This is a genomic window from Amycolatopsis sp. NPDC049868, assembly GCF_044461365.1.
Lineage (GTDB): Bacteria > Actinomycetota > Actinomycetes > Mycobacteriales > Pseudonocardiaceae > Amycolatopsis.
This window is the reverse complement of sequence record NZ_JBITKV010000010.1, coordinates 56,211-168,014: the sequence shown is the minus strand read 5'-3', so window position 1 is coordinate 168,014 and position 111,804 is coordinate 56,211. Positions and strand designations below refer to the sequence as shown.

110 protein-coding genes and 1 tRNA gene (2 of these 111 running past the window's edge) are annotated in these 111,804 nt (G+C 69.5%); 38 read left to right on the top strand and 73 right to left on the bottom strand.

The genetic code is table 11. The features are described 5' to 3' along the window. From ACIBTM_RS33420 to ACIBTM_RS33345, 16 genes are all read right to left on the bottom strand, one after another. A protein-coding gene (locus ACIBTM_RS33420) for an FtsX-like permease family protein (RefSeq protein ID WP_395881133.1) crosses the window boundary here: on the bottom strand, positions 1-1,630 show its 5' portion. It extends 950 nt beyond the left edge of the window; 1,630 of the gene's 2,580 nt are visible here — the first part of the coding sequence; its start codon is at positions 1,628-1,630; its stop codon lies off the left edge, out of view. Beyond that, positions 1,627-2,322: an ABC transporter ATP-binding protein gene (locus ACIBTM_RS33415; RefSeq protein WP_395881132.1), complete on the bottom strand. Its 696-nt coding sequence runs from the start codon at positions 2,320-2,322 to the stop codon at positions 1,627-1,629. Before ACIBTM_RS33415 ends, ACIBTM_RS33420 begins: the two co-directional genes overlap by 4 nt. A gap of 81 nt (positions 2,323-2,403) precedes the next feature. Next, entirely contained in the window at positions 2,404-2,700 is a 297-nt protein-coding gene (locus ACIBTM_RS33410; protein ID WP_395881131.1) for a hypothetical protein, read from the bottom strand. Positions 2,701-3,178: 478 nt separating this feature from the next. Further along, on the bottom strand, positions 3,179-3,673 hold the full coding sequence (locus ACIBTM_RS33405; RefSeq protein WP_395881130.1) for a hypothetical protein: 495 nt from the start codon (positions 3,671-3,673) through the stop codon (positions 3,179-3,181). Next, positions 3,670-4,158 (bottom strand): hypothetical protein, encoded by a 489-nt coding sequence (locus ACIBTM_RS33400; protein WP_395881129.1) that lies wholly within the window; start codon positions 4,156-4,158, stop codon positions 3,670-3,672. Before ACIBTM_RS33400 ends, ACIBTM_RS33405 begins: the two co-directional genes overlap by 4 nt. Continuing rightward, the gene (locus tag ACIBTM_RS33395) at positions 4,158-5,393 is read right to left on the bottom strand and encodes an MCE family protein (RefSeq protein WP_395881128.1); all 1,236 of its coding nucleotides are present in this window, start codon (positions 5,391-5,393) and stop codon (positions 4,158-4,160) included. Before ACIBTM_RS33395 ends, ACIBTM_RS33400 begins: the two co-directional genes overlap by 1 nt. Next, entirely contained in the window at positions 5,390-6,583 is a 1,194-nt protein-coding gene (locus tag ACIBTM_RS33390) for an MCE family protein (protein ID WP_395881127.1), read from the bottom strand. The genes ACIBTM_RS33395 and ACIBTM_RS33390 overlap by 4 nt, the downstream gene beginning before the upstream one ends. After that, entirely contained in the window at positions 6,580-7,761 is a 1,182-nt protein-coding gene (locus ACIBTM_RS33385; protein ID WP_395881126.1) for an MCE family protein, read from the bottom strand. The genes ACIBTM_RS33390 and ACIBTM_RS33385 overlap by 4 nt, the downstream gene beginning before the upstream one ends. Next, a complete protein-coding gene (locus ACIBTM_RS33380) occupies positions 7,758-8,789 on the bottom strand; it encodes an MCE family protein (protein WP_037343494.1) in 1,032 nt (343 codons plus the stop codon). The genes ACIBTM_RS33385 and ACIBTM_RS33380 overlap by 4 nt, the downstream gene beginning before the upstream one ends. After that, positions 8,786-9,823: an MCE family protein gene (locus ACIBTM_RS33375; RefSeq protein WP_395881125.1), complete on the bottom strand. Its 1,038-nt coding sequence runs from the start codon at positions 9,821-9,823 to the stop codon at positions 8,786-8,788. The genes ACIBTM_RS33380 and ACIBTM_RS33375 overlap by 4 nt, the downstream gene beginning before the upstream one ends. Next, the gene (locus ACIBTM_RS33370) at positions 9,820-11,136 is read right to left on the bottom strand and encodes an MCE family protein (protein ID WP_395881124.1); all 1,317 of its coding nucleotides are present in this window, start codon (positions 11,134-11,136) and stop codon (positions 9,820-9,822) included. Before ACIBTM_RS33370 ends, ACIBTM_RS33375 begins: the two co-directional genes overlap by 4 nt. After that, positions 11,133-11,981, bottom strand: a complete 849-nt coding sequence (locus ACIBTM_RS33365; protein WP_016332769.1) for an ABC transporter permease — start codon at positions 11,979-11,981, stop codon at positions 11,133-11,135. Before ACIBTM_RS33365 ends, ACIBTM_RS33370 begins: the two co-directional genes overlap by 4 nt. Position 11,982: 1 nt before the next feature. Beyond that, positions 11,983-12,768 (bottom strand): ABC transporter permease, encoded by a 786-nt coding sequence (locus ACIBTM_RS33360; protein ID WP_125675589.1) that lies wholly within the window; start codon positions 12,766-12,768, stop codon positions 11,983-11,985. Between the two features lie 91 nt (positions 12,769-12,859). Beyond that, positions 12,860-13,621, bottom strand: a complete 762-nt coding sequence (locus ACIBTM_RS33355; RefSeq protein WP_395881123.1) for a glucose 1-dehydrogenase — start codon at positions 13,619-13,621, stop codon at positions 12,860-12,862. A gap of 16 nt (positions 13,622-13,637) precedes the next feature. Further along, positions 13,638-14,522 carry a 3-oxoacyl-ACP reductase gene (locus tag ACIBTM_RS33350; RefSeq protein WP_395881122.1) on the bottom strand — a complete coding sequence of 295 codons (885 nt, stop codon included), beginning with the start codon at positions 14,520-14,522 and terminating at the stop codon, positions 13,638-13,640. Between the two features lie 71 nt (positions 14,523-14,593). Continuing rightward, on the bottom strand, positions 14,594-14,785 hold the full coding sequence (locus ACIBTM_RS33345; RefSeq protein WP_395881121.1) for a ferredoxin: 192 nt from the start codon (positions 14,783-14,785) through the stop codon (positions 14,594-14,596). Between the two features lie 103 nt (positions 14,786-14,888). Between ACIBTM_RS33345 and ACIBTM_RS33340 the strand changes: the two genes are divergently transcribed. From ACIBTM_RS33340 to ACIBTM_RS33330, 3 genes are read left to right on the top strand one after another with little or no spacing between them, the layout of a single operon-like run. Then, positions 14,889-16,070, top strand: a complete 1,182-nt coding sequence (locus ACIBTM_RS33340; protein WP_395881120.1) for an acyl-CoA dehydrogenase family protein — start codon at positions 14,889-14,891, stop codon at positions 16,068-16,070. A gap of 8 nt (positions 16,071-16,078) precedes the next feature. After that, positions 16,079-17,152 carry an acyl-CoA dehydrogenase family protein gene (locus tag ACIBTM_RS33335; RefSeq protein WP_395881119.1) on the top strand — a complete coding sequence of 358 codons (1,074 nt, stop codon included), beginning with the start codon at positions 16,079-16,081 and terminating at the stop codon, positions 17,150-17,152. After that, the gene (locus ACIBTM_RS33330) at positions 17,149-18,678 is read left to right on the top strand and encodes a long-chain-fatty-acid--CoA ligase (RefSeq protein WP_395881118.1); all 1,530 of its coding nucleotides are present in this window, start codon (positions 17,149-17,151) and stop codon (positions 18,676-18,678) included. The genes ACIBTM_RS33335 and ACIBTM_RS33330 overlap by 4 nt, the downstream gene beginning before the upstream one ends. Before the next feature lie 299 nt (positions 18,679-18,977). On the opposite strand, the gene ACIBTM_RS33325 is transcribed toward ACIBTM_RS33330, so the two are convergent. The 6 genes from ACIBTM_RS33325 to ACIBTM_RS33300 all read right to left on the bottom strand — a co-directional run bounded on the left by ACIBTM_RS33325 (position 18,978) and on the right by ACIBTM_RS33300 (position 24,167). Further along, a complete protein-coding gene (locus tag ACIBTM_RS33325) occupies positions 18,978-19,601 on the bottom strand; it encodes a LuxR C-terminal-related transcriptional regulator (RefSeq protein WP_395881117.1) in 624 nt (207 codons plus the stop codon). Between the two features lie 159 nt (positions 19,602-19,760). Continuing rightward, complete coding sequence (locus ACIBTM_RS33320; protein ID WP_395881116.1) at positions 19,761-21,515, bottom strand: ABC transporter ATP-binding protein; 1,755 nt, start codon at positions 21,513-21,515, stop codon at positions 19,761-19,763. Beyond that, positions 21,512-21,943, bottom strand: coding sequence for a lasso peptide biosynthesis B2 protein (locus ACIBTM_RS33315; protein WP_395881115.1), 432 nt, complete (start codon positions 21,941-21,943; stop codon positions 21,512-21,514). Before ACIBTM_RS33315 ends, ACIBTM_RS33320 begins: the two co-directional genes overlap by 4 nt. Continuing rightward, positions 21,940-22,197, bottom strand: a complete 258-nt coding sequence (locus ACIBTM_RS33310) for a lasso peptide biosynthesis PqqD family chaperone (protein ID WP_395881114.1) — start codon at positions 22,195-22,197, stop codon at positions 21,940-21,942. Before ACIBTM_RS33310 ends, ACIBTM_RS33315 begins: the two co-directional genes overlap by 4 nt. Then, positions 22,194-24,038: a lasso peptide isopeptide bond-forming cyclase gene (locus tag ACIBTM_RS33305; RefSeq protein ID WP_395881113.1), complete on the bottom strand. Its 1,845-nt coding sequence runs from the start codon at positions 24,036-24,038 to the stop codon at positions 22,194-22,196. Before ACIBTM_RS33305 ends, ACIBTM_RS33310 begins: the two co-directional genes overlap by 4 nt. Before the next feature lie 21 nt (positions 24,039-24,059). Next, complete coding sequence (locus tag ACIBTM_RS33300) at positions 24,060-24,167, bottom strand: keywimysin-related RiPP (protein WP_395881112.1); 108 nt, start codon at positions 24,165-24,167, stop codon at positions 24,060-24,062. Positions 24,168-24,402: 235 nt separating this feature from the next. Here ACIBTM_RS33300 and ACIBTM_RS33295 point away from each other — a divergent pair, with 235 nt between their 5' ends. After that, positions 24,403-25,500: an alpha/beta hydrolase family protein gene (locus tag ACIBTM_RS33295; RefSeq protein ID WP_395881111.1), complete on the top strand. Its 1,098-nt coding sequence runs from the start codon at positions 24,403-24,405 to the stop codon at positions 25,498-25,500. Here ACIBTM_RS33295 and ACIBTM_RS33290 read toward each other — a convergent pair. Next, a complete protein-coding gene (locus ACIBTM_RS33290; protein WP_395881110.1) occupies positions 25,452-26,057 on the bottom strand; it encodes a TetR/AcrR family transcriptional regulator in 606 nt (201 codons plus the stop codon). The two genes, ACIBTM_RS33295 and ACIBTM_RS33290, sit on opposite strands and share 49 nt — an antisense overlap. A gap of 67 nt (positions 26,058-26,124) precedes the next feature. On the opposite strand from ACIBTM_RS33290, the gene ACIBTM_RS33285 reads away from it, so the two are divergent. Further along, positions 26,125-26,562: an SgcJ/EcaC family oxidoreductase gene (locus tag ACIBTM_RS33285; RefSeq protein WP_395881109.1), complete on the top strand. Its 438-nt coding sequence runs from the start codon at positions 26,125-26,127 to the stop codon at positions 26,560-26,562. On the opposite strand, the gene ACIBTM_RS33280 is transcribed toward ACIBTM_RS33285, so the two are convergent. The 3 genes from ACIBTM_RS33280 to ACIBTM_RS33270 form a co-directional block, all read right to left on the bottom strand. Continuing rightward, positions 26,555-29,248: a GNAT family N-acetyltransferase gene (locus ACIBTM_RS33280; protein ID WP_395881108.1), complete on the bottom strand. Its 2,694-nt coding sequence runs from the start codon at positions 29,246-29,248 to the stop codon at positions 26,555-26,557. The two genes, ACIBTM_RS33285 and ACIBTM_RS33280, sit on opposite strands and share 8 nt — an antisense overlap. Before the next feature lie 177 nt (positions 29,249-29,425). Beyond that, the gene (locus ACIBTM_RS33275) at positions 29,426-30,598 is read right to left on the bottom strand and encodes an acetoin utilization protein AcuC (RefSeq protein ID WP_395881107.1); all 1,173 of its coding nucleotides are present in this window, start codon (positions 30,596-30,598) and stop codon (positions 29,426-29,428) included. A gap of 56 nt (positions 30,599-30,654) precedes the next feature. Beyond that, positions 30,655-31,503 carry a sulfurtransferase gene (locus tag ACIBTM_RS33270; protein ID WP_395881106.1) on the bottom strand — a complete coding sequence of 283 codons (849 nt, stop codon included), beginning with the start codon at positions 31,501-31,503 and terminating at the stop codon, positions 30,655-30,657. A gap of 108 nt (positions 31,504-31,611) precedes the next feature. On the opposite strand from ACIBTM_RS33270, the gene ACIBTM_RS33265 reads away from it, so the two are divergent. The 3 genes from ACIBTM_RS33265 (at position 31,612) to galE (ending at position 34,580) form a co-directional block, all read left to right on the top strand. Then, positions 31,612-32,331, top strand: coding sequence for a metal-dependent transcriptional regulator (locus tag ACIBTM_RS33265; RefSeq protein WP_016332755.1), 720 nt, complete (start codon positions 31,612-31,614; stop codon positions 32,329-32,331). Next, positions 32,328-33,509: a galactokinase gene (galK, locus tag ACIBTM_RS33260; protein WP_395881105.1), complete on the top strand. Its 1,182-nt coding sequence runs from the start codon at positions 32,328-32,330 to the stop codon at positions 33,507-33,509. The genes ACIBTM_RS33265 and galK overlap by 4 nt, the downstream gene beginning before the upstream one ends. 117 nt (positions 33,510-33,626) lie before the next feature. After that, positions 33,627-34,580 carry a UDP-glucose 4-epimerase GalE gene (galE, locus tag ACIBTM_RS33255; RefSeq protein ID WP_395881301.1) on the top strand — a complete coding sequence of 318 codons (954 nt, stop codon included), beginning with the start codon at positions 33,627-33,629 and terminating at the stop codon, positions 34,578-34,580. On the opposite strand, the gene ACIBTM_RS33250 is transcribed toward galE, so the two are convergent. From ACIBTM_RS33250 to ACIBTM_RS33240, 3 genes are all read right to left on the bottom strand, one after another. Then, the gene (locus tag ACIBTM_RS33250; RefSeq protein ID WP_395881104.1) at positions 34,555-35,619 is read right to left on the bottom strand and encodes a DUF4192 domain-containing protein; all 1,065 of its coding nucleotides are present in this window, start codon (positions 35,617-35,619) and stop codon (positions 34,555-34,557) included. The two genes, galE and ACIBTM_RS33250, sit on opposite strands and share 26 nt — an antisense overlap. A 149-nt stretch (positions 35,620-35,768) precedes the next feature. After that, positions 35,769-36,623, bottom strand: a complete 855-nt coding sequence (locus tag ACIBTM_RS33245) for a M23 family metallopeptidase (protein ID WP_395881103.1) — start codon at positions 36,621-36,623, stop codon at positions 35,769-35,771. Positions 36,624-36,778: 155 nt separating this feature from the next. Further along, complete coding sequence (locus ACIBTM_RS33240; RefSeq protein WP_395881102.1) at positions 36,779-38,590, bottom strand: Xaa-Pro dipeptidyl-peptidase; 1,812 nt, start codon at positions 38,588-38,590, stop codon at positions 36,779-36,781. 83 nt (positions 38,591-38,673) lie between these two features. Here ACIBTM_RS33240 and ACIBTM_RS33235 point away from each other — a divergent pair, with 83 nt between their 5' ends. After that, entirely contained in the window at positions 38,674-40,239 is a 1,566-nt protein-coding gene (locus ACIBTM_RS33235; protein WP_395881101.1) for a DUF4139 domain-containing protein, read from the top strand. 83 nt (positions 40,240-40,322) lie between these two features. Here the strand turns inward: ACIBTM_RS33235 and ACIBTM_RS33230 are convergent, their stop codons facing one another. Genes ACIBTM_RS33230 through ACIBTM_RS33220 form a run of 3 tightly spaced genes read right to left on the bottom strand, consistent with a single transcriptional unit; the run spans position 40,323 to position 42,201 of the window. After that, positions 40,323-40,754, bottom strand: a complete 432-nt coding sequence (locus tag ACIBTM_RS33230; protein WP_016332748.1) for a CBS domain-containing protein — start codon at positions 40,752-40,754, stop codon at positions 40,323-40,325. Between the two features lie 47 nt (positions 40,755-40,801). Continuing rightward, positions 40,802-41,284: a hypothetical protein gene (locus ACIBTM_RS33225; protein WP_395881100.1), complete on the bottom strand. Its 483-nt coding sequence runs from the start codon at positions 41,282-41,284 to the stop codon at positions 40,802-40,804. Then, positions 41,281-42,201 carry a neutral zinc metallopeptidase gene (locus ACIBTM_RS33220; RefSeq protein WP_395881099.1) on the bottom strand — a complete coding sequence of 307 codons (921 nt, stop codon included), beginning with the start codon at positions 42,199-42,201 and terminating at the stop codon, positions 41,281-41,283. The genes ACIBTM_RS33225 and ACIBTM_RS33220 overlap by 4 nt, the downstream gene beginning before the upstream one ends. A gap of 85 nt (positions 42,202-42,286) precedes the next feature. Between ACIBTM_RS33220 and ACIBTM_RS33215 the strand changes: the two genes are divergently transcribed. Further along, positions 42,287-44,293: a prolyl oligopeptidase family protein gene (locus ACIBTM_RS33215; protein ID WP_395881098.1), complete on the top strand. Its 2,007-nt coding sequence runs from the start codon at positions 42,287-42,289 to the stop codon at positions 44,291-44,293. A 65-nt stretch (positions 44,294-44,358) separates the two neighbouring features. Here the strand turns inward: ACIBTM_RS33215 and ACIBTM_RS33210 are convergent, their stop codons facing one another. Then, on the bottom strand, positions 44,359-44,673 hold the full coding sequence (locus ACIBTM_RS33210; RefSeq protein ID WP_395881097.1) for a DMT family transporter: 315 nt from the start codon (positions 44,671-44,673) through the stop codon (positions 44,359-44,361). Then, on the bottom strand, positions 44,673-45,320 hold the full coding sequence (locus tag ACIBTM_RS33205) for an FMN-dependent NADH-azoreductase (protein ID WP_395881096.1): 648 nt from the start codon (positions 45,318-45,320) through the stop codon (positions 44,673-44,675). Before ACIBTM_RS33205 ends, ACIBTM_RS33210 begins: the two co-directional genes overlap by 1 nt. Positions 45,321-45,414: 94 nt before the next feature. On the opposite strand from ACIBTM_RS33205, the gene ACIBTM_RS33200 reads away from it, so the two are divergent. Next, entirely contained in the window at positions 45,415-45,999 is a 585-nt protein-coding gene (locus ACIBTM_RS33200) for a TetR/AcrR family transcriptional regulator (protein WP_395881095.1), read from the top strand. On the opposite strand, the gene ACIBTM_RS33195 is transcribed toward ACIBTM_RS33200, so the two are convergent. Further along, positions 46,000-46,398 (bottom strand): SRPBCC domain-containing protein, encoded by a 399-nt coding sequence (locus tag ACIBTM_RS33195; RefSeq protein WP_395881094.1) that lies wholly within the window; start codon positions 46,396-46,398, stop codon positions 46,000-46,002. A gap of 55 nt (positions 46,399-46,453) precedes the next feature. Here ACIBTM_RS33195 and ACIBTM_RS33190 point away from each other — a divergent pair, with 55 nt between their 5' ends. From ACIBTM_RS33190 to ACIBTM_RS33180, 3 genes are read left to right on the top strand one after another with little or no spacing between them, the layout of a single operon-like run. After that, complete coding sequence (locus ACIBTM_RS33190) at positions 46,454-47,053, top strand: CGNR zinc finger domain-containing protein (protein ID WP_395881093.1); 600 nt, start codon at positions 46,454-46,456, stop codon at positions 47,051-47,053. 18 nt (positions 47,054-47,071) lie between these two features. Further along, positions 47,072-48,121, top strand: coding sequence for a DUF2293 domain-containing protein (locus tag ACIBTM_RS33185; protein WP_395881092.1), 1,050 nt, complete (start codon positions 47,072-47,074; stop codon positions 48,119-48,121). 40 nt (positions 48,122-48,161) lie between these two features. Then, entirely contained in the window at positions 48,162-48,518 is a 357-nt protein-coding gene (locus tag ACIBTM_RS33180; protein ID WP_395881091.1) for a DoxX family protein, read from the top strand. Here the strand turns inward: ACIBTM_RS33180 and ACIBTM_RS33175 are convergent. From ACIBTM_RS33175 to ACIBTM_RS33155, 5 genes are all read right to left on the bottom strand, one after another. Further along, positions 48,506-49,168: a hypothetical protein gene (locus tag ACIBTM_RS33175; RefSeq protein ID WP_395881090.1), complete on the bottom strand. Its 663-nt coding sequence runs from the start codon at positions 49,166-49,168 to the stop codon at positions 48,506-48,508. The two genes, ACIBTM_RS33180 and ACIBTM_RS33175, sit on opposite strands and share 13 nt — an antisense overlap. Beyond that, complete coding sequence (locus ACIBTM_RS33170; RefSeq protein ID WP_395881089.1) at positions 49,165-50,157, bottom strand: PQQ-binding-like beta-propeller repeat protein; 993 nt, start codon at positions 50,155-50,157, stop codon at positions 49,165-49,167. The genes ACIBTM_RS33175 and ACIBTM_RS33170 overlap by 4 nt, the downstream gene beginning before the upstream one ends. 91 nt (positions 50,158-50,248) lie before the next feature. After that, complete coding sequence (locus ACIBTM_RS33165; RefSeq protein WP_395881088.1) at positions 50,249-53,065, bottom strand: vitamin B12-dependent ribonucleotide reductase; 2,817 nt, start codon at positions 53,063-53,065, stop codon at positions 50,249-50,251. Between the two features lie 34 nt (positions 53,066-53,099). Continuing rightward, entirely contained in the window at positions 53,100-53,588 is a 489-nt protein-coding gene (gene nrdR, locus ACIBTM_RS33160; RefSeq protein ID WP_240597980.1) for a transcriptional regulator NrdR, read from the bottom strand. 300 nt (positions 53,589-53,888) lie between these two features. Further along, positions 53,889-54,383, bottom strand: a complete 495-nt coding sequence (locus ACIBTM_RS33155; protein ID WP_395881087.1) for a LysM peptidoglycan-binding domain-containing protein — start codon at positions 54,381-54,383, stop codon at positions 53,889-53,891. A 318-nt stretch (positions 54,384-54,701) separates the two neighbouring features. On the opposite strand from ACIBTM_RS33155, the gene lexA reads away from it, so the two are divergent. Continuing rightward, positions 54,702-55,418 carry a transcriptional repressor LexA gene (lexA, locus tag ACIBTM_RS33150; protein ID WP_037343289.1) on the top strand — a complete coding sequence of 239 codons (717 nt, stop codon included), beginning with the start codon at positions 54,702-54,704 and terminating at the stop codon, positions 55,416-55,418. Between the two features lie 67 nt (positions 55,419-55,485). Here lexA and ACIBTM_RS33145 read toward each other — a convergent pair whose 3' ends face one another. The 3 genes from ACIBTM_RS33145 to ACIBTM_RS33135 all read right to left on the bottom strand — a co-directional run bounded on the left by ACIBTM_RS33145 (position 55,486) and on the right by ACIBTM_RS33135 (position 58,718). Next, positions 55,486-56,499 carry a hypothetical protein gene (locus tag ACIBTM_RS33145; protein WP_395881086.1) on the bottom strand — a complete coding sequence of 338 codons (1,014 nt, stop codon included), beginning with the start codon at positions 56,497-56,499 and terminating at the stop codon, positions 55,486-55,488. A gap of 244 nt (positions 56,500-56,743) precedes the next feature. Continuing rightward, positions 56,744-58,177 (bottom strand): GTPase HflX, encoded by a 1,434-nt coding sequence (hflX, locus tag ACIBTM_RS33140; RefSeq protein ID WP_395881085.1) that lies wholly within the window; start codon positions 58,175-58,177, stop codon positions 56,744-56,746. Between the two features lie 43 nt (positions 58,178-58,220). Next, positions 58,221-58,718 carry an ArsR/SmtB family transcription factor gene (locus tag ACIBTM_RS33135; RefSeq protein WP_395881084.1) on the bottom strand — a complete coding sequence of 166 codons (498 nt, stop codon included), beginning with the start codon at positions 58,716-58,718 and terminating at the stop codon, positions 58,221-58,223. Positions 58,719-58,779: 61 nt separating this feature from the next. On the opposite strand from ACIBTM_RS33135, the gene ACIBTM_RS33130 reads away from it, so the two are divergent. Beyond that, positions 58,780-60,024: an MFS transporter gene (locus tag ACIBTM_RS33130; protein WP_395881083.1), complete on the top strand. Its 1,245-nt coding sequence runs from the start codon at positions 58,780-58,782 to the stop codon at positions 60,022-60,024. On the opposite strand, the gene dapF is transcribed toward ACIBTM_RS33130, so the two are convergent. The 3 genes from dapF to ACIBTM_RS33115 are packed head-to-tail and all read right to left on the bottom strand — an operon-like array spanning position 60,021 to position 62,444. After that, positions 60,021-60,845, bottom strand: a complete 825-nt coding sequence (dapF, locus tag ACIBTM_RS33125; protein ID WP_395881082.1) for a diaminopimelate epimerase — start codon at positions 60,843-60,845, stop codon at positions 60,021-60,023. The genes ACIBTM_RS33130 and dapF overlap by 4 nt on opposite strands. Positions 60,846-60,855: 10 nt before the next feature. Next, positions 60,856-61,758 (bottom strand): tRNA (adenosine(37)-N6)-dimethylallyltransferase MiaA, encoded by a 903-nt coding sequence (gene miaA / locus ACIBTM_RS33120; RefSeq protein ID WP_395881081.1) that lies wholly within the window; start codon positions 61,756-61,758, stop codon positions 60,856-60,858. After that, the gene (locus ACIBTM_RS33115; RefSeq protein WP_395881080.1) at positions 61,755-62,444 is read right to left on the bottom strand and encodes a class III extradiol dioxygenase subunit B-like domain-containing protein; all 690 of its coding nucleotides are present in this window, start codon (positions 62,442-62,444) and stop codon (positions 61,755-61,757) included. The genes miaA and ACIBTM_RS33115 overlap by 4 nt, the downstream gene beginning before the upstream one ends. A 235-nt stretch (positions 62,445-62,679) precedes the next feature. On the opposite strand from ACIBTM_RS33115, the gene ACIBTM_RS33110 reads away from it, so the two are divergent. Together ACIBTM_RS33110 and ACIBTM_RS33105 are read left to right on the top strand one after the other, a co-directional pair. Next, positions 62,680-63,993 (top strand): DUF349 domain-containing protein, encoded by a 1,314-nt coding sequence (locus ACIBTM_RS33110; protein WP_395881079.1) that lies wholly within the window; start codon positions 62,680-62,682, stop codon positions 63,991-63,993. 180 nt (positions 63,994-64,173) lie between these two features. Further along, positions 64,174-64,632 (top strand): hypothetical protein, encoded by a 459-nt coding sequence (locus ACIBTM_RS33105; protein ID WP_395881078.1) that lies wholly within the window; start codon positions 64,174-64,176, stop codon positions 64,630-64,632. Here the strand turns inward: ACIBTM_RS33105 and ACIBTM_RS33100 are convergent. Together ACIBTM_RS33100 and miaB are read right to left on the bottom strand one after the other, a co-directional pair. Next, complete coding sequence (locus tag ACIBTM_RS33100; RefSeq protein WP_395881077.1) at positions 64,629-65,090, bottom strand: hypothetical protein; 462 nt, start codon at positions 65,088-65,090, stop codon at positions 64,629-64,631. The genes ACIBTM_RS33105 and ACIBTM_RS33100 overlap by 4 nt on opposite strands. Beyond that, a complete protein-coding gene (gene miaB / locus ACIBTM_RS33095; protein WP_016332724.1) occupies positions 65,087-66,601 on the bottom strand; it encodes a tRNA (N6-isopentenyl adenosine(37)-C2)-methylthiotransferase MiaB in 1,515 nt (504 codons plus the stop codon). Before miaB ends, ACIBTM_RS33100 begins: the two co-directional genes overlap by 4 nt. 16 nt (positions 66,602-66,617) lie before the next feature. On the opposite strand from miaB, the gene ACIBTM_RS33090 reads away from it, so the two are divergent. Then, complete coding sequence (locus ACIBTM_RS33090) at positions 66,618-67,529, top strand: TAXI family TRAP transporter solute-binding subunit (RefSeq protein ID WP_395881076.1); 912 nt, start codon at positions 66,618-66,620, stop codon at positions 67,527-67,529. Here ACIBTM_RS33090 and ACIBTM_RS33085 read toward each other — a convergent pair. Together ACIBTM_RS33085 and ACIBTM_RS33080 are read right to left on the bottom strand one after the other, a co-directional pair. Then, entirely contained in the window at positions 67,519-68,919 is a 1,401-nt protein-coding gene (locus tag ACIBTM_RS33085) for a sensor histidine kinase (protein ID WP_395881075.1), read from the bottom strand. The two genes, ACIBTM_RS33090 and ACIBTM_RS33085, sit on opposite strands and share 11 nt — an antisense overlap. 4 nt (positions 68,920-68,923) lie before the next feature. After that, positions 68,924-69,613 carry a response regulator transcription factor gene (locus ACIBTM_RS33080; RefSeq protein ID WP_395881074.1) on the bottom strand — a complete coding sequence of 230 codons (690 nt, stop codon included), beginning with the start codon at positions 69,611-69,613 and terminating at the stop codon, positions 68,924-68,926. A gap of 396 nt (positions 69,614-70,009) precedes the next feature. On the opposite strand from ACIBTM_RS33080, the gene ACIBTM_RS33075 reads away from it, so the two are divergent. The 5 genes from ACIBTM_RS33075 to ACIBTM_RS33055 all read left to right on the top strand — a co-directional run bounded on the left by ACIBTM_RS33075 (position 70,010) and on the right by ACIBTM_RS33055 (position 73,898). Continuing rightward, positions 70,010-70,738 (top strand): amino acid ABC transporter ATP-binding protein, encoded by a 729-nt coding sequence (locus ACIBTM_RS33075; RefSeq protein ID WP_007029281.1) that lies wholly within the window; start codon positions 70,010-70,012, stop codon positions 70,736-70,738. Between the two features lie 55 nt (positions 70,739-70,793). Further along, on the top strand, positions 70,794-71,648 hold the full coding sequence (locus ACIBTM_RS33070) for a glutamate ABC transporter substrate-binding protein (RefSeq protein WP_395881073.1): 855 nt from the start codon (positions 70,794-70,796) through the stop codon (positions 71,646-71,648). An 84-nt stretch (positions 71,649-71,732) separates the two neighbouring features. Next, complete coding sequence (locus tag ACIBTM_RS33065) at positions 71,733-72,428, top strand: amino acid ABC transporter permease (RefSeq protein WP_395881072.1); 696 nt, start codon at positions 71,733-71,735, stop codon at positions 72,426-72,428. Continuing rightward, positions 72,425-73,330, top strand: coding sequence for an amino acid ABC transporter permease (locus ACIBTM_RS33060; protein WP_395881071.1), 906 nt, complete (start codon positions 72,425-72,427; stop codon positions 73,328-73,330). The genes ACIBTM_RS33065 and ACIBTM_RS33060 overlap by 4 nt, the downstream gene beginning before the upstream one ends. Before the next feature lie 124 nt (positions 73,331-73,454). Next, on the top strand, positions 73,455-73,898 hold the full coding sequence (locus ACIBTM_RS33055) for a class I SAM-dependent methyltransferase (protein ID WP_395881070.1): 444 nt from the start codon (positions 73,455-73,457) through the stop codon (positions 73,896-73,898). Between the two features lie 147 nt (positions 73,899-74,045). On the opposite strand, the gene ACIBTM_RS33050 is transcribed toward ACIBTM_RS33055, so the two are convergent. From ACIBTM_RS33050 to ACIBTM_RS33030, 5 genes are all read right to left on the bottom strand, one after another. After that, a tRNA-Glu gene (locus ACIBTM_RS33050) sits at positions 74,046-74,117 on the bottom strand. A 313-nt stretch (positions 74,118-74,430) separates the two neighbouring features. Next, entirely contained in the window at positions 74,431-75,183 is a 753-nt protein-coding gene (locus ACIBTM_RS33045; RefSeq protein ID WP_005164720.1) for a succinate dehydrogenase/fumarate reductase iron-sulfur subunit, read from the bottom strand. Next, positions 75,180-77,096, bottom strand: a complete 1,917-nt coding sequence (locus ACIBTM_RS33040) for a fumarate reductase/succinate dehydrogenase flavoprotein subunit (RefSeq protein WP_395881069.1) — start codon at positions 77,094-77,096, stop codon at positions 75,180-75,182. The genes ACIBTM_RS33045 and ACIBTM_RS33040 overlap by 4 nt, the downstream gene beginning before the upstream one ends. 51 nt (positions 77,097-77,147) lie before the next feature. Then, a complete protein-coding gene (locus ACIBTM_RS33035) occupies positions 77,148-77,978 on the bottom strand; it encodes a hypothetical protein (RefSeq protein ID WP_395881068.1) in 831 nt (276 codons plus the stop codon). Beyond that, positions 77,975-78,262 carry a hypothetical protein gene (locus ACIBTM_RS33030; RefSeq protein WP_016332714.1) on the bottom strand — a complete coding sequence of 96 codons (288 nt, stop codon included), beginning with the start codon at positions 78,260-78,262 and terminating at the stop codon, positions 77,975-77,977. The genes ACIBTM_RS33035 and ACIBTM_RS33030 overlap by 4 nt, the downstream gene beginning before the upstream one ends. 265 nt (positions 78,263-78,527) lie before the next feature. Here ACIBTM_RS33030 and edd point away from each other — a divergent pair, with 265 nt between their 5' ends. Beyond that, positions 78,528-80,417, top strand: a complete 1,890-nt coding sequence (gene edd / locus ACIBTM_RS33025) for a phosphogluconate dehydratase (RefSeq protein ID WP_395881067.1) — start codon at positions 78,528-78,530, stop codon at positions 80,415-80,417. After that, positions 80,414-81,034, top strand: a complete 621-nt coding sequence (eda, locus tag ACIBTM_RS33020; RefSeq protein ID WP_016332712.1) for a bifunctional 4-hydroxy-2-oxoglutarate aldolase/2-dehydro-3-deoxy-phosphogluconate aldolase — start codon at positions 80,414-80,416, stop codon at positions 81,032-81,034. Before edd ends, eda begins: the two co-directional genes overlap by 4 nt. Positions 81,035-81,083: 49 nt before the next feature. On the opposite strand, the gene ACIBTM_RS33015 is transcribed toward eda, so the two are convergent. From ACIBTM_RS33015 to ACIBTM_RS32985, 7 genes are all read right to left on the bottom strand, one after another. After that, complete coding sequence (locus ACIBTM_RS33015) at positions 81,084-81,521, bottom strand: GNAT family N-acetyltransferase (RefSeq protein WP_395881066.1); 438 nt, start codon at positions 81,519-81,521, stop codon at positions 81,084-81,086. 89 nt (positions 81,522-81,610) lie between these two features. After that, the gene (locus tag ACIBTM_RS33010; protein WP_395881065.1) at positions 81,611-82,051 is read right to left on the bottom strand and encodes an iron chaperone; all 441 of its coding nucleotides are present in this window, start codon (positions 82,049-82,051) and stop codon (positions 81,611-81,613) included. Positions 82,052-82,101: 50 nt separating this feature from the next. After that, a complete protein-coding gene (locus ACIBTM_RS33005) occupies positions 82,102-82,725 on the bottom strand; it encodes a glyoxalase (RefSeq protein WP_395881064.1) in 624 nt (207 codons plus the stop codon). A 638-nt stretch (positions 82,726-83,363) separates the two neighbouring features. Next, complete coding sequence (locus tag ACIBTM_RS33000) at positions 83,364-83,891, bottom strand: regulatory protein RecX (protein ID WP_395881300.1); 528 nt, start codon at positions 83,889-83,891, stop codon at positions 83,364-83,366. 77 nt (positions 83,892-83,968) lie between these two features. Further along, positions 83,969-85,009, bottom strand: a complete 1,041-nt coding sequence (gene recA / locus ACIBTM_RS32995) for a recombinase RecA (RefSeq protein WP_005164741.1) — start codon at positions 85,007-85,009, stop codon at positions 83,969-83,971. A gap of 206 nt (positions 85,010-85,215) precedes the next feature. Further along, positions 85,216-85,410: a DUF3046 domain-containing protein gene (locus tag ACIBTM_RS32990; RefSeq protein WP_016332706.1), complete on the bottom strand. Its 195-nt coding sequence runs from the start codon at positions 85,408-85,410 to the stop codon at positions 85,216-85,218. Between the two features lie 97 nt (positions 85,411-85,507). After that, complete coding sequence (locus tag ACIBTM_RS32985) at positions 85,508-87,418, bottom strand: Hsp70 family protein (RefSeq protein WP_395881063.1); 1,911 nt, start codon at positions 87,416-87,418, stop codon at positions 85,508-85,510. A gap of 173 nt (positions 87,419-87,591) precedes the next feature. Here ACIBTM_RS32985 and ACIBTM_RS32980 point away from each other — a divergent pair, with 173 nt between their 5' ends. Together ACIBTM_RS32980 and def are read left to right on the top strand one after the other, a co-directional pair. Next, entirely contained in the window at positions 87,592-92,214 is a 4,623-nt protein-coding gene (locus ACIBTM_RS32980) for an ATP-dependent helicase (protein ID WP_395881299.1), read from the top strand. 37 nt (positions 92,215-92,251) lie between these two features. Further along, entirely contained in the window at positions 92,252-92,755 is a 504-nt protein-coding gene (gene def, locus ACIBTM_RS32975) for a peptide deformylase (RefSeq protein ID WP_016332703.1), read from the top strand. 46 nt (positions 92,756-92,801) lie between these two features. Here the strand turns inward: def and ACIBTM_RS32970 are convergent, their stop codons facing one another. From ACIBTM_RS32970 to ACIBTM_RS32955, 4 genes are all read right to left on the bottom strand, one after another. After that, entirely contained in the window at positions 92,802-93,887 is a 1,086-nt protein-coding gene (locus ACIBTM_RS32970) for a GNAT family N-acetyltransferase (RefSeq protein WP_395881062.1), read from the bottom strand. Positions 93,888-93,992: 105 nt separating this feature from the next. Further along, a complete protein-coding gene (locus tag ACIBTM_RS32965) occupies positions 93,993-94,676 on the bottom strand; it encodes a VOC family protein (RefSeq protein ID WP_395881298.1) in 684 nt (227 codons plus the stop codon). Between the two features lie 155 nt (positions 94,677-94,831). Further along, entirely contained in the window at positions 94,832-95,596 is a 765-nt protein-coding gene (locus ACIBTM_RS32960) for a maleylpyruvate isomerase family mycothiol-dependent enzyme (protein ID WP_395881061.1), read from the bottom strand. Positions 95,597-95,620: 24 nt separating this feature from the next. After that, positions 95,621-96,103: an SAV_6107 family HEPN domain-containing protein gene (locus ACIBTM_RS32955; RefSeq protein WP_395881060.1), complete on the bottom strand. Its 483-nt coding sequence runs from the start codon at positions 96,101-96,103 to the stop codon at positions 95,621-95,623. Positions 96,104-96,324: 221 nt separating this feature from the next. Between ACIBTM_RS32955 and ACIBTM_RS32950 the strand changes: the two genes are divergently transcribed. Together ACIBTM_RS32950 and ACIBTM_RS32945 are read left to right on the top strand one after the other, a co-directional pair. Then, complete coding sequence (locus tag ACIBTM_RS32950; protein WP_395881059.1) at positions 96,325-96,855, top strand: YbaK/EbsC family protein; 531 nt, start codon at positions 96,325-96,327, stop codon at positions 96,853-96,855. Continuing rightward, positions 96,852-97,415 carry an N-acetyltransferase gene (locus ACIBTM_RS32945; RefSeq protein WP_016332697.1) on the top strand — a complete coding sequence of 188 codons (564 nt, stop codon included), beginning with the start codon at positions 96,852-96,854 and terminating at the stop codon, positions 97,413-97,415. The genes ACIBTM_RS32950 and ACIBTM_RS32945 overlap by 4 nt, the downstream gene beginning before the upstream one ends. Here ACIBTM_RS32945 and ACIBTM_RS32940 read toward each other — a convergent pair. The 3 genes from ACIBTM_RS32940 to ACIBTM_RS32930 form a co-directional block, all read right to left on the bottom strand. Continuing rightward, positions 97,412-98,290, bottom strand: a complete 879-nt coding sequence (locus tag ACIBTM_RS32940) for a DMT family transporter (protein WP_395881058.1) — start codon at positions 98,288-98,290, stop codon at positions 97,412-97,414. The genes ACIBTM_RS32945 and ACIBTM_RS32940 overlap by 4 nt on opposite strands. Positions 98,291-98,593: 303 nt before the next feature. Beyond that, positions 98,594-100,279 (bottom strand): DUF885 domain-containing protein, encoded by a 1,686-nt coding sequence (locus ACIBTM_RS32935; protein ID WP_395881057.1) that lies wholly within the window; start codon positions 100,277-100,279, stop codon positions 98,594-98,596. A 42-nt stretch (positions 100,280-100,321) separates the two neighbouring features. Then, a complete protein-coding gene (locus tag ACIBTM_RS32930; protein ID WP_395881056.1) occupies positions 100,322-101,206 on the bottom strand; it encodes a methylenetetrahydrofolate reductase in 885 nt (294 codons plus the stop codon). Between the two features lie 136 nt (positions 101,207-101,342). Here ACIBTM_RS32930 and merB point away from each other — a divergent pair, with 136 nt between their 5' ends. Then, complete coding sequence (gene merB / locus ACIBTM_RS32925; protein ID WP_395881055.1) at positions 101,343-102,020, top strand: organomercurial lyase; 678 nt, start codon at positions 101,343-101,345, stop codon at positions 102,018-102,020. Here the strand turns inward: merB and ACIBTM_RS32920 are convergent. Both ACIBTM_RS32920 and ACIBTM_RS32915 read right to left on the bottom strand, forming a co-directional pair. Then, the gene (locus ACIBTM_RS32920) at positions 102,017-102,322 is read right to left on the bottom strand and encodes an AzlD domain-containing protein (protein WP_395881054.1); all 306 of its coding nucleotides are present in this window, start codon (positions 102,320-102,322) and stop codon (positions 102,017-102,019) included. The genes merB and ACIBTM_RS32920 overlap by 4 nt on opposite strands. Then, positions 102,319-102,981 (bottom strand): AzlC family ABC transporter permease, encoded by a 663-nt coding sequence (locus tag ACIBTM_RS32915; protein ID WP_395881053.1) that lies wholly within the window; start codon positions 102,979-102,981, stop codon positions 102,319-102,321. The genes ACIBTM_RS32920 and ACIBTM_RS32915 overlap by 4 nt, the downstream gene beginning before the upstream one ends. 47 nt (positions 102,982-103,028) lie before the next feature. Here ACIBTM_RS32915 and ACIBTM_RS32910 point away from each other — a divergent pair, with 47 nt between their 5' ends. The 5 genes from ACIBTM_RS32910 to ACIBTM_RS32890 all read left to right on the top strand — a co-directional run bounded on the left by ACIBTM_RS32910 (position 103,029) and on the right by ACIBTM_RS32890 (position 107,923). Next, entirely contained in the window at positions 103,029-103,577 is a 549-nt protein-coding gene (locus tag ACIBTM_RS32910) for a CGNR zinc finger domain-containing protein (protein ID WP_395881052.1), read from the top strand. Between the two features lie 68 nt (positions 103,578-103,645). Continuing rightward, positions 103,646-104,737, top strand: coding sequence for a polyprenyl synthetase family protein (locus tag ACIBTM_RS32905; RefSeq protein WP_395881050.1), 1,092 nt, complete (start codon positions 103,646-103,648; stop codon positions 104,735-104,737). After that, positions 104,737-106,212, top strand: a complete 1,476-nt coding sequence (crtI, locus tag ACIBTM_RS32900) for a phytoene desaturase family protein (RefSeq protein ID WP_395881049.1) — start codon at positions 104,737-104,739, stop codon at positions 106,210-106,212. Before ACIBTM_RS32905 ends, crtI begins: the two co-directional genes overlap by 1 nt. Further along, entirely contained in the window at positions 106,209-107,138 is a 930-nt protein-coding gene (locus tag ACIBTM_RS32895) for a phytoene/squalene synthase family protein (protein ID WP_395881048.1), read from the top strand. The genes crtI and ACIBTM_RS32895 overlap by 4 nt, the downstream gene beginning before the upstream one ends. Continuing rightward, on the top strand, positions 107,135-107,923 hold the full coding sequence (locus ACIBTM_RS32890; RefSeq protein WP_395881047.1) for an LLM class F420-dependent oxidoreductase: 789 nt from the start codon (positions 107,135-107,137) through the stop codon (positions 107,921-107,923). Before ACIBTM_RS32895 ends, ACIBTM_RS32890 begins: the two co-directional genes overlap by 4 nt. 61 nt (positions 107,924-107,984) lie before the next feature. On the opposite strand, the gene ACIBTM_RS32885 is transcribed toward ACIBTM_RS32890, so the two are convergent. Next, positions 107,985-108,545 (bottom strand): CGNR zinc finger domain-containing protein, encoded by a 561-nt coding sequence (locus tag ACIBTM_RS32885; protein ID WP_395881046.1) that lies wholly within the window; start codon positions 108,543-108,545, stop codon positions 107,985-107,987. A 22-nt stretch (positions 108,546-108,567) separates the two neighbouring features. Here ACIBTM_RS32885 and ACIBTM_RS32880 point away from each other — a divergent pair, with 22 nt between their 5' ends. Beyond that, the gene (locus tag ACIBTM_RS32880) at positions 108,568-109,746 is read left to right on the top strand and encodes an MFS transporter (RefSeq protein ID WP_395881045.1); all 1,179 of its coding nucleotides are present in this window, start codon (positions 108,568-108,570) and stop codon (positions 109,744-109,746) included. Here the strand turns inward: ACIBTM_RS32880 and ACIBTM_RS32875 are convergent. Continuing rightward, positions 109,715-110,083, bottom strand: a complete 369-nt coding sequence (locus ACIBTM_RS32875) for an Rv2175c family DNA-binding protein (RefSeq protein WP_037343213.1) — start codon at positions 110,081-110,083, stop codon at positions 109,715-109,717. The genes ACIBTM_RS32880 and ACIBTM_RS32875 overlap by 32 nt on opposite strands. Positions 110,084-110,268: 185 nt before the next feature. Here ACIBTM_RS32875 and ACIBTM_RS32870 point away from each other — a divergent pair, with 185 nt between their 5' ends. Continuing rightward, positions 110,269-111,804, top strand: partial view of a PASTA domain-containing protein gene (locus ACIBTM_RS32870; RefSeq protein WP_395881044.1) — the 5' portion only. It continues 522 nt past the right edge of the window; only the first 1,536 of its 2,058 coding nucleotides appear in the window; the start codon lies at positions 110,269-110,271; its stop codon lies beyond the right edge, outside the window.

Below are 111,804 nucleotides of genomic sequence, written 5' to 3'. Positions count from 1 at the left end.
GGAGCCCGCCTCGCTCCGCCGGATAGATCACTTCGCGGAACACCCCGGTACCGGGCATCCCGAGCTTCGCGGCCGCGACCGCCGCCGTCTCGCGATCGAGTGGCTGGTCGGCGGAGAACACGGCCGTGCCCTCCACTGTGGACGGCACGTAACCGGTCGACTGCCTGGCCAGCCCGGTCAGCAGGAACGCCGCGGTCGTGGTGAACATGACGATCCCCGCGATCGCGGTGGCCAGCGCGGACGGCCGGGCGGTCGCCATCGAGGCGTCGCGCAGGACGAGACGAAACCACAGCGGACCTCGGTGCCCCCGCACCAGCGCGGCCAAGACGACCGTCAGGCCGAATCCGCAGCCGAGCACGATCAGGGCACCGCCCAGCACTGCCGGGCCGGGCCCCGCGGTGAAGCCGAGACCGAGCAGCGCCACGCCCGCGACGACGAGGCCGAGCGCGGTGAACCGCCGCGCCGTTCCGGCTCGTGCGGCGACCACGTCCCTGCCGTGCAACGCGTCGAGCGGTCTGGCGACCGCGGCCGGCCTGCCGACGAGCACCGAGCTGATCGTGGTGGCGAGCACCGCGAACAGGGCGATGATCAGGAGGAGGCCGTAGGGAATCGTCAGTGCGCCCCAATCCTGATCGGCGCGGTCCTCGAAGACGGGCAGCAGTGCCCACGCGGCCAGAACCCCCGCGGGCACTCCGACGGCGACAGCCAGACATCCGCACAGCACTCCCGTGGCGTAGGCGATCGACACACGCTGCCGCGGCTCGGCGCCGACCACGGCGAGCAGGCCGTGTGTCCGGCGTTGCCGCCGGGCGACGACCGCGAACGCGGCGCAGGTGACAACCGCGATCTCGGCCAGCACGGCAAGGAAGACACCCAGTACCTCCAGCACCGGAGTCTCCTCGATCCGGCTGAGCACGCCCGCCCGGTCGAGAACGGTCTCACCGGCGGCCGCCAGCGCGCCTGGCTCGCCACGCACCAGCCAGACCAGGGAAACGTCCCCGCCGGCGCTCACCACGGGATCCACCGCGGCCAGCACGGAGGGGGTGAGCGGGACGATCACGAAGGCCGAGGCGGTGTCGATACGGTCCGCGTAGAGACCGGACACGACGGCGTCACGGCCGCCCGCGGACAATCGGACGGTTTCGCCTGGCGCCACCCCGAGCCGCCCGGCGACCGCGACGGAAAGACCGATTTCCCGCTCTGGCTCCGGAGCACGTCCCTCCACCAGCCCGAACAAGGGCGAGGTCGTCGCGGTCTCGGCGAAGGCATGCAACGCCACGGAAACGTCCCGGTTCCCGGCGCCGACGACGGCCCTCGTTTCGAGGAGCGGCTCAGGATCGCTCCCGGGCCCCAGCGCCGTGGTCAGCCTGGCCTCGCCTGCGCTCACCTGTTCCGTCAACGGGACGTCGGGCACGGGGACCGACGTGATCCGCCCGTCCGCCCCGCCGAGCGCCCGGGCGATCCTTTCCTCCGGGGAGAACTCCGAAGTCGCCGTCACCGTGAAATACGCGCACACGCCGATCAAAGGCAGCGCGACGAGCGCGACGACCAGGATGGTGACACCCCGGCTTCGCCGCAGCTCCCGTCCCGCGATGCGCAGCGCGAGTCTCCAACGCCGCAAAACGTTCATCGGGCGGCACCCGGTTTCTCGACGAGTGCACCGTCGAGCAGGTCGATGCGGCGGTCCGCCCACTGCGCCACCGCCGCGTCGTGTGTCACCACCATGCCCGCCGCTCCGTCGTCCACCTGCTTGCGCAGGAACTGCAGGACTTCGGCAGCGGTCGCCGAATCCAAAGCCCCGGTGGGTTCGTCGGCGAGCAGCACCTTGCGCCCGCCCGAGAGCGCGCGGGAGATGGCCACCCGCTGTTGCTGTCCGCCGGAAAGCTGATCGGGGAAACGATCTTCGAGACCGCTCAGGTCCACCGCGACCAGCGCGGCGCGGGCCTGCGCGGCGGCCTCCCGGCGGTTCACCCCGTCGAGTTCCGCGGGGAGCATCACGTTTTCCAATACGGTCAGCGTCTTCACCAGATTGTAGTTCTGGAAGACGAAGCCGATATTGCGGCGCCGATGACGGAAGAGTTTCTTGGCGCTCAGTTTCCCGAGTTCGACCCCGGCGACCGTCACCGTTCCGGAGTCGGGCCGCTCGAGCCCTCCGGCCACCAGCAGCAGAGTGGACTTTCCCGAGCCGCTGGGACCGAGCACCGCGACCAGCTCGCCCGGTTTCACGGCCACATCGACGTCGCGTAACGCGTGCACGGTGGTTTCACCGGCGACATAACGGCGATGAATACCGGAAAGCCGAATGAGCGCTTCTTCCACCATCGAGTCACCCCTCATTTTCGGCAAGGCTACCGCGAGCGGGCAGTCCGGACAACGGCCCGGCAGCCCGCTCGCGGCATTCGCTCAGTTCCGGGTTTCCACGATCACACCACGGATACTGAACAGACAGCTTCCCGTTCTCAACGCCCAGGTGCCTCTGCCGACCCACGGGCTGTAGGTGTCGGGAGCGAAGGCGCAATCCGCACGGAGCCGGACCTCGCCGCTACGGACGACACAGGTGCCGATCCCCTGGTCTCCCGAAGTACTGGTCACACAACTGACGTCCGCCGCCGAAGCGGGGGAGACCGCGACAAGCGACCCGGCCGCCACCGCCGCCGCCACTCCCACACCGGACACCACACGTTTCACCACGGAATTCATCAAGCTCACCCTTCGACTTGAGTTGACTTGCAAGGCAACAACTCCGGAATCCGCCATTATTCAGGAATGGATAATGGTTCAGATCGTTCAGCACGATTTCCCCAAGCCGGACACATCCGAAGCACGAAAAACACCAGAACGGCGAAGATCACCGCCACCACACTTCGGCAATCAGAGCTCATCCGACCGAAAAGTACGGATTCCGCAAACAGTTCCCCATCCCCAGAGATCGACATTTTCGACCTCACGGCGAAGATTACTCTCACGACTCCCGCGGACAAAAAGACCCATTCGAGTGAACCGGGGCCGGACCCTCCACAAAGGAGATTTCACGGCGCCTGCCTCGGCAAACACGAGATCGACCCCACCGTTCCGGGATCCGCGCCACTGCGGGTGCCACAATTAAAAATTCAGCTTTCACGCAGATCATCCGAACGTTTTCAGGATCCCCGGGCGGCTCGGCGATCACTCGCGACGCTCAGAGCGGGGTGAGCTGGGAGATCTTCCACCGGCCGTCGATCCGCACCGCCGCGACCGAAAGCTGGGACACCGTCGACTGCGGCGCCCCGCCACCGGCGGTCATCGTCTGCTGGTCGAGGAACAACAGCACCTCGGCCTGATCGCCGCGCAGGGACCGGACGCCCAGTGACCGCACCGTCGTCGTGCGCACCAGCTTCTCTTCCTCGGCCCGCTTCCGCGCCGACGCGAACTGGTCCCGGTACTGGCCGGTCGCCTCGCCGGTCAGCACGTCGGCCGCGGCCCGCTCGGTGCGCGCGAGGTTGCTGTAGTCGTAGGAGAACACCGCCTTCACCCCGGCGCCGACCTGGTCCGCGACCTCGGCCGTGGCGGCCTGGTCGACCAGTGCCGCGTTGCCGTCCGACCCCAGCGAGGACGCCTGGAAGCCGAACCACACCGCGCAACCGGTGGCCACCACGATGATCGCGATCAGGAGCCGCGGGACGCGCCCGGTCATGCGCCGGCCGCCTGGACCGCGCTGACCTTCCAGCCGTCCTGGACACGCTGGTAGTCCACGGTCAGCCTGCTCACCTTCGGCGCGGCCGATCCGCCGCCGGTGCTGACCCGCACGTCCAGCACGGCCATCAGGCGCGCCGTCCCGGCAGCGGCGTCGAGCTCGGTGACCGCGGCCTGCTTGAGCTTCGCGGTGGCGACGGTCTTGCTCGCGTTCGCCCGGTCGATCTGGATCTGCCGGTCGCCGGTGAGGTCCTTGCCCAGCCGTCCGGTGGTGACGCCGAGCCAGCGGTCGACGTCCTTCGCCCCGCTGCGGTAGTCGATCGTGTTGAGCACCTCCAGCTGGCCGGCCGCGGCGGCGAGGACAGCCTCACGCTCACGGCCCCTGGCCAGGCCGTCGTCGCCCGCGGCGCGCCACCACGACCAGCCGGACCAGGCGGCCGCGAGGACCGCCAGCGCGGCCACGACGGTGAGGGCGCGGGTGAGCATCACTTCCCGCCCAGCAACGCGCCGAGCCCGCCGGGCGCGGATCCGGTGAGCAGGCTCAGCACACCCGGCAACTGGGCGGATTCCGCCGCCTGCGGGGTCTGCTTCGGCCGCTCCGGGACCGCGGGCGGCTTCCCGGCGTACGGGGCGTTCTGCGAGCCTCGCACGCCCGTGGGGCTTCCTGGCGGCTCGGCGCAGTACGCCTGGGTGTTCACCGGCGCTTCGGTGGTGTCGTTGGCGGGACGCTGCTTCGTGCCCTCGTAGCCCTTCGTGCACGAGATCGGGTCGAAGAAGTTGAACACGACGCCGAGGTGACCGGTGCCGTCCGGCGACGTCGAGCGCGAGAACGCCGAGATGATCGGGTACGCGACCAGGAGTTCTTCGATGGCGTCGGTGCGGGCGGAGGTGATCTGGGCGGTCGTGAGCGTGTTCGCGAACAGCACCCCGAGGTCGGTCCCGGAGACCGCGAGCACGTCGCTGATCTGGCGGCTCAGCTTCGGTGCCTCGTCGATCACGCGCCGTAGGTCCGGGTCGGACGTCTTCAGCTGCGCGGCGATCGTCTTGAGCCCGCTGGAGAACTGGGTGATGTTGTCCGCCTGCCGCCGCTGCGTGTCCAGCACCGTCCGCGAGTTGGCGAGCAGGCCCTGGGTGTCGGGCAGGTACTGCGTCGCCGTGGCGGTGAGCGAACCCGTGCTGTTCAGCAGCTGCCGCAGATCCGGGCCGGCGTTCGCGAACGCCTCGTAGGTCTCGTCGACGACGGTCCGCAGCGATTCCGGCTTCACACTCGACACCAGCTTGTCCAAATTGGACAGCACGGTGTCCGGGGCGAGCGGGATCGAGGTCTTGTCGCGTTCGATGACCGACCCCTCGGCCAGATACGGCCCGTTTTCGTGCATGGGCAGCAGATCGACGTACTGCTCCCCCACCGCCGACCGGTTCGCGACCGCGGCCTTGGTGTCCGCGGGGATCTTCGGCGCGCCCGAATCGATGTCGAGGCCGAGGTCGATGCCGTGTTCGGTGAGCGTCATCGACGCGACCTTGCCGACCGCGACGCCGCGATAGGAGACCTCCGCGTTGACGAAGATCCCGCCGGAATCCACCAGCTGCGCGGTGACGAGGTAGCCGCGGGTGCCGAAGAGCCGGTCCAGCCCGGCGTAGTTGCCGCCCGCGTAGACGACCGAAACCACCGCGATGACCACGAACATCGCCAGCTGGATCCTGATCTTGCGCGTGATCACCGGCCACCTCCGAGCAACGGTCCGAGGATCCCGCCCAGTACGTCTCCTTGGGATCCCTGAGGAGCCTGTGGGAGATCGCCGGTGGGCAGGGGCAGCACAGGCGGGGCGGCACCGTTGTTGAACGGGATCGCACCGGGCGTGCCGGTGCCCTGGGTGCCCGGCAGCTGGATGATCGGCTGCGACGAGTTGTTCATGTTCTCCAGGAAGGTGTCCAGTTTCAGGTCGATCTTGGCTTCCACGTTCGCGTAGTCGCCCTTGATCACGTTGCCCGCGTAGTCCGGGAACGGATATGTGAGCAGGATCCGCAGCGCGGTCGGCAGGTCCTGGCCCGCCTCGGTGAGTTTCTTCAGTGTGGGCTGCAACGCCCGCAGGTTCGCGACCAGCGTGTCCTTGCTCGCCTTGATCGTCTCGGTCGCCACCCCGGAAAGGGTGTTCAGCGACTGAAGCATGCCGACGAGCTGATCCCGTTGCTCGGTCACGACCTTGAGCCCCGGCGACAGGTTGTCGAGCGCGTTCGTGAGGTTCTGCGTCTGGCCGACCAGGGTTTTGGAAAGCCGGTCGAGACCGTCGATGGCGCGCAGGATCTCGCCCTTGTGCCCGTCGAGTTCGGTCGCCAGCTTGTCCACTTGGGACAGCAGGCCGCGGACCTCGGCCTCGTTACCGGTGAGCGCTTCGTTGAGTTCGTGGCTGATCTTCTGGATCTGTTCGACCCCGCCACCGTTGAGCAGCAGGGAAAGCGCGCCGAGGACCTCTTCGACCTCGGGGTTGCGGTTCGTGCGGTCCAACGGGATCTTCGCGCCCTCGGCGAGCGTTCCTTCGGGTTTCCCAGGAGCGTGCAGGTCGACGAACTTCTCCCCGAGCAGGCTCGACTGCCGCAGCTCGGCACGCGCGTTCGCGGGCAGCGCGATGTCGCCGTTGACCACCATGCTCACCCACGCCGAGCGTGTGTCCGGCGCGAGATCGATCTTCTCGACCCGGCCGACCGGGACGTCGTTGACCTTCACACTCGCCTGCGGCACGAGGTCGAGGACGTCGGAGAACTGCGCGGAGAGCCGGTACGGGTGGTCCCCGAGATCCGCGCCTCCCGGCAAGGGAGTGTTGTACAGCCCCGAAAACCCGCCGTCACTGCACCCGGCGAGCACGAGGACGCCCGCCATCACTCCCGCGATCTTCTGCCGCTGCCGCCTCATTTCGGGAGTCCTTTGGTCATGACGTCGACCAGCGGGAGCGGCAACGGCGGCAGTTCGCCGCTCTGCAGCGAGGCCAGCACCTGCGGGACCGACGGGAGTTTCAGCGTGCCGTCGAGGACGGGCGCGAGCTGTTTGCAGATGTTGCCCAGCGCGTCCGGGATCGGTTTCGGGGTGCTCGCGCTGATCAGGCGGCATACGGTCAGGATCGGGGGGTGGGTCAGCTCGTTCAGGTTGTCGCGCACCGCGATCGTGCCGGACGCGGCGTCGTAGGAGTTGATGAAGTTGGTCGCCCCGGTCGGCGCGATGTCGATCACCTCGGCGAGCGAGGCCCGCTGGTCCACGAGCACCTTCGTCAGCCCGGCCAGCTTGTCCACATTGGACGAGAGCAGATCCTTGTTCTCCGCGACGAACTTCTCGACGTCGCCCATCGCCGTCGCCAGTGAGCTCAGCGCCGCGCCCACATCGGCGGAGTCGGCGGCCAGGAAACCGCTCACGTCCGCCGCCCGGCGATAGAACTCGTTGAGCTGCTTGTCGCTTTCGGCCAGCGCGCCGGTGAAGGAGTTCAGGTTCTGCACGGTGGTGAACAGGTCGCCTTTGGAGCTGTCCAGGGTCTTGGCCAGTTCGGACAGCCGCGTCACCGTGGTGTTGAGGTTCTTCCCGTTGCCGGCGAGGTTCGCCGCCGCGGTGTCCAGCACGTCGGACAGCGCGCCGTTCTTGTTGGCGCCGTTGGGCCCCAGGCTGGTCGAGAGCTTGTCGAGGCTGGTGTAGAGGTCGTCGAGTTCAGCGGGCGTCGCCGTCTTCTCCTTGGCGATCACCGTGTCCGACGCCATTTCGGGGCCGCTCTCGTACGCCGGGGTCAGCTGGACGTAGCGGTCGCTGACCAGGCTCGGTGCTACGACAACCGCGCCCGCGTCGGCCGGGATCGGGGTGTCGCCGTCGATCCTCATGTCGACCCGGACCGCCTCGCCCTGCGGTGTCACGCCGGTGATCTCCCCGACCTTCACCCCGAGCACCCGGACCGACGAACCCGCGTAGAGCCCGACGGTCTTGCCGAAGTAGGCGCTGATCCTGGTCCCGCCCGGTTCCTTGAACACCAGCCACAGCCCGGCGGTCAGGAGCAGCACGAGGACGCAGGCGAACGCGACCCAGTTGTAGAGCGTGCGGGTCCGGGTGCTCATCGTCCGCCCACCCCCTGGTTCGGCGCCGCGATCGGCGGGGTGCAGCCCTCCGGGTTCACCTGGAACGCGCCCGCGATGATCGTCGGCGGCAGCAGGCCGCACAGGTAGCCCTCGAACCAGCGTCCGTTGCCGGTCGCGTTGGCGCCGACGCGGGCGAACGGCGCCATCAGCGCGAGGCTGCGGCTGAGGTTGTCCTGGTTGCGCTGCAGGATGTCGGTGACCTTGCCGAGTTTCTCCAGCGTCGGCTTCAGCTGTTGCCGGTTGTCGGCGACGAGACCGGACAGCTGCGCGGAAACCTGTTGCGTGCCCTTGAGCAAGGTGCTGATCGCGTCCTTCCGGTTCTGCAGCTCGGCGAGCAGGAGATTGCCGTCGTCGAGGATCCGTTTCAGCTGCGCGTTGCGATCGGACAGGGTCTTGGACACCTTGCTCGTGTTGGCCAGCAACGCCTTCAGGTCACTGTCGCGTGAGGACACCGTCTTGGACAACGACGAAAGCCCGCCGAGGGCGTCCTTGAGGTACTGCGGGCTGTCCTTGAGCGCGTCGGAGAGGACGGTGAAACTCGTCGCCAGCTGCGCGGTGTCGATCTCGCCGACCGTGCCCGACAGCTCCTGGAACGCGTCCTGCAGTTCGAACGGCGTCCGCGTGCGGTCGAGCCCGATGGTGGTGTTCGGGTCCTGGTTCGCCTTGCCCTTCGGCGTGAGCGCGAGGAACTTCTCCCCCAGCAGCGTCTTGATCTCGATCGACGCGGCGGTCGCGTCGCCGACCCGGACGTCCTTGACCCGGAACTTCACCAGTACCTTCTTGCCGGCCAGCTCGACTGAGCTGACCTGCCCGACCTTGACCCCGGCGACCTGGACCTCGTTGTCCGGCGCCAGCCCGGCCGACTCGCCGAAGTACGCCGAGTACGTCGTCCCGCTGCCGAACAACGGGATCCGGTCGGAGAAGTACGTCGTCGCCGTGATCAGCACGATCAGGATCAGTGTCACGCCGCCGACCACGGCCTGGTTGCGTTCCTTGAGCGGCTTCACGGCCCGCACCTCTCCGGTCGCTGCGTACCGGGCAGCGGCGTGATCGGCAGTTCGATGTCGAGCGACTTGATGCCGATACTGCCGGAGATCCCGCACAGGTAGTAGTTGAACCAGCTGCCGTAGCTCAGCGTCCTGGTGAACTTCTGCAGGTTGCCCGGCAGTACCTGCAGGAGATGGTCGAGCAGCTGTTCCGAGTCACCGAGGTTCTGCGACAGCGCGCCGAGCTGCGCGACGTCGTCCTTGAGCGCCGGCCGCGCGTCGGCGAGCAGGCCGGTCGTGGCGACGGTGAGGTCGCCCAGCGCCTTGACCGCTTCCCCGATCGGCTGGCGCTGCTCGGAAAGCCCCGTGACCAGCCGCTGGGTCTGATCGATCAGCTCGCCCAGCTGTGGCGAGCGTCGCTCGACCGTGCCGAGCACGGTGTTGAGGTTCGCGATGACCTCGCCGATGATCTTGTCCTTGCCCGCGATGGCCGACGTGACCGACGCGGTGTGCGCGAGCAGGCTGGTGATCGTGCCGCCCTCGCCTTGGAAGACCTGGATGATCTCGTAGGACAGTTTGTTGACGTCCGCGGGGTTCAGCGCGCGGAACAGCGGTTTGAACCCGTTGAAGAGCACTGTCAGGTTCAGGGCCGGTTTGGTGCGCTCGGGCGGGATGATCCCGCCGCGTGGCAACGACTTCTCGTCCCCGATATCCGTGCCGAGGGAGAGGTACCGCTGGCCGACCAGGTTGCGGTACTTGATCGTCGCGGTCACCGACGCGGGCAGCCGGTGCGCGGTCTGGACGTCGAAGTGGACCTGGGCGAAGTTCTTTTCGCCCTCCTCGATCTCGATCTTGCCGACCTGGCCGACCTTCACGCCGACGATGCGGACGTCGTCGCCCTCCTTGAGGCCGGACGCGTCGGTGAACTTGGCCGTGTAGCCCGAAGTCTCGCCGAAGTTGGTGTTCGCGATGGTGGCGCCGAGGATCGCGGTGAGCAGCACGGTGACGACCGCGAAGACGAGGATCTTGACCAGATCCGGCACGAAGGACCTCATCGCAGCTCCACCTCCGCCCCGCGGTACAGCGGCCCCACCAGCAGGCTGCCCCAGTTCGGCACCTGGTCCGGCGTCGTGCCCATCGCCGGCGACACGAGCAGGTCGATCAGCCGCTGTTCATCCGGCGTGTTCACGACCGAACCGCCCGCGCTCCCACCCGCGGGCAGCGTGCCGTCGGGATCACGCGGCGGCGCGGGCTTCGACGACCCGTCGTCGATCGCACCGTCCGGCGGGTACTGCGGCCAGCGGCCCGGCGGCGGGACCTCCGGGTAGCACCGCGGCCCGCGTTTGTCGTTGTACTTCGGCTCGTCGACCCCGGGCAGGTACTTGCCCCGGCTCGGCGTGAACTCGATCGTCACCCGGCTGACCTCGGGATGCGCGGTGCCCTTGCCGAACGCGAGTTCCGCGCGCGGCACCGACCCGGCGAGCTGTTTGAGCAGGCACGGATACTCCGGCGCGTATTTCGCGAGGACGTCCAAAGTGGGCTGAAGGTTGGTGGTGAGGCGGATCAGGTTGTCCTGGTTGACCTTCAGGAAACTCGTCAGGTCGATCGAGGCCGCGGTCACCGTCGAGTAGACGTCGGCGAGACCGCGCTGGCTCTCGACCAGGGTCTTGCTCGTGGTGGTCAGATCCGCGAGCGCGGCGAGCAGATCCGGCGCGGCCTTGTCGTAGATCTTGGCGGCGTCGGCGAGTCCGGTGATGTCGGCCTTGAGATCCGGCAGCGACGGGTTCACCTTGCCGAGGTAGTCCGAAAGCCCCGCCATCGTCGCGCCGAGCTGCTTGCCCTGACCGTCCAAAGCGGACGCGACGGCGTTGAGCGTGCTGGCCATCTTCTCCGGCTGGACGGCCTGCAGCAACGGCATCACGTTGCCGAGCACGGTTTCCAGCTCGATCGCGCTGCTGCTGCGGTCCTGCGGGATGAGGTCGCCCTCGGCGATATGTCCTTGGGGCTTCTCGGGGACCTGCAGGGCGACATACCGCTCGCCGAACAACGTCTTCGGCAGCAGCCGCGCGGACACGTTCGACGGGATGACCGACGTCTTGTCCGGCTGCAGCGCCAGGTCCATCGTCGCCCGATCACCGTGGGCCCGGATCCCCCGCACCTCCCCGACGACCATCCCCCGCACCTTGACGTCGGCGCCCTCGCGCATCTGGTTGCCGATGCGATCGGTCTCCAGCTTCACCATGGTCACCGCGGTGAAGGCCTTCTGGTAGAAGGCGATGGTGGTGACGAAGAACAGCACGACCACCACGAGGAAGATCAGCCCCAGCACCTGGTGCCGGAGCCGCCGCAGCAGAATCCCCCTGTTCACCCGGAAATCCTCACTGTCGTGGTGGCGCCCCAGATCGCGAGGCTCAGGAAGAAGTCGAGGACCGAGATCAGCACGATCGAAGTCCGCACCGCGCGGCCGACCGCGACGCCGACCCCGGCGGGCCCACCGCTGGCGGTGTAGCCGTAATAGCAATGCGACAGGATGACGAGCACGCTGAAGATGATCACCTTGAGGAACGACCAGAGCACGTCCTCGGGCGGCAGGAACAGCGTGAAGTAATGGTCGTAGGTGCCCGCGGACTGGCCGTAGAGCCAGATGGTGATCTGCCGCGAGGCGAGATAGGACGAAAGCAGGCCGACGGCGTAGAGCGGGATGACCGCGGTGACCCCGGCGATCACCCGCGTCGTCACGAGATACGGCATGCTCGGCACACCCATCACTTCGAGCGCGTCGATCTCCTCGGAGATCTTCATCGCGCCCAGTTGCGCGGTGAACCCGCAGCCGACGGTGGCCGAAAGCGCGAGCCCGGCCGAAAGCGGCGCGACCTCGCGAGTGTTGAAGTAGGCCGAGATGAACCCGGTGAGCGCCGCCGTGCCGAGCTGGTTCAGCGCCGAGTAACCCTGCAGGCCGACGATGAGACCGGTGAACAGCGTCATCCCGATCATCACGCCGAGCGTCCCGCCGATCACCGCGAGCGCGCCGGTGCCGAAGCTGACTTCGGTCAGCAGCCGGAAGATCTCGCGGCCGTAGCGCCGGATCGTGCGCGGGGTCCACGCCAGCGCGCGGAAGTAGAACGACAGCTGGCCGCCGAAGCCTTCCAGCATCGCTCCTGGACGCGCGATGATCTCGAGCGTCCGATCGGAAACAGCGGGTTCGCCTGCCATGTCACATCGCCTTCGGCGGCACGATCCGCAGGTAGATCGCGGTCAGCACGACATTGATCAGGAACAGCAGCAGGAACGTGATGACCACGGCCTGGTTCACCGCGTCGCCGACGCCCTTCGGCCCGCCCGCCGGGTTCAGCCCGCGGAACGCCGCGACCACTCCGGCGACGAAACCGTAGAGGAGCGCCTTGATCTCGCTGATCCACAGGTCCGGCACCTGAGCGAGGGCGTTGAAGCTGGCGAGGTACGCGCCCGGGGTGCCGCCCTGCATGACGACGTTGAAGAAGTAGCCGCCGAGCACGCCGACGACGCTGACCAAACCGTTCAGCAGCACCGAAACCACGATCGCGGCGAGCACGCGGGGCACGATCAGGCGCTGGATCGGGTTGACCCCGAGTACCTCCATCGCGTCGATCTCTTCGCGGATCTTGCGGGCGCCGATATCGGCGCAGACCGCGCTGCCGCCCGCGCCGGCCACCAGCAGCGCGGTGATCAGCGGGCTCGCCTGCTGCACGATCGCGAGCGCGCTCGCGGCGCCGGTGAACGACTGCGCGCCGATCTGCTGCGTCAGCGATCCCAGTTGCAGGGCGATGACCGCGCCGAACGGGATCGCCACGAGCGCCGTCGGCAGGATGGTGACACTGGCGAAGAACCAGCACTGCTGGATCCATTCGCGAAACTGGAACGGTCGTTTGAAGATCGCGCGCAGGACTTCCCACGACAGCGTCGCGAGCCTGCCGACCTGTGTGAGCGCACCCGTACCGGGGACGGACACCGTCGCTCCCACAGAACCTCCCAGTCGCCTGCCCCGAGTCTTACTCCACCTGTCAACGCCCCATTGCGTTAGCGGTGTTCACTTTGCTCTCGGCACCTCCGCGTCAGAACTTGAGAGCGTGCGTCGCGGTCGCGCCGCCATCGGCGATGAACTCGGCGCCCGTGCTGTACGAACTTTCGTCACTGGCCAGGAACAACACGAGTTTCGCGATGTCCTCCGGCTGCCCGACGCGGCCCAGTGCGACCTTCTTGCCCACCCACGACATGTCGACTTTCTGCCCGCCCGCGGCGGCGGCGACCATCGGGGTGTCGATCGCGCCGGGATGGACCGAATTGACCCGGATGTTCTTCGCGCCGAGTTCGAGCGCGGCGACCTTGGTCATCCCGCGGATCGCGAACTTGCTCGCGGTGTAGGCGACGAGGAACGGCATCCCGGCGAGCCCCTCCACTGAGGACACGTTGACGATGGAGCCGCCTCCGGCCCCGGTCATCGGTTCAACGACCGAACGCATCCCGAGAAACGCCCCGATCTGGTTGACCCGGATGACGCGTTCGTAGTCGGCGAGCGTGGTCTTGCCCAGTTCCGAGAAGTGCAGGATGCCCGCGTTGTTGACCAGCACCGTCGGCGGGCCGAACTCCGAGCGGGTGCGCTCGATCGCCGCGTCCCACTCGGCCTCGTCACCGACGTCGAGGTGCTGGTAGACGGCTGATTCGCCGAGATCGGCGGCGAGTTTCTTGCCGTCGAGGTCGTTGATGTCGGCGATCACCACGCGCGCGCCCTCGGCGACGAACAGCCGCGCGGCCGCCTCGCCCTGCCCGCGGGCGCCGCCGGTGATCAGCGCTACCTTGCCGTCGAGCCTGCCCATCGTCATCTCCTCTGATTCACGGCAGCGACATGATCTCGGAGGCGGAGAACATCCGTTCCGGGTCGCGGTCGGCGAAGTAGCCGCCCACGCTGGTGGCGAGTTCTTCGGGGGTCCAGGTGCCGTTGACGGTGTCGAACCGCTGCTCCACCGACGGCGGCCGCATCAGCGCGACCATCCCGCCGTAGACGAGGAACACCTGGCCGTTGACGCGATCGGCGTCCGGCGAGCAGAGGAAGGACACGAACGGCGCGACATGGTCGACCGAAAGCGGGTCGATCCCCTCCGGCGCGTCGGCGCCGAAGACCGCTTCGGTCATCGCCGTGCGGGCGCGCGGGCAGATCGCGTTGGCGCGGACGCCGTAGCGGGAGAGGCCGCGCGCGGTGGAAACGGTCAGTGCGGCGATACCCGCCTTGGCCGCGCCGTAGTTCGGCTGTCCGGGAGCGCCGAGCAGGAACGACTCCGACGCGGTGTTGACCACCCGGCCGTACACCGGCGCGCCGTCCACTTTGGACTTGTCACGCCAGTACGCCCCGGCGTTGCGCGAAAGCAGGAAATGCCCGCGCAGGTGGACGCGGAGCACCGTGTCCCATTCGTCGTCGGTCATCGAGAACAGCATCCGGTCGCGCAGCACGCCCGCGTTGTTGACCAGGAGGTGCAGCCCGCCGAAATGGTCGACGGCGGCAGTGAGCAGGGCGTCCGCGGTCGCGGACTCCGACACGTCGCCGGTGACCGCGATGGCCTTGCCACCCTCGGCCTCGATCTCGTCGGCCACCGCCTGCGCCGCGGCCGACACGTCGTTGACCACCACCGACGCCCCCGCGGCGGCCAGCGCCAGCGCCTCGGCCCGGCCGAGTCCCGCGCCGGCGCCGGTCACGATGGCCGTCTTGCCGTCCAAACTCACTCCGGGCCTCCTTGCCTCTCCGCACACAGTAGAATCTGTTCTTGCTCGATGCAAGCATCAAATAAACGGCGCTAACCACGTATGAGCAGCGCGTTTTTCGGACAGCTCGCAACTGCTTGAGTAACACGTTCTACTTGGTCCTGCGGAACCTCACCCGACCCGAGGACGAGCTCCTCGTCGTCGTCGAGATCGAAGACCTCGGGTGCGAAGCCGACACAGATCGCGTTCGCCTCGCAGAGTGAGCGATCGACGTCGATCTCCATATTCCCTCCTCACCGCCATACCTGGTACAACTAGAACAGGTTCTACCCTACCGCTGCGAGCGGCCATGGCACCAGTAACGAGCACCGACGGCAGAGGTGACGGATGCGGATCGACTACACGCCGGAGCAGCGGGCACTGGCAGGCGAACTCCGGGAGTACTTCGCCGGGCTGATGACCCCGGAACGCCGCGAAGCCCTCGCCGGCGACGGCGGTGAATACGGCAACGGCCTGGTGTACAAGGAAATCGTTCGCGAACTCGGTAGTTCGGGCTGGCTCGCGATCGGCTGGCCCCGCGAGTACGGCGGGCAGGACCGGCCGATGCTCGACCAGCTCATCTTCACCGACGAGGCGGCCGCGGCCGGGGTACCCGTCCCGTTCCTCACGGTGAACACCGTCGGGCCGACGATCATGCGCTACGGCACCGAAGAACAGAAGGCGTTCTACCTGCCGAAGATCGCCGCGGGCGAGCTGCACTTCGCGATCGGCTACTCCGAGCCGGGCGCGGGCACCGATCTGGCGGCGTTGCGCACCCGCGCGATCCGCGACGGCGACGACTACGTCATCAACGGCCAGAAGATGTGGACGAGCCTGATCGAGTACGCCGACTACATCTGGCTGGCCGCCCGCACCGACCCCGAGGCGCATCGGCACAAGGGCCTGAGCATGCTGATCGTGCCGACGTCGGCCCCCGGTTTCTCCTGGACGAAGGTGCACACGGTCGCCGGGCCGGGTACGAGCGCGACCTACTACGACGACGTACGCGTCCCGGTGACCTCCCGGGTCGCCGGGGAGAACGAGGGCTGGCCGCTCATCACGAACCAGCTCAACCACGAGCGAGTCGCGCTGACCTCGGCCGCGCCGATCCAGACGTCGCTACGCGAGGTGCGGACCTGGGCGCAGACCACGAAGCTGCCCGACGGCACCCGCGTCGCCGACCAGCCGTGGGTGCGGCTGCACCTGGCGCGGATCCACACGCACGCCGAGTACCTGAAACTGCGGAACTGGCGGATCGCCTGGGCCGCCGCGAGCAGCGAGCTGGGCCCCGAGGAGGCGTCGGCGACCAAGGTGTTCGGCACGGAGTTCGCGACCGAGGCCTACCGACTGATGATGGAGATCCTCGGCGCGGGCGCCGTGGTCCGCGAGGGTTCCCCCGGCGCCCAGCTGCGCGGCCGGATCGAACGACTGCACCGCTCGTCGCTGATCCTCACCTTCGGCGGCGGCGCCAACGAGATCCAGCGGGACATGATCGCCGCGACCGCCCTCGGCCTGCCCGTCACGCGCTAGGAGGATTGATGGACTTCACGCACACCGAAGCGCAGCGAGACCTCGCGTCGCTCACGCGCCGGATCCTGACGGACAAGGTCACCCCGGATGTGCTGGGCCCGCACGGTTCCGGCGGCTTCGACGCTCCACTGTGGACCTCACTGGCCCAGGCGGGCGTGCTCGACGCCGCCTTGCCGCAGTCGGTCGGCGGTGGCGGGTTCGGGCTGCTGGAGCAATGCTCGGTACTGGCCGAAATCGGCCGTGCGGTCGCACCCGTGCCCTATCTGACGTCGGTGGTCATGGGCGCGGCGGCGGTGGCCGCCTCCGGGGACGGGCGGCTCGCCGAGCGCTGGATCGTGCCGGTCCTGCGCGGCGACCACGTCCTCGCGGTGGCGCTGCCGGATTACGGCGTGCCGTGCGGTTTCACCGCCGAAGCCGACGGCGACGGCTGGCGGCTGACCGGCGCGCAGACCGCGGTGCCGTCGGGCGCCTTCGCGCACGGGTTCCTCGTCGAAGCCGCCATCGACGGCGGCCGTCAGGTGTTCCTGCTCGACCGGGACGCGGTGACGGTCTCGCCGCAGCGGACCGTCGACCACGCCGACGCGGCGCTCGTCGAACTGTCCGGCGCGAAGGCCACGGTGTCCTTGGGCGACGTCGGCGAATGGCTGCGGCTGCGGGGCACGATCGGTGTCTGCGCGCAGCAGCTCGGCGTCGTCGAACGGGCGCTGGAGCTGACCGCGGCGTACGCGCGGGAACGCAAGCAGTTCGGCCACCTGATCGGGAGTTTCCAAGCGGTGCGGCAGCGGCTCGCCGACGCCTACGTCGACGTCGAAGCCGTCCGGCTGACGTTGTGGCAGGCCGCCTGGCGGCTGAGCGAAGGGCTTCCGGCGGCCGAAGAGGTCGCGACGGCGAAGTTCTGGGCGGCCGAAGCCGGACACCGCGTCGCGCACACCGCCGTGCACATCCACGGCGGGGTCGGCATCGACGTCGACCACACGCTGCATCGCTACTTCGTCGCGGCGAAACGGCTCGAGTTCACCTTCGGCGGGGCGACCGCGCAGCTGGGCGGGCTCGGCGATCTCCTGGCCGCGGATCCGGCATGACCCCCACGGTCACGGAACTCCTGCTCGCGCGGGCGGAGGACCGCTCGACCGGGTTGCTGTTCGAGGACCGGCGCTGGACCTGGGCCGAACACGTCCGGGCCTGCGCCGGGTACGCGGCCGCGCTCGCCGGGATCCTGCGGCCCGGCGGGCATTTCGGGTTACTGGCGGACAACGTCCCCGAGTTCTCGTTCCTGCTCGGCGGCGCGGCGCTTTCGGGGCACGTGCTGGTCGGCCTGAACCCGACGCGCCGGGGCGCGGCGCTGGCCCGTGACATCGCGCTGGCCGACTGCGAGCTGGTGTTCGCCGAGGAGAAGTACCTTCCGCTGCTGTCCGAGGCCGGCGTGCCGGTGCTGCCGCTGAGCGAACTCGAACCGGCCCGGGAGGACATCGTCCCCGTCGTCGCGAAACCCGAAGACCTGCTCATGCTGATCTTCACCTCCGGCACCAGCGGCGACCCGAAGGCCGTCCGGTGCACCCATGGCAAGATCGCCTACCCCGGCGAGATGCTGGCCGCCCGGTTCGGTCTGTCCACAGAGGACACCGTCTACGTGTCGATGCCGATGTTCCACTCCAACGCCATCATGGCCGGCTGGTCGGTCGGGCTCGCGGCGGGCGCGGGGATCGCGCTGCGGCGGCGGTTCTCCGCCTCCGGTTTCCTGCCGGACGTCCGGAGGTTCGGGGCGACCTACGCCAACTACGTCGGCAAGCCGCTGTCCTATGTGCTCGCCACTCCCGCACGGGACGACGACGCCGACAATCCGCTGAAACTGGCCTATGGCAACGAAGGCGCGGAAGCCGACCTCGCCGCTTTCGGCACGCGCTTCGGCTGCCACGTGGTCGACGCGTTCGGTTCGACCGAAGGCGGCGTGAACTTCGGCAGGGACGCCGGCACCCCGCCCGGTTCGCTCGGCCGACTGCTCGACGGCGTCGCCGTCCTCCATCCGGAGACCGGGAAACCCTGTCCCCCGGCGGAATTCGGCGAAGGCGGGAACCTGCTCAACGCCGCCGAAGCGGTCGGCGAACTGGTCAACACCGGTGGTCCCGGCTTCTTCGCCGGGTACTACGGCGACCCCGCGGCCGAGGCCGAGCGGATGCGCGACGGGATGTACCACACCGGCGACCTGGCGTACCTCGACGCGGACGGCTACTGCTATTTCGCGGGCAGGCTCGGCGATTGGCTGCGTGTCGACGGCGAGAACCTCGGCACCGCCCCGATCGAACGCGCGCTCCTGCGGCATCCCGCCGTCAGCGAGGCGGCCGTGTACGGCGTCCCGGATCCGCGCGTCGGTGACCAGGTGCTGGCCGCGCTGGTCTGCCGGACGCCGATCGACGCGCACGAGTTCGCCGCTTTCGTCGCCGCACAAGGCGATCTCGGGCCGAAACAGTGGCCGAGGTTCGTCCGGGTGCTCGACAAGCTGCCACGGACGGCCACGCACAAGGTGCTCAAGCGGGAGCTGGCGGCGGAGGGGACCTCGTGCGCTTGGGAGGTGCGGTACCGGGATGCCGTGAGTGGTAAGGGTCGTTAGTGCCAAGGTTGTCTTAGGTACCTGCTGGATCTTGGGTGCGGCTTGATCGCGGGCCAAGTCCGTGAAGGCCTCCTTGCCTACCCTGAAGGTAGTGAAGGAGGCCTTCACGGACACGATGATCGCCACACTCGACCCAGATACACCGGCAGCCACAGCCGTCACAGGTGCCGCGCGTGAAGGCCCCCATCCCTCGGCTCAGCCGAGGAAACTCGACCTTCACACCATGCCAAGTACATGAAGGCCCCCATCCTTGCGCCTAAGTACAGGAAGGGGGCCTTCATGTACCTCAGCCGCCAGGACTAGACGCGCTTGGTCACGCGACCGAGGCGGAAACCCAAGGCCATCCGCGAGGTGGTGCCGAACCGGTCGTGCAGCTCGGACACGATCGTGCGCACGGTCCGGCTGCTCAGGCCCAAGCGGTTGGCCACCTGATGGTCCGTGGCGCCCTCCACCAGCAGGTCCGCGACCTGCGATTGCCGTCCTTTGAGGCTGGCTCCCCGCCCCGGACCACCGCCGAGCGGCCGCGACTCCGACCAGAGGACCCCGAAGAACTGACCGCAGTGACCGACGAGCGGGGGACGCAGCACCAGCGCGCCGGCGTGCAGGCTCACCTCGTCGAGCGGCACGACCGCGTACCGGGCGTCGAAGACCAGCATATGCCGCAGCACTCCGCCGTACACCCTGATTTCGGTCTGCCTGGCCTTTCCGTGGTACCGCACCAGCTCACCGCCCGCCAGCCGGGAGTCGACCACCAACCGCCTGCGTCCCGGACTGAAGAGCATCGACTCCAGTAGCGCCGGGTCGCAGACGCCCGCCCGGCTGCCGTCGGCGAGAATTCCGGACACGAGTTTGGTGGTTTCGCAAAACCGGTCGATACGCCTGAGCGTATCGCACCGTCCCGAGAGCACCTCGACGAATTTCATTTGCCGAGTCATTTGACCATCGGCCAGTCGGTTGTAGATCATCTGAGCATCTCCCCGGCCCATCCGAATAACCCATCCGACATCCCAGCGACCTATTCTCAAGAGCGCTCGGAGGATGCGACAGGGCCATCCGGGGGATGAGATGTACACCATCGGGGATTATCCGGCGGAAGCCGCTCCGGCGGGGCTACTCCGGGTAGAAAACTGATTCTCGATGAGCCGCCGGTACAGCGGGCAGGACAAGGTGAGCTCGTCGTGCGTGCCGTCGCCGTCGACCCTGCCCTCGTCGAGCACCAGTATCCGGTCGGCCCGGCGGACGGTGGCCAGCCGGTGCGCGATGATCAGCAGCGCGCATTCACGTCCGGCCCGTTCCAGCGCCATGGTCAGCGCGAACTCGTTGATCTGGTCGAGATGCGCACTCGGCTCGTCGAGAAGCAGCAGGTCAGGCCGGGTGAGCAGGGCACGGGCGATGGCGACCCGCTGCCGCTCGCCACCGGAGAGCATGTTCCCGCGTTCACCGACCTGGGTATCGAGCCCGTCGGGCAGGCCGGCGACGAGCCCGGCGAGGTTGACCATTTCCAGCACCCGCGCGAGTTCCTCCGCGTCGGCGTCCGGTGCCGCGTACACGAGGTTTTCCCGCAGCGTGCCATGCAGGATGGGCACGTTCTGGTCGACCAAAGCCAGCCGGGAACGGCAGTTGGAAAGTGACATTCCGTTCAGGTCGACGCCATTCAGCAGCACCGTTCCGGAAAAGGGCTGATAAAAACGCTCGGCCAGTGAGAAAACTGTCGACTTTCCGGCCCCCGACTTTCCGACCAGCGCCACGCTCGTACGCGGTTCGATCCGGAACGAAACACCGTCCAGCACCGTCCTTTTCCCGTAGGAGAATCGGACGTCGCGAAATTCCAGCACCGGCGCGGACCGCCCGGGGACTATCGGCGAGCGGGCCGCCGTGTCGCTTTCGATGGGCAAACGGGAGGCCTCGTGCACCCGCTGCAACGCGCCCATGCCGCGCTGGACGAGGCCGATTCCCTGGAGCAGGGAGATGAGCGGCACCACCAGATAGGTGGCGTACAACAGGAACGCCACCAGCTCGCCCAGCGAGGTCGCGTTCGCCGCCACCCGCGCCCCGCCGACGAGCAGCACCAGCAGCAGCGAGCCGCGGATGGCCAGCTCGACGGCCGGGGTCATCACCGAGGTCAGCTTGGCCGCCTGCACCCCCGCGGCGAAGGCCGACTCCGCCCGCTCACCGATCCGCCGCTCCTCGCGCGGCTCAGCCCGGTTCGCGCGCACCATCCGGATCGCGCCCAGCGCGCGTTCGAGGTCGGCGGTCATCTCGCCGACGCCGCGTTGCGTCCGCTCGCCCGCCTCGCGAAGCCTGCCGAGCAACGCGACCACCACGACGGCGGCGACCGACACGGTCGCCGCCACCAGGCCGAACAGCACCGGGTCGAGCAGCAGCATCAGCACCGCCGTGCCCAGTCCGGTCAGCCCGCCCGCGACGAGCTGGACCGACGCGGTCGACACCACGTCGCGCAGCACGGTGGTGTCGACGCTGAGCCGGGAGATCAGGTCGCCGAGCCGATGGTCCTCGTACGCGGGCATCCGCAGCCGCAGCAGGCGCGCGATCAGCCGTCGGCGCACGCCGAGCACCACGCGTTCACCCGACCGCTCCAGCATGTACAGGCCGAGCCCGTCCACGGCGGCCTGGACGAGGAAGAGCCCGGCTATGCCCGCGATGAACCACCAGGAAAGCGGCCGCGTGCCCACCGAGTCGATCCCGTGCCGGACCAGCAACGGCTGCAGCATCCCCAGTCCGGACGCCGCCACGGTGAGCACGATGGCCAGCGTCAGCACCCCGCGATGGCCCGCGGTCAGCCGCAGCAGATCCCGAACGCCCGCCCGATCGCTCATCGGGCCCGATCCGGCGGCCCGACCGCGACGAGCCTCGCGAAATACCCGGCGGAAACCCCTTCGCCGACGGGCTGCCCGTCCACCTCGACCCAGGCGTGCGCGCCGAACGGGGGTCGTGACCGGACACCGGCACACCACGTCGGCCAGGTCCCGCGCAGCCTGCACAGCAGCGTGACCGCCAGCGACCTCGGCAGGCAGCCTTTCGGGCCGAGGCAGGTCAGGCTGACCGCGAGCACCGCCTCCCTCGCGGCCGCCGCCTGCTCGTGGGTGGCGGGCCGGGCGCCGCGGCGGAGCACGCCGAAGAGCAGCCGGATCCGATGGGGCGGCAGCAGCGCGACCAGCCTGGCCGCGACGACCGCGAACCGCGCGGCGAGCCGCCGCGCGAACGGCAGTGACCGCGACCGGCTGAGCGCGCTCGGGGTGGTCACGGCGTCACCAGGCCCGCCGCGCGCAAACCCTCCACCAGCGCCGTCACGTCCCGCTCGGCGCGCTCACGCGAGACGTCGTACTCCTCGATCAGCGCGCCGGCCGCCTCTTCGCTGTCACCGCCTTCGAGCAGCGTCCGCACGACGATCCGGCCACTCGGGTTGAGCTGGAAATACCGGCCCTTGCGCTCGTCGAGCAGCACTGACCCATAGTCTGTGTCCACAATGGACACATTGGGACGGAAGGCAAGGCTCATTTCTCCTCCAGAGAGAGCAACGGCTTCGAGACCGTGCGCAGCCAGATCTCACAGCCGATGGTCGGATACAGGATTCCGTCGCGAAGCCCCGGCGTTTCGGGCCGCGATGCCAAGGCGCCCAAGCGATTCCGGTCGACGAGGCCGAGTTCGGCCAGCCGCGAGTCCGCCCACAGCTCGCGCAGGTCGCCCCGGCTGGCCCGCAGCCCCGCCGCGGCGTCCATCGCCGCCTGCGCCTTGCTGGTGCGGGCCAGGCATTCCCCGGGTACCACGCCGCGCATGGCTTCGGTGAGCACCGGTTTGTACGCCCACGGCGTCACCCGGTCGTCCGGCCTGATCGACAGACAGGCCTCGATCACCCGGTCGTCGAGGAAGGGCGACTGGATCGGCAGCCCGGCCCGCACGCTCATCTGCTCCCATTGCCGGATGATCCGCGTGCAGGACAGGATCTGCTCGAGGTCCGCGTGCTCACCCCTGGTCTCGCCGAGCGGCTCCGCGGTGCGCGCCGCGTCACGGATCGCCGCGGTCGCCAGCTCTGCCGCCTCCGGCGTCGCCCAGTCGAACAACCGGGGCGGAGTGCTCCAGCCCAGCGCCGCGGTCACCGGTGCGGTCTTCGCCGCGCGGACGTCGGCCGCGGCGTCCGAGAGCCACCGGCGGTAGGAACGGGAATCGGCGAGCGCGCGGACCATGCCGCCTAGCGGCCAGGTGAACAACGCGCGGAAACCCCGTAGCGCTCCCAGTGCGAACAACGGGCGCCGCCGCAGAATCGTGTGATAGTGCGCTTCGGAGCACCAAGCGACGTGGTCACCGCCGATGCCGGTCAGCCGGACCCTGCTCCCCTTGGCCGTCAGCGGCGCCAGATCGCTGAGCAGTCTGGCCCGGTCCATCATCCCGATGGTCGGCTCGTCGAGCGGATCGTCGATTTCGAGCAGGCCCGCATAGACCAGCGGAGACGTGGCGACATCCCACACCACATGTTCGACGTCGGGCAGCCGCGCCGCCGCACGCGTCGCCCAGGCGAGGTCGTCGTCGGCCGGGTCGAGTCCCGGCCAGGTGCTCGCCACGATCTTCGCGTCGCCACGTGCGGCGAGGAAGGTCACCGAGGTCGAATCCAGGCCACCGGAAAGATCGCAGGCGACCACGCCACCGGCGGCCGTGCGCGCGTCCACCGCGGCGGTGAGCGCTTCCCGCACCAGCGGCGCGCCTTCCACGAGCGAGCGTTCCGGGCGCGGCGGATCCCACCACCGCACCGTGCGGGCGGCGACGCCGTCCGGCGCGAGCATCAGCGCGCTACCCGGCTCCACCCCGTGCACCCCGCGCCACATCGGCTTGTGCAGCAACGGATGCGGGACCGGGAACAGCAGCCGGACCGCGAGCATCCGCTCATCGATGTCCGCGCCCGCCGCGTGGGCGAGGACGTCCGCGCGGTCGGCCGCGACCACCACGCCGCCGATCCTGGTGTGATGGACCAGCCGCAGCCCGGACGCGGTGCCCTGCACCCGGCAGTGCCCGTCCACCGAGGCAACCAGATGGAAGCTGCCGGGCAGTTTCGCCGCCAGCGCGTCGAGCCCGCCGGGGTCGCGCAGCCGCGCGGCCGCGTGGGTCAGTTCCTTCTCGGTGACCGGGCACCAGCCGATCACCGCCAGCCTGGTCCGCCCCGCCGAGCCCACGACGATCCCGTCATCCGGCCACCGGCCGGTCAGCCAGGGCCGTCCCGACGCGTGGGCGAGCGTCCGGGACCCAGGTGCGTGCAACCGCGGGGCCACGGCGAAGGTGGCTTCGTGGTCGGGAAAGACCGCGAAGTACTCCTCGCCGTGACCCAGCGTGTCAACGATTCGACGCATCGACGCAGACGGTCAGCGCGTTCAGTTCTTGCTGAAGATCAGCCGGTCGTTGCCGTGGGCGGCGAGCAGGCCGGTGACCTCTTCGAACTCGCCGGCCTCGATCAGCATGGGGGTCTCGTATTCCTTCATGGCACTCAACCTCTCGTCGGATTTCGTTCGGTCGGGCGTGCACGCGCCATCACCGAACGTAACAAGGGGCTCGCCGCGGCTACAGCGAACGAAGCTTCCGGAACCGGCAATTGCCACAAGCGGCACTCGAGCTGCGAAGCCGGGGCGGCGATGACCCGCACGGGTCCGATCCCCGGGTCGGGACCGGTGATCTTCCCGATGTCCCCGCCCCACCTCGCTTCCTACATTCGTTGCCATGAACCGAACAACGCGCCGGATCGGTGTACTCGCCACCGCGCTCACCCTCCCCGCCGTCCTCCTCGCACCGTCCGCGTCGGCGGCCCCCGTCCGCCTGAGCCTTCCCGCTCCGACCGGCCCGTTCGCGGTCGGCAGCACCGATCTCCACCTGATCGACCGCTCCCGCCAGGATCCATGGATTCCCGGCACCGCACGGGAACTGATGGTCACCGTCCGGTACCCGGCACTGCCGAGCGGAAAGCCGAAGGCGCCGTACATGGCACCGGGTGTCGCGAAGGTGGTGGCCGAAGGCGACGCCGTCAAACTGGGTATGCCGTCGGACCGGCTCGACTACCGCTTCCCCACCCACTCCCGGATCGGCGCGCCCGCGATCGGCGGCAAGCGACCTGTCGTGCTGTATTCGCCAGGGGGCACGTTGTCGCGTTCGCACGGCACCACGCACCAGGAACAGCTCGCGAGCGAGGGCTACATCGTGGTGGCCATCGACCACACCCACGAAGCGGAAGCGGTGGAGTTCCCCGGCGGCCGCGTCGAGAAGAAGGCCTTGCCGCCGTCGAGCATCGAGGTGTCGCAGCGTGTGATCGAGACCCGCGTGCAGGACACGCGTTTCGTCCTCGACTCACTCGGCCTGACCCAGGCCGGCATGTTCGGCCACTCCGCCGGCGGGTTCACCGCGGGCGAAACGATGGTGAGCGACCGGCGCATCGTCGCCGGGGCGAACCTGGACGGCAGCATGGCCCATTCGCAGTCCCAGCGGATCTTCGGCCGTGTCGCCGACGAAGGGCTGGACCGGCCGTTCCTGCTGATGAGCGCCGGCGACCACAGCGCGGCGTCGGACGCGTCCTGGCAGGAGTTCCAGCGAAATCAGCGCGGCTGGACCGGGGAAACGCGGCTGCCGGACGGTGAGCACTTCAGCTTCACCGACTACCAGACCCTGCTGCCACAGCTGGGCAACGCGCCCGCCGCGTTCGTCGGCACCATCGATCCGGCGCGAAGCGTCGCCGTCCAGCGCGCTCGGCTCTCGGCGTTCTTCGACGAGCACCTACGTCACCGAAGCAGCGACGCGACCAACGTTTCCTTGAGCCAGGCTTCGTAGTCGTCGTGACTCCACCCGGCCTCGGCGACGAGGCTGGTGTGGACGTCGGCACTCATCAGGGCGACGGCGATGTCCGTGGCCCGGGGCGCCAGGGCGCGGCCGCTCTTCCGGACGCGGTCCATGACCATCTCGACGCCGAGCCGGTTGCGCCGCGCGCCTTCCGCCTGGGTCGCGGCGATGTCCGGATCGACGGCGGCACCGGAGCTCAGCATCGTGACGATGTCCCCGCAGCGTTCCCGGACCTGGCGGGCGACCGTGGCCAGCAGGCCGAGCAGCGCGACCGGATCCCCGGTCCGTTGCGCCTCGGCGACGAGGTCGGGAATTCCGGCCTCGTCGTCGAGGAGGTCGACGAGCCCGCCGAGGACACCGGCCTTCGAGCCGAAGTGGGCGTAGATGGTCTGCGGGGACACCCCCGCTTCCTGGGCGATGACGCGGATCGGCGTCCGCGCGTAGCCGCGCTCGGCGAACAGGCCGCGGGCCGCCGTCAGGATCGTGCGCAGCGTCAGCGCCTCACGGCGGTCACGCAACCGGACGATGCCGGGAAGGTCCCCTGGCATGTATGCTCCTTGAAAGTTGGAACGTTGTTCTAACTAATGGATCGTTGTTACGAAGGGGAGGATAGCGATGACCATCGAGGAGATCATCACCGCGCTGGAACGCGCCTGGAACGCGGGCGACGGTGAGGCGTGGGCGGCGAACTTCGCCGAGGACGCGGACTTCGTCGACGTCGTCGGCCGGATCCAGCGCGGCCGCGCGACGATCGCGCGCGAGAGCCAGAACATCTTCGACACCATCTACCGGGGAAGCACGCTGCGGATCCGCCAGGTGTCGAGCCGCCCGCTCGGCGGCGGGTTCGACCTCGTGCACACCGAGACCGTGCTGACCATCCCCACCGGTCCCCTCGCCGGGAAGAAACAGGCGGTGCAGACGAAACTCGTCCACGACGGGCTGATCGTCTCGTTCCACAACACCATCCGGGGCGATATCGCGACGTTCACCGATCACGACGAGGACCTCGCGGCCCGCTCACCCCAAGAGTGGGACTCGGCGGAGCTCAGGTAGGGGCGTTGATCGGCCGCAGCCGTCGCGGCCCGGTGTCGGGGCGGGACGGCGGCGGGCCCAGCACGATCCGGGCGTTGGCCACGAAAGCGCCGTCCGGCGAGGCCAGGATCGGGTCGAGCGTCATCGACCGGACCTCGGGGTTGTCCTCGGCGAGCGCCGCGACGCGCAGCACGATGTCCTGGAGCGCGGCCAGATCCGCCGGTTCGTCGCCGCGGTAGCCGGTGAGCAGCGGCGACGTCCGCGGTTCGCGCAGCAGGGTGGCGGCGTCGACGTCGGTCAGCGGGACGGCGCGGTAGGCCCGATCCCCCAGCAGCGTGCTGACCAGACCGGAGAGCCCGAAGGACACGAGCGTGCCGAACGACGGGTCGTCCTGCAGCCCGATCACGCAGGACAGCCCCTTGGGCGCCATCCGCTGGACGTAGACCTCGTCGTCGCCGGAGATCTCGCGCAGATCCAGGTACCCCCGGCGCACACCGTCCACAGAGGACAGGTCGAGCCGCACCCCGGCGAGGTCCGGCCTGCCGCGCAGCCGTTCGTCGACGGCCTTGAGGGTCACCGGGAAACCCAGGTCCTCGGCCGCTTTCACCGCTTCGTCCGCGGACGTCACGACCCGGAACGGGACGACGTCGATGCCGTAGCAGCCCAGGAGCCGGACCACGTCGTCGTCGGAGAGCAGCGTCGTCTTGCCGCCCTCGGCCGCCAGCAGTTCGCCGACGATCACCTGCGCCTGCTCGGCGTGCAGGCCGGCGGGACGCACCAGGTTGCCCTGCGGCCGCTGCCGCCAGGCGGCGTAGCGCACGACTCGCGCCAGCGCGTTCACCGCGCGTTCCGGGCTCGGGTACGACGGGACCGAACCCCGCGTCGGCACGCCGTCCTCCGACAGCACGGCCAATTCGTCCGGCACGCCCTCGACGGCGAGGAAGGTCGACACGATCGGCTTGTTCTTGTCCATCTCGACGACGGCCTCCCGCAACGCGCGGGCGTACGCGGTCCCCGGGATCGCGAGCGGCGGCACGAAGACCACGACGAGCGCGTCGGTCTCCGGGGAGTTGAGTGCCTCACGCACGGCGGCGGCGAATTCCTCCGGGCTCGCCTGCGGCCCGACGTCGACCGGGTCGGCGGTCAGCCGGAGGCCGTGCGCCCGCGCCGTGTCGGCGGCGAGCAACCCGATGGCGCTGGAGTTGCCCACGATGGCGATCCGCGGACCGGCGGGCAGCGGCTGATGAGCGAAGACCAGCGCGGTGTCGAAGAGCTGCGCGAGCGTGTCGACGCGGACGACGCCCGCCTGCTCGAACAGGGCCTGGACACTGGATTCGTCGACCTCCGCCGAGGTCGCGGCGAGCTGCGGGCGGACGGCGTGCCTGCCGGATTTCACCGCCACCACCGGCTTCGTCCGCGCCAGCCGTCGTGCGAGACGCGCGAACTTGCGCGGGTTGCCGAACGATTCCAGGTACAGCAGGACGAGGTCGGTCGCCGGATCGGTCTCCCAGTACTGGAGCAGGTCGTTGCCGGAGACATCGGCCCGGTTCCCCGCCGAAACGAACGTGGAAAGCCCGAGGCCGCGTGCTTCGGCGTCGGCCAGGATCGCGGTGCCCAGCGCGCCGGACTGGCAGAAGAACCCGGTACGGCCGCGCGCGGGCAGGCGGGGCGCGAGGGTGGCGTTGAGCCGGACCGAGGCGTCGGTGTTGAGCACGCCCAGCGCGTTCGGGCCGACGACGCGCATACCGTGCGCCCTGGCCTCCCCGACCAGCCTCAGCTCGGCGTGCAGCCCGTGCGGCCCGGCCTCGGCGAACCCGCCGGAGACGATCAGGAGGGTCTTGACCCCCTTGGCCAGCGCACCGTCCAAAACGGACTCGACGGCCTCGGCGGGAACGGCGACCAACGCGAGATCGACGTCCTCCGGAATGTCCACGACGGACGGATAGGCACGGACGCCGCGGACGGACTTGTGCTCCGGGTTGACCGGGTAGACCGTGCCGGCGAAATCGGCGCTGAGCAGGTTGGTGAGGGCGACGTAGCCGATCTTCGTCGGATCGGTGGACGCGCCGATCACCGCGACCGACTTCGGATGGAGCAGGTTGTGCACGCTGCGGGCCTCGGCGGCCTGCTCCCGGGAGCGGGCGACCGCGAGCGACTCCTCGGTCGGGTCGATGTCGAACTCCAGGTGCAGCACGCCTTCTTCGATCTCACGGCTGACCTGGTAGCCCGCGTCGCGGAACACGCGGACCATCGCCGCGTTCTCGGCGAGCACCTCGGCGACGAAGCGGCGCAGCCCGGATTCCGAGGCGGCCGCGGCCAGGTGCTCCAGCAGGATCGATCCGAGCCCGCGGCCCTGGTGGGCGTCGTCGACGACGAACGCGACCTCGGCCGACGGCCCGTGTTCGAGCCGTTCGTACCGGCCGACCGCGACGATGTCGTCGCCCAGCAGCGCGACGAACGCGACCCTGTCGTGATGGTCGACGACGGAGAACCGTTCGAGGTCCCGCTGCGGGATCCGCGGATAGGCGCCGAAGTACCGGAAGTACCGGGTGCGTTCGGACAACCGGCCGTGGAAGGCGACCAGCCCGTCGGCGTCGCTCGGGATCACCGGGCGCAGGTGCACCGTGCCGCCGTCGGAGAGCAGGACGTCGGCCTCCCACTCGCGTGGGTAGTCGTAGGGGTCGCGCTTGGTGTCCTCAGTGACCATGAGCGTGTCTCCCGGACTGAAGGTGATGGGTTGGGTTCGGACACGCGCGCGCGTTTCTCTTCGGCCGGAGGCCTCGGTTTTCCGCAGGCGGGCCGACCAGGCCGGGTGAGTGGACAGCCGCTGCCACGGCCCGGCTGCGGAAAACCGAAAGCGCGCTCTGAGAGAACCGGCCCATGTTCAGTCCCTCGGATCGTCCGGATCGAGGCCGTGCAGGGGGAAGATCGCGCGGCGGGTGTCGCGGATGGCGATGTCGACCGGCTCGTCCGCTCCGTCTCCCCACGGGACGAAGGCGGTGTCGCGGTCGTCGGACATGCCGGCCGGGATCTCGGCCTTCGGCGCCGCCCTGGAGATCGACGCGACCCAGTTCGGCGGCAGCGACGTCGCCGGGTCGACGTCGCGGTCGAGCACCGTGGCGAGCAGATGCGTCCAGGACCGCGGCACCACCCGGATCAGCTGGTAGCCACCGCCGCCGACGGCCAGCCAGCGGCCGCCGGTGTGCGTCTCGGCCAGTTCGCGCAGCCGGCGGTAGATGGCGCGATGGCCGTCCACCGAGAGCGAGAGGTCCGCGAGCGGGTCTTCCTCGTGCGAGTCGACGCCGCATTGGGTGACGAGGATCTGCGGCCGGAACTGCTCCAGCAACGACGGCACCACCGCCTCGAACGCCCGCAGCCAGCCGCCGTCACGGGTGCCGGGCGGCAGCGGCAGATTGACCGAGGTGCCCTCGGCCCCGCCCTTGCCGATCTCCGCCGAGTACCCCGTGCCCGGCCACAACGTGAACGGGTGCTGGTGCAGCGAAACGGTCAGCACCCGCGGGTCGTCGTAGAACGCCGTCTGCACCCCATCGCCGTGGTGGACGTCGGTGTCGACGTACGCGACCCGCTCGAAGCCGTGGTCCAGCAACCACGAGATCGCCACCGAGCAGTCGTTGTAGACGCAGAACCCCGACGCCTTGCCCGGCATCGCGTGGTGCAGCCCGCCGGCGATGTTCACCGCCCGGGTCGCCTCGCCCTCGGCGATCTTCCGCGCGGCCAGCAGTGTCGAGCCGACGACCAGCGCGGAAGCCTCGTGCATCCCGGTGAACACCGGGTTGTCCTCGGTGCCGAGCCCGTGCGCGAAGTCGGCACCGGTCATCGGCGCCTGCCGGACGGCCTCGATGTACTCGCCGAGGTGCACGCGGCGCAACTCGTCCTCGCCCGCCGGACCGGGGATCAGCAGTTCGACCCCGTCGAGCACGCCGAGTTCGGTGGCGAGCCGGATGGTCAATTCGAGCCGCACCGGATTGAACGGATGCTCGCCGCCGAGGTCGTAACCCAGCAGCGAGGAGTCCCATACGACGGCCGGTGCTCGCATGGCCCGAACTCTAGTGCCCGGACGCGGCTCGCGCGCCGATCCGGACCGCCCGCGGGTCAGCCGGGCAGATCCCCCGTGGCCACCGGACGCTCCGGATCGCGGGACCAGTGCGACCACGAGCCCGCGTACAGCGCCGCGGGCTCCGGGTGACCGGCGACCTCGAGCGCGAGCACGACGGACGAAGCCGTGACGCCCGATCCACAGTAGACACCGACCGGTGTCTCCGGGGCCACGCCGAGCCCTTCGAACCGCTCGGCCAGCTCCGAGGCGTCACGCCAGCGGCCGTCCTCCCCGACGTGCCCGGAGAAGGGCGCGTTGACCGCCCCGGGGATATGCCCGGCGCGCGGGTCGATCGGCTCGGTCTCCCCCGCGTACCTCGGCCGCGCCCGTGCGTCGAAGAGCAGCCCGTCCCTGGCGAGGGTGGCGGCCTCGGCCGCGCCGAGCACCGGCATGCCGCCGGGTGTCACGACGATGTCGCCCTCCGCGGGCGAAGGGATCTCGTCGGTGAGCGGACGCTCTTCCCCTGCCCACGCGGCGAACCCGCCGTCCAGCACGGCGACCTCGGCGTGTCCCGCCCAGCGCAGCAGCCACCACGCCCTGGCCGCGACCGAACCGTCGGAGTCGTCGTAGACCACGACCGGGTGACCGGCACGGACCCCGGCCGCCCGCAGGTGCCGCTGCAGCGTCTCCGGTTCGGGCAGCGGGTGACGGCCGCCCTCACCCGGCTCCCCGGCGAGCGCCGTGTCGAGATCGACGTACACCGCGCCCGGGAGATGTGCCTCACGGTAGGAATCGGCGCCGGGCGGCCCGGCGAGCCGCCAGCGGACGTCGAGGACTACGGAGCGTGCGGATTCCGGCCCGGAGAGCTGCGCGGCGAGTTCGCTGGTGGTGATCATGGGGCGCATGGGCCCATCTTCCCGTGCCCAGCGTCTCCATGCCCAGCTTGGGGGACTTTTCCCGCCTCGGCGCTTGTTCTCCCCACGCCTGCGTCGCTGTCGGTGCCAGCGACTACGATGAGCAACGCGGACGAAGGGGACAGCGTGAACGATCTCATCGACACCACAGAGATGTACTTGCGTACCATCTACGAGCTTGAAGAAGAAGGTGTCGTCCCGCTGCGGGCCCGGATCGCGGAGCGGCTGCAGCAGAGCGGCCCGACCGTGAGCCAGACCGTCGCCAGGATGGAACGCGACGGATTGGTCGTGGTCGCGGACGACAGGCACCTGCAGCTGACCGAGCACGGTCGCGAACTCGCCATCGCGGTCATGCGCAAGCACCGGCTGGCCGAGCGCCTCCTGGTCGATGTCATCGGCCTGGAATGGGAGCACGTCCACAACGAGGCCTGCCGCTGGGAACACGTGATGAGCGAGGCCGTCGAGCGCAAGCTGGTCAAGCTGCTCGACCACCCCACCACGTCGCCCTACGGCAACCCGATCCCGGGGCTGGACAAGCTCGGCGACGGTGATCCCGCCCCGCCCGCCGAAGCCGACCTCGTGCGGCTCGACGAGTTCGCCCGTATGGGTGGCGGCGAGGTCGAGATCCGCCGCATCGCCGAGCACGTGCAGCTGGACGAGACGCTGATGACGGAGCTCAAGTCGGTCGGCATCGTGCCCGGCAGCCGGGTCAAGGTCGGCAAGACGGCGCCCGGCGGGACCATCGAGGTCACCGGCGGGAGCAGCACCGCGCAGGTTCCGGTCTCGGCGTTGCACGCCGTGCTGGCGCAGGCCAGGTGAGCGCCGCGTCCGACGCCGCGGAGACCTTCCAGGCCCTCCACGGCCGGGCTCCGGCCGGCGTCTGGTCCGCACCGGGCCGGGTGAACCTGATCGGTGAGCACACGGACTACAACGACGGTTTCGTGCTGCCGTTCGCCCTCCCTCACCGGCTCGCCGCCGCGGCGACGCCGCGCGAGGACGGTGTGCTGACCGTGGCCACCCTCGGCTCGGACGGCCGGGTGCAGGAATCCGGGCCGCTCACCATCGCCGATCTGCGACCCGGCTCGGTCGAGGGGTGGGCCGCGTACCCGGCCGGGGTCGCGTGGGTGCTGCGGGACCAGGGCCTCGACCGCGGCGCGGACGTGACGATCGCGGGGGACGTGCCCTCGGGGGCGGGACTGTCCTCCTCCCACGCGCTCGAATGCGCGGTCGCGCTCGCCCTTCTGGGACTGGCGGGTATCACCCCGGGGGCCGGCACGGGTTCGCCGACCCTGCACGAGGTGGCGCGCTGGGTGCAGCGTTCGGAGAACGACTTCGTCGGGGCGCCGACCGGCCTGCTCGACCAGACCGCTTCCCTGTGCTGCACGGAATCGAACGTGCTGTTCCTCGACGTCCGCTCCGGCGAGATGGAGCAGGTGCCGTTCCCGCTGGAGGAATCCGGCGTCCGGATCCTGATCATGGACAGCCGCACGAAGCATTCGCACGCCGAGGGCGGCTACGGCGAACGCCGCAGGGGCTGTGAGCGCGCGGCGGAACTGCTCGGGGTGAAGGCGCTGAGGGATATCGGCGTCGACGGGCTGGACACCGCGCTCGCCAAGCTGCCGGACGAGCTCGTGCCTCTGGTACGTCACGTGGTGACGGAGAACCAGCGCGTCCTCGACACCGTGGCCCTGTTGCGCGCGGGCCGGATCACCGAGATCGGCCCTCAGCTGGACGCCTCGCACGTGAGCATGCGCGACGACTACCGGATCTCCACCCGCGAACTCGACCTCGCCGTCGATTCGGCCCGCGAAGCCGGGGCGCTCGGCGCGCGGATGACCGGCGGCGGCTTCGGCGGGTCGGCGATCGCGCTGGTCCGCGAGTCCGATGTGGACGCCGTCGGCCGAGCGGTGAAAACCGCCTACGAAGCGGCGGATCTGCGTCATCCCAGGCTGTTCACCGCCGTGCCGTCGCGTGGCGCGGGCCGCGACGACCGTTAGCCGCCGCACCACCCCCGGACGCGCCCGGTACCCGGGGGCGAGGACACTGGGCCGCGACCGCATCCGCAGCAGAAAGGCGCGAACGTGACCGACGAACCGACCAAGACCCTGAAGCTGATGGTGACGGGCGGAGCCGGTTATGTGGGCAGCGTCTGCGCGGCCCGCCTCATCGAGGCCGGGCACGACGTCACCGTGGTCGACGACCTCTCCACCGGGCACGCCGACGCGGTGCACCCGGACGCGAACTTCGTCGAGGGTGACGCCGCCGAAGTCGCCCGGCGCCTGCTCGGCGACGGCTTCGACGGTGTCCTCCACTTCGCCGCCAAGTCGCTGGTCGGCGAATCGATGACGGATCCGGCGAAGTACTGGGAAGGCAACGTCCTGACCTCGCTCCGTCTGCTCGAAGCGATGCGCGACCACGGCACGAAGCGGCTGGTGTTCTCCTCCACCGCGGCCACCTACGGCGAACCCGAGTCCTCCCCCATCCCGGAGACGGCGCCGACCCAGCCGACCAACACCTACGGCGCGACGAAGCTGGCCATCGACCACGCGATCACGTCGTTCTCGCGCGCCCACGGCATCGCCGCGGTCAGCCTGCGCTACTTCAACGTCGCCGGCGCCTACGGCTCCTTCGGCGAGCGGCACACCACCGAAACCCACCTGATCCCCCTCGTGCTCCAGGTCGCCACCGGGGACCGCGAGCGGATCCAGATCTTCGGTGACGACTACCCGACCTCGGACGGCACCGCCATCCGCGACTACATCCACGTGGTCGACCTCGCCGACGCGCACCTGCTGGCCCTGCGTCACGCGGCCGACGGCGAACACCGGATCTACAACCTCGGCAGCGGCACCGGTTTCTCGGTGCTCGAGGTGATCGAGGCATGCCGCCGGACCACCGGTCACGAGATCCCCGCCGCGGTCGCGCCGCGCCGCGCGGGCGACCCGTCGGTGCTGGTGGCCTCCAGCGAGCGGGCCGGTGTCGAACTCGGCTGGAAGCCCGAGCGCACCGACCTCGACGGCATCGTGGCCGACGCGTGGGCGTTCACCCGGTCCCGCCGGAACGCCTGAGCCTGATCTCCGGTGCTCCTTCGGCTTGCTGCCGCAGGACCACCCCGATCAGATCGGACGGCGGCACCATCGCGTTGAGGGCCGTGTTCAGCAGCTTCGCCAGCTCGTGTCCGGGGTCGGCCTCACCGGCCCTGGCCAAGGCCATCCCGGCGGTCGCCAGGTCTCCTCGGACATAGGCGGCGTGCGCCTTCAGGACCAGCGCCTCTGCCACTTCGGGTGCCGGGAGTTCCCTGGCCAGGGTGAGCCAGAGGTCCTCCGCCGCGCGAGCGAGCGATGAATCCGCGGGGACGGCGGTGAGCAGGCAGGCGCCGCGGACCTCGACCAGGGAAAGCGCCCAGGCCAGCCGGACGGCCTGGTCGTCGGTGATCGACCGATCGCCGCCGTCCGCGCGGGTGAGGGCGGCGTTCACCTCGGCGACTCCGGCCGGGACGGGATCTTCCCCTCGCCACGGCGGATCGGCCATTCTGATGAGGCGATCGGCACGTCTGGCGAGTGTCTCCGGCGCGACGGGGTCGAAGAGCCGCTCAAGCTCGTCACGGCTCGCGTGGGTGACCTGCCCGGCACCGGTGACGACCGCGGCGGCCACCGAGTCCCGCGGGTCCGGCAGGATCCCGCCGCAGGTCCTTTCCCGGTAGCAGCCCCAGCGCACGTCGGCGGCGATACGGGGCGCCCACACCGAATGCGTCAGCGAGATCTCGTACTCGGCCAGCGAGGCTTCCAGCCGCCGGATGAACCGGCGGCGCGGTGGCCGCCCCGCCTTGTTCGCGGTGCCACCGCCGACCACCGCGACGGTGGCACCGGTATGGCCGGTCACGGCGAGCCTGATCGCCAGGTCACGCGCCTGGTCTTGTTCCAGGCCCGGCGGTGGCAGATCCACGCGCATGACGAAGCCTTGCTTCATCCGTCCTGGGCCGCGCAGGCCGAAGACGACGACGGAGTCCTCGGGGTGGAATCCGAGGAGGTACGGGATCGCGGCGAGCAGGTCCGCCGGATCCGTCAGATCGACCTTGGTCCTGCCGGTCGGGGTGGAAGTGGTCATGCCCCCACCCTGCGGCGGGAATGGGGCCGCTGGGTGGGGGCGGGACACATCTGTGGACAACCGGGACCGTTGTGGACAACCGCCGCGGAACCGATCGGGGGACGCCGATCCTGTCGCCTGCGTGATCTACAGTGCCCGGCCCCGCGGGATCAGCCGCAGTGTTCGAACGGGCTCTCGTAGGCGTTGGAACCGACCGAACCGCCCCACTTGACGCAGGTCGAGGCGGCCGTCTTCGTCACCGGTCCGGCGTAGTAGGTGAAGCTGCCGGAGTCGGTCACGCGAGCCGAACCCTGCACCTCGAGGAACGCCGAAACCGGCGAAGCGGTGCCGAGCGAAACAGCCTTCAGCGTGGTGACGCAGTTGGCCTTGGTCGAAGCGTTGTACAGCAGGTAGGTGGTTCCCGAACCGTTCGCGAGCCCCTGCGAGTCGACGACCGAGAAACCGCTGCCGCACACCTCGGTGGCCTCGTACGGGTTGCCGCCGCACGAGTTCTTGCTGGTGAAGTTCGTGTGGCCGTAGTACGGCACCGCGACCCCGTTCAGCACCGCCTTCTGCACCACTCCGTTGAGCCGCTCTTCGAAGTGCAGGTGGGGGCCGGTCACCCCGCCGGTCGCGCCGGCCGTGCCGATCTGCTTGCCGAGGCTGACGGCCTGGCCGACCGAGACGGACTGGGTCGAAAGGTGGGCGTACCGGGTACGCCAGCCGCCACCGTGGTCGATCTCGACCCAGCGCCCGTAGCTCGTGCTGCCTTCGTTGGCGACCCGGGTGATGGTGCCGCCCGCCGACGCCAGCACCGGCATCCCGGTGATCCCCGACTTCTGGAAGTCGACCGAGTTCGCCGGGCTGTGCCCGCTGAACGTCGCCGCCGTGACCGTGACGCCGCATTTGAAGGGGACCTGGAAGTTCGGGGCGGCCGACGCCTGCGTCGTGCCGGCGAGGGTCAGGCCGAGCGCGGGGAGAACGGTGGCCGCGGCGAGCACTGCGAAACGGCGCAACCTGGACATGGAGACCTCCATCAGGTGGGGAAGCCGGACAGGACGGAGCAAAGCCGGGGGAAATACATTTTCCGTACAAGCCCGAGGTCGGGTCGGCGTTTTCCGCCCGGAACGCCGGATGCCACGTCCCAGGTGGGACGTGGCATCCGGAATTACCGCTCTGCTCAGCCGAAGGCGGCACGCAGCGCGGGCTTGCCGCCCGCCACCGGCAGCACCAGCGAGGTGCGGTTCAGCTCGACCGAGACACCGGCGCCCGGCTTCGGCCGGAGCGTGTAGTCGTGGTCGCTGGAGGCCACCAGGAACTCGATCTTGTGCCCGGCCGCGAGCAGGTAGTCCTTCGCGACCAGTTCCACCTCGACCTTGTAGTTCTCCCCAGGAGTGATCGGGTCGGTGCGGGCGGGGTCGCGCCGGTTCTGCGGGTCGGTCCAGCCCCGGGTGATCACCTTCGCCGTCCCGTCCGGAGCGCGGTCGAGAAGCACCGCGGTCACGTTCGCGGCCGGCTTGTCGAAGGTCAGCGACAGATCGGTCTTCACGGTTCCGGAAAGCCGCACAGGCTGCTTCGCCGCGGTGGTCGAGTACAGCAGCCTGTTGCCCGACGAGGCCGCGGCGGCCAGCTGTTCGATCGTCTTGCTCGCGTCGTCCGCCAGCGTCTCGACGGCGGCCTTGCCCGGAACGGGGTTGCGTGTGTCGAGCTTGCCCTTCGAGGAACCGCCGGGCCACGGGTAGAGCTTGACGTCCTGGGTGCCGGGCAGCGGCCACTCCGGCTCGTCCACCCACGACTTGTCCTCGCGCTGGATGGTGGCCTTCGGCTCACGCTCGATGCCGTTGTCGATGCCGTAGAGGTAGTGCGACATCCACTTGTTCAGCGTGGCGAGCCAGACGTCGCGGCGGAGGCTGTACGGGTCGGCGTGCCCGGCCTGGTGCAGCCAGATCTTGTGCTCGACACCGTGCGCCTTGAGCATTTCGTACCAGCGGGTGCCCTGGTCGGTCTTGACGTTCCAGTCGCCGAGGCCGTGCACCACGAGCACCGAGGCACGCACCTTGTTCACGTCGTTGCGGTAGTTCCGCACGTCCCAGAAACGGCTGTAGTCACCGGTCACCCGGTCCTGGTCGACGGCGATCCGGTCGATCAGCGGACGGCAGACCGCGCGATCCTGGCGCGTGTAGACGTACTCCGCGAGCACGTCCGCGTCCTCGCCCTGGAAACCGCCGGCCGCGACGACGGCCCCGTCGTTGCGGTAGTAGTCGTACCAGCTGGAGATCGCCGCGATCGGGACGATCGTCTCCAGCCCCTCGACGCCGGTGCTGGCCACCGCGTTGGGCAGCGTCCCGTTGTAGGAGACGCCCGTCATGCCGGTCTTGCCGGTGCTCCAGTCCGCGATCGCGGCCTTGCCCGCCGCGTCGCGTGCCGTCGCACGGCCGTTCAGCCAGTCCACAATGGACTTCGCGCCGATGGTCTCGTTGACGTCGCCGGTGCTCGGGCAGCCGGTGGACTGGCCGCTGCCGAGCGACTCCCCGTACACCACGGCGAAACCGCGAGCGGTGAAGTAGTCCTGGTAGCGCCAGCTGATCGGTGCCGCGTTCGGGCCGACGGTCTTCGTCGCGATCCGCGGACCCGCCGGGGCGCGCTTCGCGCCGGGCACGTACAGCTCCACGTCGACGTTGTGGTTCGCGACGTCGTTGCCGCCCGCGTAGTACGGGCTGGCCTGGTAGACGACCGGGACCTTCATGCCCTGCTGTGTCGCGCGAGGCCGCACGACCTCCGCGTGCACGAGGTCGTCCTTGCCGTCGTGGTCGCTGTCGACCGGCGCGGTGACCCAGACGTTCTCCCGGATGACGTCCGCCGGGTCGAACACCGGCTGGGCTTGGCCGTCCTTGAAGACCGGCGCCGGCGGCGCGTCGGCTTGAGCGGGCAACGCCGTCGCCGGAAGGACCAGGACGGCGGTGAACAGGGCAGCGAGCCTGGCGACTCTCACAAGACCCCCAAAAGGCTGGTGGGCAAGACGAAGCTGAGGCTTCCGGCCACCCGAACGAGTGTCAAGAGACTAACGTCGGGGGCATGCCGAGCACCCTGGAAGCACCGATCGTCGCCGTCACCGTCTATCCGCACCACGCCCGGATCACAAGGCGGGCTTCGGCGGCTCTCGACGGGGAAACGCGTTTCGCGTTCGCGGGCCTGCCGTGGAACCTGGACACCGATTCGGTCCGCGTCACCGGTTCCGGCCCGGCGGTCATCGCCGGGGTCGACGTCGCCGTCGAGCGCCATCCCGCGCCCGCGGACGCTTCCCTGCGCGCGCTGACCGAACGGCGAAGGGCCGATCAAGCGGTGGTCGACGAGGTGGCGGACGCTGTTTCGGCGGAGACCGCGAAGGTCGATCTGCTGACCGGGCTGGCGACGCGCAGCGGCAAGAGTTTCGCGAAGGCGCTCGCGGAGGGCACCGCGGAACCGCCCCGTGTCGCGGAGGTCACCGACGCGCTCGGCGCGCAACTGGCCGAGGCGCTCGGGAAACGGCGCGAACTCGGCATCCGCCTCGCCCGGCTCCGCGACGACCTCAAGGCGCTGGACCGCGAGATCGAGGCGAAACAAGGCCAGTCCGAAGTGGACAGCGCGACGGTGACGGTCGAGCTGGAGCCCCGGGAGGACGGCGCGGAAATCGGCCTCGAACTGTCCTATGTGGTCGCGAACGCGAGCTGGGAGCCGGGTTACGACGTGCGCGTCCGCGGCGAGGACGTCTCGCTGACCTGGTACGGGCGGATCACCCAGCACACCGGTGAGGACTGGCCGGAATGCGAGCTGGCCCTCTCGACCGCGCGGCCGGCGAACACCGTGGAAGTGCCGGAACTCGAGCCGTGGTTCCTCGACCGCGTACGTCCGGTCCAGCCGTTGATGGCGCGCGCGGCGTACGGCAGCGCGTCACCCGCGGGTGGCGGGATGCCGGAGTCGGTGGGCATGCCGGCACCCGCCGCCCCCGCGATGGCGATGCGGACCGCGTCCGTCGAACAGGGCACGACCGCGGTCACCTACCGGCCCGGACGCCCGGTGGCGGTGCCGTCGGGGGCGCAGGGCCACCGCACGACGCTCGCGCAACTGGAACTGACGGCGAAACTGGGCTACATCACCGCTCCGGCGGTGTCCCCGGAAGCGTTCCTGAGGGCGGCCGTGGTCAACACTTCGGAGCACACTCTGCGGCCGGGGAAGGCGTCGGTGTTCCACGAGACGGAGTTCGTCGGCACCACACGGCTGGACGTCTGGGCGCCGGGTGAGGAGCTCGAACTCGCCCTCGGCGTGGACGACCGGATCCGGGTCGAGCGCGAACTCACGCACCGCACGGCGAGCAAGGCGACACTGTCCGGCGTCCGCAAACGGGAAGCCGCGTACACCACGACGATCGTCAACCACAGCCCGCGCGAAGCCGTCGTGACCGTGCTGGACCAGGCGCCGGTCTCCCGGGACGACGCGATCACCGTCCGGGACGTGCGCACCACGCCGGAGCCGGTGGAGCGGACCGAACTGGGTGAGTTCACCTGGCGGCTGACGCTCGCTTCGGGCGCGAAGGGCGTCGTGACGCTCGGGTACCGGGTGGACGTCGCGAAGGGGGTCGAGCTGTCGGGGTGGCGTGAGTAGCCGTCCCCGGATGCTATGAACGGTCCGTTCCTTGCAAAATTTGCAAGGAACGGACCGTTCATAGCGCTTGCCGGGAGGCGGGATCAGCCCTGGGAGATGTACGCCTCCAGCTGTTCCTGACTCTTCTCCAGCTGTTCCATCCGGGTCTTCACGACGTCGCCGATACTCACGATCCCCGCGAGCCTGCCGTCCACCACGACCGGGACGTGCCGGATGCGGCGTTCGGTCATCAGGACCGACAGCTGGTCCACCGAGTCCTCGGGGGTGCAGCTGGCGACCATCTTCGTCATGATCGCGGACACCGATCCGTCGAGCAGCTGGGGTCCGCGCTCGTTGAGCCGCCGCACCACGTCCCGTTCGGAGACGATCCCGACGATCCCGCCCTCGGGGTCGACGACCACCAAGGCGCCGACGTTGTGCTCCGCCAGTCTCTCGAGCAGTTCGGTTACGTTCGTCTCCGGCGAGACGGTCGCGACGGCCGCCCCCTTGTTCCGCAACAGATCGGAAATCCGCATACGCGCTCCTCCCGGATGGGTGACCTGAGTCACTCCAGGTTATGGCCTCACCGCCGTGCGCGAAAGTCCGGAGAGTCCGGTTCGATACCGAGCCTGTCGGCGAGCGCGCTGTACGCCTCGATGATCCCTAGGCCATAGGGGTCGTCGCCGAGCGCGCCGAGTGTCCCCCGCCCGAGCGCCCAGTGCGCCTTCGCGGACTCGTGCTCGCCGAGTTTGCGGTAGTCCTCGGCGAGGTTCAGGTGCAGCGAGGGATAGAACCCGCGCACGGCGAGCGTCGCGTGGTACTCCTTGGCGCGTTCGTCGGTGAGGGAATCCGCCGCGGCGAGCGCGCGGAGATCCCAGGAGAGCTCGTCGGCCGGATCGTCGCAGACATCGGCCATGTAGTGCGCGAGCGCGCACCGGTGCAGCGGGTCGCCGTCTTCGCCGATCCGTGCCCACAACGCCGCGAACTTCTCACGCGCGCCGTCGCGGTCGCCGGAGATGTGCAGCTGGAGGCCGGTGTTGATCTCGGCCATCACCTCGTCGGTCATTTGACGTCCGAGGCGGGCGCCGCCCAGGTGTTGCACGCCGACGTCGTCTTCCCGGAGAACCCGGACTTGGCCCATTTCAGCTGGTTACGACGGCTGCCGTGGGTGTCGCTGTCGTCGGCGCGGCCGTAGTCGTCGAGGGCGGCGTTGGCCAGCGATTTGCTGATCGAGCCGCGACCGGCGGCGGCCGCGAGGGCGAGCGCGCCGAAACAGTTCGCCTGCAGCTCGATGCGGCGGACCAGCTCCTTGTCGGCCGGGCTGTCCTCCCCCGGCGACGACATCTTCTCCGCGGCCGCCGACAGGATCCCGCTGGACCGCTGGACGTGGTGGCCGTACTCGTGGGCCATCGTCGCGAGGTGACGGGACCGTTCGAGGCCCGCGTCGCCGAGCATCCACTGGGTCGGCGCGTAGATCGTGGTGTCGCCGCCGCAGTAGTAGGCGACGGCTTCGTTCTCGCTCGGCGCCTTCCCGCACGCGCTGGTCTCGGGCAGCGTCACCTGCACGGTCGCCGTCAACGCGGGCTCGTTCGCCTGGTCCAAGGCGGGTTTCCAGGATTCGGCGAGACAGGACACGAAGGTCTTGTAGTACGTCTCCAGTTTCGCGGGCTCGCGGCTGATCGCGGGCAGGCGGCAGGTGACGGCGCCGAGCGCGATCCCCTCCGCCAGCAGCGGGTTGGTCTCCAGCTCCCGCACCTCCTTGGGCGCGGGCTTCGCGTTCGCGGCGGGTGCTTTGGCCCCTTCGGAGGTGTACACGCCGGACGCCGGGAGAGCTTGACCGTCGATCTTGCGCGGTCCGCCCGCCATCGCCATCCCGGTGGTGGTCAGCGCGGCGACGATGAGCAGGCCGACGACGGCCGCCCCCGGGTTCCGGCGAGGCGGCGAGGGCGCGAACGGTCTGGGTACCTCGTCGGTGCCGGTCATGGTGTCCCCCAAACGTGCGAGCCCACAGCATACGGAATGCCACACCTGGTGGCGCCGGGACGGAGCACCCGGCGAGACTGTGGGCATGAGTGACGAGGACCCGTACCTGTGGTTGGAAGACGTGACCGGCGACGAAGCGCTGGACTGGGTGCGAGCCCGTAACGCCGAGGCGCTGGCGGAACTGTCCACCGGTGAGCGGTTCGCCGGGATCCGTGACGAGGTCCGCGAGGTCCTCGACGCCGACGACCGGATCCCGTACATCCGCCGCCGCGGCGAGTACCTGTACAACTTCTGGCAGGACTCGGCCAACCCTCGTGGCCTGTGGCGCCGCACCACCCTGGAGCAGTACCGGCTCGACACCCCGGAGTGGGAACTCCTGCTCGACGTCGACGCCCTGGCCGAGGCCGACGGCGAGAACTGGGTGTGGCAGGGCGCGGCCGTCCTCCGTCCGGGGTATCACCGCGCGTTGGTCGAACTGTCGCGCGGAGGCGCCGACGCGACCGTGGTCCGCGAGTACGACCTCGACGAGCGCCGTTTCGTCGACGACGGGTTCTTCGTCCCCGAGGCCAAGACCAGGATCGGCTGGATCGACCACGACCGCGTCTACATCGGTACCGATTTCGGTCCGGGGACGCTGACCAGTTCGGGCTATCCGAGGCTGGCGAAGGAATGGCGGCGCGGCACGCCGCTCGAAGAGGCGACGGTGGTCTTCGAGGGCAAACCGGACGACGTCTCGGTGTCGGCGCACCACGACCCGACCGAGGGCTGGGAACGCGACTTCGTCTACCGGTCGATCGACTTCTACCGCACGGAAAGGTATGTCCGGACGGCCGCCGGTCTCGACCGCATCGAGGTCCCCGAAGACGCCCAGACGTCCTCGCACCGTGAGTGGCTGCTGATCCGGCTTCGCTCGGACTGGACCGTCGAAGGCACGACGTACCCCTCCGGCGCCCTGCTCGCCTCCGGCTTCGATGCCTTCATGGCGGGCGAGCGCACCTTCACGACCCTCTTCACCCCGGACGCGCACACGTCGCTGGAGTACTGGGTGTGGACGCACAACCACCTGCTGCTCTCGACGCTGTCCGACGTACGGACGGAACTGCGCGTGCTCACGCCGTCCGACGGCTGGACCTCCCAGCCGCTCGCCGGCGCCCCGGAGCTCGGCACCGCGCAGATCACCGGAACCGACCCCGATGTCAGCGACGAATACCTGCTCGACTCCAGCGGTTACACCCAGCCGTCGACGTTGAGCTACGGGCACGTCGGCGGTGACGTCGAGGTCCTCAAACGCGCTCCGTCGTTCTTCGACAGCGAAGGCATGACGGTCTCGCAGTACTTCGCGACGTCCGAAGACGGCACGAAGATCCCGTACTTCGTCGTACGCCCGTCCGGTGCCGAAGGCGGGCCGACGCTGCTGACCGGTTACGGCGGCTTCGAGGTCTCACTGACCCCCGGCTACAGCGGCGTCATCGGCCGCGGCTGGCTCGCGCGGGGCGGCACCTACGTCGTCGCGAACATCCGCGGCGGCGGCGAATACGGGCCGGACTGGCATACGTCGGTGACCAAAGCCAAGCGGTACAAGGTGTACGAGGACTTCTCGGCCGTCGCCGCCGACCTCGTCGAGCGTGGGATCAGCGAGCCGTCCCGGCTCGGGATCCAGGGCGGCAGCAACGGCGGGCTGCTGATGGGCGTCATGCTGACGCGCTACCCGCACCTGTTCGGCGCGATCGTGAGCCAGGTGCCGCTACTCGACATGAAGCGGTATCACAAGCTCCTCGCGGGCGCGTCGTGGATGGCCGAGTACGGCGACCCCGACGATCCGGCGGAATGGGACTTCATCGGAAAGTACTCGCCATACCAGAACGTCCGCGGCGAAGGCGAGTACCCGCCGGTCCTGTTCGTCACCTCCACCCGGGACGACCGGGTGCATCCCGCGCACGCGCGCAAGATGGTCGCGCGGATGCTGGAGCAGGGGCACGACGTGCGGTACCACGAGAACATCGAGGGCGGGCACGGCGCGGCGGCCGACAACGAGCAGCTGGCGTTCAAATGGGCGCTGATGTTCGAGTTCCTGTGGGAGAAGCTCGCCTGACGTGTCATGAAAGGGTCGTTCAGGACATCTTTCGTCCTGAACGACCCTTTCATGACATCCGGGGCTCACTCGGTCACCTTGGCGAGCACCACCCCTCCCACGATCAGCGCCATCGCGGCGAACCGGCCGAGGCTGACCGGGTCCTTGTGGATCACGATGCCGAACACGATCGCGCCCACCGCGCCGATGCCGGTGAAAACGGCGTACGCGGTCCCCACCGGGATCGAGTCCATCGCCTTCGACAGCAGGTACACCGCGGCGACGCCGAGCACGAAGCACAGCACGGTCGGCCAGAACCGGGTGAAATTCTCCGTCGGCTTGATGCTCTGCGACCAGGCGACCTCGACGGCTCCCGCCAGCAGCAGGATTCCCCAGCCCATCAGACTTCCCTTCCGGCTTTCTCGGCGCCGAGGAGCGCCTGCTCCCGCGACGCGATCCGGTCGGGGTCGCGCGGGCTCAGCCGCGGGTCGACCAGGGCGTTCGTCAGTTCGGAGTGCAGGAACGTGACGTCCCGGACGTCGTAGTGCCCGGCGAAGAAGTCGCGCAGGTAGCGCTCGTGGTGGTCGACCGGCTCGCGCGGCGTGCCCGGCAGGTAGCTGCCGCCACGCGCTCCCGCGACCACGAAAGCCTTGCCCGCCAAGGACATCTTGGGGAACGTCACCTGGTCGATCCACAGCTTGAGCGTCGCGGGGATCGAGAAGTTGTACATCGGCGCCCCGATCAGCACGACGTCGGCGGCGAGCAGTTCGGCCAGGAGCGGCTCGATGACCGCCCAGGCCTCGCGCTGCTCCGGCGTCTTCACCACGGAGGCGTAGCCGTCCGGATCGGTGATCCCCGCCTGGAGGAGGGCGTCGCAGATCTCGGTCCAGGCCTGGCCGATCGGCGGCACCGGGTCGGCGGCCACGTCGCGGTAGGTGTAGCCCGCGCCCGGGTTCGCGGCACGCCAGACATCGGCGAAACGCGCACTCAGCTCGCGGGAGAACGACGCGCTGCGGGCACTGGAGTCGAGGTGGAGAAGGTGGCTCATCGGGGCCTCCCGGACCAGGAAGTGGACACGTCGTCCACTTGCTTCGCCGAGTACAAGTGGACGCCGCGTCCGGATATTCCCTAGGCTGCGGAACATGCCGGAAGACCTGCTCGCGAACGGCCCGAGACGGGAACGCTCGGACGCCGCCCGTAACCGCGCGAAGATCCTGGAGGCCGCCGAGGAGCTCTTCGCCGCACGCCCGGCGGCCGACGTCACCATGGAGGACATCGCCAAAGCGGCCGGAGTCGGCCGCGCGACGCTGTACCGCCGCTACCCGGACCGGTCGGCGATCGCCGTGGCCCTGCTGGACGAACACGAGCGGGAACTGCAGGAGCGACTGCTCACCGGCCCTCCCCCTCTGGGGCCCGGCGCACCGCCCGCCGAACGGCTGGCCGCCTTCTACGCGGCGATGATCGGCCTGCTCGCCCGGCACGCGCATCTCGTCCTCGGCACCGAGGTCGGACACTCGCGGTTCACCACCGGGCCGTACCGGCTGTGGCGCACCCATGTCCGTCATCTCGCCGAGCAGGCGAACACGCGGGATCCGGACGCGCTCGCCGACATCCTGCTGGCACCGCTCGCCGTCGAGGTGTTCCTGCATCAAACGGGCGAGCTCGGCCTGAGCGTCGAACGGATCACCGACACCCTGGCCGAGCTCGCCCGGCGAACGCTCTCCTGATCAGCCGGCGAGACCGTCGACGACCAGCTTCATCACGGCCTGCCAGTGCTCGCGCTGCGCGGCGCGCTCTTCCGGGCCAGTGAGCCGCTCCTGATGGAAGACCACGGTCGTCTTGCCCGGCCCGGCCGGACGAAGCCCCACCTGGACCGTGCTCTCGTGATCCCAGTCCCTCGGCCGCCAGGTGAGGCGGATCTTCTCGCGTTCGCGGTAACCGCGGACCTCGCCGACGGTGCCGTCGGCCGTCTCGTACGGCGCGCCCTTCTCCGGCTCCAGCCGCACATCGCCCAGCCAGGCCACCAGGCCCGGACCCGAGAGATACTCCCAAACCTCGTCCAGCGGATACGCCACCGTCTTGGACACGCCGATCTCCCAGCCCGCGTCCTTCGTCTTGCCGATCATCGCGCCTCCGCCGTAACCGTCTTACCTGGTTTCTGAAACCGACTATAGTGGTTACATGACTCCGGGAACAAGACTGCTCGTCAACGCCCAGGGTGAGCGGTACCGGTTCGATCCGGGCAGCCTCAGCCTCGAACTCATGCTGACCGGCGGCCCCGGCCCGTACGAGCGGTACGAGATAGCGCATACGCCGTCCGCCCTCGCCGACTGGTTCACCGGCTCCCGACTGGCGCTGACCGCTCCCCTGACCGACGTCCGGATCCGGCCCGCCGAACTCACCGCGCTCAAGCGACTGCGGGACACGCTCTACCGCGTCGCACCCGCCCTCGCGCGGGGCGAAGAACCGTCGGACGACGACCTCGCCGTGCTGAACAGCGCGACCGAAGCCACCCCGAGGCCACTCGTCGACCTGGAGACACGGCGGCTCGCCTGGGCGCCGCCCGTCACCGGGAAGCAACTCCTCGGCGCCGTCGCCCGCGACGCCATCGGCCTGGTCGCGGGCGAGCGCTCCGGCCGCGTCCGCGCATGTTCCGCGAGCGACTGCCACCTGCTGTTCTTCGACACCTCGCGGTCGGGCAACCGCCGCTGGTGCTCGATGGAGCGCTGCGGCAACCGCGCCAAGATCAGGGCGTACCGGGCCCGCACCGAAACCGCGTGATCGCTAGGATTCCCGGCGATGCAGGGTGAAGCGAAACTGGAGCAACGCGTCGTCGAGACGGCGGAAAAGCTGCTGGCCAAAAAGAAGTCGGTGACCGCGCTCGGCATCCTGACCGGCATCGGCTGGCTCTCGGAGAACGTCGTCGACGCCTGGCACCGCGGCCGGGTCCCCGTGCTGACAGCGGCGTTGTCGGTGGCCCCGGAGAAGCTGACCTTCGCCCTGAACACGCTTCAGCGCTGGGCGAAGGAAAAAGACCTCGAAAGCACGGAGATAGAGCACGTCGGAGCGACTCGCGACCGAGCCACGCTGAAAGCCACCTCGGGTGAACTGGCCGGTCTCGAATCCTTGTTCCGGACGCAGTGGATCATGCCGGGGCTGTCCGAGGCCAAACGGGCTCAAGTCGTGGCCCGGCAGAAGAAGGCGCCGGATCTCATCGTCTCCGTGGCGTTGAAGGACTGGATTTGCGCCGACTGCGGCGGCACCGGCGACTTGTTGTTCTTCGAGAACGAAAAACCGTACTGCCTCGACTGCGCCGACCTCGGGCACCTGGTCTTCCTCCCCTCGGGCGACACCGCGCTGACCCGGCGGGCGAAGAAGGCGAGCCGGCTTTCCGCCGTCGTCATCCGCTTCAACCGGTCACGGAAACGCAGTGAGCGGCAAGGGATCCTGGTCGAGGACGCGGCGTTGCGCAGCGCCGAAGAACAATGTCTCGCCGACGAGGACATCCGGGAACGACGCCGCGGCCGCGACCGCGAACGCCGTGCCCACGAAGACGTCGAGTTCACCGCCCGGTTCCACACCGCGATCACCGAGATGTTCCCCGGCTGCCCGCCGGAGCGAGCGCGCGCCATCGCCGAACACGCGGGCCTGCGCGGCAGCGGCAGGGTGGGCCGCTCCGCCGCCGGGCGGGAACTGGCCGAACGACCGGTGTTCCTCGCCGTCGTCGCCTCGATCCGGCATCTGGACACCGAGTACGACGACCTCCTCATGGCGGGCGTGGAACGCCAGGCTGCCCGCGACCGCATCCGGCCTGCCATCGACGCGATGCTCGAACGCTGGCGATCCTGACCCGCTGTCACATTCCAGGAGCGAGCCTCGTCCAGAGGGCATGTTCACCGCATATCTCATCGTGACCATCGCGACGATCGCGATCAACGTCTGGATCGCCGTCGCCGACCTGACCCGCTCACCGGTCGTTCTCAAGAACTCCGCGGCGGTCAACGTGCCCGAGTCCTGGATCCCGATGCTGGGCTCCCTGAAGGCGGCCGGCGCGGCCGGGCTGCTGCTCGGTCTGTTCGGCGTGCCGTTCCTCGGGACCGCGGCGGCCATCGGGCTCGTGCTCTTCTACTTCGGCGCCGTCCTCACCCACGTGCGCGCCCGCGTCTTCAGGACCATCGCCCTCCCCGGCATACTCCTCGCGCTGGCCGCGGCCGCCCTGGTCGTCGATCTCGCTCAGATCAGGTAGGGACCGAAGTGCTCGGCGACGACGTCCGCGATCGCCTCGGCGTCCTTCGAACCGTCGACCCACAGCACCCGGATACCGAGCCCGGTCGCGGTACGCACCGCATCCTCGGCGACAAGCCGGTCTCGCTCGACCCGGTTGCGCTGCGCTCGCTCGGGGTCGCTGACCCGGTGCGCCACCGCGGCGGCCCGGGGCAGCACGCTGAGCTGATGCTCGCGGAAGTCGTCGGTGGGCACCATCACGATCATCCGCCGCGGTGAGTCCAGCAGCGGCGCGACCAGTTCCGGGCGCAACCCCCAGCCCTCAGCGAGGATCGGGCGCCCGGACACCAGCGCGCGCAGATCGTCCAGCGCCCAGGCGAACCGCACCGGGAACCCGGCTATCGTGTCGGCGGCCATCCGTTCGGGTGTGGGCTCGACCCACACGGTCTCGGGGGCGGGGTCCGCGACGGGTGAACCGTTCCGGACGCGGTGGGCGATGCGGCGGTCCTGATGGGCGCGGGCGTCGTGGAAATCGTAGTGGTAGACGGTGATGCCGTGGCGGCGTGCGAGCAGGCGGGAGACGGTGGACTTCCCGGCCCATTGACCGCCGCAGATCCACAGGGCCTGGCCGAGCGTGCCGAACGGGTCGACGATCTCGTCGTTACCAGTCATCGGGGCCTCCTAGCGTCGACAACCAGCAAGGACCCCTTCGCGAGCAGAACGAGCCTCGAAGGCATTTGCTCGCAAAGAGCCCCGATCCGCTGGGTGATCCGGACACGCGCACTCACCCCTCCGGCCGAGTCGATCCGGAACAATGATCCGCCCTCGTCGGCGATCGCGAATCCTCCGTCGACGGGCGCGACCGAAGACACGAATCGCCGGTCGTGGTCGATCCTCCATCGCGCTGTCCCATCCGACACACCGACCACCGTGTAGCCACCGCGCCGCTCGGCCAGCCACAGCAGGCCACCGCACCGCTCCACTGCTCTGGGCAAGAGCTCATGCCCGGTACGGACCAGCGTCTCGGCTCTCTTTTCGGACAAACGGATACGCACGACCGAGCGATCGCCGCATCGCACCAGGAAACCGCCTGCACCGTCCGGGACGAAGGCGGCCCCGGTGTCTGGTCCGACGAGCGGCCCAGGCGAGGACCACGTCGCCAATTCCCTGCCGTCACCCCGATCGATCAAGCACACACGGTCGCCATCCGGCTCTCCGAGCAGGAATCCGTCAGCGGTGGCGGCCGGAAGTGCCGTGGCGCCACGATTCTTCGCCCGCCAGCGCAGACCGCCGGTGTGGAGGTCCACCGCGGACAGTGGTGTGTAGCCGCGCCAGCCGCCCACGAGGACAACGTCTTCGTTCACTGACACATGACCGGCGAACGCGCCCAGCTCTACCTGCCAGACGTCCTCACCGGTTTCGACGTCCAGGCAGCGCAGTCTGCTGTCGTTCTGCGGGATGACCAGGCAGTACGGTTCTTCGACCACGACCGCACGTGGCCAGGTCCCGATCGGGACGTCCCAGCGCACCGAACCATCAGCGGACTCGAGACCGACCAATCTCGTGTTCCGCTCGTGCACGACCAGGTGGCGTGCGGTGACCGCCATCGCGGACGGCGAACCGGCCTGATGCAGCGGCCGTTCCCAACGGACATCGAACACGAGACCAGTCCAGCAGCGGAGCGGCTACCGGACAACCGAGTTCGCCGACGGCCTGCTTCGGCGGACAACCACCGAAGCAGGCCGTCGAGGATCAGCTGCAGCCGGAGGTCGCCCCGCACCCTTCGCAGGCGTAGCACGAACCGGCGGGCCGCATCTTCGTGCCGCAGGTCATGCAGAGCGGCGCGTCGGAGGCGGTGCCGAGGTTCAGTTCCACCAGCTCCGCCGTCGAGTGCGCGACCTTGGCGGGTTCCGCGGCCGAGGAGTCCACAGTGGACCGAAGGGCGTCGAGGTCGACGTTCTCCGGTTCCGCGACGGGAGCGGCGCCGTAGTTCGCCTCGACCTGTGCCGAACGTTCGTCGGCGGTGAAGATGCCGAGCTGCGAGCGCTTCTCGTACGGCAGGTAGTCCAGCGCCAGCCTGCGGAACAGGTAGTCCATGACGCTGGTGGCGATGCGGATGTCCGGGTCGTCGGTCATGCCGGCGGGCTCGAAGCGCAGGTTGGAGAACTTCGAAACGTAGAACTCCAGCGGGATCCCGTGCTGCAGGCCGACGGAGATCGACATCGAGAACGCGTCCATCACGCCCGAGAGGGTCGATCCCTGCTTGCCGAGCTTCACGAAGATCTCGCCGAGGCCGTCGTCCGGGTACGAACCCGCGTGCAGGTAGCCCTCGGCGCCGCCGACGGTGAACGACACCGTCTGGCTCGGGCGCTTCTTCGGCAGGCGCTTGCGCACCGGCCGGTACTCGACGACCTTTTCGGCCTCGGGTTCGGCCTTCTCCTTCTTGCCGGTGGACAGCGGCTGGCCGACCTTGCAGTTGTCGCGGTAGATCGCGAGCGCCTTGAGGCCGTACTTCCAGCCCTGGAAGTAGATCTCCTCGACCTCCTCGACGGTCGCCGACTCCGGCATGTTGACCGTCTTGGAGATCGCGCCCGACAGGAACGGCTGCACCGCGGCCATCATCCGGACGTGCCCCATCGGCGCGATGGACCGCTCCCCCACCGCGCAGTCGAACACTTCGTAGTGCTCCTGGCGGAGGCCGGGAGCGTCGACGACGTGGCCGTGCTGGGCGATGTACTCGACGATCGCTTCGATCTGCTCGCCCTGGTAGCCGAGCGCGGCCAGCGCGCGGGGAATCGTCTGGTTGACGATCTGCATCGAGCCGCCGCCGACCAGCTTCTTGAACTTGACCAGCGAGAAGTCCGGCTCGATGCCGGTCGTGTCGCAGTCCATCATGAAGCCGATGGTGCCGGTGGGTGCGAGCACGGACGCCTGCGCGTTGCGCCAGCCGCTCTTCTCGCCCAGTTCGATGCCGTGCTTCCATTCCTGGGTCGCGAGCGCGCGGACCGCGGCGTCGTTCGAGTGGTAGGTCCGCACCAGTTCGTTGGCGGCGGCGTGCTTGCGCATGACCCGCTGGTGCGCCTCGGCGTTGCGCGCGTAACCCTCGTACGGCCCGACGACCGCGGCGAGTTCGGCGGAACGCCGATACGAGACACCGGTCATCAGCGACGTGATCGCGGCGGCGAGCGCGCGGCCGCCATCGGAGTCGTACGCGTGGCCGAGCGCCATCAGCAGCGCGCCGAGGTTCGCGTAGCCGATGCCCAGCTGGCGGAACTTGCGCGTGGTGTCGCCGATCGCCTCGGTCGGGAAGTCGGCGAAGCAGATCGAGATGTCCATCGCGGTGATGACCAGCTCGACGGCCTTCGCGAACAACGGCGCGTCGAAACCGCCGTCCTCGGTGGCGAACTTGAGCAGGTTCAGCGAGGCGAGGTTGCAGCTGGAGTTGTCCAGGTGCATGTACTCCGAACACGGGTTGGACGCGGTGATCCGGCCCGATTCGGGGCAGGTGTGCCAGTCGTTGATCGTGTCGTCGTACTGCAGTCCCGGATCGGCGCATTCCCAGGCGGCCTGCGCGATGGTGCGGAACAGCTTCTTGGCGTCGACCCGGTCGATGACCTCGCCGGTCGTCCGGGACCGCAGGCCGAAGTCGCCCTCGGTCTCGACGGCCTGCATGAACTCGTCGGAGACGCGGACCGAGTTGTTCGCGTTCTGGTACTGGACGGACGCGATGTCCGAACCGGAAAGGTCCATGTCGAACCCGGCGTCGCGAAGGACCTTGATCTTCTCCTCTTCGCGGGCCTTGGTCTGCACGAACTCTTCGACGTCCGGGTGGTCGACGTCGAGCACGACCATCTTCGCCGCGCGCCGGGTGGCGCCACCGGACTTGATGGTGCCCGCGGAGGCGTCGGCACCGCGCATGAAGGAGACCGGACCGGACGCGGTGCCGCCGGAGGACAGCAGCTCACGCGAGGACCGGATGCGGGAGAGGTTCAGGCCGGCACCGGAGCCGCCCTTGAAGATCAGGCCCTCTTCGCGGTACCAGTTGAGGATCGACTCCATGGTGTCGTCGACCGCGAGGATGAAGCACGCGCTGACCTGCTGCCTCGACGACGTGCCGACGTTGAACCACACCGGCGAGTTGAAGCTGAACACCTGGTGCAGCAGCATCCAGGTCAGCTCGTGCTCGAAGACCTCGGCGTCGGCGGGGCTCGCGAAGTAGCCGTGTTCGCGACCGGCGTTGGCGTAGGAGTGCACGACGCGGTCGATCAGCTGCTTCAAGCTCTGCTCGCGCTGAGGCGTGCCCACGGCACCGCGGAAGTACTTGCTCGTGACGATGTTCGTCGCGTTGACCGACCAGAAGTCGGGGAACTCGACACCGCGTTGCTCGAAGTTGACCGTGCCGTCGCGCCAGTTCGTCATCACGACGTCCCGGTTCTCCCAGGTGACCTGGTCGTACGGGTGGACGCCCTCGGTGGTGAAGACGCGGCGCACGGCGAGCCCGCCTGGCTGCTTCTTCTTCCCATTCGTCCGCGCTGTGGCCGGGTTACCTGTTCCCACGGTCTCGGTCATGGGTCTTTCCCTCACTCCCACGCGGGAGGCGGCATCAGCCGTCTTTCGCGTCTCGATCGCTCTCGTCCGGTGTGGCAGCCATGGCCTCGCGGAGGTCCGAGATCTCCTTCTCGAAGTCCTCGACCGAGGAGAAGGAGCGGTAGACACTGGCGAACCGGAGGTAGGCGACGCCGTCGAGTTCGCGCAGGGGGCCCAGGATCGCCAGGCCGACCTCGTGACTCGGGATCTCCGCCAGCCCCGCCGACCGGATCGATTCCTCGACCCGCTGCGCGAGCTGCTGCAACGCGTCGTCGTCGACCGGCCTGCCCTGGCAGGCGCGGCGCACCCCCCGGACAACCTTGTCCCGGCTGAACTGCTCGGTGACCCCGGATCGTTTGACGACGGCGAGCACCATCGTCTCCGAGGTGGTGAAGCGCCGGCCGCAAGCGGCGCAGGAGCGCCTCCGCCGGATCGCCTGACCCTCATCCACCTCTCGGGAGTCGACGACCCGAGAGTCCGCATGCCGGCAGAACGGGCACCTCATCCGCCGATCACCTTCCCCTCCGCGCCGGCCGGTCCCGAGTGGACGCCCGCCCCGTCGCCACGCAACGACGGAAAAGATCGACATGTGGATCGATCTGTGGACATCCGGTGGGTGAACACCGGCCAGCTGTGGACAACTGGTACCGAGTCTACCCCAAGCTATGGACCAACTACAGCCATGTAACTACTACATATAGCGGTGGAGACTAGATCGCTGGTCGGACGCACGCAAGCGCAACGGCCGGGTCGATCAGACACGAAAGAGGAGCTCACCCACGACGGGTGAGAGCACCCTTCGGAATCACCTCCCACCTTCCGCGACCTCGGCCGCGACGGGGACCGTGAGCGGCAGCCCGGGCACGAGAACGACGTCTTCCAGGGAGTTGAGCTCCTTGATCCGGGCGACGACCGCGCCAGTGTCACTGCCTGGCGCGAATCGCGCCGCGATATCCGTCAGCGTCTCGCCCGCGGAAACGGACACCGTCGTGGTCCGTTCGGGCACCGCGGCGCCGGGAACACCGGCCAAGAACAGACCCAATCCGGTGACGACTCCGGCGACGAGCAAGGCCATCCCGGCGAGGGACGGCCACCTGAGCGGGAGCCGTCGCGGCGCCGGGCACGCTGGGGCAACGGTGGCGACACCGGGGCGACGACCCGCCACGACCCGCGCCCTGGTCGGCGGGCGCAAGGGCTCGGCACGCCTGCCCCGAACCACTCGTACGGGCCGGGTCACCCCTGCCGGAACGGGCCCGGGGGAACTGGGCCGCACCAGTCCTCGATCGGCCAGAATCGACATCGGAACCTCCTCGCAGTCCTGCTGCACTCGCCGCCGGGCCGGGACCCGGCATCAAGATCGAACACGCGTTCTATCGAACGCCCGTGCGAATGTGTACCACCTCCCACCGACAAAAATCGAGCGACACGGCGTGTCCATCGAACAGATGTTTGAAATCGTCGTCCCGGCGGGCTAACGTCGTTGACCAGGGCGTCTGCTGCGCGGACGCCGCCGGTGCCGTGGGCGGGGAAGATCGTCCGCCACCGGCGAAGACACGCGAAGTCGGTCCGGGCGACCGGACGTACTGGGAGGCGACGCAGGAGATGAAGGAGCGAGACGGTGGCTAAGGAGAGCAAGGCGGGGAACGCGCCTAGGGGCTCGGGCAAGGTGCGCGCCTTGCCCGAGGTCTACGAGGTGGACGAGACCCTGACCGTGCGGCAGCAGCAGGTGCTCGACGTGATCAAACTGTGGGTGAGCCGGTTCGGCTACCCGCCGAGTGTGCGTGAGATCGGCGAGGCGGTCGGGCTGACCTCCACTTCGTCGGTGTCGCACCAGTTGCAGGCCCTGCAGCGCAAGGGTTATCTGCGACGCGACCCGAACCGCCCGCGCGCGGTGGGTGTACTCGCCACGACGGACGACAACCCGATGGGCATCGACGTCGAGCAGCCGCAGTCGGCCGCGAAGGCCGCGTACGTGCCGCTCGTCGGCCGGATCGCGGCCGGTGGCCCCGTGCTGGCGGAGCAGGCGATCGAAGACGTCTTCCCGCTGCCGAGGGAGATCGTCGGCGAGGGTGAGCTGTTCCTGCTCAGCGTCACCGGCGACTCGATGGTCGACGCCGCCATCACCGACGGCGACTGGGTCGTCGTGCGCCAGCAGCCCACGGCGGACCCGGGCGAGATCGTGGCGGCGATGATCGACGGCGAAGCGACGGTCAAGACATTCAAGCGCAAGGACGGCCACATCTGGCTGATGCCGCACAACGAGGCGTACGAGCCCATCCCGGGTGACGACGCCACGATCCTCGGCAAGGTCGTCGCCGTTCTTCGCAGGCTGTAGCCCGGAGCCGGAGCACGCCGGGATCCCGGGTCACCCAAGACCACGGGTCAGACTCGGCAAGCTTCGGTCAGGCTCGGCGTTTGCGGAGCCTGCCGACCAGGAGAAGGCCGCCGATCACGACGACCGCGGCGATACCGACCTGCAGGTACGGGAAGTCGGACCCCTGGCCCGTGCCACCGGCCGCGGAGGTCCCGCCCGACGTGCTGCCCTCGGATTTCGCCGCGTCCACGGCGAGCGCGGCCGCGCCCTTCACCGCCCGGATCTGCTCGCCGACGCCCTCCCCGCCGGACAGCAGCGTCCCGTCCGGGTCGAAGGCGATCGCCTCCCCCTGTTTCTCGTTCGGCAGGGCAACGCGCACGGGCTCACGTTGCAGCGCGCTCTTGAGGTCTCCGTCGGTGACGGCGTAAAGGTAGGCGTCGGTGTAGGTGCGCAACGCGACCACCGAGCCGTCGGCCGTTGACGCCGCGCCTGTGACGGTCATCGAGCCGATCGATCCGGCGGGTCCGCCGGGTGTCGAGGTCTCTTTGATCTGCAGCGACCCCACGCTCTCCAGCGGGGTCGGGCCCGGACTGGCGAGCGGCCCTGTCGGCCGGTACACCTTCGAGTCGCCGAAGAGGTCTTTGGTGATCAGGTACGGCGTGCCGGAGCGGTCCATGATCAGCGCCTCGACGTCGTGTTGCCCGTCTGGGTACGTAAGCCGGTGCAGCGTCGCTTTGCCTTGCGGCGTCAGCGAAATCAGTGCCACCGTGTCCCGCCGCTTGCGGTTGTCGCCGGTGTCGGAAAGCCAGAAGGTGCCATCCGCGGTACGGGCGAGGTCTTCGGGATCGTACGGGTCCGTCGCGGCCGAGATGACCTTCTGGACCTTGCAGTCGCGGCCGAGGACGAAGACCTGGGTCTTGGTCCCGCCGTCGTTGAGGGCGTACAGGTGCTCGCCGTCGGAAACCAGACCAGAGAGCTCGCTGAGCCGGGAGTCGCTGTTCTTGCACACCGGCTGCGGCGCCGGGACCTCCTGCGCCAGGGCGGGAGCCGTCCCGCCGATGAACGCCGCCAGCACGACCGTCGCCGCGACAATCCCCCGCACATCCACCTCCGTACCGTGGAACCCCTGAAGCCCCACACTACGGAGACGTCCGGGACGGCGCGCAGTTCGGTGCGGACGCCGAGATGGGGCGGAATGTCGCGAAGGCCACTTTCAGCGGTGAGTGTCGAACTCCTCCAACCATGCCCGGAAGTCGGTCACGAATCCACCACCACCATCAGTGAAGGTACGTGAAGGCCCCCTTCACTGCGTCTAGCGCAATGAAGGGGGCCTTCACGTACTTGCCCTACAGAGCCGAACCGTCCGTCTGGAAGTCGCTCAGCGCCGCGGCCAGCTCGGGCCTGCCGCGGACGACCAGCCGCGTGCCGGTCTCGACGTGCTCTTCCTCCAGCACCTCGCCGTCGGCGTGGGCGCGGGAGACGAGTTCGCCCCGCGAGTACGGGATCAGCACCTCGACCACGACCTCCGGCCTCGGCAGCCGCTCCGCGATCACCTCGGCCAGCTCCGTGATCCCGGTGCCGGTCCGCGCCGACACCTGGACCGAACCGGCCAGCTGGTGCCGCAACCTGGCCAGCGACACCTCGTCGGCGGCGTCGGCCTTGTTGATCACCAGCAGCTCCGGCGGGAGCGGCTCGGAACGGCGCTTCGTGATCTCGGCGAGCACTTCGCGCACCGCGTTGACCTGCTCCTCCGGCGTCGGGTCGGCACCGTCGACGACGTGCACGAGCAGGTCGGCGCTCGCCGCCTCCTCCAGCGTCGACCGGAACGCGTCCACCAGCTGGTGCGGCAGGTGCCGGACGAAACCGACGGTGTCGGTCAGCGTGTAGGTGCGGCCGTCGGGGGTCTGCGCCCGCCGGGTCGTCGGATCCAGCGTGGCGAACAGCGCGTCCTCGACCAGCACTCCGGCGCCGGTCAGCGCGTTGAGCAGGCTCGACTTGCCGGCGTTGGTGTAGCCGACGATCGCGACGCTCGGCACCTCGTTGGCCACCCGGCGACCACGTTTGGTCTCGCGGATGGTGTCCATCGCGGCGATCTCACGGCGCAGCTTGGACACGCGCTTGTTGATCCGGCGGCGGTCGGTTTCGAGCTTCGTCTCACCGGGACCACGCAGACCCACACCACCGTTGGCGCCGCCCGCCCGGCCACCGGCCTGCCGGGACAGCGCCGCACCCCACCCGCGAAGCCGCGGGATCAGGTACTGCAGCTGGGCCAGCTCGACCTGCGCCTTGCCCTCCTTGGAGCGGGCGTGCTGCGCGAAGATGTCGAGGATCAGGGCGGTGCGGTCGATGACCTTCACCTTGACCTTCTCCTCCAGCTGACGCAGCTGGCCGGGAGAAAGCTCACCGTCGCAGATCACCGTGTCGGCGCCGGTGGCCGCCACGATCCCCCGCAGCTCCTTGACCTTGCCCGAGCCGATGTAGGTGGCGGGATCCGGGCGGATCCGCCGCTGCACCAGGCCTTCCAGCACCTCGGAGCCCGCTGTTTCGGCGAGCCGCGCGAGTTCGGCGAGCGAGGCCTCGGACTGGAGGGCGCTGCCCTCGGTCCACACACCGACCAGAACGACGCGCTCCAGGCGCAACTGCCGGTATTCGACCTCGGTGACATCCGCGAGTTCGGTGGACAGGCCCGCTACCCGGCGGAGCGAGGCGCGGTCCTCGAGCTCCAGTTCGCCGGTCGAAGGGTCCATGTCGTTCAGATCGTTGTGTGTCAGTTCCGTCATCGTGCCTCCATAGTCCCACGTTTCGGCGGCGGGACCGAATTCATTACCTGCTGGGATACTTCGACAGGTAGATGGCCGTGCGTTTCGCTTCCGGGTCGACCGGCCGGGACATGAAGTCGTCGACGAGCTCCATCAGCCGTGTTTCGAACTCGGCGATCTGCTCGTCCGGCACCTGGACGACCAGGCGCGTCTGCTGCACCTCGTCGAATCCCACGTCGGCGATCTCGGCCAGATATGCCTCGAAGATCGCCTGATCGATCCCCCTGTCGCAGGAATCAAGATGCCACGACAACCCGGTCGAGCGATACGGAATTTCTTTCGCACCGCGCGTGCCGCGTCGCGGCGGGAGCGCTTCGAGGAACCCTGTGTCGACGAGTTTGCGCACGTGGTGCAGCGTCGTCGCCGGGTCGCGATCGAGCCGTTCGGCGAGTTCCTTGTTGGTCAGCGCCTCGGAGTAGGTCAACCGGATGATGCGCAGCCTTATTCCGGAGGCCATCGCGGCGATCTCGGCCTCGGTGGCGGCACGTCGTGGAGTGGGCACCGGGACAGCCTAGAGCCGAAAGTGATTGACAGTTTCCAATCACTCGCGCCAAGGTGGCGTCGTGCGCAGAGACTCCCTCTTCTTCCACGCGGACTTCCGGCGGCTCTGGGCGGGCGACACGGCCAGTCAGGTCGGCGCTTTCGCCGGTCACACCGTCATTCCCCTGCTCGCGGCCACCGTGCTGGCCGCGACGCCGTTCCAGATGGGGCTGCTGACCGCGGCCGAGACCATCGCGTTCCTGATCATCGGGCTGCCCGCCGGGGTGTGGGTGGACCGGATGCGGCGGCGGGTGCTCATGCTGCGGGCCGACTTCGTCCGCGCGGCGCTGCTGTTCAGCATTCCGCTCGCGTGGTGGGCGGGTGTCCTGTCGCTGACGCAACTGATCATCGTCGCCACGCTCGTCGGCGTCGCTACGGTGTTCTTCGACGTCGCCTACCAGTCGTATCTGCCGTCGCTGGTCGGCCGCGAGCACCTCCTCGAAGGCAACGCGAAGCTCCAGGCGAGCCAGTCGGTCGCGTTCCTGACCGGGCCGGGCATCGGCGGCGGGCTCGTGCAGCTGGCGGGCGCGGCCAACGCCGTGCTGATGACCGGAGTGGGTTTCCTGACCTCCGCCCTCTGCCTGCTGCGGATCCGCACCGTCGAAGAGGTTCCCGAACGGCACGAAGACGCGAAGCTGCTCCCCCAGATCGTCGAAGGGCTGCGGTTCGTGTTCACCGACGCGGCCCTGCGCTCGATCGTCGCCTGCACCGCGACCGCGAATCTGTTCAACGGCGCCTTCACCACGGTGGAGATCCTGTTCCTGCACCGGGAACTGGGTCTTTCACCGGCGGTCGTCGGCATCGTGCTGGCGACCGGTGGCGTGGGCGGGATCATCGGGGCGATCCTGGCCGGGCGGATCACCCGCCGGATCGGGCAGGCGCGGTCGATCTGGTTCGTCCCGCTGCTGACCTGGCCGTTCCAGCTGTTGCTGCCGCTCGCCGCGCCGGGCTGGCGGATCGTGCTGTTCCCCGCGGCGCTGGCGATCGCGGGATTCGGGATCATCGTCTACAACGTCGCGCAGGTGTCCTACCGGCAGGCCGTCTGCCCGGACCGGCTGCTCGGCCGCATGAACGCCAGCGTGCGTTTCGTGGTGTGGGGGATGCTGCCGCTGGGCGGTCTGATCGGTGGCGTGCTGGGCGAGGCGATCGGGATCCGGGGGACGCTGTGGTTCGTCGCGGTCGGCGAGACGGCCGCGCTGCTGTGGGTGGTCTTCTCACCGATCCGGAAGCTTCGCGACCTTCCCAGGGAGCCGATCGCGGTCGGCTAACCGAGCGCGTCCCACCAGGTTTCGTCGAGTTCGCCGCGGGCGACGATCTCCGCCGGGCCGGTCAGCGTGGACCCGCCGCGACGGATCCCGACCACCACGCGGCCGCCGGGGATGTCGACGGTCGCTTCGCCGGTGTCGGTGCCCGCGAGGTGCAGGGCGGCGGCGACCGCGGCGACCGTGCCGGTGCCGCAGGACCGCGTCTCGCCGACGCCGCGCTCGTGGACGCGCATCTTCAGCGCGTTTTCGCCCAGCAGGTTGATGAACTCGAGGTTCACGCCGTCGGGGAACACGTCGGAGTCGAAGTCGGGCTGGTCGCGCAGGTCGAGCACGTCGACGTCGTCGACGACGACCGAGACCAGGTGCGGGTTGCCGACGTTCACCGCGACACCGGAGAACGGCTTGCCCGCGACGACGGTGACCGAGGTGCCGGTGATCGCCGCCGGTCCCATCTGCACGGTCACCGATCCGTCGGCGTGCATCTCGACCGGCCGGTCACCGGCGCGGGTGCCGATGACGAAGTCGCGTTCGGGCACGAGCCCGGAATCGACGAGGTGACGGACGAAAACCCGGACGCCGTTACCGCACATCTCCGCGATGGACCCGTCGGCGTTGCGGTAGTCCATGAACCATTCGCCTTCGGACTCCACACCCAAAGCCGCCGAGCGCACGATTCGCAGCACGCCGTCGGCACCGAGACCACGCTGACGGTCGCACAACGCGGCCACTCGCGCTTCGGTCAGCTCGAGGCGGCCGTCGGGGTCGGGAAGCAGCACGAAATCGTTCTGTGTGCCGTGTCCCTTGAGGAATTCGATGCCGCCCATGGCTTCAAGATTACTGGGCCACCGCTTCGAGGACGCGCTCGGCCAGCCGCTCCGAACCGCCGTCGAACCACCGGATGCGCTTGTCCCGCCGGAACCAGGAACGTTGTCTCCGCACGAACCTCCGGGTGGCCTGTGCGGTGGCCGCCGACGCGGCCGCGAAGTCACCGTCGCCGTCGAGCGCGGCGATCACCTGTTGGTAGCCCAGCGCCCTCGACGCGGTGAGCCCGTCACGGAGTCCCCGGCCCAGCAACGTCCGGACCTCGTCGACGAGCCCGGCCTCGAACATGAGCTCCACGCGGCGGTCGACGCGGGCGTCGAGTTCCGCCGGTTCGCGATCGATGCCGATCAAGACGGTGTCGTAGCGCGCCGGTCCGGGTTTCGGGAGGTTCGCCGAGAACGGTTCGCCGGTGATCTCGATGACCTCCAGCGCGCGCACGATCCGGCGGCTGTTGGTCGGCAGGATGGCCGTCGCGGCGATGGGGTCCAGCTCCGTGAGCCGGGCATGCATCGCGGCGACGCCGATTTCGTCCGCCTCGGCGGTCAGCCTGGCGCGCACGTCCGGATCGGTGCCTGGGAACTTGAGGTCGTCGAGCACGGCCTGGACGTAGAGGCCCGACCCGCCGGTGAGAATGGGCACACGGCCGGCGTCGAGGAGTTCTTCGACGCATCGGCGTGCGTCGCGCTGGTACGCGGCGACGGACGCCGTCTCGGTGACGTCGAGGACGTCGAGCAGGTGATGCGGCACGCCTCGCCGCTCTTCGACGGTCGCCTTGGCCGTCCCGATGTCCATCCCGCGGTAGAGCTGCAGCGCGTCGGCGTTGACCACCTCACCCCCCAGGGTGAGGGCGAGTTCGACCGCCAGGGCGGTCTTCCCGGTCGCCGTGGGCCCGACGACCGCGACGGGCCGGATCACGCGTGCTCCCAGACCGCGACGTGGTAGCCGACGCCGAACGGCGCGGCCGAGTAGAGCACCTCGGCGGCCCAGTCACCGCCAGCCGCCAGACCGGCGAGGACCTGCCAGGGCGCCCGGCCTCCGGCCCCGAGCTCGGCGGCCAAGGCGGGGTCGAGCGCGGCCAGCGCTCCCGTGTCGGCCTTGGCCAGCGCGTCGCGGATCCCGGCGTCGAAACCTTCCGCGCGCGCGTCCTCACCTCCGGGGGAACGGGGGCCGTGCCTGCTCGAACCGTCGCCGAGAACGAGCACGGCGAGGTGCTCCCCCAGCGCACGGGCGAACTGTTCGCACTGGTCAGCGGGGGTGGCGGGGTCCACGAGGTGGACACGAACGGACGACGCGCCACCCTGCTCGCGAAGCCAGCCGGCGACGAGCGCGGGCAACGGCAGCTCGATTTCGGGCGCCGTCACCCGGCTGAGTGAGACTCCGAGGTCGACGCCGAAACCGCGGAAAGAGCCGCTCGCGTGTTCCGGCACTTCGGGCGCGCCGGCGGCCGCGCCGATGACGACCCAGTCCGGTGAAGCGCTGGTCAGGCGCCACGCCGCGGCGAGGCAGGCTTCGCGCAGCTCGGCGCACTCGTCCGCCGCTCCGGCGGCCAGTTCGGGGATGAGCAGCGGGGGTTGCGGGAGCACGGCGAGGCGGCGGATCACGGCCGCCGACGTTACCTTCCCCGCCACCTACGACCTGCAACCGACCGACACAGAGGGTCCTCCGGAAGTAGGATCACTGCCCTCTGCTGATTCATCCGGTTCCACGGTGGACGCTGAGCTGCTTGAATGCCGCAAGGGGTTGATGCCCCCGAAGCAAGACGGCAACGCATTACCCGGCCCCGCCGCTAGGCGGGGCGCCCGCGCCAGCGGGCGTACAGGCGATAAGGAGCCTGCGATGGCCCAGGAGAACACGTCCACCGGTACCCCGGCACCGCACCCGGTACCGCACGCGCTCGGTGGCGGGCATCCCGCACCCCCCGTGCCGCCCGCCGAGCCCAGCCCGTCCGCATGGGGAAGGGTCGACGAAGAAGGAACGGTCTACGTCACCACACCCGACGGCGAACGCGCGGTCGGTGTCTGGCAGGCCGGGAGCCCGGACGAGGGTCTGCTCCATTACGCGCGCCGCTTCGACGACCTGCGCACCGAGGTCGAGCTGCTGGAGACCCGGCTGGAGTCCGGCGCGGGCGACCCGAAGCACGCGCTGGCGACGGCCACGCAGCTGCGCGACGGCCTCGCCGAAGCCGCCGTCGTCGGCGACATCGCCGCGCTGAACGGCCGCATCGAGCAGGTCATCGCCCACGCCGAGAAGGCGCTGGCCTCGGCCAAGCAGGAGCGCGAGGAGGCCCGCGCGGCCGCCGTCGTCCGCAAGCAGGCCCTCGCCGACGAGGCCGAGAAGCTCGCCGCCGAGTCGACCCAGTGGAAGGCCGCCGGCGACCGGCTGCGCGCGATCCTGGACGAGTGGAAGACCGTCAAGGGCGTCGACCGCAAGACCGACGACGAGCTGTGGAAGCGGTTCTCCAAGGCCCGTGAGGCGTTCAACCGCCGCCGCGGCTCGCATTTCGCCGAGCTCGACAAGCAGCGCGCCGGAGCCAAGCACCGCAAGGAAGAGCTGATCGCCGAGGCGGAATCGCTCTCGGAGTCGTCGGACTGGGGTGAGACGGCGGGTCGCTACAAGGACCTGATGACCGAGTGGAAGGCCGCCGGCCGCGCGCCCAAGGACAGCGACGAGGCGCTCTGGCAGCGGTTCCGCGCCGCGCAGGACAAGTTCTTCGCCCGGCGGTCCGCGGTGTTCTCCGAGCGGGACGCCGAGTTCGCGACCAACGCGCAGCAGAAGGAAGAGCTCCTCGTCGAGGCCGAGAAGATCGATCCCGCCGCGAACCTGGAGGCGGCGAAGCAGCACATGCGCCGCATCCAGGACCAGTGGGACGAGATCGGCAAGGTCCCGCGCGAGCGTATCCGCGAGCTGGACGGGCGCCTGAAGGCCGTGCAGGACGCGATCAAGTCGGCCGAGGACAGCAAGTGGCGGCGGACCGACCCGGAGGCGCAGGCCAGGGCGGCGCAGTTCCGCGAGCGGGTCGAGCAGTTCGAGTCGCAGGCGGCCAAGGCCCGTGCGGCGGGTGACGAGCGGCGCGCGAAGAAGGCGGACGAGCAGGCCGCGCAGTGGCGTGAGTGGCTCGAGGCGGCGGAAGCGGCCATCGCGGACCGGTAGGTCTTCGGCGCTCTGAAGTGCTATGAACGGTCCGTTCCTTGCAAATTTTGCAAGGAACGGACCGTTCATAGCGTTCGCGGGCGGGGAGGGGCCGCACGCGTCACTCCACTGTGGAGGGATACGTCGCTCATTGGTGCGTATTCGAGCGCTCTCCGCGCTCAACCGTGCTGAACTTCGATCATGAACCAGACACTGATTCCCCCAGTACGCCGGGCGTTCGCCGCCCTGGCGATCAGTTGTGCTCTGGTGGCCGGGCTCGCCCCGGCCGCGTCGGCGGCCGGTGCCCCGGCCCCGGTCCCGGCCTCCCCCGAAGCCGGCAAGACGAAGGTCAAACTCGACGCCTCGCTGAGCAAGAAGGAGGCGAAGGTCAACGAGAAGGTCACCCTGAAGGGCAGTCTGCAGGCCCTGAACGGCGCCCGGACCGACGGCACGGACACCCTCGAAGCGATCATCGTGCAGCAGCTTCAGGGCAGCGTGTGGGTGAACATCGCCGACACGACCTGCCGGCCCAACTCGACGTTCTCCCTGAAGCTGAGCTTCTCCTTCAGCGCGGTGATCACGCTGCGGGCCTACCACCCCGAAACGACGCTCTACGCGAGCGCGTACACGTCCAGCAACCTCACCTTGCGCGTCAGCTAGCTCCGCGAGAAGGCGGCACGCATCCAGTAGATGGCCAGCGCGACGGTGGCGATCCAGGCGACGATCAACCCGAAGCCCGGACCGCCACCGGCCGCGCCGGTCGCGTGCGAGGACTGCTGGGACCAGATCGCGAGCATTCCGTCGACGGAGGCGAACCAGCCGCCCGCGGCGCAGACCCAGGCCAGCCACCAGCGCCGGGTCACCAGCGTGACGGCGCCGACGAACACCCCGATACCGGTGGAGGTCGCGGCGAACAGCTGCGGGATCCCGCCGCCCTTGCCGAGCAGCACCTCCCAGCCGGCGTGCTCGCCGACCCAGGGCAGCAACTGGGCGACCAGCAGCACGAACACCAGCACGGCGATGGTGAACCCGCGCCTGCCCAGCTCGATCGTCTTGGCCGCGCGTTCGCCGACCTCGTCGATCTCGGCGGCGAGTTCGTCGATCTTCGGTTCGGTCACAGTGCACACCCGCTCACCGGTTCCGGCGTGACGGCCGGGGCACCGAAGCCCGGTAGGCCCAGCGTCACGCCGTTGGTCTTCGGCCGCAGCCCGGCCTCGGAGTTGTCGCCCGCCTTGGTGCGGCGGTGCGACAGCAGGTCACCGTCGGCGACGAGGTGGTGCGGGGCGCCGTAGGTCACCACGGTCTCGACGACGTCGCCGGGCCGCACCGAGCGGTCCACCAGCGGCCCCGTCGGCGTGAAGTGGACGAGCCTGCCGTCACGGGCGCGGCCGCTCATCCGCTGCGTCTCGGTGTCCTTGCGGCCTTCGCCGGAGGCCACCAGCAGCTCGACCCGCCGTCCGACGATCTTCTTGTTCTCGTCCCAGGAGATGTCGTTCTGCAGTTTCACGAGCCGCTCGTAGCGCTCCTGCACGACCTCCTTCGGCAGCTGCCCGTCCATCTCGGCGGCGGGAGTACCCGGCCGGATCGAGTACTGGAAGGTGAACGCGCTGGAGAACCGTGCCTGCGCGACGACGTCGAGCGTCGCCTGGAAGTCCTCCTCGGTCTCACCGGGGAAGCCGACGATGATGTCGGTGGTGATCGCGGCGTCGGGCATAGACTCGCGCACGCGGTCGAGGAGCTTGAGGTAGCGCGCCGAACGGTAAGACCGCTTCATCTCGCGCAGCACCCGGTCCGAACCGGACTGCAGCGGCATGTGCAGCTGGTGGCACACGTTCGGCGTCTCGGCCATCGCGTCGATGACGTCCTCGGTGAAGGCCGCCGGATGCGGCGAGGTGAAGCGGACGCGCTCCAGCCCGTCCACCGAACCGCAGGCGCGCAGCAGCTTCCCGAACGCGAGCCGGTCGCCGAATTCGACGCCGTAGGAGTTCACGTTCTGGCCGAGCAGGGTCACCTCCAGCACACCTTCGGCGACGAGCGCCTCGACCTCGGCCAGGATCTCGCCGGGACGGCGGTCGCGTTCCTTGCCGCGCAGCGCCGGGACGATGCAGAAGGTGCAGGTGTTGTTGCAGCCGACCGAAATCGACACCCAGCCCGCGTACGCCGAGTCGCGCTTCGCCGGAAGCGTCGAAGGGAAGGTCTCGAGTGATTCGAGGATCTCGACCTCGGCCTCGGCGTTGTGCCGCGCGCGCTCCAGCAGCGTCGGCAGCGAACCGATGTTGTGCGTGCCGAAGACGACGTCGACCCAGGGCGCGCGCTTGACGATCTCGCCGCGGTCCTTCTGCGCGAGGCAGCCGCCGACGGCGATCTGCATGTCCGGCTTCGCGGTCTTCTGCGGGCGCAGATGGCCGAGGGTGCCGTACAGCTTGTTGTCCGCGTTCTCCCGCACGGCGCAGGTGTTGAACACGATCAGGTCGGGTGTGGCCTCGCCGTCACCCGGAACGTAGCCGGCGTCCTCGAGCTGCCCGGCAAGACGTTCGGAGTCATGCACGTTCATCTGGCAGCCGAAGGTGCGGATCTGGTAAGTGCGCGCGCTCATCTCGCCTTCGAGGGTACGCGGGCGGGGTTCCATGGCACGATCGACCCTCATGAGGAGACCAGGGGTGCTGGCGGCGGTGATCGCCGTGGTCTGTGCCCTGGTCACCGGGTGCGGACCCGATCTGTCCGGGACGAAGGTGCGGATCGCGGCGGGGCTCAACGGCGGCGTCTACGACAAACTGGCCGAGGCACTGGCCGACGCGTGGGCCGCGCAGCTGGACACCGACCGGCCCGAGATCCAGGAGACGCATGGCTCCCCGGACAACGTCGACCGGGTGCGCGCGGGGAAGGCCGACGTCGCGTTCGTGGCCGCCGACGTCGCCGCCGACAAGAACGCCGGGCTGGCCGCGCTGGCCCGCGTGCACGACGACTACCTGCACGTCATCGTGCGGGCCGACTCCCCGATCAAGTCGTTCGCCCAGCTGCGGGGACGCAAGGTCGCGATCGGCTCGCCGGACTCGGGCGTCGAGTTCGTCTCGAACCAGCTGCTGAAGGCGTCGGGGCTGACCGGTGCGATCGACCGGCGCAATCTGGGCCTTCCCGAGGCGCTGCCCGCGCTGGAGAACCGGCAGATCGACGCCGTCATCTGGTCGGGTGGCCTGCCGACGCCGTCGATCACCGAGAAGGTGCACACGGTCGGCCTGCGGCTGCTCGACATCACCGACCTCGCGGACGCGCTGCGGGCCACCAGCCCGGTGTACCGGACCGCGACCATCCCGGTGACCGCCTACAACCTGCCGTCGCCGGTGACCACGCTCGTGCTGCCGAATTTCCTGGTGGTGCCCACGTCGATGCCCGACGACGTCGCCGAGGCGCTGGTGCGCGGGCTGTTCGACGCGCGGGAGCAGCTGGTGAAAGCGGCCGGGGCGGCGTTGTCGATCGACATCCATCCCGCCATCGAGACCGCTCCCCTGCCGCTGCATCCGGGCGCGCTGCGCTACTTCCGGTCGCTCAAGAACTAGCGACCGGCAGGGTCACGGTCACTTCGAGGCCGCCGCCCTCGGGTGAACCGAGCCGCAGCGAACCGTCCGATCGGGCCAGGATCTCGGTGACGATCGCCAGGCCGAGGCCGGAGCCGGGCACGTTCTGATGCGCGGTGCTGCGCCAGAACCGGTCCGCCGCGCGTTCCAGCTCCTCTTCGCGCAGGCCGGGGCCGTGGTCGCGGACGGCGATGTCCACCTTCCCGTCCGCGGTGGTGACGTCGACCCGCACCTCCGTCCCCGGCTCGGTGAATTTGAGCGCGTTGTCCAGCAGCGCGTCGAGGACCACTTCGAGGCCGCGCGCGGGTGTGAGCACCCTCAGCCCGCCGCCCAGCCCGGACGCGGCCAGGGTGATGTCGCGTGCCGCGCCGACGACGGCCCAGTCGGCGACCCGGGCGCCCACCATCTCGTCGAGGCCGACCGGTACGAGTTCGCCACCCGAGGCTTCGGCCTTGGCCAGCGAAAGGAGATCGTCGAGGATCTGGTTGAGCCGTCGCGCGTCGACGAGGGCGGCTTCGAGGTCCGCCGCCGCCAGGTCGTCGTCGACGTGCCCGTCGAGGTTGCCGAGCCTGATCTTCAACGCGGTCAACGGGTTCCGCAGCTGGTGGGAGGCGTCGGCGACGAACGAGCGCTGCGCCGACAGCGCCTCGTCGACACTGGCGGCCATCCGGTCGAAGGAGCGTTCGAGCTGCCGCAGTTCCGGCGGACCGCCCGTCTCCCCCACCCGTTTGACCTCGCGGCCGCTGACCACGGCGGCGACCAGTTCGCCGGTGGCGTCGTCGAGCCGCCGGACCGGGCCCAGGATCCAGCGCACCACCGGCACCGCGACCAGCAGCGCGAGCCCGAACGCCAGCACCGCCCCCGCCGCGATGAGCAGCCACCACCACAGCAGTTCGGTGCGCGCCTTGTCCGTCGAGGAGACGGTGATCACCGCGCCCCGCACCTCGCCGTCGATCAGGATCGGCTCGGCCAGCACCAGCGGCTCGGTGGTCCACGGCATCAGCAGCGGTCCGGGTTCCGAACGCCGCCCGGCCAGCGCCTGCTGCAGATGCGAGGCGATGACGGGGTCCTTGAAGTCGATCCCGGCCGTCTCACCCGGCCCTCTGGCGACGGATTCGCCGTCCTGGTCGACGATCGCCACCGGTACCCCGTAGACCTCGGTGTAGCGGCGGAGTTCGTCCTCGATCAGGTCCGGCCGGTTCTCCACCAGCGGGCGCTGGGCCAGCGACGCGAACCGGGAGGTGTCGGTGAGCCGGTCGAGGAAGAGGTCGAGCTGCACACTGGCCGCCACGCTGAGCGCGAGCGGGATGCCGAGGCCGAACACGAGCGCCGCGACCAGCGTCAGCACGATCGCCTGGAGCCGGACGCGCACCGGCTCAGCCCTCTTCGGCCGGGCCGTAGGCGCCGCCGAGCCGGTACCCGACGCCGCGAACGGTCTCGATCAGCGCGGGCCTGCCGAGTTTGGTCCGCAGGGTGGCGACGTGGACGTCGAGCGACCGGCTCTCCGCCGGGCCGCGGTGTCCCCAGACCTCGTTCAGCACGTGGTCGCGGGCGCAGACCGCGCCGCGTGCGGTGACCACCAGTGCGAGCACCTGGAATTCCTTGCGGGACAACGAAACCGGCTGCCCGTCCACCTGCACCTCATGGCGCCCGATATCGACGGAGACATCACCCGCCCGGATGACACCCGGCACTTCGGGGGCGGCAGGCCGCTCCCCGCGGCGACGGCGCACGGCCTCGACGCGGGCGACCAGCTCGTCCACGTCGTAGGGCTTCACCAGATAGTCGTCGGCGCCGGACCGCAACCCCTGGATCCGGTCGTCGACCTCGCCCCGCGCCGAAACGACGATCACCGCGACGTCGCTGACCGCGCGGATCCGGCGGCACAGGACGATCCCGTCGATGTCGGGGAGCCCCAGGTCGAGCAGCACGACGTCGACCTCGTGCACCAGATCGAGCACCCCGGCGCCGGAGGCCAGGCGTTTGATCGTCAGGCCGCGCCGGGTCAGCGCGGGCGTCAAGGCACCCGCGACCCGGTCGTCGTCCTCCACCAGCAGTACCCGCACCCGTGTTTTCCCTTTCACGCCGTCCCCGCACCGCGACGAGGTGAAGAACGACTCTATGGGGCGAGTCACCCCTCGCGCTGCCCGTACCGCTGGGCCGGATGGCCCTGTGAGCGACCCACTGCACGCGGTAATGGTCACGATGCGTCACAGATCTGTTGTGACCCCGGTTACGGGACACCCCTGCTTTGTCTAGGCTGATCAGCGCCGGACGGAGGTGGACCGAGGCCGTCCGGTGGCTTGAGAACGATACGGACTTGAAACCCTAAGTATTGGTCAAGCCGTCTTTACAAGCGGTCCGACGGGAGTAGGTTTCCGCCATCGCGTGGTGCCTGACCCCGCAGTCCCCTGCAAACGAACGCTCCTGGAGGCCAGATGACCGCGGAGGTGGCGACGCCGATGATCAAGGCGGCCGCCGTGAACAAGTACTTCGGCGACCTGCACGTGCTCAAGGAGATCAACCTCGAGGTGCCGCGTGGGCAGGTCGTGGTCGTGCTCGGGCCGTCCGGGTCTGGCAAGTCGACGCTGTGCCGGGCGATCAACCGGCTGGAACCCATCAACTCCGGCGAGATCGCGGTGGACGGTGTTCCGCTGCCCGCCGAAGGAAAGGCGCTGGCCGCGCTGCGCGCCGACGTCGGCATGGTGTTCCAGTCGTTCAACCTGTTCGCGCACAAGACGATCGTCGAGAACGTCATGCTCGCGCCGATGAAGGTCCGCAAGGTCAACTCGGCCGAGGCCCGCAAGACCGCGATGGACCTGCTCGAACGCGTCGGCATCGCCAACCAGGCCGACAAGTACCCGGCCCAGCTTTCCGGCGGGCAGCAGCAGCGTGTGGCGATCGCCCGCGCGCTGGCCATGCGCCCCAAGGTGATGCTGTTCGACGAGCCGACCTCGGCGCTGGACCCGGAGATGGTCCAGGAGGTCCTCGACGTGATGACCACGCTCGCCAAGGACGGGATGACAATGCTCGTCGTCACCCACGAGATGGGCTTCGCGCGGCGCGCGGCGAACCGGGTGGTGTTCATGTCCGACGGCGAGATCGTCGAGGACTCCACCCCGGACGACTTCTTCACCAAGCCGAAGACGGATCGCGCCAAGGACTTCCTCGGCAAGATCCTGACCCACTGAGGTCTTCCCCGCCGGCCGGTATGGCTGGACAAGATTCGGAAGGAAACTGAGAACAATGCGGTTGAACCGAGTTCTGCGTATGAGCGCGGCCGTCGTGGCGGCCGGTCTCGCCCTCACCGCCTGCGGTGGCGGCGGGTCGGACACCGGCAGCGGCTCCGGCGCCAAGAACGTGGTGGCGAAGGCCAAGAACGACAAGAAGCTGACCATCGGCATCAAGTTCGACCAGCCCGGTCTCGGTCAGAAGCAGGCCGACGGCACCTACGCCGGGTTCGACGTCGACGTGGCGAAGTACATCGCCAAGGAGCTCGGCGTCGAAGAGTCGGGGATCACCTGGAAGGAAGCGCAGTCCGCGCAGCGCGAGGACCTGATCAAGAAGGGTGAGGTCGACTTCATCGTCGCCACCTACTCGATCACCGACAAGCGCAAGAACGAGGTCTCCTTCGCGGGCCCGTACTTCATCGCCCACCAGGACCTCCTGGTCCGCGCCGACTCCACCGACATCACCGGCCCGGAGTCGCTGACCGGCAACAAGAAGCTCTGCTCGGTCAAGGGTTCGACCCCGGCGCAGAACGTCAAGGAAAAGTACGCCAAGGAAGTCCAGCTCGAAGAGCGCGGCAAGTACACCGACTGCGTCACCTCGCTGCTCAACAAGACCGTCGACGCGATGACCACCGATGACGTGATCCTCGCCGGCTACGCCGCGCAGCAGCCCGGCAAGCTGAAGCTGGTCGGCAAGGGCTTCACCGACGAGAAGTACGGTGTCGGCCTGAAGAAGGACGACAACGAGAGCATCACCGCGATCAACAACGCGATCAAGAAGATGCAGCAGGACGGCGCTTGGAAGGCCGCTCTGGAGAAGAACGTCGGCCCGTCGGGTTACAAGATCCCGGAGCCCCCGGCCATCTCCTGACCCCCGGCTCGCTGAGCCGCTGAACTGAAGGAATCGAACGGTGCGCCGTGTACCGCGGCGCACCGTTCCCATACCGAGGCTGGGTTGAGCACCTTGTTCGATTTCCTCGACAATCCCAATTACGACTTGCTCGGCGCCTTCTGGATGACGATCAAGCTGACCTTCTTCTCCGCCATCGGTTCCCTGATCTGGGGCACCATCCTGGTGGGGATGCGGGTCAGCCCGGTTCCGATCATGCGGGCGTTCGGCACCGCCTACGTCAACATCTTCCGGAACACCCCGCTGACGGTGATCATCGTCTTCACGTCGCTGGGTTTGTCCTCCACCCTGGGGCTCAACCTGGCCTCGTCGGACTCGACGACGTCGTTGGAGGACAACGCCTTCCGGCTCGCGATCCTCGGCTTCATCGCCTACACCGCCACATTCGTCTGTGAATCGCTGCGGTCCGGTATCAACACCGTCCCCGTCGGCCAGGCCGAAGCGGCCCGCGCGCTGGGCCTCGGCTTCGTCCAGGTGCTGACACTGATCGTGCTCCCGCAGGCGTTCCGGTCGGTGATCGCGCCACTCGCGAACGTCATGATCGCGTTGCTGAAGAACACCACCGTCGCCTCGATCATCGGCGTGGCGGAGGCCTCTCTGCTGATGTCGGACATGATCGAGAACGAGTCCGACTCGCTGCTGCTGGTCTTCCTCCTGTTCGCCATCGGGTTCGTCATCCTGGTCCTCCCCCTCGGCCTGCTGCTGGGCTGGGTCGCCAAGAAGGTCGAGGTCAAGCGATGAGCGCACAGACCGTCCTCTACGACATCCCCGGCCCGAAGGCGCGGGCGCGAAACTGGCTCTACAGCGTTCTTTTCGTGCTCGTCCTGGCGCTGGCCGCGTACTACATCTACGCGGGTTTCGATGAGAAGAACCAGTGGGCCGGCGCGCTGTGGGAGCCCTTCCTCAAGGGCTCCACCTGGTCCGAATTCATCGTGCCCGGTCTGCTCAACACCCTGAAGGCCGCGGCGCTGTCGATCGTGATCGCGTTGCCGATCGGCGCGCTGCTGGGTATCGGCAGGTTGTCCGACCACAAATGGGTGCGGGTCCCGGTCGGCGCCGTCGTCGAATTCTTCCGGGCGATCCCGGTGCTGCTGCTGATGGTCTTCGCCGCAGCGTTCTACGCGTTCTACACCGACATCGACGCCGAGATCCGCCCGCTGTTCGCCGCGGTGACGGGTCTGGTGCTCTACAACGGCTCGGTCATGGCCGAGGTGTTCCGTGCGGGCATCCTTTCGCTGCCCAGGGGCCAAGGTGAGGCCGCGTCCGCGCTGGGCATGCGCAAGACCCAGATCATGATGACCGTCCTGCTGCCGCAGGCGGTCACCCTGATGCTGCCCGCGCTGGTGAGCCAGCTGGTGGTCATCCTCAAGGACACCGCACTGGCGGGCCAGCTGACCATCGGCTTCAACGAGCTGATCCGCAGCACCGGACCGCTCACCGGTCTCTACGGCAACACGATCCCGACGCTGATCGTCGTCGCGATCATCTTCATCGTGCTGAACCTGCTCCTGACGAAGTTCGCGAGCTGGCTGGAGAACAAGCTGGCGCGGCGAAAGAAGGCACCCCGCGGTGCCAAGCCGGTGCACTCCGCACCGTCGAGCGTCGTCCTGCAGCGCGACGACGCGAGCGGCGGGGCACTGTAAGCTCCACAGAAGTACATGAAGGCCCCCTTCCTTGCGCCTAAGTACAGGGAGGGGGCCTTCATGTACTTCGGGATAGGCCTCTTGGTCCTGTCGGGACAGCAGCCGCTCGGCTAGCGTCGGCCGTATGGCGGACCAGGCCGCGACGCTGCTCGAAGCGCTGCCGGACCTGGCGAACAGGGCGGTCCTGGTCGTCGGGTGCGGCGATGGCCGCTATCCGCGCCTGTTCCGGCGAGAGGGCGCGCGCCGCGTAGTCGGCGTCGACGCGGATCAGGCCTTGATCGCGGCCGCGCAACGCGAAGAGGAACGCGACCCCGTCGGGATCTCCTACGAGGTCCACCAGCTCGCCCGGCTGCCGGTGATGGGTGCCTTCGACATCATCCTGGCCTTCCTGGACTCCCCCGCCCATCTTGGTCGCGTCGCCGAGAGCCTGGTGACCGGCGGTCTGCTGGTGGTCGTCGCCACGAACGGGCTCAACTTGGAAGAAGGCCTACGGGACAACGGTTTCCAGGACCTCGTCCTGCGCCGCCACGAAGACGGCGACGTGCACAGCGCCCGCAAGGAGGTTTGAGTCGCGCACCCTGGTGTCGAGCCAGGCTGGCCGGGGCTATGAATCCCGGCCGGTCGCCGGACCGTGCGCGTCTGGCGGTATGGGACACACGGACCCCACACCGCCGCACCGGTACGACGGAACAGGTTTCCCCGCCGTGCCGGGGCGTAGCGCGTGTGGGAGTCGAACCCACGTCACCGGGGTGAAAACCCGGTATCCCTTCCGCTGGACCAACGCGCCTTGGCCTGGAACACAGTCCGGCACGCACCGCGCACCGGACTGCTTCGTTCCAGAAATCTGGGTCACCGAAAAGAAAAGCCGCCCGGTTCGGTTTCCCGAAGGGCGGCTCCGCGTATACGACGTCCGGCTAGGACGGCGGCGTGGAGCCGTGTTTCTCTTCCATGCCAAGGAAAGGACAGGCCATGCGGTACTGCGTCATGCGTCCTCCTCGGTCGGTGTGCGGTAAGTGTGCGACAGGCAAGGGAGCGGCTGCAACCGATTAAAAAGAATGGCGAGGACGGTCAGAGCCGCCCTCGCCACTCACCAGGAATGGCTACTTGTCCCGCCGGAACAGTTTGTTCCCCAGCCACACGATGGGGTCGTACTTCCGGTCCGCGACGCGTTCCTTCATCGGGATCAGCGCGTTGTCGGTGATGTGGATGCCCTCCGGGCACACGTCCGAACAGCACTTGGTGATGTTGCAGTACCCGAGCCCGTGCTCCTCCTGCGCCTCGTCGCGCCGGTCGGCGACGTCGAGGGGGTGCATTTCGAGTTCGGCGATCCGCATCAGGTACCGGGGCCCGGCGAAGGCCTCCTTGTTCTCCTCGTGGTCACGCACCACGTGGCAGGTGTTCTGGCACAGGAAGCACTCGATGCACTTGCGGAACTCCTGCGAGCGCTCGACGTCCACCTGCTGCATCCGGTACTCCCCCGGTTTGAGCTCCGGGGGCGGCGTGAACGACGGGATCTCGCGTGCCTTGGTGTAGTTGAACGACACGTCGGTCACCAGGTCGCGGATCACCGGGAAGGTCCGCATCGGTGTCACGGTGATGACCTCGTCCTCGGTGAAGGTCGACATCCGCGTCATGCACAGCAACCGTGGTTTGCCGTTGATCTCCGCCGAGCACGAACCGCATTTGCCCGCCTTGCAGTTCCACCGCACCGCCAGATCCGAGGCCTGGGTGGCCTGCAACCGGTGGATGATGTCGAGGACGACCTCGCCCTCGTTGACCTCGACGCTGTAGTCCTGCAGTTCGCCCGAATCGGCGTCGCCGCGCCAGACCCGGAAACTCGCCTTGTAGCTCATGCCGGACTCCCGGGGTGCGAAGTCAGTTCTTCTTCGGTGTAGTACTTCCCGAGCTCGGAGAGTTCGAACAGCTCCAGCAGGTCCTGCCGCAGCGGCGTCTGTGCCTTGACCTCGACGCCGATGTCCGGCACCACCGGGTTGTCGCCCGGCGTCGCCGAGCAGACCAGGAGTTTGTTGCGCCACTGGGCGTCCATGCCCGGATGGTCGTCCCGCGTGTGCCCGCCCCGGCTCTCGGTCCTGGTGAGCGCGGCCCTGGCGACGCATTCGCTGACCATCAGCATGTTCCGCAGGTCGACGGCGAGATGCCAGCCGGGGTTGAACTGCCGGTGTCCTTCGACGGTGACCCGCTTGATCCGCTCGCGCAGCTCCCCGAGCTTCTCCAGCGCCCGCTCGATCTCCTCCGCCTTGCGGATGATGCCGACCAGGTCGTTCATCGACTGCTGCAGTTCGGTGTGCAGGCTGTACGGGTTCTCCTCGACACCGTCGCCCGGCGGGTCGAACGGCGCGAGCGCCATCGCCGCGGCGGCGTCCACATCGGACTGACTGACCTTCGGGCGGTCCTTCAGCTCCGCGACGTAGGACGCGGCGCCGAGGCCGGCGCGACGGCCGAAGACGAGCAGATCCGACAGCGAATTGCCGCCGAGCCGGTTCGAGCCGTGCATCCCGCCCGAGCACTCGCCGGCGGCGAACAGCCCCGGCACGCTCGACGACGCGGTGTCCGGGTCGACCTCGATCCCGCCCATCACGTAGTGACAGGTGGGTCCGACCTCCATCGGTTCCTTCGTGATGTCGACGTCGGCGAGTTCCTTGAACTGGTGGTACATCGACGGCAGCCGCTTGCGGATCTCCTCCGCGGGCAGCCTGCTGGCGATGTCGAGGAAGACCCCGCCGTGCGGCGATCCCCGGCCCGCCTTGACCTCGGAGTTGATCGCGCGCGCCACCTCGTCACGCGGCAGCAGGTCCGGGGTGCGCCGGTTCTGCTCCTGGTCGGTGTACCAGCGGTCGGCTTCCTCTTCGCTGTCCGCGTACTGCCCCTTGAACACCTCGGGGACGTACTCGAACATGAACCGCTTGTCCTCGGTGTTCTTGAGGACCCCGCCGTCACCGCGGACGCCTTCGGTGACCAGGATCCCCTTCACACTCGGCGGCCAGACCATGCCCGTCGGGTGGAACTGGACGAACTCCATGTTGATGAGCGTCGCCCCGGCCCGCAGCGCCAGCGCGTGCCCGTCACCGGTGTACTCCCACGAGTTCGAGGTGACCTTGAAGGATTTCCCGATACCGCCGGTCGCCAGCACCACCGCCGGCGCCTCGAACAGGATGAACCGGCCGCTCTCGCGCCAATACCCGAAGGCGCCGGAGATCCGGCCGTCTTCGGTCAGCAGCTCGGTGATCGTGCATTCGGCGAAAACCTTGATCCTCGCCTCGTAGTCACCGGTCTCCTTGAAGTCCTCTTGTTGCAGCGAAACGATTTTCTGCTGCATCGTGCGGATCAGTTCGAGCCCGGTGCGGTCGCCGACGTGCGCCAGCCGCGGGTACGTGTGCCCGCCGAAGTTGCGCTGGCTGATCCGGCCGTCGGCGGTGCGGTCGAACAGCGCGCCGTAGGTCTCCAGTTCCCAGACCCGGTCCGGCGCCTCCCTGGCGTGGAGTTCGGCCATCCGCCAGTTGTTGAGGAACTTCCCGCCACGCATGGTGTCGCGGAAGTGCACCTGCCAGTTGTCGTTCGAGTTCGCGTTGCCCATCGACGCCGCGCAACCGCCTTCGGCCATCACCGTATGCGCCTTGCCGAAGAGCGATTTGCACACCACCGCGACGCTGAAGCCACGTTCACGGGCTTCGATGACCGCGCGGAGACCGGCACCGCCGGCACCGATCACCACCACGTCGTAGCTGAGCCGTTCGACCTCGGTCATGAAAAGAGCCACCTCAAAGCTTGTCGCCGGGGACGGGAGATTCCCGCACCGCTAGTTGATGAACCGCAGATCCGAAAGGGCACCGCTCGCCACGAGCATCACGTAGAGGTCGGTCAGCACGAGGGTGCCGAGCGTCGTCCACGCCAGCGCCATATGGCGGGTGTTGAGTTTCGTCACCTGGGTCCAGATCCAGTAGCGGACCGGATGTTTGGAGAAGTGCTTGAGCCTGCCACCGGTCACGTGACGGCACGAATGGCATGACAACGTGTAGGCCCACAACAGGATCACGTTGCCGAGCAGCACGATGTTGCCGAGCCCGAAACCGAATCCGCCGGTCTTGCCGTGGAACGCGGTGATCGCGTCGTAGGTGTTGACCAGCGAGACGACCACGGCCACGTAGAAGAAGTAGCGGTGGGCGTTCTGGATGATCAGCGGCAGCCGGGTCTCCCCGGTGTACTTCGCGTGCGGTTCGGCGACCGCGCAGGCCGGCGGCGAGAACCAGACGGCCCGGTAGTAGGCCTTGCGGTAGTAGTAGCAGGTCAGCCGGAAGCCCAGCAGGAACGGCAGGACCAGGAAGCCGAGCGGGATGAAGCCCGGCAGTTCACCGATCCAGGCCCCGAAATGCCGGGAGCCTTCGACGCAGGATTCCGAGACACAGGGCGAGTAGAACGGCGTCAGGTAGTGGTACTCGGGCACCCAGTACGCGGTGCGCACGAAGGACCTGATCGTCGCGTAGATGATGAAGGCGGAGAGGCCGAGGACGGTCAGCAGCGGGGACAGCCACCACCGGTCGGTGCGCAGCGTTTTTTCGGCGATCAGGGCCCGCGACGGTGCGCGGACCCCCGTACCCCGTCCGGCCTCATTGCCGGCGGGGGCGCTCACCGCTGGTCGCGCTTGTAGCCGCCGACGCCTTCGTCATCGGCGCCTTGCCACAGCGCCGGGTCGTAGGGCGTATCGGGAACTTGGACACGATCGGCGGCCTTCGCCTGCGCGGGCACCGCGTTCGGGGTCGTGTCGAGATCCGTCGCGTCGATGTCGAGCCGCTCGACGTCGTTCGCCAGGCGCCGTACCGCCGAGGCGTCGCCGTATCGGGAACGCAGCGCGCCGACGCACTGCCTCAGCTGACCGATGGCTCGCCGAAGCTCGGCGATCTCTGTGGTGGACATCGGTACCTCCCGATGGTCGGTTCGGTTGGCCGCTTGAGCCCGAGAGGGCAAGCGATTCCTCGCCATCCCGACTCTGCCGCGCGTTGTGCAATGTGACAAGTAGCACAGTAGAACCTAGGGGCGTGACGGAGGTCACGCGAGTCGATCTTCTGTATCGATTTTGATTCGGGCTTTCCCCTGGGCTACTGTGGCCACTGTCACGACCCAGCGACGTCAGCGTTGCCGTCCCGCGGACCACCACGACCCAGTGATCCGGAGCCGGACAATGAGCACCGCCCCGAACGTCCACCCCATCATCGCCGAAGTCACCGAGCGCATCGCCGCCCGCAGCGCCGAAACCCGCGCCGCGTACCTCGAGCGCGTCGCGGCCGCCCACGAAGAAGGACCTGTGCGGCGCGGCCTCGACTGCAGCAATCTCGCCCACGGCTTCGCCGCGATGGAGGGTGTCGACAAAGCGGCACTGCGCGCCGCGCGGGCGCCGGGCGTCGCGATCGTCTCGTCCTACAACGACATGCTTTCGGCGCACCAGCCGATGCAGGAATACCCCGCGATGCTGAAGGGCTCGGTCCGCCAGGCCGGCGGGGTGGCCCAGTTCGCCGGCGGCGTGCCCGCGATGTGCGACGGCGTCACCCAGGGCCGCCCGGGGATGGAGCTGTCGCTGTTCAGCCGCGAGGTGATCGCGATGTCGACCGCGATCGCGCTGTCCCACGACATGTTCGACGCGGCGCTGCTGCTCGGCGTCTGCGACAAGATCGTGCCCGGCCTGCTGATCGGGGCGCTGTCCTTCGGGCACCTCCCGGCGATCCTGGTGCCCGCCGGACCGATGAACTCGGGCCTGCCGAACAAGGAGAAGGCGCGCGTGCGCCAGCTCTACGCCGAGGGCAAGGCGACCCGCGAAGACCTGCTGGACGCCGAAGCGGCTTCGTACCACTCGGCGGGAACGTGCACCTTCTACGGCACCGCCAACTCGAACCAGATGGTCGTCGAGGTGATGGGCCTGCACCTGCCGGGTGCCAGCTTCGTGCAGCCGAACTCGCCGCTGCGGCGGGTGCTCACCGAAGAGGCCGGGCGCCGCGTCGTGAAGCTCTCGCGAGGTGAGGAGTACACCCCGGTCTCGCGCGTGATCGACGAGAAGGCCGTCGTCAACGGCGTCATCGCACTGCTCGCCACGGGCGGCTCGACCAACCACACGATGCACCTCGTCGCGATCGCCGCCGCCGCGGGCATCCAGCTGACGTGGGACGACTTCTCCGACCTGTCGTCGGTGATCCCCCTGCTGGCCCGCGTGTACCCGAACGGCAGCGCGGACATCAACCACTTCCACGCCGCCGGGGGCATCCAGTTCCTGGTCGGCACACTGCTCGACGCCGGACTGCTGCACGAGGACGTCCAGACCGTCGCCGGTCCGGGCCTGCACCGCTACCGGCAGGAGCCGATCCTTTCCGAGGGCGAACTGGTCTGGCGCGACGTCCCGACGCGCAGCCTCGACGAGGACGTCCTGCGTCCCGCGTGGCGGCCGTTCGCCGCCGACGGCGGGCTGCGGATGGTCGCGGGCAACCTCGGCCGCGCGGTGATCAAGGTGTCGGCGGTGGCGCCGGAGCACCGGGTCGTGCAGGCCCCGGCGCGGGTCTTCACCGACCAGCAGTCCTTCAAGGACGCTTTCGCGGCCGGTGAGCTGGACCGCGACGTCGTCGTGGTCATCCGTCAGCAGGGCCCGCGGGCCAACGGGATGCCGGAACTGCACGGGCTCACCCCGGCGCTGGGGGTGCTGATGGACCGCGGGCACCAGGTGGCGTTGCTCACCGACGGCCGGATGTCGGGCGCGTCCGGCAAGATCCCCGCCGCGATCCAGGTGACCCCGGAAGCCGCTGCGGGAGGCCCGATCGCGCGGATCGCCGACGGCGACGTCGTCCGTCTCGACGCGAAGGCCGGGACTCTCGACATCCTCGTGGGTGACGAAGAACTCGCCCGTCGTGAACTGGTGGACTCCCCGCCTTCGGAGGCATCCTGGACCGGCACCGGCCGGGAGCTGTTCGCGGCGCTGCGCCGCGCGGTCGGACCCGCCGATCAGGGCGCGAGCGTGTTCGGACCGCTCACGCCGGAACACTTCGGCGCTCCGGCGCACACGTTGACCCCTGTGGAGGTAACCCAGTGACCACCGGCGCCGACCTGCTCGGCCTGTCCCCCGTGATGCCCGTCGTCGTACTCGACGACGCCGCCGACGCCGTGCCCACCGCACGGGCCCTGCTCGCGGGCGGGATCGGCGTGATCGAGCTGACCCTGCGCACTCCGGCGGCACTCGCCTCCATCGAGCGGATCGCCGCGGAGGTCCCGGAGATCGTCATCGGCGCCGGCACGGTCACGGCGCCCGAGCACGCCAAGCAAGCAGCCGACGCCGGCGCGAAGTTCCTGGTGACCCCCGGCTGCACGGACGCCGTGCTGGACGCCGCGTTCGACACCGGTCTGCCGTTCCTGCCGGGCGCGAGCACGGTTTCGGAGGCGATGCGGCTGGCCGAACGCGGGCTGACCGCGCTGAAGTTCTTCCCCGCCGAGGCCAGCGGCGGTGTGGCGTACCTGAAGTCGATCGGCGGGCCACTGCCCGGGCTGAAGTTCTGCCCGACCGGCGGGATCACCGTGAAGACCGCGCCGGACTATCTCGCACTGTCCAATGTGGGCTGCATCGGCGGTTCGTGGCTGACCCCGAAGGATGCCTTGGCAGCCAAGGACTTCGGGAAGATCGAAGCCTTCGCGGCGGAGGCTTCGAAGCTCTGATCCAGCTCGGTGAGGGCCACTCGTTGGGACGGGTGGCCCTCATTTTTCTTCACAGTGGCAACTGGTACTGGATGAAGCCCCGGTTGACCGCGACCCGGTCGTACAGGCGGCGCGCGGTGACGTTGGATTCCTTGGTGTGCCAGTAGACCCTGCCGCACTCACGGGTGCGCGCCCAGTCCGCGACGGCCTCGATCAGCGCCCGCGCGACCCCCTTGCCGCGGGCTTCCGGCGCGGTGAACAGATCTTGCAGGTAACAGACGTCGGTGAGCGCGGAAGTACTGGGATGTACCAGGAAATGCACGATCCCGACGAGCTCGCCGCCCACCTGGGCACCGAGCGCGTGCATCCGCTCCCCCGCCCGGAACTCGCGCCAGGCTCGGTCGTAGACCTCTTGCGGCGCAACACGTTCGTAGAAGGCGATGTACGCGCGGAACAGGTGTTCCCAGGCTTCGCGGTCTTCGGGCTTCAGGGGCTCGATGGTGATCATGTCCGTCCTCCCAGTGATCACCCGAGCCTAGAGTTTCGCCGCCGTCCCGCGTGTGGCCACTCACGCGGTAAAACGGGCTGCCACTCCGGTCAGCTGACGGCTTGCTTCACCAAGGCGGCGACGCGCTTCTTCACCGCAGGGGTGGCCTCGGTCAACGCGAAGGCCGTCGCCCACATCGCACCGTCGTCGAGCTGGGCGGCCTCGTTGAAGCCGAGCGTGGCGTACCGCGTCTTGAATTTGGCCGCCGCTTGGAAGAAGCAGACGACCTTGCCGTCCAGCGCGTAGGCGGGCTGGCCGTACCAGAGCTTCGGCGCGAGCATCGGCGCGTTCGCCTTCACGACGTCGTGGACCAGCTCGGCCAGCACCCGGTCCTCATCGGGCATCTCGGCGATCTTCGCGACCACGTCCTGCTCCGCCGCCGCGGCCTTGTCGGCGGCCGAGCCACGGCGCGCGGCCTTCTTCATGTCCTGGGCGTGTTCCTTCATCGCGGCCTTCTCTTCGGCCGTGAATCCTTCGTACGTGGTGCTCATGGTGTTTTCTCCTTGGTAAGCGGCGAGCGGGGGCATCCGGAAGTGGCACATCAGGACTGGGCGGCGAGCGCCGAGGTCTCCCAGGCGAACCCGTCCGGGTCGGTGAACGGGGCGGCGCCGCAGATCGCGATGCGGTGCGAGCCGGTGCCCTCGGGGGACACGCCGGCGTCCTTGGCCAAGGCCTTGCGCTTGTACAGCGCCAGCTTCACGAGGCCCGAGCCGGCTTCGAACTCGACGTACACGCGGCCGAAGCTCTTGCCCACGGTGAGGCCGTGCTCGACGTAGAACTTCTTGCTCGCGGCCACATCGGCGACTCCCAGGAGCAGCACGATGTCGTCGAACTCGCGGGCGGCGGGCGCGGTGTTCTTCTTGGCCGAGGTGGCGATCTTCCAGATCGCGCCGTCCGGGGCCTGGATGGTGCCGCCGTAACCCCACATCGACTTCGCGGCGGGCTTGATCACGGTCGCCCCGGCGGCGACCGCGGCGTCGATGAGCGCGTCGGCGTTGGCGGGCTGGGAAACCGTGAGGGAAAGGGTGTAGCCGCGGAAGCCGGTGGACGGCTCCTGCGAAGCCCGCAGGCGAAGCTGGGGGCCGAGCCCGAAGGCGGTGGCGTAGAAGCTTTCGGCGGCCTCGGTGTCGGCCACTTCGAGGGTGATCGCGTCGATGAAGTTCATGCCGGTAACGCTATTTCGCGGCGGGCTTCCGGCGCTTCTCGATTCCTGATCGGTCGTATCAGTGCTGGTCAGAGCCTTGCTGGAGGTCGATCGCGGGTCGTGATCGATCTTCTGGGCCCGTCCTGTGCCGGGGCTTGTCGCGAAGGCCGGATTCAGGACGTCGAGCGTCTCATCGGTGGCCTTTGCGACGGGAGGAGCCCGGCGACCGGTGTGGTCTCGCCGGGCCGGACCTGTCGTAAGTGGTGTTTCGGGTCAGAGCCAAAGGTGTCTTAGGTACCTATGTGGCTTCCAGACTGCGGTTTGCCCCAGCGCGGTCCGTGAAGGCCTCCTTGAGGGACTCTGGGTCCCTCAAGGAGGCCTTCACTACCTTCAGGGTCGCCACGTGCGCGCCACCTGCACCAGCAGTCACAACGGAGGCGCGTGAAGGCCTCTTACCCGCGTCTGAGAAGGGCGTATGTGAAGCGTCGAGGGCTCGCTCGGGCCGCGGAGCTTGATCAAGGGGCACCGAGACAAACGGAATCCCGTGGGTAGGCGAATACAGGCCACCAGAACCCGAAACACCGCTCTCACGACACCGGGAACGCAAAACACCGGCCGTGCGGGCAAGCACGGCCGGTGATCGGCTCAGGTGAGGAAGCTCAATCGAGGGTGGCGTCGTCCAGCAACGCCGACTCGGCGCCGAACTCGCGGAGTTCGTCGCGGATCACGGTGTAGGCCAGCCCTTGAGGATAGCCCTTGCGGGCGAGGAAGCCCAGCAGGCGGCGGATCGCCGTCTGCTCGTCGACGTTGCCCAAGGAGCGCATGCGCTTCCGTACCAGCTCTCGGGCGCGCTGCTCCTCTGCCTCTCGATCCACCTCTTCGGCGGCCTGGACGGCGATATCCCCATCGATTCCTTTGCGTTTGAGTTCGGCTACGAGGGCGTTCCGTGCCAGACCCATGTTGGCATGACGGGAACGCACCCACATCTCGGCGAACTCGGCGTCGTTGATGAGCCCTGCCGTGTCCAGCTTACCGAGCAGGGTCTCCGTCGTCTCCTCGTCGAAGCCCTTGCGCTTGAGGGCTTGACGCAGTTCCTCCGTGGAACGCGGGCGCGCGGCCAGGAGATCGAAGCAGATCTCCTTGGCCTTCTTCCTCCGCTCGTCCGGCGGCAGCTCCGCCGGATCCACTTTGGGCGCACGCATTCAGCTCTCACTCCTCAGAAGGCACGGCGAAAAGGTTAAGGGCGAGCACGCCCCCTCCCCTCTCAGAAGTCGACCGGCGCGGGGGCGGCTTCGGCGTCGACGGCGGCACCGATGCCGAGCTTCTCCTTGATGCGCTTCTCGATCTCGTTGGCGATGTCCGGGTTGTCCAGCAGGAACTTGCGGGCGTTCTCCTTGCCCTGGCCCAGCTGGTCGCCCTCGTAGGTGTACCAAGCGCCGGACTTGCGCAGGATGCCCTGGTCGACACCCATGTCGATCAACGAACCCTCGCGGGAGACACCCTTGCCGTAGAGGATGTCGAACTCGGCCTGCTTGAAGGGCGGCGCGACCTTGTTCTTCACGACCTTGACGCGGGTGCGGTTGCCGACGGGCTCGCCGCCATCCTTCAGCGTCTCGATCCGGCGAACGTCCAGACGGACCGACGCGTAGAACTTCAGCGCCTTACCACCGGTCGTGGTCTCCGGGGAGCCGAACATGACGCCGATCTTCTCGCGCAGCTGGTTGATGAAGATCGCGGTGGTACCGGAGTTGTTCATCGCACCGGTCATCTTCCGCAGCGCCTGGCTCATCAGCCGGGCCTGCAGGCCGACGTGGTTGTCACCCATCTCGCCCTCGATCTCGGCGCGCGGCACGAGCGCGGCGACCGAGTCGATGACCAGGATGTCGAGCGCGCCGGAACGGATCAGCATGTCCGCGATTTCGAGCGCCTGCTCACCGGTGTCCGGCTGGGAGACCAGCAGCGCGTCGGTGTCGACGCCGAGCTTCTTGGCGTACTCCGGGTCCAGCGCGTGCTCCGCGTCGATGAACGCGGCGATGCCGCCGTTCTTCTGCGCGTTGGCGACCGCGTGCAGGGCGACGGTGGTCTTACCGGAGGACTCCGGACCGTAGATCTCGATGACCCGGCCGCGGGGAAGGCCACCGATCCCGAGCGCGACGTCGAGCGCGATGGCACCGGTGGGGATGACCTCGATCGGCGCGCGGCCCTCTTCGCCGAGGCGCATGACCGAGCCCTTGCCGTACTGCTTGTCGATCTGGGCGAGGGCCAGTTCGAGCGCCTTGTCCTTGTCGGGTGCTGCTGGTGCCATGGAGTCCACCTCGTTGGTTGAGCCGGTAGGGCTTGATTCAGTTCTGAGCTGTCGGGTCCGACGCTACGGGCGACCACCGACAATTCCAGGCCTCGCGCCCAAGCTGTGGATCGCTGACCCCGTTGTGGACAACACCATAGACGAACGTGTGTTCGAGGCCGTCGCCGACACGCCGTTGCGCTAGGGTTCTTGTCCGTTCTTCGAGGTCAGCGCCGCTCGGGCGGGATCTCGAAGGCGTCGCAGACCGCCCGCCAGACGTCCTTGGCCGAGGTTCCCGCGTCGAGGGCCTGTTCGACGGTCCGGCCCCCGAGTTCGCCGAAGACGTGATCCCTGGAGAGGGTTTCCGCACGTCCGGGACCGAATTCGTCGGCCATCAGCCGCCGGAAGACCGTGATACGCATCGAGCGGAGTCTAGCCCGGGCTCCGGGCGGGAAACGCGTGAAGGCCCCCTTCACGCGGCTGAGCCGAGGGAAGGGGGCCTTCACGCGCGAAAAGGGGCTACTCGCCCGGCTGGACGCTCTTCTCGAAGTAATCGGCCAGCTCACCCGGCGTCGGGCTCTGTCCTTCGGCCGGGACCTGGTAGATGAACCCGACCAGCGGCCGGTCGGTCACGGTGAACACCAGCACGGCGGCGTTCCGCCCGGCTGCCGAGGAGTACTGGCCTTCCAGCGCGTTGCCGACCCATTTGGCCTCGGTGCGGTCCCCGCCCGCCGATTTGAGCAGTCCGTCGGTGTAGGCCTTGAGCTTCTCCGCCGAGTCGCTCTGCAGATAGGTCACCTGGGTCCCGGCGCGGCCCGGCGCGGAGCAGGTCGACGTCACGCCGAGGTCTTCCGCCGGCTTCGCGGGCCCGTTGCCCATCCCGGGTTTGCAGTCCCCGGTGTCGGCGATCTTCCCGGCGAGCTGGCGCAGGCAGCCGGTGAGGCCCTTGTCGTCGGCCGCGCCGGGCACCTTGCACTCGTCGGCCGTGTAGGTCGTCGCCGAAGAGGACGTCAGGAAAAACGTGAGCCCGGCGGCGAGCAGCACCACGACGGCCACGATGGCGCCGATGACGAGCGGCTTCTTCTTGCTCGCGGGCGCCTTCTCGGCGGTGGTCTGCCCGGCGAGGGAGTACGTCGGGAAATTCGTCGGCGCGGGCTGCTGCGCCTGCTGCGGGCCGCTGTTCGGATAACCCGACTGCGGGAAGCCGCCGGACTGGCCGGGGCCCCCGCCCGAGTAGCCGGGGATCGACGCGACCTGCTGCGGCGGCGCATACGGGCCCGACGCGCCGGGGCCGACCTGATGCGCCCCTGTTCCCGCCGCGACCTGCCCTTCGACGCCCTGCGTACGCGAGCTGATGCCGTCGGAAGCGACGTGCTGGGCGCCGAGCGCGACCGCGGTCTCGGGCTGGTCGAGGCTGCCGGGGACGACGCCGAGCTTCTCCGCGATCAGGCTGCCGACCAGCGGGAGCCGGCTCGAACCGCCGACGAGGTAGATACCGGCGAGCCGGTCCGGGGTCATCCCGGCCGAGCGGACCACTCGCGACATCAGCTCGACACTGCGAAGCATCGATGGCCGCACCAGCGCTTCGAGTTCGCCTCGCGTGACGAGGACGTCCTCGAACGGCTCCGGCATCGGGACCTCGGTCTGCGGGTGACGCGAGAGGGCTTCCTTCGCCGCCTTCACGTCCTCCTGCAGCGCACGCCGCGTACGACGGTCCGGAGTGGACTCGGGCCGCAGGACCCGCTGCCAACGCTGGGGGTCCCTGTGCGAGACCTCGCGGCCCACGTGCACCAGCAGTGCCTGGTCGACGTCGAGGCCACCGAGGTCGGGAAGGCCGTCTTCGGCGACGACGGCGAAGCCGCCGTTCTGGGTCGCGCCGACGATCGCGACGTCGAAGGTGCCGGCACCGAGGTCGTACACCGCGAGCGCCTGTCCCGGCGCGAGCGTCTTGCCGGGGAACGACGCGAAATGCGCGGCCGCGGCGACCGGCTCGGGGACGAGCACCAGGTTGCCGCCCATCCCGGCGAGCCGGGCGGCGGACAGCAGCACGTTGCGGCGGGTCTGTCCCCACTGCGCGGGGTGGGTGAGCCGGACCTCGTCGGGCAGTTCGCCGCCGAGCTGGCGGGTGGTCTCGTCGAGGACGCGGCGCAGGATCGCGGCCAGCACCTCGGTGACCGGGATGACGTCCGTGCCCAGCAGGAGCGTCTGCTCGTCGATACGGCGTTTGGGGTTGGGCTCGAAGCGGGTCGGGTCGAGCCGGGCCCGGCGTTCGGCGTCGCGGCCGACCATGATCGTGCCGTCCTCGGTGGCGAACACCGCGGACGGCATGTTGGCCGAACCGTCGACCTCGACCACCCGTGGCGGCCTCCCGTGCGCAGATAGGACGGCCACGGTGTTGGACGTCCCGAGGTCCACCGACAGGATCCGCACAGCTCATACCCCTTCAACAGACGAACGGCGGCCACCCCGAGTACTGATCCGGCCGCGCTGGCCGTGATGCTCCCATGAGCGAGGTCACCGCACGTGCGGAACCCGCCGATCTCGTCCCGACCGGGTGCCTCGTCACAGCCCTCGGAGCGAAACTGTCGGTGGTCCGGCGCACTATGGAGAGCGTGGCAGACGTACTCGACCTCTTCTCCCCCGCGACCAGGGACTGGTTCAGCGGGGCCTTCGCCGCGCCCACCCGCGCGCAGGAAGGGGCGTGGCGTGCCGCGCACGCCGGGGAACACGCGCTGGTCGTGGCCCCGACGGGATCGGGCAAGACGTTGTCGGCCTTCCTCTGGGCGCTGGACAGGCTGTCGGTCGAGCCGCCGCCGTCCGAGCCGCGGAAACGCTGCCGCGTCCTCTATGTCTCGCCGCTGAAGGCGCTGGCGGTCGACGTCCAGCGCAACCTGCGGGCGCCGCTGGCGGGTATCTCGCAGGCGTCGCGACGGCTGGGGCTGCCGGTGCCGGACATCGGCGTCGGCATGCGCACGGGCGACACCACCGCCGCCGAGCGGCGCTCGTTCGGCAAGACCCCGCCGGACGTGCTGGTCACCACGCCGGAGTCGCTGTTCCTGATCCTCACCTCCTCCGCCCGCGATTCGCTGCGCGGTGTGGAGACGGTGATCATCGACGAGGTGCACGCGGTCGCGGGCGGTAAACGCGGCGCGCATCTGGCCTTGTCCCTGGAGCGGCTCGACGCGCTCCTCGAAAAGCCCGCCCAGCGGATCGGGCTGTCGGCGACGGTCCGGCCGATCGACGAGGTCGCCTCGTTCCTGGCGGGCGGCAGGCCGGTCACCGTCGTCCAGCCGAAGCTCGCGAAGACGATCGAGGTCCGCGTCGAGGTCCCGGTCGAGGACATGGCCGATCTCGACAGTCCACAGGGGCCGAAGCAGAACGAGGACCTCGACGCCGGCCTCGCGCGTTTGCCCGGCTCGCTGGAGGACATCGACGGCGCACCGCGGCGGCCGTCGATCTGGCCCGCGGTGGAGGAACGGGTCCTCGAACTGATCCAGGCGCACCGGTCGACCATCGTGTTCGCCAACTCGCGGCGGCTCACCGAGCGGATGACGGCCCGGCTCAACGAACTCATGGCGGAGCAGAGCGAGCTGGAGCCGGAGCAGCGGTATCCGGCCGAGGCGATCGGTCAGTCCGGGCTCACCACCGGCGCGGCGCCGGTGATCGCGCGGGCGCACCACGGCTCGATGTCGCGCGAGCAGCGCACGCATGTGGAAGAGGAGCTCAAGTCCGGGCGGCTGGCGTGCGTCGTGGCGACGTCCTCTTTGGAACTGGGCATCGACATGGGCGCGGTCGATCTCGTCGTGCAGATCGAGGCGCCGCCGACGGTCGCTTCGGGGCTGCAGCGGGTCGGCCGGGCCGGGCACCAGGTCGGCGCGGTGTCGAGCGGGGTGATGTTCCCGAAGTTCCGGGGCGATCTCGTCTCCTGTGCGGTGGTGGCGGAGCGGATGGCGTCCGGGGCGATCGAGGCGGTGCGGTATCCGCGGAATCCGCTGGACGTGCTCGCGCAGCAGATCGTGGCGATGGTGGCGCTCGAATCGTGGACGGTCGACGAGCTGGCCGCGCTGGCCCGCCGCGCCGCGCCGTTCGCATCCCTGCCGGACGACGCGTTGCTGGCCGTGCTCGACATGCTCGCCGGCCGGTACCCCAGCGAGGAGTTCGGCGAGCTGCGCGCCCGGATCACCTGGGACAGGGTCAGCGGCGAGCTGCACGGCCGTCCGGGTTCGCAGCGGCTGGCGGTGACCTCGGGCGGCACCATCCCCGACCGCGGCCTGTTCACCGTGATGACGCCGGGCGGCGACGACAAACCGGGGTCGCGCGTGGGCGAGCTCGACGAGGAGATGGTCTACGAATCCCGCGTCGGGGATACGATCCTGCTCGGCACCTCCTCCTGGCGGGTCACCGACATCACCCATGACCGGGTGATCGTGGTCCCCGCGCCGGGTGAGCCCGCCCGGATGCCGTTCTGGAAGGGCGACGCCCCGGGCCGCCCGTTGGAACTGGGGCGGGCGCTGGGCGCGTTCGTCCGTGAACTGTCCACTTCGGAGCCGTCGGCGGCCAGGGAACGTGCCGCCATCGCCGGGCTGGACGAGTACGCGTGCGACAACCTGCTGGCGTACCTGGAAGAGCAGAAATCGGCCACCCGCCATGTGCCGAACGACAAAACCGTGCTCCTGGAACGGTTTCGCGACGAGCTGGGCGATTGGCGCGTCATCCTGCACTCGCCGTTCGGCGCGCAGGTCAACGCGCCGTGGGCGCTCGCGATCGCGGCCCGGCTGCGGGAGAACCGCGGGGTCGACGCCCAGGTGGCGCATTCCGACGACGGCATCGTGCTGCGGCTGCCCGAGGCGCTGGACATGGACGGCGCCGAGGTCACCATCGGGGTCGAAGACGTGGTGCTCGATCCGGAAGAGGTCGAGCAGCTGATCGTCGCCGAGGTCGGTGGCTCCGCGCTGTTCGCCGCACGGTTCCGGGAATGCGCGGCGCGGTCGCTGCTGCTCCCCCGCCGGGATCCGCGCCGTCGCACCCCGCTGTGGCAGCAACGGCAACGGGCGTCCCAGCTGCTTTCGGTCGCGGCCAAGTACGAACGGTTCCCCGTGGTGCTGGAAGCGATGCGGGAAGTCCTGCAGGACGTGTACGACGTCGGCGGGCTGCGCGAACTGATGACCGACGTCCGGTCACGGAAGGTCAAGCTGGTCGAGGTCGAGACGCCGTCCGCGTCCCCGTTCGCGCGCAGCCTGCTCTTCGGCTACGTCGGGATGTTCCTGTACGAGACGGACGCCCCGCTCGCGGAACGGCGCGCGGCGGCGCTGGCGCTGGATTCGACGCTGCTGGCCGAACTGCTCGGCACCGAGGCGATCCGGGAACTGCTGGACGCCGAGGTCGTCGCCGAGGTCGAGCGCTCCCTGCAACGGCTCGACCCGGACAGGCACGCCCGCAACGCCGAGGACGCCGCGGATCTGTTGCGGTTCCTCGGCGATCTCTCGATCGAGGAGGCCGCGGCGCGCGGCATCCAGCGGGAATGGCTGGAGGAACTGGAAGCCGCACGACGGGTGATCCGGGTGCGTATCGGCGGCGGCGAACGCTTCATCGCCATCGAGGACGCGGGCCGGGTGCGGGACGCGCTGGGCACCGCACTGCCGGTCGGGGTGCCGGAGGCGTTCACCGAGCCGGTCGAGGATCCGGTCGGAGACCTGCTTTCCCGCTATTCGCGAAGCCGTGGCCCGTTCAGCGCCCGTCAGGCCGCCGAGCGATTCGGGCTCGGGACGGCCGTGGTCACCGGCGTGCTGGACAGGCTGACCGCGCAGGGCAGGCTGGTCCGGGGCGAGCTGAGCCCGGTCGGGCATCCGGAGACCCACGGCGTCGGTATCGAGTTCTGCGACGCGTCGGTGCTGCGCAGGCTCCGGCGGGCATCGCTGGCCCGGCTGCGGGCCGAGGTCGAACCGGTCGAACCGGCGGCACTGGGCCGGTTTTTGCCGTCGTGGCACGGTATCGGCGCACGAGTGCGGTCGGCGCCGACGGCGGACGACGTGCTGTCCGTGGTCGAGCAGCTGGCCGGGGCGCCCTTGCCCGCGAGCGCGGTCGAGTCCCTGATCCTGCCGAGCAGGCTGCCCGGCTACACCCCGTCGCTGCTCGACGAGCTCACCACGGCGGGTGAGGTCACCTGGTGTGGTTGCGGTTCGCTGTCCGGCGGGGACGGCTGGCTGGCGCTCGCGCCCACGGATGTCGCCGATCTGCTGTTGCCGGATCTCGACGACGATCTGCCCTCAGGTCCGCTCCACCAGGCCATTCTGTCCACTTTGGAGGGTGGGGCGCAGTTCTTCCGCCAGCTCGTGGACCGGGCGTCGCCGCTGGTCGAAACCCCGCCGGCCGACGGCGAAGTCGTGGCGGCGCTGTGGGATCTCGTGTGGGCCGGGCTGGTCACCGGGGACACGCTGGGCCCGCTGCGGGCACAGGTCTCCGGTTCCGGCGCGGCGCACAAACCGCGGCGGCAGGCTCCTCGCGGCCGGTACGCGCGGCTGCGGGCCGGGCGTCCGGCGATGCCTTCGCGCACCGGGCCGCCGACGGTCGCGGGACGCTGGGCCCTGACCCCCGATCGCGAACCGGATCCGACCAGGCGCGCCCACGCGCGGACCGAGGCCTTCCTGGAGCGGCACGGCGTCCTCACTCGCGGAGCTCTCGACACCGAGCGCGTGACGGGCGGTTTTTCCGGGATCTACAAGGTTTTGCGTGGTATGGAGGATTCGGGCCAGGTCATCCGGGGGTACGTGGTCGAAGGGCTCGGTGCGGCGCAGTTCGCGGCGAAGGGCGCCGTCGACAGGCTGCGCGCGCAATCCGGGAACCAGCGCACGACCACCGAAGGCGCCGTCGTGCTCGCCGCCGCCGACCCGGCCCAGCCCTACGGCGCCGCGTTGCCGTGGCCGGCCGCGACGGGCGACACGAAGCACCGTCCGGCAAGGAAAGCGGGTGCGCTGGCGGTGCTCGTGGACGGTGTCCCGGCGATGTACGTGGAGCGAGGCGGCCGGTCGCTGCTGAGCTTCACCGAGGATCAGGAGACGTTGCGATCGGCCGCGCGGGCATTGTCCACGGCGGTGCGAGAGGGCTGGCTCGGACAGCTCGCGGTGCAGAAGGCCGACGGCGAGGTGGCGCTCACCTCGGAGCTTTCGGCCGTCCTCCAGGAGGCTGGATTCCGGGCGACTCCCAAGGGACTTCGCCTGCGGGCCTAGAATCACGGCTCAGACCTGCGGAGAAGGACGTTCGAACATGGTGATGCGCGACCTGCGCTATTTCGGGGATCCCGTGCTCAAGACCGTATGCGACCCGGTCACGACATTCGACAAGAAGATCGAGTCGCTGGTGACCGATCTGATGGACGGGGTGAAACCGGCCGGGCGCGCGGGGCTCGCGGCGCCGCAGATCGGGGTCGGGCTGCGGGTGTTCAGCTACGACGTCGGCGGGCTGAGCGGGTACGTGATCAACCCCGAGATCGTCGAACTGTCGGAAGAGACACACGAGATCGGCGAAGGCTGCCTGTCGGTGCCGGAACTGTGGTTCCCGGTGGTCCGCGCGAAGCACGCCGTGGTGCGCGGCGTCGACCTGCGCAACGAGCCTGTCGAGGTCGAAGGTGTCGACGTGCTCGCCCAGTGCCTGCAGCACGAGACCGATCACCTCGACGGCAAGCTGTACCTGGAGCGGCTCACTCCCGAACGCAAGAAGCGCGCACTGGGCGAGGCCCGCGGCAAAGACTGGTTCTGGAACCGCAAGTAGTCCTCTGAACGCGGTCGTTGCACGCGCAAGTACCGCATTCAGAGGACTAAACGCGGGGGCTGGGAAGCGTGAAGCGCAGGGTGCCGGAATCGCCGGCGACGCGTTCCGGGCGGAGCCCCACGCGGGCGGCGGTGCGGTGGAGGGAGTCGTCGCCGGGCAGGCAGACGGCGGTGAGTTCGCGCTCCCCCTTGGCCACGGCGAGAGTGGCGAGCCGGGCCAGCAAAGCAGTGCCGATGCCTTGGCGCTGCCAGGAATCCTCGACGAGGAGCGAGACTTCGGCCGCGCCGCCGTCGGCCGCCGGGATCAGCTGGCCGAGACCGATCACGTCGCGTCCGCAGACCGCGAGCAGGCTGATCCCGCGCGGCGGCATCAGGAGCCGGTGCAGCCAGCGACGCGGTACGGCACGCATCCCGGTGTGATAGCGGTGGAAGAGCGTCGTCATCGAGCATCTCTGGTGCAGGGCGGACACCGCTTCCGCGTCACCGGGGACGCCCTTGCGCAGGACGATCGCGGCGCCGTCGGCCCGGTCGAGCACGGTCGGACCGGTCACGTTGTCGCGGACGGCGGCGACCAGGCCGATCAGCGCGACGGCGCGGCTGAGTTCCAGTTCGACGAACGGCGACCACCGGCGGCGTGCGACGAACGCGGCGCCGTCCCCCGCGGGGAACACCGCGCGGTGCCCGCCTTCCGTGCGGGCCGGGTTCGACTCGATCGACGGGACTTTCGTGACGACGTCGGCCGCCAAGACGCCGCGGAGCACCTCCGCGAGGCCACCGGGTTCCTCGACGGCTCGTTTGGCAGCGGTGAGCGTCGCGGTGGCCGGATCGACCAGCTCCGCCAGATCCGCGTCGACGACGGAGGAGCATTCGCATCCTTCGTCGCGGATCGCGTCGATGAGCAGCTGCCGCGGCAGACCGGTGGCCGGCCGCAGGACGATCTCGTCGAGCACGCCGCCGGGCACCGGCAGCACCGACAGCCCGAGGATGTTGCACTCGAGGTCGGCCAGCCGGATCGCGATCCTGGCGAGGGTGCCGGGCCGGTCGTCCACGCGGATCCGGACACGCCAGGCCGACGCGGCCGTCGTCTCTTCGCCGGGATGAACCAGGGTGGGCCGGGCTCGATAGGTCTCCATGGCCTCAACAGTCCCGGCCGGTTGTTGCCTGCCCACGGCGCGGGTGTTTCGCTCAGGTCAGCGTTCGACGCCGCCGGGCAACCCTGGCGAAACACTCAGTGTCCGTCAGCGGGGTGTGAGCACGCTGAATTCGTTGCCCTCCGGATCCACCAGGAACACGGTGCCTCGTCTCGCCGTACCGCGCCCTATCGCGCCGAGCCCCAGCAGGCGCCGCACTTCGGCCGCCCGGCTCCCGCCCGGCCCCGGCGCGATCTCGAAGCGCAGCCGGTTCCGCTCCACTTTGTCCGCTTTCGTGGCGAGAAACTCGACCCAGGGGCCGCGACCGTCCGGCGGCCGCAGGCCCACGATCGTCTCTTCCCGGACGCCGATCTCCCAGCCCAGCGCGGCCGCCCAGAACCGCGCGAGCCGCTCCGGGTCGAGGGCGTCGACGACGACCGCCGCGATCGCGCCGGTGCCCTCGTACTGCTCTCGCGGCTCGAGGACGCAGAACTCGTTGCCCTCCGGGTCCGCGAGCACCACCCACGGCACCCGTTTCTCCTCCGGCGGCCCCTGGCCGACGTCGATGTGCCGGGCGCCGAGGGACAGCGCACGGTCCACCAGCTCGGCCTGGTGCCCGGGCGAACGGCTCGCCAGATCCAGATGCAGCCGGTTCTTGCGCCCTTTGGGCCGCGTTTCGGAACGGAACGCCGGATCGAACGGCGCGTCCCAGCTGAACAGCCCTTCCCAGAAACCCGCCAGATTTCTGGGAAGGGCCGAGTCGAAGACCAGGTTCACCAGATGTGCCACCACACCGGTGAACCTAGACGGCACCACCGACACTTTCCTCGTCGCAGGTGAACCCGCGACCAACGGCAGCCGAGCAGATTCACGTGCTCAGTCGCTCCACAGGCACATCTTCAGCTCCGTCGACTGGCGCTGACCGGTTTGGCTTCCCCACCGACCGGTCATCGGGTCGCGAGCCGCAGAAGGGCCCAGAGTTGTCCCGCCATGTCCTGGTCTCCGCTGACCGTCACCGCCGTCGGACCCGCCCGGCCCCAGAGCCAGCGGTAGATCTTGTCCGGCTTCCCGGTGATCAGATCGTCCGCGCGCCTGGCCTCTTCGGCCGAGCACCGCCAGGCGACCGTTTCCGTGGGGCCCGCCCTGGCGATCCAGGTGTGGCCCGCGGTGCGCACGCCGACCGATCCGGTCTTGGTACCGGACAGCCCCAGCAACGGCAGCCGCTGGCCGAACCACAGCACCAGCGCCTCGTCGATCCCGTCGACCGCCACCTCTTCGGGGATCTCCGACACCTCCCGGCCGGCCGCGCTCTCCGCGTCGATCCGGTGGATCGTGGTCTCGTGCGCCATCCGGCGCCGCCAGAACCCGTAACTGCGATCCGCGGGCCACCAGGTCGGCGCCAGTTCGTCCGGATCGTGCGCGGACAGCTCGGCGACGAGTTCGTCCCGGCCCTCGCGGAAGTACTCCTCCAGGGTCTGTCCAGGCCCCGGTTTGCGCTGCCAGTGCTCGGGACGCCGCCCGTCGGTGATCCAGCGGCGGGTGACCCGGTACACGCTGCCCACGTGCCGGAGGACCTCGCCGAGTGTCCAGCCGGGGCAGGTCGGGACCGGCGCGTCGGCGGACGCGGTATGCGCCACGTGAGCCATCAGCTCGGTTTCGGCGCCGATCACCTCCAGGAACCTGCCCTGGTCGATCATGGCCTGCCCGGCCATCGGGCACCCCCTCTTCCCGGCCGCTCAGGCCACATACGCCGAATCACCCATCGGCAGCCCGTGCACCACCCGTCGCACCAGTTCCAGGAACACGGTGGCCGCTCGCGTCAGCTCGTCCGCCAGTTCCACGGTGACCTTGCCGGTGATCCCCGCCTGTGCGGCGGCCCGCGTCGCCGAGTTGGCCGCGAAGAACGCCGCCCATTCCTTCAGTTCGGGCGCGACGGAGTCGAGCAGCACCCAGCCGCTCGCCGGCCGGGCACGGCCCCGGTGCGGACGGCCTCGGGCCTCCAATACCGCCGCCGCACCCCGAAGCGCGGCGAGATAGGCCCCGATGAACCGCTCCGCGGGATCGGTTTCCCGCTCGGCTTCGGCGAGCCCCCGCCTCGCCTGTGCGTACAAGGAGACCGCCGCGGGTGGTGCCGGCGGGCGCAACGACATCGGCAGGGCGGGCTGCGCGGTGCCCCCCGGCCTCTCGGCTTCGTCGGGGGACACGACCGAAACGGACATGACGACCCTCCTCCTGTACGTGAGCGCCGGCCGGTGCCCGGCGCCGAGGCGCTTCCCCCGCCCCCGCGCCGGGCACCTACCGGTGCGCGCTCACCGAATGTCGAACGTCTGTTCGAACAAGTCCAATGTAACCCTGAAGTGCCCCTTTCCTCAACCCCGTAGCCGAGTGATCGCCGCATGTGGTGCGGGACACGGCATCGGCCACGTGATCTCATAGGCGTATGAGCACCATCGACCAGTCCGGTCATCCCTCGGTGGCCAAGGTCGCGGCCGCGCTCGCCGAGGCGGGCCAGCAGGCCGCCGCGGACGGGATCCGGATCCTCCCCGCCGAAGTCCGCACGGCCGCACAGGCCGCCGAAGCGCTCGGTGTCGAGGTCGGCGCGATCGCGAACAGCCTCGTCTTCCGAAGCCGCACCGGCGACACCGAAACTGCCCTGCTCGCCCTGACCTCCGGCGCGCACCGCGCCGACACCGGTCTCCTCGCTTCGCTGACCGGAGCCGACGAGATCGGCAAGGCGGACGCGGATTTCGTCCGCGCGCACACCGGGCAGCCGATCGGCGGCGTCGCCCCGGTCGGTCACCCGAAGGCGTTGACCACCCTCGTCGACACCGCGTTACGCGCTCACGAAGTCGTCTGGGCGGCCGCCGGGCATCCGAAGTCGGTGTACCCCACGACGTTCGACGGCCTCGTCGCGCTGACCGGGGGCACTCCCGCGGACGTCGCGGGCGACGGGCAGGATGGGCGCCCGTGACCGCGATGTCCTCGGAATGCACCCGCTACGTCCAGCTGTCCGCGGACGAGTTCCGCGCCCGGCTCCCCGAGGCGCTGACCATCTACGTCAACGCCATGCGCTACCCCGAAGGCACGGCGGAGCAACGCGCGCCGATGTGGCTCACGCACGCGCTGCGCGAAGGCTGGCGCTGCATGGCCGCGCTCGACGCGGACGGCGTCCTGCTCGGGCTCGCCTACGGCTACAAGGGCCGCGGCGGCCAGTGGTGGCACGAACAGGTCCGCCACGGCCTGACCCGCCGTGAAGGCCAGGCCGCCGCCGAGCACTGGATGTCCGACTACTTCGAGCTCACCGAGATCCATGTCAGCCCCGAAAGCCAGGGGAAGCGGATCGGCGAGGACCTCCTGCGACGGCTGCTCGACGGCGTGCCCAGCGCGCACGTCCTCCTTTCCACGCCGGAAGGCACCAGCCGGGCCTGGAACCTGTACCGGCGCGTCGGATTCGTCGATGTGCTGCGGGACTACCACTTCGCCGGGGATCCGCGGCCCTTCGCGATCCTCGGCCGGACGCTGCCGCTCTAGGTCAGGTAGGCGACGGCGAGCGCGGCGACGAGCACCACCGCGCCGCACCAGCCCACGGCGCCGAGCCGTTCCCCAAGCACGGCCATGGACAGCAGCGTGGCGGTCAGCGGTTCGAGCAGGGCGGACAACGCCGCCAGCACCGGATGCGCGCTTTCCAGGCCACGGAAGTACGCGGCGTACGCCAGCGCCGTGGGCACGACGCCGAAGTAGAGGACGAGCGCGAGCACGTCGGCCTGAAGCGGCACGGCCATCCCGAACCACAAGGCGGCGGGAGCGAGCGCGGCGCCGCCGATCAGGCAGCCGAAAGCCGTGGTGGGCAAGGGATCCAGCCCCTCGACGCGAGTGGCGGTCACGAGCGTCAGCGCGGCGAACCCGGCCGCGGCGAGCAGGGCGAACAACACTCCGGCGACGTTGACCTCTTGCCCTGGTGTCCATTGCAGCAGCGCGAGGCCGACGAGCGAGCCGGCCAGGGACACCGCCGTCCACGCTCCGGGCAGGCGGCGGGTCTTGACGACCGTCGCGACGGCGAGCAGGACCGGCGCGCTGCCGATGGTGGTCATCGTCGCGACGCTCACGGAACTCAGCGAGACCGAGGCGAAGTAGCTGGTCTGGAAGAGGGCGAACAACCCGCCGACCGCCAGGAGGCGGCGCCGGGCCTGTGGCGTGCGGGGAAGACCGCGAAGGCCTCCGGTGAGCCAGAGGTAGCCAGTGGCGATCAAGCCGCCGATGAGCAGCCGGTACGCGGCGACGCTCAGCGGATGGAGCCCCGCACGGGAGGCGAGCAGGGATCCGGCGAGGCCGCCGGTCCCCCAGAGGACCCCGGCGAGGACGAGCGCGGCCGACGATCGGGCGCGCGTGGGTACGGCAACGGACATGGGGAAACGCTCCTGCGTCTGTGTCTGTCGGAAGGGACGTCGACGACGCGGGGTGCTTCAGTGCAGCACGGATCGGCCGGGCGGCTGGAACGCCGCGCGGCCGGAGACACCCCGCTCAGGAGGCGGGTGGTGGGGTGACGAGAAAGATCCGGTGCACGAGGGGGAACGTATCAAGGCCGCGGCACCGGGCGCACACGAATTACGACACGCGGAGGCCCCCTCCGGATGCAATGAACGGTCCTTTCCTTGCAAATTTCGCAAGGAAAGGACCGTTCCTAGCACGGCCGGGAGAGGGGCGGCGGATCAGTCCAGGGCGGCCAGCATCTCCCGCAGCGTGTCCAGCCCCATCCCGCCCAGCGCCAGCGCCCGCGTGTGGAACTGCTTGATGTCGAACGCGTCGCCCTGCCGCGCGCGGGCCTCCTCGCGGGCGGTGAGCCAGAGCCGCTCGCCGAGCTTGTACGACGGTGCCTGCCCCGGCCAGCCCAGGTAGCGGTCGATCTCGTCGTGCACGTGGGCCGGGTCGGTGACGGTGCGGGTGAGCATGAACTCCAGGCCCAGCTCGGGGGTCCACCGCTCGCCCTCGTGGAAACCGGTGCCCGCCGGGATCTCCAGTTCCAGGTGCATGCCGATGTCGACGATCACCCGCGCGGCGCGGAACAGCTGCTCGGACAGCATGCCGAACAGTTCGCCGTCGTCGGCGAGGAACCCGAGGTCCTCCATGAGCCGCTCGGAGTACAGCGCCCAGCCCTCGGCATGCCCGGAGGTGAACGCGAGCAGCCGCTGGTACTTGTTCAGCGACTCCGACTGGTCGACCGCGGTCGCGATCTGCAGGTGGTGACCCGGCGCGCCCTCGTGGTAGACGGTGCTGACCTCACGCCAGGTGGTGAACTCGTCCCGGCCCTGCGGCAGCGACCACCACATGCGGCCGGGGCGGGAGAAGTCCTCGCTCGGGCCGGTGTAGTACGCGCCGACGGTGCCGCCGGGCGGGGCGATCCGGCATTCCAGCGCCATCACCCGGTCGGAGATGTCGAAGTGCTTGCCGCGCAACGACTTCAGTGCGTTGTCGGACAGGTTCTGCATCCAGGCCTGGAATTCCGCCCGGCCGCGGACGACGTACTTGGGGTCGGCGTCGAGGACGGCGGCCGCCTCGGCGAGGGTGGCGCCGGGCTTGATCCGGCCGGCGACCTCGCGCATCTCCGTTTCGAGGCGGGTGAACTCGGCCCAGCCCCAGGCGTAGGCCTCGTCCAGGTCGAGGGTGGCGCCGGTGAACACCCGGGACCACAGCTGGTAGACCTCGGCGCCGACGGCGTCCTTGACCGGCGCCAGCGGGGCGAGTTCGGCGCGGAGGAAACCGGCGAACTCCGCGTACGCCTCCTGAGCGGCGTGAGCGGCCTGGCCGAGTTCGGCGCGAAGCTTCTCGTCGACGTCCTTCGCGTCCGAGACGAGGGTCTCGAAGAAACCGGTCTCGTCCTTCAGACCGGCCCAGGTTTCGGCCTGTTCGGCGACCTTGCCGACCTGCCGCAGCGCCGCCACCCGGCCCGCGTCCGCGGCGGCGAGCAGCGCGGTACGGAGACCGTCGAGCGCTTCGGGCACCCTCGCCATCCGGGCGGCGATCGTCGCCCAGTCCGCCGCGGTCTCGGTGGGCATGAAGTCGAAGACCATGCGCAGTTCCTGCACGGGGCTTTCGATCACGTTCAGCGCCGCGATGTCGAGGCCCGCTTCGTGGATCTCGAGGTTCAGCGCGATCCGCTCGCTGAACACGGCTTTGGCCGCGCGTTCACCGTCGTCGACCGGTTCGGCCGCGGCGATCTCGGCCAAGGCGCGCGCGGCGATCGCGGCCCTGGCCGCGTGCCCGGCGGGCGAGTAGTCGGTCAGCTGGTCGTCGTATCCGGAGATACCGAACGTCGTCGCGGCGACCGGGTCGGCCGCGGCGTACTCGTCGACGTACCGGTCACAGATCTCGTGCACACTTCGCGCGGTTGAAGCCATGACCGGCACGCTACCGGGATCGCGGGCGACTTCGGTACGGAGTTACGCCCGGGCCGGGACCAGCCCGAGCCTGCTGACCACCTCACGTGTGGCCTTGGACCGGTTGAACGTGTAGAAGTGCAGGTCAGGGACCCCTTCGGCGATGAGCCGCTCGCACAGCTCGGTCACCGCGTCGATACCTTCGGCGCGGAAGGCCTTCGGGTCGCCCGCCAGCGGCTCGAGCCGGTCCAGCAGCCGCCGCGGCGCGGGCGCGCCGGACAGCTTGATGGACGTGTGCAGCGTCCGCGGCGTGGTCAGCGGCATGATGCCGGGGATGACCAGCGCCTCGCAGCCGGTGGCCGCCACCCGGTCACGCAGCCGGAGGAAGTCCTCCGGCTCGAAGAACAGCTGCGCGATCGCGAAATCCGCGCCCGCGCGCAGCTTGCGCACGAGGTACTCGGTGTCGGCTTCGAGGTTCGCCGACCGGGGGTGGCCGTACGGGAAGGCCGAGACGCCGACGCAGAAGTCGCCGAGCGAACGCACCAGTTCGACGAGCTCCTCGGCGTAGTTCAGCCCGTCCGGATGCGCGACCCAGTCGCCGTAGACGTCGCCCGGCGGGTCACCCCGCAGCGCGAGGATGTTCCGCACGCCGACGGCGGCGTACCAGCCGATGACGTTGCGCAGTTCCGCGACCGAGTGGTTCACGGCGGTGAGGTGCGCCATCGGCACCAGCGTGGTTTCGGTGGCGACGCGGGCGATGCTGCGGATCGTGCCGTCCCGGCTGGAGCCACCGGCGCCGTAGGTGATCGACATGTACGCCGGGTCCAGCGGCTCGAGTTCCCGGATCGACTTCCACAGCACGGCCTCGTCGGCCGCATCACGGGGCGGGAAGAACTCGATGGAGAACACGGGTCCATCACCCTGCAACCGCTCGACCACCGACGTCATACCGCCATGTTAAGGGGGAAAGTCCGCTGGCTGGGAGCCCCCTCTCAGGCTATGGGCATGCGACTTGAGCCACGTACGGGCGGTTGCCGAGCGGAGCCCGCCTGGGGAGACTCTGTGATGAGCACAGGGAGCCGCCATGAGCGCCGAAACCGACACCAGCTGGGATGAGGACGTCCGCGTGGCGGTCTACCGCGCGTTCGCCGAGCACGGGAGGCCGCCGACGGCCCCGGAACTGGCCGACGCCGCCCACGGATCACTCGCGGTGGCGAAACAGGCACTGCACCGGCTCGCGGAGCGACGACATCTCGTGCTCGACGAGTGCGAGCACGTCGTGCTGGCGCATCCGTTCGCGGCGATCCCCCTCGGGTTCTCCGTGATGGGCGAGCGGACCCTGTGGTGGGGCGGCTGTGCGTGGGACGCGTTCGCGATCCCGCATCTGGTCAAGGCCGAGCCCGAGGTGCTGGTGTCCACCCGCTGCCGTGGCTGCGGCGAACCACGGGCACTGATGGTGAACGACCGGACACCGCCGAAAGGTGAGCTGGTCGCGCACTTCCTGGTCCCGGTGGCACGGATGTGGGACGACGTCGTGCACACCTGCGCCAACCAGCGTCTGTTCTGCGACGAGTCCTGTGTGGACGAATGGCTGGCGGAAACGGGCCAGGACAAGGGTTATGTCATGGATCTGGCGACGCTGTGGCGGCTCGCGGCCGGCTGGTACGACGGCAGGCTCGACCACGGCTACACCCGCCGGGATCCGGCCGCCGCGGCCGCGTACTTCGCCCGTGCCGGGCTGAGCGGGCCGTTCTGGCGTTAGACGAGGAACCGCAGTGCGGCCGTGACGACGACCCCGCAGAGGATCGCGGCGAGCACCGGCACGCGCAGCGCGTAGGTCACCGCGATCGCGGCCAGGCCGGCGCAGAGCGTCCAGTCGAGCCCGGACCAGGCCGGCCCGGTCACGTCCGTGAGTACGAGCCCGGCCAGCAGCGCGGGCGCGAGCAACGCGATCACGCCCGCGAGCCGCGGCGGCAACGTCCGGTCACCGAGCAGGACCGGTCCCGCCGCCTTGAATCCGATGCTGACCAGCGCGACGGCGACGATGGCGAGCCAGAGTGTCATCGCCGCACCCCCAGCAGCGCGGCGGCCGAAGCGCCGATCAGCGCGAGCCCGACCGGGACGAACAGCACCAGGATCCCGGCGAGGCAGGCGGCGAGCGCCGCGGTCAGGACCGCTTGGCGCGAACGGCGCAGTTCGTCGATGAGCAGGACCAGGAAGAAGCCGGGGAACACGACGTCGAGCCCGAACCGTGAGACGACGTCCGGTGGCGGCGCGGCCAGGACACCGAGCACCGTCCCCAGCACCCACGCGGGGAGCTGGACGAGCGTGCAGCCGATGAGTTTCTCGCGATCGAACCGTCCTCCGCCGAGGTGGGCGGCCACCCACGAACCGTCGACGACGGCCTGGCCCTCCCACGCGCGCCGCAGCCGTCCGCCGCGCAGGTCGGCGGCGACGGCGGCGCCCATCGGCAGGAACCGGGCGTTGATCAGGGCCGCAGCGCCGACCGCGACGGCGAGGTTGCCGCCGCCCGCGAGCGCGGTGGCCATCGCGAACTGGGCCGAGCCGGAGAACACCATGATCGAAGCGACGATCGGGGCTGCGATCCCCCAGCCGAGGGTTTGGCTATACGCCCCGAAGGTGACACCGAGAACGAAGGTCGCGACGCCCAGTCCGAGTCCGACACGGGCGCCGGCCAGGTAGTTCCGCCGGAGTGTCGTCATAGCTCGACCCTAACAAGCTAAACTACATTTGACCATTAGGAGGATTCGTGGACGGCCACTGGGACGGGTACGACAGCATCGGCGGGAGCGTGCCGTTGGACCTGGTCAACACCGTTTCCTGGCGGCACGATCCGGTCAGGCGGGAAGACCGGCTTTCGGCTCCGGACCGGCTGTCCGAGTGGGTCGTCCTGGTCGGCGCGGGCACCGAACGGCTGGAGATCTCCGAAGCCGTCCTGGAGGCGGTGAAGGGATTCCGCGAGACGCTGTATCGCGTGCTGGTGTCGGATCCACCGGACGTCACGGCGTTGCGCAAGCCACTGCTGGCGGCGTACCGGCACGCCGACCTCACGCCGTCCCTGCCGCTGCGGTGGACGGTGCCGCTGGCGGACGACACCGCGTTGCCGCATTTCCTCGCGCTGGCGGCCGAAGAGCTGCTCAGGTCCGGGGAGCTGGAACGGATCCGGGAGTGCGAAGGGCCGGGATGCGGCTGGGTCTTCACCGACCACACGCGCAACCGGTCACGCCGCTGGTGCAGTTCGTCGGACTGCGGGAACCGGGCGCGGGCGAAGCGGCACTACGACAAGACCCGCGGCTGACGTCTGATTCACCACATTCGAAGGCACCCGACTGGGTCACGACGACGTCCTTCCCGGAGGATGTGCTCATGGACACGTCCGCCTACGACGCCGATCTGCCCGCCCACGTCGAGCGGGCGCTGGCCGGATTCCTCGAGCGCGCCGGTGCCGAAATCCGCCGCACCGAGCCGACGGTCGGGGCCGGGATCGACGCACTGGCCGGATTCGTGCTGGGCGGCGGCAAACGGCTGCGCCCGACGTTCGCCTGGTGGGGCTGGCGCGGCGCGGGCGGCGATCCGGCGGGGCCGGACGTCGAAGGTGTGCTGCAGGCGGTGGCGAGCCTGGAGCTGATCCAGGCGTGCGCGCTGATCCACGACGACCTCATCGACTCCTCCGATTCGCGCCGCGGTTCGCCGACGGTGCACATCGCGGGCGCCAAACTGCACGCCGACAGCGGCTGGCTGGGTTCGCCGAGCACGTTCGGGCTCGCGACCGCCGTCCTGGTCGGCGACCTCGCGCTGGCCTGGGCCGACGACATGTTCGGCGAGGCCCCGCTCCCGCCCGCGGCCCTCGCGGCGGCGCGGCCGGCGTGGCGCGCGATGCGCACCGAAGTGCTCGCCGGTCAGTACCTCGACGTCCGCACCCAAGCCACCGGCGACGCCTCCCCCGAGGCGGCGCTGCACATCTGCAAGCTCAAGACAGCCGCGTACACCGTCCAGCGCCCGCTGCACCTCGGTGCCGCACTCGGCGGCGCCGACGACGCCCTGATCGCGACCCTGCGCGAATTCGGCGACGAGGTCGGCGTGGCGTTCCAGCTGCGGGACGACCTGCTCGGCGTGTTCGGCGACCCTTCGGTCACCGGTAAGCCCGCGGGCGACGACCTGCGCGAGGGCAAGCGGACGCTGTTGGTGGCGCTGGGGCTCCAGCGTGCGGCCGAACAGGGCAACGACGCGGCGGCGAAGGTCATCTCCGACGCCATCGGCGACGCGCACCTGTCCGAAGACGCCGTCGAGACCGTGCGCGAGGCGCTGCAGGACGTCGGCGCCGTGGACGCGGTGGAACGCCGCATCGACGAGCTCACCGACTCCGCGATGACGGCGCTGGACCGCGCCCACCTGGCCGAACCCGCTCCCGCCGCACTGACCGGGCTGGTCGTCAAGGCGACCCAGCGGACGTACTGATGCGCACTGTCACCGGCCCGAGTGACCACGTGGTGGTGATCGGTGGCGGGCTCGCCGGGCTGTCGGCGACGCTGCACCTGCTCGGCGCCGGACGCCGGGTGACCCTGCTGGAACAGGACAAAAGCCCCGGCGGCCGGGCCGGGCAGGCGGATCTCGGCGGCAACACCGTCGACACCGGCGCCAGCGTGCTGACCATGCCGGAACTGCTCGACGAGGCCTTCTCCGCGGTCGGCGAATCACTGGCGGACAACCTGACGCTGACCCGGCTCGACCCGGCGTACCGCGCGAGGTTCGCCGACGGCAGCACGATCGCCGTGCACACCGAGGCGGCGGCGATGGAGGCCGAGATCCGCGAGGCCGCGGGTCCCGCCGAGGCCGAGGGCTACCGGCGGCTGCGCCGCTGGCTGACCGAGCTGTACGCGGTGCAGAAGGATCACTTCATCGGCGCGAACTTCGACTCGCCGCTCGATCTCGTGCGTCCGGAGCTGGCCAAACTGGTCGCACTGGGCGGTTTCGGACGACTCGGCCCGAAGATCGGCGGATTCCTGCGCGACGACCGGGTGCGCCGGCTGTTCTCCTTCCAGGCGCTCTACGCGGGACTCGATCCGGCGCGCGCGATCGGCGCGTACGGCGTCATCTCCTACATGGACACCGTCGGCGGGGTCTACTACCCCGCGGGCGGGATGGGCGAGATCGCGCGGGCGATGGCGAACGCGGCCGAACGCGCCGGCGCGGAGCTGCGCTTCGGCACCGAAGCCGCTTGGCTGGAAAGGGTTTCCTCGCGGGTGCGCGCGGTGCGGACCCGCACGGGTGAGCGGATCCCTTGCGACACGGTGGTTCTCGCGACCGAACTCGGCACCGCGTACCGGCTGCTCGGCGCCCGTCCCCGGCGGCCGCTACCGCCGCGGTACTCGCCGTCGGCCGTCGTGCTGCACGGGCACACGCCGAAAAGGTGGCCGGATCTGGGCCACCACACCATCTTCTTCGGCCGCGCCTGGGAGAAGACGTTCTCGGAGATCATCCGCGAAGGCAAGCTGATGAGCGATCCTTCGCTGCTGGTGACCCGGCCGACCGCGACCGAGCCGGGCCTCGCTCCCGGCGGCGACCAGGTGATCTCCGTGCTGGCCCCGGCGCCGAACCTCCGCCGCGGCAAGATCGACTGGGGCCGGGTCGGGCCCGCGTATCGCGCGGAACTCCTGCGCACGCTGGAAGAACGCGGCCTCACCGGTTTCGCGGACGACTTCTCCGTCGACGAGACGATCACCCCGGCGGGCTGGGCGGAACGCGGGCTCACCGCGGGCACCCCGTTCTCGCTCGCGCACACCTTCACCCAGACCGGCCCGTTCCGGCCGGGGAACCTGATGCGGGCGGTGGACAACGTCGTACTGGCGGGCTGCGGGACCACACCGGGCGTCGGCATCCCGCCGGTGGTGATCTCCGGCAGGCTCGCGGCGGAAAGGGTCACCGGCCGATGAGCGAACTCGACGCCGCGGGCATCACCGAACCGGCGTTGCGGGCCGCGTACACCGAATGCCGCCGCATCAACGCGCACTACGGCCGCACGTTCTTCCTCGCGACCCGGCTGCTGCCGCCGCGGACACGGCCGTTCGCGCACGCGCTGTACGGCTTCGCGCGGATGGCGGACGAAGTGGTCGACAATCCCGCGCCCGGAACCGATCCCGCGGTCGCGCTGGACGAGGTCGCCGCCATGGTCGCGCGGGTCTTCGACGGCGGCACGCCCGCCGATCCGGTGCTGACGGCGCTCGCCGACACCGTGCGGCGCCACGACCTCGACCGCGACCTGTTCGACGCGTTCCTGCGGTCCATGGCGATGGACCTCAAGATCACCGAGTACTCGACCTACGCCGACCTCCAGGAGTACATCCACGGTTCGGCCGAGGTGATCGGCCTGCAGATGCTGCCCGTCTTCGGCACCGTCGCCCCGGTCGAGGAAGCCGTACCCGGCGCCGCCGCGCTGGGCACGGCGTTCCAGCTGACCAACTTCCTGCGCGACGTCGGCGAGGACCTCGACCGGGGAAGGCTGTACCTGCCGACCGAAGAGCTGGCCGCGTTCGGCGTCGACCGTGAACTGCTCGAATTCTCGCGCGCTCGCGGACTGCCCGACCGGCGGGTGCGGCGCGCGCTCGCCGTCGCGGTGGCGCGCAACCGCGCCGTGTACCGCCGCGCCGAAGCGGGCATCCCGTTGCTGCGCGAGGAATCCCGCGACTGCGTGCGGACCGCGCTCGTGCTCTACGAAGGCATCCTCGACGAAATCGCCGCCCTCGGTTACGACGTGTTGAACACCCGCGCGGTCGTCCCCCGCCGCCGCAGGCTGGGCGTCGCCCTGCCGAGACTATTGGCGAGCGCGTGGAGCAACTCCAGGCTTAGGGTGCGATCATGACGACTGCTGCGAACAGGAAGATCCGGATCGGCGTTCAGCTTCAGCCTCAGCACGCCGAATACAAGGCGATCCGCCGGGCGGCTTCGGAGGCCGAAGACCTCGGGGTGGACATCGTCTTCAACTGGGACCACTTCTACCCGCTCTACGGCGAGCCCGAAGGACTGCACTACGAGTGCTGGACCATGCTGGGCGCCTGGGCGGAGTCGACGTCGCGGGTCGAGATCGGCGCGCTGGTGACGTGCAACAGTTACCGCAACCCCGAACTGCTCGCCGACATGGCCCGCACCGTCGACCACATCTCCGACGGACGGCTGATCCTCGGCATCGGCTCCGGCTGGTTCGAGAAGGACTACGACGAGTACGGCTACGAATTCGGCACCGCGGGCGGACGGCTCGACGACCTGGCCGAGGCGCTCCCGCGCATCGAGAGCAGGTTCGGCAAGCTGAACCCGGCGCCGACCCGCAAGATCCCCGTGCTGATCGGCGGTGGCGGCGAGAAGAAGACGCTGCGCCTGGTCGCGAAGCACGCCGACATCTGGCACGGCTTCGGCGACGCGGAAGTGGTGGAGCGCAAGGTCAAGATCCTCGACCAGCACTGCGCCGACGTCGGGCGCGACCCGAAGGAGATCGAGCGTTCGGTCGCCGTCGACGGCGAGCCCGAGGAGCTGGGCCCGAAGCTGCTGGAGCTGGGTGTCTCGCTGTTCACCGTGGCCACCGGCGGCCCCGACTACAACCTCGACAAGCTGCGGTCCTGGATCGCTTGGCGGGACAAGCAGCAGTCCTGACCCGCTCCTTCAAGTGCTATGAACGGGCCGTTCCTTGCAAAATTTGCAAGGAACGGCCCGTTCATAGCGTTCGGGACCGATCGCGACGGTGCGCCGCCACCCGCTCCCGAGTAGCGCACCGCGTCGAGCAGTACCGCCGCGGACTCCCGCCACCCAGGTGCGCGAAAGGCTTCCCGCACCCCGAAGCGGCACACAGCCCACCCGGCGGCGCCTGACGGTCCGCCAGCAGCACGGCCAGCGCAAGCGCGGACGACGTCACCAGCCACGCGCCCCACGGCCCGTCATCGTCGGCGTCCACGTGGAGGTGCCAGCCGAACCCGTCCGCGTGATCGGTCAGCCGCGGCGGATGCGCGTAGCGGGCCAGCAGCCGGTTGAGCACCTCGGCCGCCTCCGAGGCATCCCGCGCCGCGAACACCTCCCGCAGTTCCGCGGCCGCCTCACGCAACGACGCCACGTCCGACGGCGCCAATTCGACCGACGTTTCACCGTGCGCTTCCAAAACGGAACGAACCGAGGAAGCCGACGGATCCGGCGAAAGCAGCACGACCAGCAGATCCACCGCCCGCTGCGCCGCCGCCCGCGCCGAACGGCCGGGCAGGAAATCCCGCTGCGCTGAAGTCATACCTCACTGTAACGTCTCAATCATGAGAAGCCGTTACAGGCTCGCCGCCTACTTGACCGGCGCGACGGTCGCCCGAACCGGCGACGAGCTGTCGGGACCGGCATTGCTCCTGCTGGGACTCGGCGTCGACGGCTCGGCCGCCACCGGATCCGCGCTGCTCGCGGGCCTGACGATCTCCGCGGCGGCGGGCGGGCCGCTGCTCGGAGCCCTGCTCGACCGCAGTCCCCGGCCGGGACGGCTGCTGGCGTGGGCACTGCTCGCCTACGCGGGAGGGCTCGGCGCGGTGCTCGCGCTGGTCGAACTTCCCGCCGCGATCGTGGTGGCCGTCGCGGCGGGACTGCTCAACCCCGCCTTGGCAGGCGGGTGGACGGCGCAGCTGCCGCGAGTCCGCGGCGGGACACCGCTGGGGCGGGCGAGCACGCTGGACGCGATGACGTTCACCGCCGCAAGCCTCGCCGGGCCGGGACTCGCCGGGCTGGTGGCCGCGTACGCCGGCGCCCCGGCCGCGGTGGCGCTCGCGATCACACTGGTCGCGGCGGCCTTCCCCGCCGCATGGTCGCTGCCCGCCGCCGAAGCGAAGCCCACGAGGCCGATCCGCCGTCAGCTCGCCGACGGGTTCGCGGTCCTCTTCCGCAACCGCGCGCTGCTGCGGGCCACCGCGACGTCCACGGTGTCCTTCGTCGGCATCGGGATCGCCGTCGTCTGCTATCCGCTGCTCGGCGCCCAGCGGCTGGGGAATCCGGGGTTCGGCGCGCTCCTGCTCACCGTGATGGCCGCCGCGTCACTGGTCGCGAACGCGATGCTGGCTCGCAAGCCACCACCGCCGGACCGCACCGTGCTCGCCAGCACGATCCTGCTGGGCGCGAGCTTCCTGCTCGCGGCGGCGGGCCATGGCGTGGTGCCCCTGCTGGCCGCCGCCGTACTCGCCGGATTCGCCGAAGGACCGCAACTTTCGTCTCTTTTCGCCATCCGGCATCGCGAAGCGCCCGCAGCGGTACGGGCTCAGGTCTTCACGACGGCGGCGAGTGTGAAGATCACCGGACTCGCGGTCGGAGCCGCGGTCGCGGGACCGTTGAGCGCACTCTCCGTAACCGCCGCGGTGGGTGCCGCGGCGGGGTGCCAGCTTCTCGCGGCTGCGACGTACGTACTGGTCAGAACGTCCGGGCGGACTAGAACGCCATCGCCTGCGCGCGCCGCTTGACCTCGGTGCCGTGGCTGGTGCGGAGCGCGTTGACCGGGGTGGTCCCGGGCAGGGTCTCGTCCTCGGCGAAGAGCCAGCGCAGCATCTCCGTCCGGCTGAACCCGGAGTCGGCGAGCACGGTGATGGTGCCCGCCAGGCCCTTGACCACGCCGTCCTTCACCAGGAACGCGGCCGGGACGTACAGCTCGCCCTTGCGCCGGACGGCGATCAGGTGGCCGTCGCGCAGCATCTGGCGGACCTTGTTGGCCGAAACGTTCAGCGCGGTCGCGACCTCCGGAAGCGGGAGAACGGCCACATCTGCATCGAGAACGTCGTCGGCGACGGGAATACCACTCACAGGTGACACTGTGCCACATTCCGTCTCCCCCTCCGTTAGTGCGCATGGGTGACGGCCCGGACCATGACGGAAAGTGCCCGTTTGGTCACGGATACCGCCGAATCGACGAAATGACGAGAATCGTGATCCCCGGCGACCCAGGTCCCGTACACCAGAACATGGGTACTTCCGTACGATCCATAGCCGTGACACGCACTGACCCCACTCTGGTGGGCACTCTGCTCGAGGGCCGCTACCGGGTGGACAAGCTGCTCGCACGCGGTGGGATGTCGTCGGTGTACCGCGGCGTCGACACCCGCCTGGACCGCCAGGTCGCCATCAAGATCATGGACCCGCGGTTCGCCGACGACAGGTCCTTCGTCGAACGCTTCGAACGGGAAGCCCGTTCGGCGGCCCGGCTGCACCACCCGCATGTGGTGGCGGTGCACGACCAGGGCTTCGACACCCCCGGCGGCGAGGAGTCCGGCCGCGCGTTCCTGGTCATGGAACTCGTCGACGGCGGGACCCTGCGCGAGCTGCTCGCCGAACGCGGCCCCCTCGACGTCGCGCTCGCGCTGAGCATCACCGAACCGGTCCTCTCCGCGCTGGCCGCGGCGCACGCCGCCGGGCTGGTGCACCGCGACGTCAAACCGGAGAACGTCCTCATCGGCCGCGGCGGGACCGCGCTTCCGGGCGGCGTGGTCAAGGTGGGCGACTTCGGGCTGGTCCGCGCGGTCGCGAGCGCGGGCACCACGAGTTCGAGCGTCATCCTCGGCACCGTCGCCTACGTCTCGCCCGAGCAGGTCTCGACCGGCGCGACCACCTCGCGCGGCGACGTCTACTCGGCCGGGATCCTGCTGTACGAAATGCTCACCGGCCGCCCGCCGTACACCGGCGACACCGCGCTCTCGGTGGCGTACCGGCACGTCAACGACGACGTCCCGCGGCCGAGCGAGCTGCGGCCGGGCATCCCGCCGCAGCTGGACGAGCTGATCCTGCGCGCCACGCGCCGCGACCCCGAACAACGACCGGCCGACGCCGCGGCGTTCCTCGCCGAGCTGAACCATCTCCGCACCGTCCTCGGTGTCCCGGCGGTCCCGGTGCCGGTCCCCCTGCCGGCGGACGCCGACCGGGAAACCGACGCCGAGCGCACCACTCCCGGCATCCCCGCCGTCCCGGCGGGGAGTCCGGCCGCCGGCGCGACGACCGTGCTGCCCCCGGTCGCCGAGGCGACCCTGCCGGTCACCGGGCCGCGCGGAACGCAGGCGCTGCACCGCGAGCCGCAGATCCCGGCCGCGCAGCCGCCCCGCACGCCTCCCCCGCGGCCCAACCCGGCGGCGGACGACGAGCAGCCGGGGTCGCGCAAGCGGCTCTACCTCATGATCGCGGCCGCGGTACTGGTCCTCGGCGGCCTGATCGGCGCGTTCGCCTTCATCCTCAACGACTCCGGCCCGACGTCGTCGTCGGTGCCGAAGCTGGCCGGGATGAACCAGGCCGCCGCCGGTGACGCGCTCCGGTCGGCGAAGCTGACCCCGGCGTACACCGAGGAGTACAGCGACACCGCGGCCCAGCACACGGTGATCCGGTCCGACCCCGCGGAGGGCACGTCGCTCGCGCCGGGTGCCACGGTCAACGTCGTGCTGTCGAAGGGCCGTCCGATCGTGCCGGACATCCAGGCCGGGACGAGCCAGCAGGACGCGGAGACCGCGATCAAGGCCGCGCAGCTGACCCCGGTCCAGGGC

Bases quoted from the DNA above. Each gene is read 5' to 3' on its own strand.
- ACIBTM_RS32895 (WP_395881048.1), top strand. From the start codon at position 106,209: ATGAGCGAACTCGACGCCGCGGGCATCACCGAACCGGCGTTGCGGGCC.
- ACIBTM_RS32920 (WP_395881054.1), bottom strand. From the start codon at position 102,322: ATGACACTCTGGCTCGCCATCGTCGCCGTCGCGCTGGTCAGCATCGGA.
- ACIBTM_RS32915 (WP_395881053.1), bottom strand. From the start codon at position 102,981: ATGACGACACTCCGGCGGAACTACCTGGCCGGCGCCCGTGTCGGACTC.
- hflX (WP_395881085.1), bottom strand. From the start codon at position 58,177: ATGACGGAACTGACACACAACGATCTGAACGACATGGACCCTTCGACC.
- ACIBTM_RS33060 (WP_395881071.1), top strand. From the start codon at position 72,425: ATGAGCGCACAGACCGTCCTCTACGACATCCCCGGCCCGAAGGCGCGG.
- ACIBTM_RS33270 (WP_395881106.1), bottom strand. From the start codon at position 31,503: ATGCGCCCCATGATCACCACCAGCGAACTCGCCGCGCAGCTCTCCGGG.
- ACIBTM_RS33175 (WP_395881090.1), bottom strand. From the start codon at position 49,168: ATGACTGGTAACGACGAGATCGTCGACCCGTTCGGCACGCTCGGCCAG.
- ACIBTM_RS33345 (WP_395881121.1), bottom strand. From the start codon at position 14,785: ATGGAGATCGACGTCGATCGCTCACTCTGCGAGGCGAACGCGATCTGT.
- ACIBTM_RS33165 (WP_395881088.1), bottom strand. From the start codon at position 53,065: ATGACCGAGACCGTGGGAACAGGTAACCCGGCCACAGCGCGGACGAAT.
- ACIBTM_RS33210 (WP_395881097.1), bottom strand. From the start codon at position 44,673: ATGGGCTGGGGAATCCTGCTGCTGGCGGGAGCCGTCGAGGTCGCCTGG.
- ACIBTM_RS33355 (WP_395881123.1), bottom strand. From the start codon at position 13,621: ATGGGCAGGCTCGACGGCAAGGTAGCGCTGATCACCGGCGGCGCCCGC.
- ACIBTM_RS33300 (WP_395881112.1), bottom strand. From the start codon at position 24,167: ATGAAGGAATACGAGACCCCCATGCTGATCGAGGCCGGCGAGTTCGAA.
- ACIBTM_RS33090 (WP_395881076.1), top strand. From the start codon at position 66,618: ATGAGGAGACCAGGGGTGCTGGCGGCGGTGATCGCCGTGGTCTGTGCC.
- ACIBTM_RS33005 (WP_395881064.1), bottom strand. From the start codon at position 82,725: ATGAACTTCATCGACGCGATCACCCTCGAAGTGGCCGACACCGAGGCC.
- edd (WP_395881067.1), top strand. From the start codon at position 78,528: ATGAGCACCGCCCCGAACGTCCACCCCATCATCGCCGAAGTCACCGAG.
- dapF (WP_395881082.1), bottom strand. From the start codon at position 60,845: ATGGGCGGCATCGAATTCCTCAAGGGACACGGCACACAGAACGATTTC.
- ACIBTM_RS32950 (WP_395881059.1), top strand. From the start codon at position 96,325: ATGAGCACCATCGACCAGTCCGGTCATCCCTCGGTGGCCAAGGTCGCG.
- ACIBTM_RS33275 (WP_395881107.1), bottom strand. From the start codon at position 30,598: ATGCGAGCACCGGCCGTCGTATGGGACTCCTCGCTGCTGGGTTACGAC.
- ACIBTM_RS33385 (WP_395881126.1), bottom strand. From the start codon at position 7,761: ATGAGCACCCGGACCCGCACGCTCTACAACTGGGTCGCGTTCGCCTGC.
- recA (WP_005164741.1), bottom strand. From the start codon at position 85,009: ATGGCACCAGCAGCACCCGACAAGGACAAGGCGCTCGAACTGGCCCTC.
- ACIBTM_RS33415 (WP_395881132.1), bottom strand. From the start codon at position 2,322: ATGGTGGAAGAAGCGCTCATTCGGCTTTCCGGTATTCATCGCCGTTAT.
- ACIBTM_RS33405 (WP_395881130.1), bottom strand. From the start codon at position 3,673: ATGACCGGGCGCGTCCCGCGGCTCCTGATCGCGATCATCGTGGTGGCC.
- ACIBTM_RS32955 (WP_395881060.1), bottom strand. From the start codon at position 96,103: ATGTCCGTTTCGGTCGTGTCCCCCGACGAAGCCGAGAGGCCGGGGGGC.
- ACIBTM_RS33070 (WP_395881073.1), top strand. From the start codon at position 70,794: ATGCGGTTGAACCGAGTTCTGCGTATGAGCGCGGCCGTCGTGGCGGCC.
- merB (WP_395881055.1), top strand. From the start codon at position 101,343: ATGAGCGCCGAAACCGACACCAGCTGGGATGAGGACGTCCGCGTGGCG.
- ACIBTM_RS33410 (WP_395881131.1), bottom strand. From the start codon at position 2,700: ATGAATTCCGTGGTGAAACGTGTGGTGTCCGGTGTGGGAGTGGCGGCG.
- ACIBTM_RS33305 (WP_395881113.1), bottom strand. From the start codon at position 24,038: ATGCGTCGAATCGTTGACACGCTGGGTCACGGCGAGGAGTACTTCGCG.
- miaB (WP_016332724.1), bottom strand. From the start codon at position 66,601: ATGGAACCCCGCCCGCGTACCCTCGAAGGCGAGATGAGCGCGCGCACT.
- ACIBTM_RS32935 (WP_395881057.1), bottom strand. From the start codon at position 100,279: ATGGCTTCAACCGCGCGAAGTGTGCACGAGATCTGTGACCGGTACGTC.
- ACIBTM_RS33220 (WP_395881099.1), bottom strand. From the start codon at position 42,201: ATGACCGGCACCGACGAGGTACCCAGACCGTTCGCGCCCTCGCCGCCT.
- ACIBTM_RS33040 (WP_395881069.1), bottom strand. From the start codon at position 77,096: ATGACCGAGGTCGAACGGCTCAGCTACGACGTGGTGGTGATCGGTGCC.
- ACIBTM_RS33055 (WP_395881070.1), top strand. From the start codon at position 73,455: ATGGCGGACCAGGCCGCGACGCTGCTCGAAGCGCTGCCGGACCTGGCG.
- ACIBTM_RS33330 (WP_395881118.1), top strand. From the start codon at position 17,149: ATGACCCCCACGGTCACGGAACTCCTGCTCGCGCGGGCGGAGGACCGC.
- ACIBTM_RS33205 (WP_395881096.1), bottom strand. From the start codon at position 45,320: ATGAGCCACCTTCTCCACCTCGACTCCAGTGCCCGCAGCGCGTCGTTC.
- ACIBTM_RS33200 (WP_395881095.1), top strand. From the start codon at position 45,415: ATGCCGGAAGACCTGCTCGCGAACGGCCCGAGACGGGAACGCTCGGAC.
- def (WP_016332703.1), top strand. From the start codon at position 92,252: ATGGTGATGCGCGACCTGCGCTATTTCGGGGATCCCGTGCTCAAGACC.
- ACIBTM_RS33010 (WP_395881065.1), bottom strand. From the start codon at position 82,051: ATGAGCACCACGTACGAAGGATTCACGGCCGAAGAGAAGGCCGCGATG.
- ACIBTM_RS32940 (WP_395881058.1), bottom strand. From the start codon at position 98,290: ATGTCCGTTGCCGTACCCACGCGCGCCCGATCGTCGGCCGCGCTCGTC.
- ACIBTM_RS33280 (WP_395881108.1), bottom strand. From the start codon at position 29,248: ATGGTCACTGAGGACACCAAGCGCGACCCCTACGACTACCCACGCGAG.
- ACIBTM_RS33195 (WP_395881094.1), bottom strand. From the start codon at position 46,398: ATGATCGGCAAGACGAAGGACGCGGGCTGGGAGATCGGCGTGTCCAAG.
- ACIBTM_RS33310 (WP_395881114.1), bottom strand. From the start codon at position 22,197: ATGAGCCTTGCCTTCCGTCCCAATGTGTCCATTGTGGACACAGACTAT.
- ACIBTM_RS33105 (WP_395881078.1), top strand. From the start codon at position 64,174: ATGAACCAGACACTGATTCCCCCAGTACGCCGGGCGTTCGCCGCCCTG.
- ACIBTM_RS32970 (WP_395881062.1), bottom strand. From the start codon at position 93,887: ATGGAGACCTATCGAGCCCGGCCCACCCTGGTTCATCCCGGCGAAGAG.
- ACIBTM_RS33225 (WP_395881100.1), bottom strand. From the start codon at position 41,284: ATGACCGACGAGGTGATGGCCGAGATCAACACCGGCCTCCAGCTGCAC.
- ACIBTM_RS32960 (WP_395881061.1), bottom strand. From the start codon at position 95,596: ATGGCCGGGCAGGCCATGATCGACCAGGGCAGGTTCCTGGAGGTGATC.
- ACIBTM_RS33285 (WP_395881109.1), top strand. From the start codon at position 26,125: ATGACCATCGAGGAGATCATCACCGCGCTGGAACGCGCCTGGAACGCG.
- ACIBTM_RS33390 (WP_395881127.1), bottom strand. From the start codon at position 6,583: ATGAGGCGGCAGCGGCAGAAGATCGCGGGAGTGATGGCGGGCGTCCTC.
- ACIBTM_RS33215 (WP_395881098.1), top strand. From the start codon at position 42,287: ATGAGTGACGAGGACCCGTACCTGTGGTTGGAAGACGTGACCGGCGAC.
- galE (WP_395881301.1), top strand. From the start codon at position 33,627: ATGGTGACGGGCGGAGCCGGTTATGTGGGCAGCGTCTGCGCGGCCCGC.
- ACIBTM_RS33230 (WP_016332748.1), bottom strand. From the start codon at position 40,754: ATGCGGATTTCCGATCTGTTGCGGAACAAGGGGGCGGCCGTCGCGACC.
- ACIBTM_RS33320 (WP_395881116.1), bottom strand. From the start codon at position 21,515: ATGAGCGATCGGGCGGGCGTTCGGGATCTGCTGCGGCTGACCGCGGGC.
- ACIBTM_RS33235 (WP_395881101.1), top strand. From the start codon at position 38,674: ATGCCGAGCACCCTGGAAGCACCGATCGTCGCCGTCACCGTCTATCCG.
- ACIBTM_RS32930 (WP_395881056.1), bottom strand. From the start codon at position 101,206: ATGACGTCGGTGGTCGAGCGGTTGCAGGGTGATGGACCCGTGTTCTCC.
- ACIBTM_RS32990 (WP_016332706.1), bottom strand. From the start codon at position 85,410: ATGCGTATCACGGTCTTCCGGCGGCTGATGGCCGACGAATTCGGTCCC.
- ACIBTM_RS32980 (WP_395881299.1), top strand. From the start codon at position 87,592: ATGGAGAGCGTGGCAGACGTACTCGACCTCTTCTCCCCCGCGACCAGG.
- ACIBTM_RS32890 (WP_395881047.1), top strand. From the start codon at position 107,135: ATGACGACTGCTGCGAACAGGAAGATCCGGATCGGCGTTCAGCTTCAG.
- ACIBTM_RS32885 (WP_395881046.1), bottom strand. From the start codon at position 108,545: ATGACTTCAGCGCAGCGGGATTTCCTGCCCGGCCGTTCGGCGCGGGCG.
- ACIBTM_RS33265 (WP_016332755.1), top strand. From the start codon at position 31,612: ATGAGCAACGCGGACGAAGGGGACAGCGTGAACGATCTCATCGACACC.
- ACIBTM_RS33045 (WP_005164720.1), bottom strand. From the start codon at position 75,183: ATGAGCTACAAGGCGAGTTTCCGGGTCTGGCGCGGCGACGCCGATTCG.
- ACIBTM_RS33295 (WP_395881111.1), top strand. From the start codon at position 24,403: ATGAACCGAACAACGCGCCGGATCGGTGTACTCGCCACCGCGCTCACC.
- ACIBTM_RS33335 (WP_395881119.1), top strand. From the start codon at position 16,079: ATGGACTTCACGCACACCGAAGCGCAGCGAGACCTCGCGTCGCTCACG.
- ACIBTM_RS33400 (WP_395881129.1), bottom strand. From the start codon at position 4,158: ATGCTCACCCGCGCCCTCACCGTCGTGGCCGCGCTGGCGGTCCTCGCG.
- ACIBTM_RS33340 (WP_395881120.1), top strand. From the start codon at position 14,889: ATGCGGATCGACTACACGCCGGAGCAGCGGGCACTGGCAGGCGAACTC.
- nrdR (WP_240597980.1), bottom strand. From the start codon at position 53,588: ATGAGGTGCCCGTTCTGCCGGCATGCGGACTCTCGGGTCGTCGACTCC.
- ACIBTM_RS33365 (WP_016332769.1), bottom strand. From the start codon at position 11,981: ATGGCAGGCGAACCCGCTGTTTCCGATCGGACGCTCGAGATCATCGCG.
- ACIBTM_RS33375 (WP_395881125.1), bottom strand. From the start codon at position 9,823: ATGAGGTCCTTCGTGCCGGATCTGGTCAAGATCCTCGTCTTCGCGGTC.
- ACIBTM_RS33245 (WP_395881103.1), bottom strand. From the start codon at position 36,623: ATGTCCAGGTTGCGCCGTTTCGCAGTGCTCGCCGCGGCCACCGTTCTC.
- ACIBTM_RS33155 (WP_395881087.1), bottom strand. From the start codon at position 54,383: ATGTCGATTCTGGCCGATCGAGGACTGGTGCGGCCCAGTTCCCCCGGG.
- ACIBTM_RS33030 (WP_016332714.1), bottom strand. From the start codon at position 78,262: ATGTCCACCACAGAGATCGCCGAGCTTCGGCGAGCCATCGGTCAGCTG.
- ACIBTM_RS33185 (WP_395881092.1), top strand. From the start codon at position 47,072: ATGCAGGGTGAAGCGAAACTGGAGCAACGCGTCGTCGAGACGGCGGAA.
- ACIBTM_RS33110 (WP_395881079.1), top strand. From the start codon at position 62,680: ATGGCCCAGGAGAACACGTCCACCGGTACCCCGGCACCGCACCCGGTA.
- ACIBTM_RS33325 (WP_395881117.1), bottom strand. From the start codon at position 19,601: ATGAAATTCGTCGAGGTGCTCTCGGGACGGTGCGATACGCTCAGGCGT.
- ACIBTM_RS32905 (WP_395881050.1), top strand. From the start codon at position 103,646: ATGGACACGTCCGCCTACGACGCCGATCTGCCCGCCCACGTCGAGCGG.
- crtI (WP_395881049.1), top strand. From the start codon at position 104,737: ATGCGCACTGTCACCGGCCCGAGTGACCACGTGGTGGTGATCGGTGGC.
- ACIBTM_RS32880 (WP_395881045.1), top strand. From the start codon at position 108,568: ATGAGAAGCCGTTACAGGCTCGCCGCCTACTTGACCGGCGCGACGGTC.
- ACIBTM_RS33180 (WP_395881091.1), top strand. From the start codon at position 48,162: ATGTTCACCGCATATCTCATCGTGACCATCGCGACGATCGCGATCAAC.
- ACIBTM_RS33250 (WP_395881104.1), bottom strand. From the start codon at position 35,619: ATGACCACTTCCACCCCGACCGGCAGGACCAAGGTCGATCTGACGGAT.
- ACIBTM_RS33015 (WP_395881066.1), bottom strand. From the start codon at position 81,521: ATGATCACCATCGAGCCCCTGAAGCCCGAAGACCGCGAAGCCTGGGAA.
- ACIBTM_RS33190 (WP_395881093.1), top strand. From the start codon at position 46,454: ATGACTCCGGGAACAAGACTGCTCGTCAACGCCCAGGGTGAGCGGTAC.
- ACIBTM_RS33075 (WP_007029281.1), top strand. From the start codon at position 70,010: ATGATCAAGGCGGCCGCCGTGAACAAGTACTTCGGCGACCTGCACGTG.
- ACIBTM_RS33290 (WP_395881110.1), bottom strand. From the start codon at position 26,057: ATGCCAGGGGACCTTCCCGGCATCGTCCGGTTGCGTGACCGCCGTGAG.